This window comes from Endozoicomonas sp. ALD040 (genome assembly GCF_049275945.1).
Lineage (GTDB): Bacteria > Pseudomonadota > Gammaproteobacteria > Pseudomonadales > Endozoicomonadaceae > Endozoicomonas_A.
On record NZ_CP184829.1, the window covers coordinates 1,095,759 to 1,211,101 of the forward strand.

The following is a 115,343-nucleotide window of genomic DNA, read 5'->3' on the forward strand; positions in this document are numbered from 1 at the left end:
GCGGATCATTGAACAACTCCAATCATTGCATTCAAAAATAATTGTTCAGGGTAGAGCAAACTACCTCGACTGGTTGGGCTCAATGGTGGATATACTTGAGGACACTGACTTGACCAACCCCTCGATTATTCGCTTTGCCCTTAAAGTTCTGAAATTGGGTTGGCTGGATCCGGATCCAGTGCCAAGGTATAGCCGCAGCATTATTATGCCCACTCAACATCACGAGCTGTTGATGCGTCTGAAAGGTGTCGAAGAACTAAAGGTTGAAGCTATGAATTGCCTGAAAATGTGGCATCAGACATTACTGAAAAGGGGGAAAAAAAGCCATAACTGGCGGTCGATTTATAAAGACTTTCTGAGGAGAAAAGGCAATGACATGCTCGTCAGTCATTGTCACGAAGGGGCTTCGCCATCCCTTAATGATAAAATTACCAACCCATCTTTAGATACCGCCTGGACGGATGACCCTGAGGGTGTTCCGAATATAGAACGAATGCTGGTGAACCAGCCCGCATTTGTGCAGTTGCGCTCGGTCAGAGCCAGACACCGTCCGCTGATTATCCTGGGCCACCCTTTCCTGAGCAGCACATTAATTGATAAAAAAGCCCAAGACCTGTTGCAACTGAAAGCCAAGAAAAACCCTGATTTAAAGCGGTTATTGGAAAAAGTCAAACAGGATAATGTGGTCTCAAACCGAGGCTATATAAATGGTATTTACAACCACTACAGACCCATTTCTGAGTCTGGTGACGTGTTACACAAGGACGCAGAGTTTGCCAGTGATTTAGAGAACAAATGCAAACAGGCGATTCTTCAGGCCTTCTGTCATTACCTGTATGAATTGACACACTCGAAGGGTGGTCGTTTAACCTATTGTTGGGGCGATGCTCCTGTCCGGTTTGAGCCTCATCGGAACCACTATGGCGCCCATGACCCATCTTCTCCGGAAGAGCTGTATGCCATGTTCTCTGAAATTGATCGATCCGAGTGGTTTGAGAAATCGGTTGATGATACCTACTTACGACAGACACTGGGCGACAGTAACGCCCTGGTACTCAGATCTGCGGAGCTGATAAAAATTACCGAAGAGTTTTTGAATAGAGTGAATTTGAATTCGCTTTGTGAGTCACTGAATACTTGTTAAAGGTTTGGTCATGATGAGTTTTTCGAGACCGTTGACTTCCCACAATGAAAACGAACAACTATTTAAGTTGAACTTTCATGCTATTTAAATATCCATACGGTCTTGACTGGCTTCAGGTGTCCAAATTACTCTCATGAACGATTTGCTGCGTTTGCGCGAAGCGCTGCAAATTCCGCTTCAACTTCATGTGTATTTACCATGAACGCAATTTTTGACGCCCTCTAAAGTAGATTCATAATCATCAATCCATAATGCAAAAAGCGAGAGATACGCATCACGAGAACAGCAAAAATAAAATTGCATAAAATAAATACTGCATTTTTTTATTGAACTATTACTATCGTACTGCAATACTCTCCTCAGACTTACGATCCAGACTCTTTTTATGCCAACAGTGGTCAAAAACAGTTCTCCTGAACATCAAATCGCTTTATCTGAAGTGGTCAGCATCCAGGCTGGCTACCCGTTCCGTGGTGCGATCACAAAAGTGGCAAACGGCTATGTTCGGGTAGTTCAGGCAAAGGATATTTCTGACTTGGGTGAGCTGAGCACTGAGAACCTGATCACCACAGAACTGACAGGTAAGCGCAAGGCCGACTGGCTTCAACAGGGTGACATTCTGTTTATTGCCAAGGGAGGCCGGTATATTGCCAGCTATATCGCTGACGAAATGCCGCAGGTAACGCTGGCTCCCAGTTTATTTTTGCTTCGGGTCAATTCTGCCTGTAAAGGCAGGGTGAATCCTGAGTTTCTGACCTGGCAGCTAAACCAGTCTCCTGTTCAACGCTACTTTCGCAACAGTGCCGAAGGCAGTCATCAGGTCAATATCCGCAAGCCGGTGCTTGCAGAAACCGCAGTCACCCTGCCAGACCTTACAACCCAGAACACCATTGCCAAACTGTACCGGGCAAGCATTAAAGAGAATGCCCTGCTACAACGGTTGATCGTTAACCGTCAGCAGCAACTAAGCATTATTGCCAATGACCTGATCGCCAAAGCATAACCCAATTTACCTGATACTTTTTACCAGACACATAGACAAAAGACGTTGAGAGCAGATATGCCAAACACTCCCATTAACCAGCAGGAAATCAACAATACAGTGTGGAAAGCCTGCGACACTTTCCGAGGCACGGTTGACCCTTCCATTTATAAAGATTTCATCCTGACGATGTTGTTCCTGAAGTACATCTCAGACGTACACCAAGACAGGCTCGATGAGCTGTCCACCCAGTTTGCTGGCAACCAGGCGATGGTTGATGCGATGTTGGCGAGCCAGTCTTTCAAAATCCCTGCTGGCTGCACCTTCTGGGATCTTTACGCTAAACGTCATGAGGCAGGTAACGGTAGCCGTATCGACCAGGCACTCCATGCCATTGAGGAAGCCAACGGCACAAAGCTGAAAAACGTGTTTCAGGACATCAGCTTCAATACCGACAAGCTGGGCGATGAAAAGCAGAAAAACGATATTCTGCGTCACCTGCTGGAAGATTTTGGCAAAGAAACCCTCAATCTCAGACCAAGCCGTGTGGGTTCATTGGATGTGATTGGTAACGCCTACGAATACCTCATTAAGCACTTTGCAGCGGGTAGTGGTAAATCTGCCGGTGAGTTCTATACCCCACCTGAAGTATCTGATCTTTTATCCATCTTGCTGGAGCCTGAAGAAGGCGACCAGATCTGTGACCCTGCCTGTGGTTCTGGATCTCTGCTGATGAAGTGCGGCAAGCAAATCCAGAAGAACTACAACGGCTCCAAAAAATACGCTCTGTTTGGTCAGGAAGCCATTGGTTCTACATGGTCTCTGGCAAAGATGAATATGTTTCTCCATGGGGAAGATAATCATCGTATTGAATGGGGCGACACCATCCGCAACCCCAAATTACAGGACCAAAACGGAGGTCTGCTGCACTTTGATGTGGTGACTGCCAATCCACCATTCTCCCTTGATAAGTGGGGGCATGATGATGCTGAGCACGATCCCTTTGGCCGTTTCCGCCGGGGTATTCCACCAAAAACCAAAGGTGATTACGCCTTTATCAGCCATATGATTGAAACCCTGAAACCACAAACGGGCCGCATGGGTGTGGTTGTGCCTCACGGCGTTTTGTTTCGGGCATCGTCTGAAGGGAAAATCCGTAAGCAACTGATTGATGAGAACCTGCTGGATACCGTGATAGGCCTGCCAGAGAAGCTGTTCTTTGGAACTGGAATTCCTGCTGCCATTCTTATATTCAAGAAACAGAAAACTGACGACAAAGTTCTATTTATTGATGCTTCTCGTGAGTTTAAGTCTGGCAAGAACCAGAATCAGCTTACTCCTGAAAATATCCAGAAGATTGTAGATACCTATCAGGATCGTCTGACAGTAGATAAATACGCCTACCTCGCTACCTTGGAAGAGATTCAGGAGAACGATTACAACCTGAATATTCCCCGCTATGTGGATACCTTTGAAGAGGAAGAGGAGATTGACTTGATGACGGTGCGCGCTGAACGTTTGGAGTTACAGCTGGAGCTGGCAGGTTTAGAAAAAGAAATGCAGGGTTACCTGGAGGAGCTTGGGTATGAGTGATAAGGGTAATAAGCAAGGCAAACGCAAGCAGCGAGTGGACCCCAAACGTGAAGGTGTTTGCTTTCCTGTGGGTGAGACCCTGAGCAACCTGCCTGGTGATTATCCCGAATTTCTGGCCCTGATGGTTGAAACCATTGCCAGCCGAAGAATGACAGCCCTGCAAAAAGTCAATGTGGAGCAAATTCTCCTGTACTGGCATCTGGGACAAAAGATTTTAACCAAACAACAGGAGGCTGGCTGGGGAGCAAAGGTCATTGATCGCCTGTCCCAGGATCTGAAAAAACAACTGCCTGCGCTGTCCGGATTCAGCCCCAGGAACTTGAAATATATGGCAAAATTTGCCGCCAGCTGGCCTGACTTCGAAATTGTGCAACGCACCGTTGCACAATCGCTTTTTGGTGCAACTGAACTGGCTGATCTGGAAGCGGAAATGGCTGAGTACCTGAAGGAGTTGGGATATGCTTCCTAAAGGATGGATTGATGGTCGTGTTGGTGATTTGATTCAAGGCTTAGAATCAGGCGTAAGTGTCAACGGGGAAGACCGTGCTCTGAAAGGTACTGAGAAAGGCGTACTGAAAGTAAGTGCAGTTTCTTATGGCCGGTTTGATCCCAATGCGGTCAAAGCTATTATTTCAAACTCTGAATTGAAGAGAGCTAAGACTCACCCTCGAAAAGGACAAATCGTCATTAGTCGCAGCAATACCGAAGAATTGGTAGGTGCGAGTGCATATGTAGAGGAAGACTATCTTGATCTCTTTCTCCCAGACAAGCTGTGGCAGATTGAACCCGAACAAAATGTTTGTATGAAATGGCTCAGTTACATCTTGGCTTCAGACCATTCTCGATATGTGTTGTCGAATCTAGCTACAGGTACAAGTGGTTCGATGAAAAACATCACAAAAGGTGAATTTTTAGGGTTAAAAATTGCCATCCCCCCACTTGCAGAACAGCGCAAAATAGCGAAAATCCTTGGCACTTGGGATAAAGCCATTGCAACCACAGAAAAGCTGATTGAGGTCAGTAAGCAGCAGAAAAAAGCCCTGATGCAGCAGTTGTTGACTGGAAAAAAACGCTTTTCGGGTTTTGAGGAAGAGTGGGAAATCGAAGCATTAAGTTCCCTGCTCGAAAGAATAATTGATTATCGTGGACAGTCTGTCCCAAAAGCTAACAAAGGCATCCCACTTATTACTGCCAAGAATGTCCGGATGGGTTATCTGGATTTTGCAAGCCAAGAATATATTGATGAGAACTCGTTTGACTCATGGATGAAGAGAGGCACCCCTCAGGCAGGGGATATTCTCTTTACTACTGAAGCACCGTTAGGAATGGCATGCCGCTACCCAGAAACGGGTGTATATGGCGTAGGACAGAGAACGGTGACTTTAAGAGTCAACCAAAAAATTAACTCAGATTTTTTGTTGTATTTTCTTCTATCCGAGAAAGGGCAGCGACTGATTGACCTTCGCTCATCAGGCTCCACGGCAAAGGGCATAAAGTCAAGTGAGCTGAAGAAGGTCAAAATTTTTTTTCCATCTGATCTAAATGAGCAGAAAAAAATTGCGACTGTACTCAGTTCTGCTGATAGTGAGCTAGAACATCTGCAAACAAAACTTGCCAATCTCAAACAAGAGAAAAAATCTCTGATGCAACAATTGCTAACGGGCAAGCGCCGGGTAAAAGTGGAAACACAGGAGGCCGCCTGATGAGCGAAAGCCAGCACGACAAGCTGCTTAACAATATCCGTAAGCTGCTGACCCAAGGTCGCCAGCGGGTGGTGACGGTGGTCAATGCCGCCATGGTGCAGACCTACTGGGAAATTGGTCGCCTGATTGTTGAGGATGAACAGCAGGGCGAAACCCGTGCGGCTTACGGCAAAAAGGTATTAAAAAAGCTCTCCGAAAGCCTCAGCCGGGAGTTTGGCAAGGGGTTTGATCTCACCAATCTGCGAAAAATGCGGGCATTTTACCTCTGTTTTCCAAAACGAGACGCACTGCGTCTCGAATTGTCATGGACCCACTACCGAGCACTGACACGCATCGAAAATGAACGGGCTCGCCAGTGGTATATGAAGGAAGCTGCAGAGCAATGCTGGAGCGCCCGTGCCCTTGAGCGCCAGATGGGGACACTGTACTACGAGCGCCTGCTGGCGACCCAGCACGGAAAGCACGGTTTGCAGCCTGTACTGGCAGAAGCCGAGCAAAAGACCTCGGTTCTGCAAGACACACCGCAGGACTACCTGCGTGACCCCTATATTCTGGATTTCCTCAACCTGCCTGCTGGTTCAGTTCAGGAAAATGAGCTTGAGCAGGAGTTGATCAACAGTCTGCAAAAATTCCTGCTGGAGCTGGGCAAGGGTTTTGCATTTGTCGAGAGGCAGCAACGCATCAGCACAGACGATGGCGATTATTTTATCGATCTGGTGTTTTACAACTTCCATCTCAAGTGCTTCCTTCTGATCGACCTGAAAATGCACAGGCTCACCCATCAGGATGTGGGGCAAATGGACATGTATGTGCGCATGTATGAAGAGAAAAAACGCCGTGGGGATGATAACCCCACCATTGGCCTGATTCTCTGCTCCGAAGGCAGTCACACTGTCGCCAAATATTCTGTGCTGAACGACAGTCAGCAACTGTTTGCTTCCAAGTACAAGCTGGAGTTGCCCAGTGAAGAGGAGCTGCGCCTGCAACTGGAGCTGCAGCGGCAACAGTTGTTAACCGGCAAACGCAGGGTTAAGGTGGAAGCCAATAGCAATGAACAGGGAGCAGACTAATGGAGGTTAAAAAACTGACATTGCACAATGTCGGGCGTTTTTCTGAGCTTGAGATCATGCTCGCCCCATTGGGCAACCTGCGAAGCAATGTCACAGTATTTGTTGGCAATAACGGCTCCGGTAAAACCTCGATTTTACGCTCTCTGGCTACCTCTCTAAGCTGGCTGGTTTCACGCATACAAAGTGATAAAAGCGCGGGTAATCCAATACCTGAACTCGTCATAAAAAACGATCAAAATGGCGCTGCCATGGATATCGATATTTTTCATCACATCGATGGTCGGTCAGAAGATGGGGAAATTGAATCCTGTGAAGTAAACTGTTTTTCATGGCGAGTTGCGAGGTCACGAAAAGGTCGCAAGAGTGAGTTTAAAAGTGAGTATTCCGGTGCTAAAGCACTGGCAGACCATTACCGGACGTTGCTTTCCAGGTTTGAAAACACCAGCTTACCTTTGATCGCCTTTTATTCAGTCGAACGGGTTGTTTTGGATATCCCGCTCAAAATAAAGGATAAGCACACCTTTTTTCAGCTTGATGGCTACGACAAGTCACTGAGTCAGGGCGTAGATTTCAGGCGTTTCTTTGAATGGTATAGGGAACGCGAGGACAGTGAAAATGAATCCGGGGTTTCTGATGAAGTCCTGCAGAATATTCGTTCATTGTTGGGTGAAGATGAAGATACCTGGGAGCGGCTTACTGCACTAAAAGCTTCAACCAGGGATAGACAACTGAATGCAGTCCGCACGGCGATCTACAAATTCATGCCTGAGTTTTCAAATTTGCGGGTCAAGCGTAAGCCAAGGCTTCATATGTCTGTAGATAAGTCCGGCGACACTTATAATGTTGCCCAACTTTCACAGGGGGAGAAGTCTCTTATGGCTCTGATAGGAGACATTGCCCGAAGGTTAGCTGTAATGAACCCGGACTTGGCGAATCCTTTGGAAGGCGAAGGGATTGTGCTTATTGATGAAGTTGATATGCACCTGCACCCAAAATGGCAACGCACCTTAATAAATCAACTCTCTGAGACATTCCCTGCTTGTCAGTTTGTCCTGACTACCCATTCACCTCTGGTCATCAGTGATAGTAAAGACGTTTTGACATACTTGATTAAGGATGACGAGTTAAAGCAGCTCCCACCACTGTACGGTGAAGATGCGAATACTGTTTTGCTTGACATCATGGATACCGATATCAGAAATGAAGCGGTGAATATCAAGCTCAATGATCTACTTGATGCAATACATGACTCGGATTTTAAACTGGCAAATCAACTATTAGAGGTGCTGGAGGACGACCTCCCTGAGAGCAATCTGGAGCTTGCCAAAGCCAGGCTGATGCTCCGTAAACAGGAGTTGCGTAGTGCGAAGGGTTAGTAAAACTCCGGGGGTTGAGCCTGAACTTCTTACCAAATGGAAGCAGAGAAACCCAAAAGGTATTTATAAAGATCTGTCAGAGGTTGAACGGCAGGCTATCAAGGCGGCATGTGCAGAGGAACAATACTACCTTTGTGCTTACTGCTGCCAAGCCGTATCCGGGAAAAATCGGGACACCATAAATGAACATGTGGAGGCTCGAAGAATTGCACCTCATCGCAGTCTGGATTTCACAAACATTGTTGCCAGCTGTACAAACCCTGACCAATGTGACGCTGCACACGGCTCACAGCCATTGCCTCTGACACCCTTCATGCCAGAATGTGAGACAGATTTGGTTTTCAAGCTCAGTGGTCGTGTAGTTGGAAAGACTCAACAGGCAGTAGAGACAATAAGAGTTTTAAACCTTGGTGATACCGAGAGAAATAACCGCAGCTTAATAGAAAAACGTAAGCAATTAGTACAGACACTCTTGTTAACAAATAGCGTTAATCCTGGCGAAGGTCTGGATGATAACGAGTTGATAGAAATACTCATTGATGAGCTTTCTGTTCCTGTAGATGGAAAACTTGAAGCATTTGCTCCTGTAACGATCAATATTTTGCGGCAATGGATTAGTAATGACTGATATTATTTTGCCCAACTTCAAGGAAGAGCAAAGCGCAAAAATCCCTGCTCTGTCCCTGCTCAGTAACCTGGGTTATGAGTTTATCCCCCCAAAAGTGTGCCTGTCGCAGCGTGGCAGCCTCTCTGCGGTCACTTTGCCATCGGTACTTCGTGGTATTTTGGCCAAAAAAACATTTTGTTTTATGGGAAAAGAGCACCCACTTTCCCCAGCCGCTATCGACAAAATCGTACAGGAACTTTCCAACCCAGCCATGAACGAAGGGTTGAGAGCCGCCAATGAGAAGCTCTATAACGCCCTGACCTACGGCATCGGTGTTACTGAATTCATAGAGGGTAAAAAAGCCAACCCAACCATTCAGATTATTGACTGGGAGCACCCGGAAAATAACGTTTACCACTTCACTGAAGAACTAGACGTTGAGAACAGTCAAGGTACAGGCAAGCGAATTCCAGATATTGTCTGTTTCGTCAATGGTTTGCCATGGGTGGTGATTGAAGCGAAACGCCCCGATGCTTCGACTACTGGCAAACCGACGGTTGCAGAAGGGATTTCGCAGAATATTCGCAACCAAAAGGTGGGTGAAATTCCACACCTGTTTGCATACAGCCAGTTATTACTGTCTATCAATGGCAGCGATGGACTTTATGGCACCTGCGGCACACCGGCAAAATTTTGGGCGAAGTGGAAAGAGGAAGAGATCCCTGAGGCAGAGTTTGCTCAATTGAAAAACAAGCCTCTGTCAGAAGTTCAGATTAAAGCCTTGTTTGCCCACAGACCAGAGAAGGTAAAGACTGAATTTCTTTCTCTGACTTCCGGTGGCGACCTGGTAGTAACTGACCAAGACCGTTTATTGATTTCCATGCTGCGCCCAGACCGGCTGTTAGAACTCACCCGGCTGTTTACCCTGTTCGATAAAAAAGCAGGCAAGATTGTTGCCCGTTACCAGCAAGTATTTGCTATTAAAGCGCTGGTCAAACGCATTACCACCTTTGATGACTCTTTACCGGGTGAACGACGGGGAGCACGTAATGGTGGTGTGATCTGGCATACCACAGGCTCTGGTAAGTCCTTCACCATGGTCTTTCTGTCCAAAGCACTGATCTGGTTGCCTGAACTGGCGAAGTGTCGGGTTGTGGTGGTAACAGATCGGGTTGATTTGGAAGATCAGCTTGCCCGTACTTTTGCCTCTGGCGGTGCTCTCTCCGGCAAAGATAAAAAAGATGCCATGGCAACCACTGGCAAGCGGCTGGCCGAACAAATTGGTAAGGGCAATGAGCGAATCATTTTCTCCATCATTGATAAGTTCGGGACAGCCATCAAACTACCGGATTGCTACAACGACAGCCCGGATATCATTGTGCTGGTTGATGAAGGGCACCGGAGCCAGAATGGTGAAAACAATATCCGCATGCAGCAAACCTTACCCAAGGCGGCGTATATTGCCTTCACTGGCACACCTTTGCTGCAAGATGACAAAACTGAAAATAAGTTCGGCAGGATCATCCACTCTTACACCATGCAGCAGGCAGTAGAAGATGGCACTGTAACACCATTGTTGTATGAAGAGCGTATTCCTGAACTTTCTACCAATGATAAAGCCATTGATGCGTGGTTTGATCGAATCACCGAGAAGCTGACCGAAAAACAACGTTCAGACCTGAAAAAGAAATTTGCTCAAAAGGGGCAGATTTATCAGACTGAAGGTCGGATTGAGTTGATTGCCCATGATATTTCCGACCACTTCCAAAACTTTAAGCAGCAGGGGTTAAAAGGCCAGCTTGCCTGCGACTCCAAGGCTTCAGCCATTCAATACAAAAGATTGCTGGATGAGATTGGCAAGGTCACTTCTGTTGTTGCCATGTCACCACCGGATACCCGTGAGGGGCACGACTGTGTTGATCAGGAAAGTACCGATCTGGTGCAGAACTGGTGGAAAGAAACCGTTGGCAGTCAGGATGAGAAAGCCTATACCAAGAAAATCATTGCAGAGTTTGGTGAGGAAGATGGGCCAGACATTATGATTGTGGTGGATAAGCTCCTCACGGGTTTTGATGAGCCAAAAAACACGGTGCTCTATGTCGACAAGCCGCTGAAGCAACACAACCTGATTCAAGCCATCGCAAGGGTTAACCGCCTTCATAGCAAAAAGCAGTTTGGATATCTGATCGACTACAGGGGTATTCTCAAAGAGCTGGATGCCACCATTGAAAAGTACCAAAATCTGGCGGAACGCACTCAGAGCGGATTTGATATAGATGATCTGAAAGGTCTCTATAACCGCATGGACACCGAATATAAAAAGCTACCGAGCTTGTATGCTGATCTGTGGGCTATTTTCGATAGCGTCAAGAACAAGCAGGATGGACAGGCTTTACGACAAGCACTGACTCCCAGGATTGACACCGTTGATGGACAGCTTACGGATACCCATCTGAAAAAACGGGATGATTTTTATACGGCACTCACCGCATTTGCCAACTGCATGAAGGTTGCACTGCAATCTGCCACTTACTTTGAAGACAAAAGTTTTGACCTGCTATTTCCCGGGACCTATACCACTACCCGCCAGCATTACAAAGATACGCTGAAGATGATGTCGCAACTGCGTAAGCAAGTGCGGGAGGATGCCGAAGAAACCGTCGATTACGATGACTACACAGACAATATCCGAGCATTGCTGGATAAGCATATTGGCGGCGTTGAAGTCAGGGAGTCTGAGGGCGTTTATCTGGTTGGCAACATGGGCAAAAGCGCCAAGCCTGAGGAAATGTCCGACGACGAAGCCCGGAACCAGAAAGATAAGATTACTGGCCGCATTAGCAAGATGATTGATCAGGATCTGGCTGATGACCCGTATGCACAGGAGTATTTCTCCAAACTGCTTAAGAAAGCCATTCAGCAAACCAAGGCTATGTTCGACGCTCCGGTGAAGCAGTACCTGATCTTTGCTGACTTTGAGCAGCAGGTGAAAGAGCGTAGAGTTGCAAGCATTCCAGCAGATCGGTTTGAATCTCTGGAACCCCAGATCAGGCAGCAGGTTCAGGCGTATTACGGGTTGTTTCTGAAGCACCTGGGTGAACAACTACCTCCTGACGGTCAAGATACACCATCGGAAGCTCAGTGCTTTGAGCATGCATTGAAAATTGATGAAGTGGTCAGGAAGTCTGTTGCCGAGTTCAGCATTAACCCACAGGAAATCGAGAACCAAATTACTATTGGCCTTCTGCCACTGCTGTTTGGTGATATCGGGATTGATAAGGCTCAGGCATTGATTACGGATGTCGTGCAAATCACACGGTCAGGTTTGTCAGGACTTAACAAATAATGGCATCCGTCTGTTCCGATGAACGTTCCAGGGAAGAGTACAGCTTTGTCTATGGAGATGAAGCTGTATCCTATGAGGTTGTCAGAAAGCCTCACCCTGAGGGAAAGAAACGAAAGATCAGTATCCGTGTTCACCCCGACTGCCAGGTGCTAGTCACTGCCCCTGATGATGCGGTGAACTCCGACATTCATGAGGCGGTCCTTAAACGTTCAAAATGGATATGGAATGCCCTGATAGAGTTCAGAAGTCATCAAAAGTTCGTGCAGGACAAACAGTATATCAGTGGCGAAATGACCTTTTACCTCGGCAAACGTTATGTACTGAAAGTAGTGGAAGATAAAGAGTCAACGGCTTCTGTAAAGATGGATCGAGGAAAGCTGCTGGTCACACTGCCACGGTTTGGTAGCAATAAAGGCAAGCTAGTCAAAGGGCTGCTTCAAGACTGGTATAAATACCGGGCGGAGATCATTTTTCAGGAGCGCTTAAACCACTTGCTGCCTCAAGCTACATGGGTCACAAACATCCCCGGTTTCCGCATTATGAAGATGCAGAAACAATGGGGTAGCTGCTCTGCAAAAGGTTCACTACTACTCAACCCTCATCTGGTGAAAGCCCCAAAGGAATGCATTGATTATGTCGTACTCCATGAGCTGTGCCATATTGCTGAACATAACCACAGTGAGCGCTTCTGGCGTTTACTGAAACAAGTTATGCCGCACTGGAAAGAAGTCAAAAGTCGTCTGGATGGGATGGCTGAATTGTACTTGAACGAATGAACTATTTTTTGCGGTGATTATCGAATAAGCGCAAAACCACGTACTTTGGGAGGCTGTCGCAAAACTCTGGCTCCCATGCTTTCAGGCCTTTGGGTCCCAGCGCAGGAACCCATACCCATCTCGCGCTGCAGAGTAGGCTTTTCAGGGGAGGTATGCATTCCCACGCAGAAGCGAGGGTGTTGCAAAACTCTCTCCGGCGTGGGAACGCGTTGACTCCCGTCATTGCCGGCTTCATTCTCGTCATTCCCGCGAAGGCGGGAATCCACACTGACTCTCCACCAGAACCATACTGCCCGGTGTCCCCCTGGCCTTGTCATCCCCGAGAAGGCAGAGATCCACCTTTGGCGCTGGATTCCCGCCTTCGCGGGAATGACGGGAATGAAATCGGGAATGACGGGAATGAAATCGGGAATGACGAGAATGAAATCGGGAATGACGGGAATGAAATCGGGAATGACGAGAATGAAGTTGGGAATGACGGGGGTGAAGGCGGGAACCAGAGTTTTGCGACAGCCTCAGAGCGAGGGAACGGGATGGCTGCAAGTTGACACTTTCGGAGTAAATCGTGCGGCGGATGTTTTGAGATCACCTCGTTCCCAAGCTGTAGAGAGTTTTGCGACACCCTCTTTACGGCGGGGAGGATGTCAAGTACAGCCACCATTGTCGGATTGCCACAGTCTGGAAGTATGTACCAATGCCAGTACCCAGACTGTATCAGCCGCTATTTCATAAACAAGCCGATAGTGCTCATGCGGGATCAGTTCACGTGTCCCTGATATTTTCCCCCGATGGCCAGACATCGGATGAGTGCCCAGAATTTCGGCGGCTTCACTGAATCGTTCATCCATATCTATCGCCGCTTGCGAGTTTTTAGCAACCAAGTAATCCCAAATATCCATACGGTCTTGACTGGCTTCAGGTGTCCAAATTACTCTCATGAACGATTTGCTGCGTTTGCGCGAAGCGCTGCAAATTCCGCTTCAACTTCATGATTATCCCGACCATTACCGGCATTCATGGACTTTCTTCCTGCATTTACCTTGGCTTGCAAGTATTCATCATATTCGCGAGCTTTTTTTTGACGTTCAATAAATTCTCTCATTAGCTCCCTGACTACCTGCGATGCAGGCCGGTGAATAGCCTCGCTTTCTGCAATGAAATCAGCTCTGAGCTCAGAATCAATTTTCATGGTGAAAACAGATTGTTTTGACATGGGCAACTCTCACTTTGTTTGATACTAACAAAGTATATATTATGTATTTACCATGAACGCAATTTTTGACGTCTTTTAAAGCAGGTTTAAAACGCCAGCAACACCCTGATGCTCAAACCCCGTGAGCTGACAAAAATTGCCAAGAGTTTTTGCACAGTGTGAATTTGAATTCGCTTTGTGAGTCACTGAATACTTGTTAATTGTTTGGTCATAATGCATTTTTCGAGACCAGTGATTTCCTTTACTGGTTTCGGGTAACCCTCCAAATAGAACTTTTCTCCTGTCTGAAGGTCAAACGATTAAACAACTTCAAGCAGTCCTCCGGGAGAAAGATTGATTATGGATGGTCAGATTGGTAGAGAAATCAACAAACCCGTTCCGGGTAGTGACGTGCCAGCCAAGAGGCCAAGGCTGGATTTGGACTTATCGCCTACGGTTAAAGCTGTTTGCACTGATTTCAGTGACCAACTTAATCTATCGTCATCTCAGGTTATGCCCACTGACAAGGCGAGAGCCGTATCCTCAACGGATTCCCCGCGTCAAAAGTCCCCTCATGCCTTCGATTTTCGTTTTGTCGCCAATGATAATGAGGTTCGACAGCTTTTGGTTGCCCAAACCTGCGATGCGCATCGCGATGTCACACTTATTTCCCACCCCGATGACCTCTCACAGGCCAGCCTGGTGAACCGGTTGTGCATTTCCGACGATGGTCGCCACACTCTGGGTTCAGGCAAGTTGTTTGAAGGTTCAAAGCCATTCACCCTGATAATGGATATCCGAAAGCTCACCAGCGATGAACTGCCTAAATTTAACGATCTTCTGGACCCGGATAACCCTTGTTTGTATGACGCAGTCAGCCAGACGAAACGCACTCTGGGCGAGCATGTTTCTCTATTGGTCGTGGCAGGTCCTGAACAGTTGGCATCGGTAGGCCAGCGTGACGACGCACCGGGAGCTGACTTCTGGCGACGAATTAATCGACCAGACAATACCTGGCAATTTGACGCAAAAACCAGCAATGAGCCATCGATGAAAATCGACGCGGTTCCTCCGGTATTGGCTGAACTCCCTTCTGCCGAAAGCGCTATGGACGACGACAATACCCTTCTAATTGACTGTCACTTACACAGCAACTGGCGGCAGTTGCTGCTGGGTGGCCCCGGGGTGGATCAACAGGGACGAATCCGGCACATCCCCGGCAGGCTTGAGTCATTAAGGGCTGGACAACGGGTGATTCTGAAAGGGGCCGACTGGCAGGACCTGGCCTTTGAACAGACGATTCGGCAAATGCTGGCGCAACAATGCTTTGAGAGCAATGGGAAGATCTGTTCATTACCCGACGATGTTCAGTTTTATCAGATGCCGGTAGAGAAGGACGAGCTTCATTCACTGTTCCAAAGTCTGTCCTGCTCTGATCATTCATCAGAAAATCCGATCATCATTAACCAGAGTAACCTCAACGATTGGCTGAGCCCGATTGCCATTACCCCGGCAGGCTATGCCGTGCCTAACACCCGTCTGTTGGAACAGGTTCAGGCGGGTGGGACAGTCACCCTAACCTCTCCCCTCACTGAGGCAGCCTGGTTTCGTTTGCTGGGTTCACTGCGGACAATTCGTAAGACTATTCGTGAGACAAGCGGCCTGGAGCCGCGACTTCAGGTGGCTCATTCGCAACAGCAGCCGGAAGCCCTGGGATTAGCAAAAAACGATGAGGGCCCTTTGTCCGAAAGCCCTCAGTTACAGAAAAAAATCAGAGACCACAATGCTTTTGAGGCAGTCACATATCGACAACCTGCCCAGGCCAGTCATTGGATCAACCGTCACTGTGGGACAGCTCTGGTCGTCCAGATCAATGAACAGACCGGCTTCAGCCAGCTGTTTGATAATATCCATATCACCTCGGAGCAAAAGGCCCATTTTGGACAACGTGAGAGTGGGTTGCAGAAAGCATTAACCGCTGGCAGGCCGGTGGTATTCCTGGGACTCGAAAGTAATCCAACCCTTCAGCAGCTGCTGGAACCTCTGTTTGCAGGACAGCCTCTGCTGGTGAATGGCCAATTACAGGCCTACCCGCAGGCCCATATCACCCTGCTCTGGCCTGAGTCTGCCAAAAGCCCATCGCCAGTCTTTCGTTCGAAGCTTGCCACGGGTAAACCCTGCCCCGAAATCGATCTCTGGGATATCAATGCCGACCAGCATAATATCCCCCGGTCCCAGCTGCCAGAGCAAGCGCTTGATAAGCTTTACGGAGCGTTTGCAACCGTGCCAGACAAACTATCTAACCCTCTGCCTGAAATGACCGAAGGGTTGTTGCATAACCTGATACTGGCCGCCCGACGAGCACAGCAGGTTGACCACTCCCTGCAGCTTTTACCCCGCCACTGGCGCAAGGCTATCAATAGTGTCATCACCCATGGCACCCGGCAGAATCCGTCAGTACGTGATTTTATGAAATGGGCTTGCAGGGAGTTACTACCGGATGAGGATCAGGCTGCCACAGCAGACCCGGATCAGTTAGCGGCCATCATCAACAGTACCCGGCAGTTGGATAGAGCGTTTGTGACGCGGAACCTGTGGTCACTGACCAGAGCCTTTGACCCGGCTGCATTTAATGAAACATTTTATCTGTCCTATGAAAAACCATTTTTTACGTGGGATAAAAAAGAAGTGTTCAACAGGCTCTGTGCCCTGATCGTGGCCCATGGGCCTGAAGCACAGCGACAGGCAATAGCGTACCAGTTGCAAGTCCCTCCGGAGGCAACAAGGCAATGTCCAGCGTTAGCCATCAGGCCATCAAGACAGATCAAACGTTTACAGGATGCACTGGCTTCTGGCTGGCAGCTAAAGCTTCCATCAGGTCAGACCCGATCCGATGTTATTCAGGCTCTTGCCAGCGATTGTTTCCACATTGCCAGGGGAGAATATGTCACAGAGAATCCCGTCGCAGAACGCATTGAACGCATAGAAAAACGACTGTCTCAATCAATGCAATGGCCGGGTTCCACTGATCAATCCCTGTCAGCAATGGCCCATGATCTTTATCACGGCGAGACAGGTCAGAAGGATCGTGAAAGTCGTCGATTATCCCGACTCCATGACCGTCTTGCAGACTCTCCCGTTATCTTTCTTGAAGGGGAAACCGGCACCGGGAAAAGCTACTTTTCCGCCAAAATGGCAAAGGCTTCAGGACAGGCCAGGGTCATTTCCCTTGGACCTTCTGACAGCGAGCAGACCCTGATGAAACGCTGGCAGTGGCAAGAGCACGCCGATGGCGACCGCTCTATGGTGCAGCAAAACCGGGCATTGATGGAATGGGCCAATACCGAATCCGACAAAGATGAAGGCTATGTTGGAGGAAACTATATAACCCTGGTGCTGGATGAGGCTAACCTGGCCAAAGCCGGATTGCTGGCGTCATTGAACGGCTTGTGGGAACCGGAACCCTGCATTTATGTGAATGCTCATCCTGTCAAAGTCAGCGCAAAACACCGGGTAATCCTGACCGGCAACCCGGATCATTACTCCGGACGCCAGCTTGACCAGGCGCTGAAGGAGAAACTGCCCAGAGCTTACTACCCACGTCTGGACCAGGCTTTCCTTCGGGACAGAGTGGTGGAACCGGCGCTGGTCAATCAGTTACAACGGCATCTGACAGGACCTCAAATAAACAAAATTCTACCCGATGCTACCGGGAGCGTGATGGCACTGTGGCAATATTATCAGGAGCTGTTGCCCGAGCATGAGTTTACCCCCAGGGATTTAACCGATATCTGCAGTTGGGTGGGCTGGTATCTGGATCGTGCGTTATCCGAAGGAGAGAGTGTTAGCTGTGAGCAAATGAACAGTTTGATCCGGCAAAGTTTCCGGGATCTACTGGGTCCCGAAATCAGCGAGACTCAACAGGATGCCCTTTCGGCACTGGAAATCTGGTTTGCCGCCCGTTACCCACTGGACAACACCCTGCGCGACAAAGTTCATAACCACACCTTGCCAGATATTCAGCGGGACTTCGAAGCATTCACCAAAGAATTCCGACCTGAGTTTGATACCTCCGGATCAGCAGTCATTGAGCTGGTACAAGGGCTGGGACAGGATTTAAGTCGCTGTCAGCAGGCTAATCATCGCGAGATAAAACACGGCGGCCGTCAGGCGACGCTGATTCAGGGCCCGGCCGGGCGGGGTAAGGATGCGACGCTGAATCTGATGATCAACAGTGTCAAACAGCAGGCTGAGAAAAAGGGAGAAACCATGCCAGAGATATTTCTCCTGAATGCCTGTGATTGTTCCTGGGATAAAGTGTGTGAAGCGATCCAGAAAGCAAAAGTCGAAGGCGGCATCGTGGTGATTTCAGAAATGAACCTGATCGACAGCCAGCACCTGGAAGGTGAGTTGAACGATATTCTGGCCGGCGATGCTCATCCGGGCTTCCACCTGTTCGCCACCATCAACCCGCCAGAATACAGCGGACGAAAACCCTTATCACCGGCGCTCAAAGGGCGTTTTCGACATTTGCCGATCCGCCAGTATAACTCGGCAGAATTGCAGAACATTGCCGGGAAAGTGTTGCCAGAGTCCTCAAAAGGGAAATTCGTCGCTAAAAAGCTAACAGAAAAACATTGTCTTTTAAGGGCCTGCCTGCAACGGAAAAACCTGCCGTTACAGCCGACCAGTCGCGATTTACAGAATGTCGCCATGGCTGTTAAGAGAGGAGGCGATTATACCGAAAAAGCCGTTCATCAATGCCTCAATCAGCACTACCGGCTTTATCTGATGGCCGCCAACCTATCACTGGACAAACTGCCCAGGTCAGCAACGCTTGCCATGGGTAAAAATGAGCTTGATTCCGGACTTTGCCAATGGTTCAACGAAAAGGTCCCCAGGATCGATCGCCCGTGGTTGATACGAGGCAGCGATCGCAACAGTATTGATGAAACAAACCATGAAATTTGTATCAACACTGATCTTTCTGTAGAGCAAACCAAAAAGGAAATCATTACGAGGGTGGCTCAGGTCAGGTGGCAGGCATCTGGTCTTTCCCTGAAGCCGAATGAGTCCGACGATATTCTCACCCGGGCACTGTACCGACACTGGCAGCGATGCTGGTTCGACCGTCTGTTTGACCAGACGGGCGTTGACGCTGCCAGCGTATTTCCCCTGACGGCAGAAGAGAAACAAACGCTGAAAATGACAGCTAACCAGCCTTATCTTCAGGCGGCTGATCAGCGGATAAGCGCGTGGAAAGACGATGAAGTTCAATGTTGGCCCGGGTTCTGGCTTCAGATCAGTGCTCTGCTGAATCATTTGACTGACGATTTTAGCAACCAGGCATCAGCTGTTGGCGGTGATAAGGCTCCCGCAGAAGACATGCCACAAGTCCACGAGGTACAGGCTCCGGCATTGGGTCAGAGACCGAACCATGAGCCACAGCCTGCAAATAAAGCGCCTGAAAAATGCAATCCGCAAGCCCTTGTAGCTCAGACTCCGACATTGGACCATATCACTGACTATAAGAACCTGGGTGAGTTACGGCATATCGATTATATAATTTTTCATCAGAATTACCCTTCTATCGAGCTGTATCGATGGTGGGCAGAAGATATTTATGTGTCTCCTGAGGGCGAAGTCGAAGCGATCAGCATCAATGACAGACACATACAGGGGGCCGAAGTCATCATACCTGCCCTCTTACCAGAACATGAGCAGCCAGTGACATTAGCCAGCAAACAAACGCTGGGGACCTTTGACTGTTCACCGAGGAATGGTCGCTATACCTTGCCCAGCCTGAAGCCTGATGACTATATAGTGGCCCTGCGCATAACACCCGAATTGCCATTTACCCTGGTCAGAGACCGATATACCGGGCTTCATACAGTGTTTGTTCCGGGGGCCAGAGCCAACCAGAGTATTCGATTTGCTTATGTCGTAGAATCCCGAAAACCAGACAAAAAAACTTCTACCGAAGAAGTCCGATCAAACGCATCAAACCGTCTTGACGCCCTCTGTTCCGCAGGTATGAAGGCAGTAATGAAAGGAGTGCTTGAGAACATTAGCCTGCAACCAACCGAAATACAGGAGCCCCTGCTAAGAATAAAAACAGCCAAAGACACGACGGAACGGATTAAGGCAATCAAGGACTATTGCACAGAGTTTTCCGGCGCTGCTGCACCCGGGCACAATCAAAATTTCTTTCACTTCCTCGTAACCCGGCGGCAGGGGAGCTGTCGTCATCGTGTACCTGTTTTTATTGCTTTTTGTCGTTATTTTGGGATTCCATGCCGACAAATGGTTAACAATGTCCACGCCTTTGCAGAGTATTCCACGGATAGCGGCCAAACCTGGACGTCAGCGGATTTGGGCGGGAGGCCTGGCGTAATAACAGAAATTCTGCCTGACTTCCAGCCCATCAAAAGGTTCTCTGGTTCTGGCACTGAGTTAAAGAAGAAAAGCAATCTCCTGCAGGGTCTTATGAAGAGTGCTGATCTGGCACAACAGCAAACCCTGGCCAAAGCCTGTGGCATAAGTCCTGAAGAACTGGACAAAGCTCTTGAGACAGGCTGTGAATTGCCTGCAGCCCATCTAAGCATTGCCAAAATGGTAGTGAACCTTTGGAACAGAAAAGATTTAACCGGTTTTTCCATGGGTGTCTTAATCCTGGAGTCGCTGGAGACAGAAGCATTGAGCTTTGAAGAGAAAGGTCTGGTCGGTCTTGTGTCTGACAGGGATTTAAATACCTACAGAAGACCGATGTCGGAGGCAGTCAAACAAATCTTGTCTGACAGTGATGAAGACCAGGTCACTGAACCACTCAGGATATTGCACTCAAAAATGATTGTTCAGGGCAAAGAAAACCCTATACATTGGTTGTTTTCAATGGTGAAAATTCTGATAAACAGTGACCTGACCAGGCCCCCGGTTATTGACTTTGCCCAAAAGGCTTTGACATCGGGTTGGCTGGATAGTGTGCCGACCTTTTTTAGAAATCATGCAGATTTCCGTGAGCACCATGAGCTATTAGTGCGTCTGCAAGGTATCGATGAAATGAAGGTTGCAGCCGACCAATGCCTGAAAAAGTTCTATAGGGTATTTCTGTCCAGAGAAAAAAATTGCGGGCTATGGCAGCGGGCTTATGAAAACCCCCGGTGGGGAAAAGTCAGGACCTCGCTGGTCTCTCATTGTCATGATGGTTTTTCACGATCTCTGGAAGATCAAATTATCAGCTCATCTGTAAAAAAAGACTGGACGGACGAACCTGAGGGCGTTCCATGTATAGATCGGATGCTGCTGCGCCATCCTGCCTTTGTGAAGTCAATCTCGGGCAAGGCGAATCATCGTCCGGTGATTATCTTGGGGCAGCCTTCCTGGGGCAATTCCTGGGACGATACACTGTTAAATGAAAAGGTCGATGCCCTGTTACAACAACTCGCTGAGAACCGTCCAGACCTGAAGCATTTATTGGAAAGACTCAATCAAGTGCAGGCAACAGAAAAGCAACTCCAAAACACTCTTGCAGCGTTGCTAAGAGATCGCAACAAAGTCCCGGATCGTCTGCGAGATCGAACTCTGGAAGAAGAATATCAGAAAAAAAGGTCTGTTATCCTAAGCAGGTACGAAGCCATTCTGGAAACCCTTAAGCTTTCACTCAGGGAGAATGTTCTTGTGGGAAATTTACGAGACAACTGCAGGAAAGCGATTCAGCAGGCCTTCAGTCATTATCTCTATGGATTGACACACTCGAAAGGCGGTTGCTTAACCTATTGCTGGGCCGATGCTGATGTGGAGGGCTGGCAAAAACACAGCTATGGCGCTCATGCCCCATCCTCACCAGAAGAGCTGCATGCCATGATGCTTGAAATAAAGAGCTCTTCCGAGTTTCAGGAATCTGTTAAGGATAACTACTTGCGTCAGGCACACAACGCCAATAACGCACTGGTACTCAAATCCGATGAGATGAGCACCATCGCCGAAGAGTTTTTGCACAGCGTGAATTTGAATTCGCTTTGTGACGCATTGAGTGACCAGGTAGTAGCCGGATCGTGATGAGTTTTCGAGACCGGTGATTTCCTTTAATGGTTTCGGGTAGCCCTGCAAACTCTGTGAGAGACAATTTCGTAACGAATCTTGATATAAAAGGGAGAGTGAGCACTCGCCAGCAGGTATAACTGCAAGCTTATTAACTCAAGCTGAATGGTTCCCGCCTTTGAGAGAATGACGATCGAAGGAGTATCAATGCTTAAGCAGCCTTGCGTTTACATACTTGCCAGCAAGAGAAATGGAACACTGTATATTGGTGTAACCAGTCACCTGATTCAGAGGATATGGCAACACAAAAACAACCTGGCTCCTGGTTTTACAGCAGAATATAGCGTTCACAAGCTGGTTTACTTTGAGCAGCATGAAACGATGGAGTCGGCCATTATCCGCGAAAAACAGCTGAAGAAATGGAATCGCCAGTGGAAGATTAATTTGATTGAAAAAGAAAACCTACAATGGAATGACCTGTGGGATAATATTCAGTGACCGCTTGCAAAATCCCCCCCCCCCCGAGTTTTACCTCCACTATTCCCAGCTTCACTCCCGTCATTCCCGTCTTCACTCCCGTCATTCCCGTCTTCACTCCCGTCATTCCCGTCTTCACTCCCGTCATTCCCGTCTTCACTCCCGTCATTCCCAGCTTCACTCCCGTCATTCCCAGCTTCACTCCCGTCATTCCCGCGAAGGCGGGAATCCAAACTGACTCACCACCAGAACCATACTGCCCGGTGCCTCCCTGGCCTTGTCATGCCGGAGAAGTCGGTGACCCTATGTTGGCGCTGGATTCCCGCCTTCGCGGGAATGACGACCACATACTCTTTCCCGTCTTCACTCCCGTCATTCCCTTCTTCACTCCCGTCATTCCCAGCTTCACTCCCGTCATTCCCGCGAAGGCGGGAATCCAAACTGACTCACCACCAGAACCATACTGCCCGGTGACTCCCTGACCTTGTCATGCCGGAGAAGTCGGTGACCCTATGTTGGCGCTGGATTCCCGCCTTCGCGGGAATGACGACCACATACTCTTTCCCGTCTTCACTCCCGTCATTCCCATCTTCACTCCCGTCATTCCCATCTTCACTCCCGTCATTCCCAGCTTCACTCCCGTCATTCCCAGCTTCACTCCCGTCATTCCCGCGAAGGCGGGAATCCAAACTGACTCACCACCAGAACCATACTGCCCGGTGACTCCCTGACCTTGTCATGCCGGAGAAGTCGGTGACCCTATGTTGGCGCTGGATTCCCGCCTTCGCGGGAATGACGACCACATACTCTTTCCCGTCTTCACTCCCGTCATTCCCTTCTTCACTCCCGTCATTCCCAGCTTCACTCCCGTCATTCCCGCGAAGGCGGGAATCCAAACTGACTCACCACCAGAACCATACTGCCCGGTGCCTCCCTGGCCTTGTCATACCGGAGAAGTCGGTGACCCTATGTTGGCCCTGGATTCCCGCCTTCGCGGGAATGACGACCACATACTCTTTCCCGTCTTCACTCCCGTCACTCCCAGCTTCACTCCCGTCATTCCCATCTTCACTCCCGTCATTCCCAGCTTCACTCCCGTCATTCCCAGCTTCACTCCCGTCATTCCCGCGAAGGCGGGAATCCAAACTGACTCACCACCAGAACCATACTGCCCGGTGACTCCCTGGCCTTGTCATGCCGGAGAAGTCGGTGACCCTATGTTGGCGCTGGATTCCCGCCTTCGCGGGAATGACGACCACATACTCTTTCCCGTCTTCACTCCCGTCATTCCCAGCTTCACTCCCGTCATTCCCAGCTTCACTCCCGTCATTCCCGCGAAGGCGGGAATCCAAACTGACTCACCACCAGAACCATACTGCCCGGTGACTCCCTGGCCTTGTCATGCCGGAGAAGTCGGTGACCCTATGTTGGCGCTGGATTCCCGCCTTCGCGGGAATGACGACCACATACTCTTTCCCGTCTTCACTCCCGTCATTCCCTTCTTCACTCCCGTCATTCCCATCTTCACTCCCGTCATTCCCAGCTTCACTCCCGTCATTCCCGTCTTCACTCCCGTCATTCCCGCGAAGGCGGGAATCCAAACTGACTCACCACCAGAACCATACTGCCCGGTGACTCCCTGGCCTTGTCATGCCGGAGAAGTCGGTGACCCTATGTTGGCGCTGGATTCCCGCCTTCGCGGGAATGACGACCACATACTCTTTCCCGTCTTCACTCCCGTCACTCCCAGCTTCACTCCCGTCATTCCCAGCTTCACTCCCGTCATTCCCAGCTTCACTCCCGTCATTCCCATCTTCACTCCCGTCATTCCCAGCTTCACTCCCGTCATTCCCGCGAAGGCGGGAATCCAAACTGACTCACCACCAGAACCATACTGCCCGGTGACTCCCTGACCTTGTCATGCCGGAGAAGTCGGTGACCCTATGTTGGCGCTGGATTCCCGCCTTCGCGGGAATGACGACCACATACTCTTTCCCGTCTTCACTCCCGTCATTCCCAGCTTCACTCCCGTCATTCCCAGCTTCACTCCCGTAATTCCCGCGAAGGCGGGAATCCAAACTGACTCACCACCAGAACCATACTGCCCGGTGACTCCCTGACCTTGTCATGCCGGAGAAGTCGGTGACCCTATGTTGGCGCTGGATTCCCGCCTTCGCGGGAATGACGACCACATACTCTTTCCCGTCTTCACTCCCGTCATTCCCAGCTTCACTCCCGTAATTCCCGCGAAGGCGGGAATCCAAACTGACTCACCACCAGAACCATACTGCCCGGTGACTCCCTGACCTTGTCATGCCGGAGAAGTCGGTGACCCTATGTTGGCGCTGGATTCCCGCCTTCGCGGGAATGACGACCACATACTCTTTCCCGTCTTCACTCCCGTCATTCCCAGCTTCACTCCCGTCATTCCCAGCTTCACTCCCGTCATTCCCGCGAAGGCAGGAATCCAAACTGACTCACCACCAGAACCATACTGCCCGGTGCCCCCTCTAGCCTTGTCATCCCCGAGTGTCCCCTACAGAGCCCTGCAAATAGAACTTTTCTCCTGTCTGAAGGTCAAACAACAAAACAACTTCAAGCAGTCCTTAGGGAGAGAGATTGATTATGGATGGCCAGATTGGTGAAAAAACAGACAGCTCTGCTCTTAAGAGATACGTGCCTGATGGACATGTGCCAGCCAAGCCATCATCGGAGGAAAAAGAAAAGAGCATAGAAATCTGCTACCAGGTGACGTCCAAACTAAAGACATCGCCCTCTCCGTTGACAATGCCTGACAAAGCGAGAACCGTATCCTCAACGGATTCCTCACTGCAAAAAAATCCTCATGCCTTCGATTTTCGTTTTGTCGCCCATGATGATGAAGTTCGACAGCTTTTAATTGCCCGGACCGGCGATGAACATCAGGATGTCACCCTCATTTCTCACCCCGATGACCTCTCACAGGCTAATCTGGTGACCCGGTTAAGCATTTCCGGCGACGGTCGCCAGACTCTGCGTTCAGGCAAGCTGTTTGAGGCTTCACAGCCATTAACCCTGGTGATAGATATCCGAAAACTCAGCAGCGATGAGCTACCAAAATTTAACGACCTGCTGGACCCGGATAACCCCTGTCTGTATGACAAAGTCAGTCAGCAGAAACGCCCTCTGGGACCCCATGTTTCTCTGCTGGTCCTGGCAGACCCCGGGCAATTGGCAGCGGTTGGCCAGCATGGCGATGCGCCCGCAGGCGGCGCACCGGGTGCAGACTTCTGGCGGCGAATTAATCGACCGGACAATACCTGGCAGTTTGACACAAAAACCAGCAATGAGCCGTTGATGGAAACCGACGAGGTTCCTCCGGTATTGGCTGAATTCCCTTCTGCCGAAAGTGCTATAGACGGCAATACCCTTCTAATTGACTGCCACTTTCACAATAACTGGCGACAGTTGCTGCTGGGCGGCCCCGGAGTCGATAAACAGGGGCGAATCCAGCACACCCCCGGCAGGCTTGAGTCATTAAGGGCTGGGCAACGGGTAATTCTGAAAGGGGCCGACTGGGAGGACCTGGCCTTTGAACAGACGATCCGACAAATGCTCGCGCAACAGTGTTTTGAGAGCAACGGGAAAGTCTGTCAGTTACCGGACGATGTTCAGTTTTATCAAATGCCGGTGGAGAATGACGAGCTTCATTCACTGTTCCAAAGCCTGTCCTACTCTTTTGACAAACACGATGAGGAAGGACTTTCCCCCGACGCACCACGAAACCCGATCATCATTAACCAGAGCAATATCAGGGAATGGCTGAGCCCGATTAGCATTGCCCCGGAAGGTTATGCCGTCCCTAACAGCTGTCTTTTGGAACAGGTTCGGTCGGGAGGGATCGTCACCGTAACCTCTCCCCTCACTGAGGCTCTTTGGTTCCGTTTGCTGGGCTCACTGCAGACCATTCGCGAAACGACCGGCATGGAGCCTCGGCTTCAGGTGGTCAATTCAAGGCAACAACCGGAAGCCCTGGGATTGACAGAAAATGATGAGTGCCCTCTGCCCGGGAGCCATCAGCAAGATAAAAAAGGCAGGAATCAGGCCGCTTTTAGTACCGTCACTTACCAGCATCATGCCCAGGTAAGTCAGTGGATAAAAGATCACCTGGAAGCCCCTTTGATCATTCAGGTTAATGACCAGACCAGCCTCAGCGAGCTATTTGATGAGATCCATATCGCCTCGGAACTAAAGGCCCATTTCAGGCGACGCCAGAGTCAATTGCAGGAGGCATTAACGGCTGGCAAGCCGGTTGTAATGCTGGGTCTCGAGGGTAACCCAAGCCTTCAGCAGCTGTTGGAGCCCCTGATTGTCGGGCAACCTCTGATGGTGAATGGCCAATTACAGGCCTACCCACAGGCTCATGTCACAATACTTTGGCCTGAGTCTGCGAACAGCCCATCTTCAGTATTCGGTTCGATGGTAGCCGCAGCCACCCCTTGTCCTGAGATCGATATCTGGGGTATCAATGTCCTCAGGCATAAAATCTCCCGGACTGAGCTGCCAGAACAAGCGCTTAATGAACTTTACGCAGCCTTTAGAACCGTACCTGCTGACCTTTGTAACCCTCTGCCTGAAATGACCGAAGGGTTATTGAATAACCTGATTCTGGCCGCCAGGCGAGCACAGCAGGTTGACCAGTCGCCACATCTCCTGCCCTGCCATTGGCGCAAGGCAATCAATAGCGTCATTACCCATGGCACCCGGCAGCACCCCTCCGTGCGAGATTTTATGAAAGTGGCCTGTTGGCAATTGTTACCCGATAAGACGCCGGATGAGGATCAAGCCGCCTCGGTAGATCCGGATCAATTAAATGACATCATTAGTAGCACCCTGCAGTTGGATAGAACGTTTGTCGAGCAGAACCTGTGGCCTCTGGCCAGAGCCTTTGACCCGGCAGTCTTTAATGGCGACTTACAGCTGTCCTTTGAAAATCCATTTCCGCAATGGTACGAAGAAGGAGTCCCGGACAGTTTCTGTGCCATGATCCTGGCCTATGCTCCTGAAGAAAAACAACAGGCAATGGCCTATCAGCTGGAAGTTGATCCGAAGGCAACAGAGCCCTGTCAATCGTTAGCCATCAGACCAACCAGACAGATTAAACGTTTACAGGATGCACTGGCCTCTGGCTGGCAGTTGTCCTTGCCGCTGGGGCAGACCCGATCCGATGCCATTCAGGCTCTGGCCAGCGATTGTTTTCACATAGCCAGAACAGCGAATTCCAGGACAGAAGGCATTGAACGTGTAGAACAGCGACTGTCTGAATCACTGAAATGGACCAGCTCCATTGATAAGCCCTTGTCAGCACTGGCCCGGGATCTTTATCACGGCGAGACGAGTCAGAAGGATCGTGAAAATCGTCGATTGTCGCGACTCCATGAACGATTTGCGGACTCTCCCGTTATATTCCTGCAGGGAGAAACCGGCACCGGGAAAAGTTACTTTTCTGCCAAAATGGCCAGGGCTTCAGGACAGGCCAAGGTCATTTCCCTTGGACCTTCCGACAGCGAACAGACCCTGATGAAACGCTGGCAGTGGCAAGAGCACGCCGACGGCGACCGCTCTATGGCGCAGCAAAACCGGGCGCTGATGGAATGGGCCAAGATCGAATCCGACAAAGACGACGAATACATAACACTGGTGTTGGATGAGGCCAACCTGGCCAAAACCGGATTACTGGCATCATTGAACGGCTTATGGGAACCGGAACCCTGTATTTATGTGAATGGTCATCCTGTCAAGGTCGGCCCGAAACACCGGGTGATTCTCACCGGCAACCCGGATCATTACGCCGGGCGGCAAATGGACCCGGCCCTGAAAGAGAAACTGCCAAGGGCTTACTACCCACGTCTGGACCGGGCTTTCCTTCGGGACAGAGTAGTGGAACCCGCTTTGCTCAGTCATTTGCAACGCCATCAAATAAACGACATTGCACACACTACCACCGGGAGCGTGATGGCTCTCTGGCAATATTATCAGGAACTGTTACCAGAACATGAGTTTACCCCCAGGGATTTAACGGATATCTGCAGCTGGGTGGGTTGGTATCTGGATCGTGCGCTGCCCACCGTTGCCCCTGTTACCTGTGAGCAAATAAACAGTTTGATCCAGCAGAGCTTTAGGGATCTTCTGGGTCCCGAGATCGCCGAGATTTATCAGGATAACTTGCTGGCACTGGAAATCTGGTTTGCCGCCCGCTACCAACTGGACAACACGCTGAGCGACAGAGTTCGTACACAGAACCTCAGGGATATACAGCAGCCCTTCATGCAATTCACTGAAAAAAACCGACCTGAGTTTGATACCTCCGGATCGGCAGTCAGTGAACTGGCGCAACAGCTTGGGCAGGATTTAAGCCGCTGTCAGCAGGCTTATCACCTCGACAGGAAACACGGCGGTCGTCAGGCGACACTGATTGCAGGCCCGGCTGGACGGGGTAAGGATGCCACGCTGAATCTGATGATTGAAAGTGTCAGACAGCAGGCAGAGCAACGGCAGGAATTGATGCCGGAGGTCTTTTACCTGAATGCCTGTGATTGTTCCTGGGAGAAAGTGTGTGAAGCGATCCAGAAGGCAAAAGTCAATGGCGGCATAGTAGTCATTTCGGAAATGAATCTGATCGACAGCCAGCATCTGGAAGGTGAGTTAAACGATATTCTGGCCGGTGACGCCCATCCGGGTTTCCACCTGTTCGCTACCATCAACCCGCCTGAGTACAGTGGCCGAAAACCCTTATCACCGGCACTCAAAGGACGTTTTCGACATTTGCCCATCCGGCAGTACATCCCGACCGAACTGCAGACCATTGCCCAGAAAGTGTTGCCACACAATGAGCAGGGGAAAAGCGTAGCTGAAGAGCTGACCCGGCAGCATTGTCGATTGAGGGCCTGCCTGCAAGAGAAAAAACTGCCGTTGCAGCCCACCAGCCTTGATTTACAGAATGTGGCGAAGGCCATTAACAGAGGGGGTGATTTTACCAAAACAAGACTTCATCAATACCTCAATCAGCACTACAGGCTTTACCTGATGGCAGCCAGAAGAACGCTGGAGCAACTGCCCGGGTCATCGGCTTTTGCCATGGCCAGAGGTAAGCTTGATACTGAGTTTTGCGAGTGGTTCAACCGAACGATACCGGGCATTGATCGCCCCTGGTTGATACAACGCAGCGATCACATCAGTATGGATGAAAAAAACCATGAAATTTTCTTTAACGCTCTTCAGACCGATGAGGAAACCAAAGCGGAAATCATCGACAGGGTAGCTCAGGCCAGATGGCAGGCATCCGGTCTTTCCCTGAAGCCGTATGAGTCAGCCGATATTCTTACCGGGGCAATATACCGTCACTGGCAGCAAAGCTGGTTTGATCGTGAGTTTGGCCAGACGGCTATAAACGCTAATCGTGTATTTCCCCTTACGGAAGAGCAGCAACAAACGCTGAAATTAACGGCTAACCAGCCTTACCTTCGGGAGGCTGATCGGCGGATAAGTGCATGGAACGCCAATCCCGTGCAACTATGGCCTGCATTTTGGCATCAGCTGAGTGATCTGCCGAGCCATCTGGCTGACCATTATGTTGACCAGGCGCGGGCTGCAAAAATCGACGAGGAACAGGCTCCGGCATTGGCTCAGAGCACGAGCCATGAGCCACAACCTGTTAACGAAGCCTTGAGCACTGGCGATGATAACAGGCCTGAAAAATACAATCCGGAAGACCACGAGGAAGAAGCTCTGGCATTGGACCGGAGAACAAGCTACGGGCAACGGGGTAAGTCACAGACTGACAATCATATAATTTTTAACAGGCCGGGCCTTCCTTCCAGAATGTATCGGTGGTGGGCAAAGGATATTTTTGTGTCTGCCGGGGGCGATATCAAATGGATCGATATTAATGATCGACACATGCAGGGGGCCGAAGTCCTGATACCGGACCTGTTACCAGAATCTGACCAGGAAGTGACATTAACCACAGATCAAACGCTGGCGACCTTTGAATGGTCATCGGACGATGGTCGATATGCATTGCCCAGCCTGACGCCTGACGACTATATCGTAGCCCTGCGCATAACACCCGAATTGCCATTTACCCTGGTCAGGGACCGATATACCGGGCTTCACACACTGACAGTTGCAGAAGCCGAAGCCAACCAGATAATTAAATTTGCTTATGTCGTAGAACCCAGGGAGCCTGGCATAAAAACATCCGCTGAAGAAGCCCTATCGGAACAATCAAAACGATTTGACGCCTACTGCTGCGAAGGTATGAAAACAGTGCTGGAAGAACCGTTTGTGGCCACTAAGGACCAATCTGAGGAATTAAAGCAGCTTTTGCAGACAGTGGAAAAAGCCAGAGACAACAGGCAACAAATCCAAGCAATCAAGGACTATTGTGAACAGTTTACCGGTGATTCTGTACCAGCGTACGGTGAAAATTTGTTTCGATTCCTGGTAACACAGCGGCAAGGCAGTTGTCGTCACCGTACGCCTGTTTTTGTCGCTCTTTGTCGTTATTTTGAGATTCCATGCCGACAAATTGTTAACTGCGATCACGCCTTTGCAGAGTATTCGCTGGACGGAGGCCAAACCTGGGAGTTCGTGGATTTGGGCGGGGAGCCTGTCGAGGCAACAGAAATCCTGCCTGACTTCCAGCCCACCCATTGGGCCAGTGGTTGTGGCACTGAGTCAAGGAGGATTAAGAATCTCCTGAAAGGGGCTGATTCGGCACAACAGCAGGCTTTGGCTGAAGCCTGTGGTATCAGCATTGAGGAGCTGAAGAAAGCTCTTGAAACAGGCGGTGCATTGCCAGTAACCGATGATCTGAGCCAAGCCCAAATAGTAAGGAAACTTTGGGAGAAAAAAGATTTAACCGGTTTTGCAACGGGTGTTTCACTATTAGAGTCGCTAGAGGCAGAAGCACTGGGCCCTGACGAGCAGGCATTGGTCGGTGATGTGCGTTACGGCCCTGGGTATACCTATAAACCGATGTCGGAAGCAGTAAAGCAAATATTGTCCGACAGTGACGAAGATCAGGTCACTGATCCACTCAGGTCATTGTATTCAAAAATGATTGTTCAGGGCAGAGCCAGCCCTGACCAGTGGATGAAATCAATAGTGGATATATTGGCAAAGAGTGATGAGGAAACCCCTTCGTTTATCCGCCTTGCCGATGAAGCACTGAAATCGGGTTGGCTTAATCCACTTCCGGACGATGAGAACCCTGTTACGATGACCAGAGAACATCATAATCTGTTGCTGACTCTGGAAAGAATCGATGAACTCAAGGTTAGAGCCGCCCACTGCCTGAAAATGTGGTACAGGAAATTATTGCCCAGAGGAAAGAGTAGCCAGGTATGGCCGCCGGTCTATGAAAGCTTCCAAAAGCAAAAAAATAACGCCTTCTTCATCACTCATTGTCATGATGGCAGTTCGTCACTCCTTGAAAAGAAAATTCTCGATCCATCTATGCAGATCGCCTGGACTGAGGTACCTGAGGGCATTCCGAATATAGAACGAATGTTGGTACATGATCCTGCGTTTGAGCAGTTAAAGTCGGGCAAGGTGAACCGCCGTCCGGTGATTATCTTGGGGAAACCTAACTGGGGCGACGGAGACATGTGTGAAAAGTATGAAGCCCTGTTTCAAAAAGTCAGCAACAGCCCTCGCATGAAGCAGTTCTTCGAAGATGGGAGGATAAATAACTTTTTTGCGACAGATACGCAATATAGCCTGAAAGATAAATGTCGGGAAGCGGTTGAGCAGGCCTTCTGTCATTATCTCTGTGACTTGACACTCTCGGAGGGTGGTCATTTAACGTATTGCTGGGGTAATGCACTCATCAACGGGTCGCATGATCCGGGCAGCTGCTATGGCTCTCGTGACCCATCCTCAGCCAAAGAACTGTATGCCATGATGGATCGAATTGGAAGCTCTTTCGATTTTCAGTGTTTTGTTAAGGTTGACTACTTAAAGCAGGTTCAAAACGCCAGCACCGCCCTGGTGCTCAAACCCCACGAGCTGACAAAAATTGCCAAGGAGTTTTTGCACAGCGTGAATTTGAATTCGCTTTGTGACGCAGTGATGGACCAGGTAGTAGCCGGATCGTGATGAGTTATTCGAGACCAGTGATTTCCCTTTAATGGTTTCGGATAACCCTCCAATAGAACTTTTCTCCTGTCTGAAGGTCAAACGATTAAACAACTTCAAGCAGTCCTCCGGGAGAGAGATTGACTATGCATGATCAGATAGGTGAAAAAACAGACAGTCCTGTTCCTGAGAGATACGTGCCTGATGGACGTGTGCCAGCCAAGCCACCATCAGAGGAAAAGGAAAAGGGCATAGAAATCTGCTACCAGGTGACGTGCAAACTGAAAACATCGCCCTCTTCGGTGGCAATGCCTGACAAAGCGAGAACCGTATCCTCAGCCGATTCCTCACTGCAAAAAAAACCTCACGCCTTCGATTTTCGTTTTGTCGCCAGTGATGATGAGGTCCGACAGCTTTTGGTTGCCCGAACCTGCGATGAACATCAGGATGTCACCCTCATTTCTCACCCCGATGACCTTTCACAGGCTAATCTGGTGACCCGGTTGAGCATTTCCGGGGAGGGTCGCCATACTCTGCATTCAGGCAAGCTCTTTGAAGGTTCAAAGCCATCAACCCTGGTGATAGATATCCGAAAACTCAGCAGCGAGGATTTACCCAAATTTAACGATCTGCTGGACCCGGACACCCCCTGTCTGTACGACAAAGTCAGCCAGAAGAAACGCCCTCTGGGTGAGCATGTTTCTGTGCTGGTTGTGGCAGACCCTAAACAGTTGGCATCGCTTGGCAAGCGTGACGCAGCTTCGCCGGTCGGCGCACCAGGCGCTGACTTTTGGCGGCGCATTAATCGGCCAGGTAATACCTGGCAGTTCGAAGCTCGAATCAGCAATCACCCGTCGATGACTGTCAACAAGGTTCCTCCGGTTTTGGCTGAACTCCCCTCCAGCGAAAGCACTATAGACGACAACACAATTTTAATTAACTGTCACTTGCACAGTCACTGGCGACAGTTACTGATGGGCGGTCCCGGAGTCGATAAACAGGGGCGAATCCAGCATATACCCGGCAGGCTTGAGTCTTTGAAAGCCGGACAACGGGTCATTCTGAAAGGAGCCGACTGGCAGGACCTGACTTTTGAGCAGACGATTCGACAGCTGTTGGCGCAACAGTGCTTTGAAAGCAATGGCAAGGTCTGTCCGTTACCCGACGATGTTCAGTTTTATCAAATGCCGGTTGGCAATGACGAGCTTTATTCACTGTTTCAAAGCCTCTCCTGCTCTGATAATGCACCAGGAAACCCAATCATTATTAACCAGAGTAATATCAGCGAATGGCTGAGCCCTACTGCCATTGCCCCGGAAGGCTATGCAACACCTAACACCTGTCTGTTGGAACAGGTTATGGCGGGGGGGGTCGTCACCGTAACCTCTCCCCTCACTGAGGCACTCTGGTTTCGTTTGCTCGGTTCACTGCAGACGATTCGCGACACAACCGGCCTGCAACCCAAACTTCAGGTGGCTCATTCGAAACAGCAGCCGGAAGCTCTGGGGTTGAATGAACACGACGAATGCCTTTTGTCCAGGCTACAAAATACAATCAGAGATACTGTCGCCGTTAATACCGCCACTTACCAGCAAAATGCCCAGGCAAATCACTGGATCAATCATCAGCCGGAAGCCCCTCTGGTCATTCAGGTCAATGAACAGACCGGCTTCAACCAGCTATTTGATAATATCCATATCGCCTCGGAACAAAAGGCCCATTTTGGACGAAGTCAAAGTAAGTTGCAGAAGGCATTGACTGCGGGTAAGCCTGTTGTGCTTCTGGGACTGGAGACTAATCCAGCGCTTCAGCAGCTTCTGGAACCCCTGATGGTTGGGCAACCTCTGTTGGTGAATGGTCAATTACAGGCCTACCCACAAGCTCGTGTCACACTACTCTGTCCTGAGTCTTTGAAAAGCTCATCTTCAGTATTTAATTCGCTGGTTTCCACGGGTAAGCCCTGTCCTGAAGTCGATCTTTGGGATATCAATGCCGACAGGCATGATATCTCCCGGACTGAATTGCCAGAACAAGCAATTTGCTCACTTTACGAAGCCTTTAAAACCGTACCTGGCGACCTTTGTAACCCTCTGCCTGAAATGACCGAAGGGTTATTGAATAACCTGATACTGGCTGCCCGGCGAGCACGGCAGACCGACCAGTCCCCACAACTCTTGCCCTGCCACTGGCGCAAGGCCATCAACAGTGTTATCACCCACGGCACCCGGCAGAATCCGTCAGTGCGTGATTTTATGAAAGTGGCTTGCTGGTACTTGTTACCGGACAAGGATCAAGCCGCCTCGGTAGACCCGGATCGGTTAAATGGCGTCATCAACAGTGCCCTGCGGCTGGATAGAGAGTTTGTGGAGCAGAACCCCTGGCAACTGGCCCGGGCCTTCGACCCGGCAGTGTTTAATGGCGACTTACAACTGTCCTATGACAATCCATTTCCAGAATGGGGTAAAAGAGTAGTCCCGGACAGTTTCTGTGCCATGATCCTGGCCCATGCTCCTGAAGAAAAACAACAGGCAATGGCGTATCAGTTGGCAGTCGATCCGGCGGCAGCAGAACAATATCAATCGTTAGTCATCAGGCCATCAAGACAGATCAAACGTCTGCAAGACGCACTGGCCTCTGGCTGGCTGTTGTCTTTGCCACTGGGGCAGACCCGATCCGATGCCATTCACGCTCTGGTCTGCGACTGCTTACACATTGCCAGGGGAGAATATGTCACAGAAAACCCTGACGCAGAACGCATTGAACGCATAGAAAATCGACTGTCTGATTCGCTACGGAGGGGTTCTGCTTATAGGCCATTGTCAGCACTGGCCCAGGATCTTTATCACGGCAAGATGAGTCAGGAGGATCGTGAAAGCCGTCGATTATCCCGGCTCCATGACCGGTTTAAAGACTCTCCCGTTCTATTCCTTGAGGGAGAAACCGGCACCGGGAAAAGTTACTTTTCCGCCAAAATGGCAAGGGCTTCAGGACGGGCTGCGGTCATTTCTCTTGGACCTTCTGACAGCGAACAGACCCTGATGAAACGCTGGCAGTGGCAACAACACGCCGACGGCGACCGCTCGATGGTGCAGCAAAACCGGGCATTGATGAAATGGGCCAAGACTCCGTCCGACAAGGATGGACACTATGTCACCCTGGTTCTGGATGAAGCCAACCTGGCCAAAGCCGGATTGCTGGCATCATTGAACGGCCTCTGGGAACCGCAACCCTGCATTTACGTCAATGGCCATCCTGTCAGGGTCGGCCCGAAACACCGGGTGATTCTTACCGGCAACCCGGATCATTACTCCGGGCGCCAAATGGACCCGGCCCTGAAAGAGAAACTGCCCAGAGTTTACTACCCTCCCCTGGATCAGGCATTCCTTCGGGACAGAGTGGTGGAACCTGCTCTGTTCAAGCATCTACAAGAGCACCTGCCGGAGCATCAAATAAACGACTTTGCAGACAGTGCCAGCAACAGTGTGATGGCACTCTGGCAATATTATCAGGAGCTGTTGCCAGAGCATGAGTTTACCCCCAGGGATTTAACGGATATCTGCAGTTGGGTGGGCTGGTATCTGGATCATGCCCTGCCCGCTCGCGGCACTGTGACCTGTGAGCAAATAAACAGTTTGATCCAACAAAGTTTTCGGGATGTACTGGGGCCTGAAATCACCGAGACTCAGCAGGATGCCCTGTCCGCACTGGAAATCTGGTTTGCTGCCCGTTACAAATCAGAGAACACCCTGAGCGACAGAGTTCGTAACAAGACCCTGTCAGATATTCAGCAGACCTTCAGCACAGTCAGCGAAAAAATCCGACCAGACTTTGATACCTCCGGATCGGCAGTCTGTGAGCTAGTGCAACGACTTGGACAGGATTTAAACCGCTGTCAGCAGGCTTATCATTTCATCAGGAAACACGGCGGTCGTCAGGCAACACTGATTGAAGGCCCGGCGGGACGAGGTAAAGATGCCACGCTGAACCTGGTGATTGAAGCTATTAAAAAGCAGGCTGAGCAACAGGATGAATACATGCCGGAAGTCTATCTTCTGAATGCCTGTGATTGTTCCTGGGACAAACTGTGTGAAAAGATCCAAAAGGCAAAAGTCGATGGCGGCATCGTGGTGATTTCAGAAATGAATCTGATCGACAGCCAGCACCTGGAAGGTGAGTTAAACGATATTCTGGCCGGTGACGCCCATCCGGGTTTCCACCTGTTTGCCACCATCAACCCGCCTGAGTACAGTGGGCGAAAACCCTTATCACCAGCGCTGAAAGGACGTTTTCGGCATTTGCCCATCCGGCAGTATAACCCGGCAGAATTACAGACCATTGCCGAAAAGCTGTTGCCAGAGTCCCCGGAATGGACATTCGTCGCTAAAAAGCTAACAGAAAAACATTGTCTTTTAAGGGCTTACCTGCAGCGCAAAAAACTGCCATTGCAACCCACCAGCCGTGATTTACAGAATGTCGCCAGGGCTGTCTTCAGAGGCGGCGATTTTACTGACAGAGCACTTCATCAATGCCTCCATCAACACTACCGGCTTTACCTGATGGCTGCCAACCTATCGCTGGATGAACTGCCCGAATCTTCGGCTCTTGCCCTTGATAAAGGTGAGCTTGATTCCGGCCTGTGCGAATGGTTCAACCGGACAGTACCGGACTTTGATCGTCCATGGCTGATTCGACGCAGTGATCACAACAGTGTTGATGAAAAAAACCACGAAATTTGTTTCAACACTCTTTTGAATGAAGAGGACGCCAAAAAGGAAATCATCAAGAGGGTAGCTCAGGCAAAATGGCAGGCATCCGGTCTATCCCTGAAGCCGGATGAGTCCGACGATACGCTCATCCAGGCACTATACCGACACTGGCAGCAACGCTGGTTTGATCGCCAGTTTGGCTGGGCAGGCGTAGACGGCAATAGTGTTTTTCCCATGACGGAAGAACAGAAACAAACGCTGAGACTATCGGCTTGCCAGCCTTACCTTCAGGAGGCTGATCGGCAGATAAGTGCATGGAACGCTCCTGACCTTCAAGGGTGGTCTGCATTTTGGAACCAGCTAAGTGATCTGACGAATCATCTGGTAGACAATTTTATTAACGACGCATCACAAGACATACCACAAGTCCATGACCAACAGGCTCCGGCATTGGCTCAGGGAACCGACCAAGAGCCACAACCTCTAAACCGGGCGTTGACTATTGACGGTGATAAGGCTCCTGAAAAATACCTCCCGGAAGACCGTGAGGAAAAGGCTCCGGCATTAGACCGGAAAACGAACTATGAGGCTCTGCAAAAGCCACAAATTTACCGCTATATAATTTTTGATTTGCCGAACCATTTTCCCGGGATTTATCGATGGTGGGCAAAGGATATTTATGTATCTGCTGAGGGTGAAATCAAAAGGATCAATATTAGTCATCAGTTCATACAGGGGGCCGAAGTCCTCATACCTGCCCGGTTGCCAGAACAGGATCAGGAACTGATATTAGCCAGCGATCAAACCCTGGCAACCCTGGACATCTCATCCAACAATGGTCAATTTGCATTGCCCAGCCTGACAGTTAACGACTATATCGTGGCCCTGCGAACAGAACCCCATTTGCCATTCACCCTCATCAGGGATCGATACACCGGGCTTCACATACTCTCTGCTCCAGAGGCCAAAGCCAACCAGAGTATCCGATTTGCTTATGTTGTAGAACACAGAAAAGCGGACCAAAAAACACCTGCCGGAAAAGCCCGCCGCGAACGATCAACAGGTTTTGACAGCCACTGTTCAGAAGGTATGAAAACAGTACTCAAGGGACTGCTTGAGAACATTGACCAACAACTACCCGAAATACAACTGCCTTTGCAGAGAATAAAAAGCGCTGAAAACACGAGACAACGCATTGATGCAATCGGGGACTATTGCCGAGAGTTTTCCGGTGCAGCTATGCCAGAGCAAAGTGGCAATTTTTTGCACTTCCTCATAACACAGCGGCAAGGCAGCTGTCGTCATCGTGTGCCTGTTTTTATCGCTTTTTGTCGTTATTTTGGTATTCCATGTCGGCAAATATCTAACCGTACCCATGCCTTTGCAGAGTGTTCTGTGGATGGTGGTCAAACCTGGGAGTCAGTAGATTTGGGCGGGTCGCCTGTCGAGGCAACACAAACCCTGTCTTTCTTCCAGCCCAACAGAAGGGTCAGCGGTTCTGGTTCTGAGTCGAAGAAGATCGGTGATCTCCTGAAAGAGGCTGATTCAGCACAACGGCAAGCTTTGGCTGAGGCCATGGGTATGGGCCTTGAGGAATTGAACAACGTCCTTGAGACAGGCAGTGCATTGCCAGCAACGAACCTGAGCACTTACAACACGGTATTGAATCTCTGGGCGAGAGGAGATTTAACCGGTTTTGCCATGGGTGTCTCAATATTACTGGAGACAGAAACATTGGGCTATTTTGAGAGGAAATTGATCGGCGAACTGGATGACAGTAAAGGTCGTCACAGGCCAATGTCAGAGGCGGTCAAACAGATATTGCCCAAAAGTGATGAAAATCAGGTCACTGAACAACTCAGGTTACTGCACTCAAAAATGATAAATCAGGCTGGGGCCGACCCTGAAGACTGGTTGAATTCAATAACGCATATATTGAAAGAGAGTAACCTGAACAACCCTTCGGTTATTCACTTTGCCTATGAAGCCCTGAAATCGGGATGGCTGGATCCACTGCCGGACTATAAGAGCCTTGTTATGAAAGCCATTGAACATCATCGGCTTTTGGTGCGTCTGGAAGGCGTCGATGAACTGAAGGCCAGAGCCGCCCAGTGTCTGAAAATGTGGTACCGGCGATTATTGACCAGGGGAAAAAATAGCCTGGCATGGCAACGCAATTATAAACGCTTCCAACGGGAACATGGTGATACCTTGTTTGTCACTCATTGTCATGAAGGGTTTTCGCCACTGCTTGAAGAAAAATTGATCTGCTCATCCATAAAGACCGTCTGGACGGACGAACCTCAGGGCACTCCGAATATAGAAAAAATGTTGCTGCACCATCCTGCATTTGTGAAGTTAAACTCGGGCAAGGCAAACCACCGTCCGGTGATTATCGTGGGGCAACCTCACTGGTACGGCGATGTGCTCTATGAAAAGATCGAAGCTCTGATTCAAACAGCCGTTGAGAATAGCCTGAACTCGAAGCAACTGTCGCAAATAAACGAACTAGCCCACCTTGGGATATCTCCTGAGGATGCAGGCTTTTTGAGTGATTCAAAAGAGAGATGCTTGCATGCGTTAATACAGGCCTTCAGTCTTTATCTTTACGGAGTGACACGCTCGAAAGGCGATTGTTTAACCTATTGTTGGGGCGGTGATGCCAACAGGCCGGAATATGGCGCTCATGACCCATCCTCACCAGAAGAGCTGTATGCCATGATGGCTTCTGTTTTCAGCTCTTATTCTTTTGAGAACTCTGTTAAGGATGACTACCTACGGCAGGCACTCAACACCAGTAATGCACTGATACTCAAACCCAATGAGCTGACAAAAATTGCTGATGAATTTTTGAGCAATATGAATTTAAATTCGCTTTGTGAGTCATTAAGAATGTGATCATAGATGACTTCCTTCAATGGCAAAACATAACGATCCAAATGAACTTCTCTTCAATCCGAAGGTCAAATGATCAAACAATTTCAACTTAATCTCTCAAAGGACAGGAGAAGTGGCTATGGATGGTCAGATTGGCGGAGAAATAACCCCCTCCTTTTGTAACAATGGCGTATCCCATAATGGCATGCCAACAGGGAGATCACAGTTCGGTTCACCGCCTAAGATTGAAGGCATCAACCCTGTTGTCACTGTCAAAGCTTATGTATCGTCAACTTCGATGACCTTGTCTGACAGAGCAGGTACCCTTTCCTCAACCAATTCCTCACAGGCAGCCCCTTATTCCTTCGATTTCTGTTTTGTTGCCAATGATGATGAGGTTCGACAGCTTCTGGCTGCCCGAACCGGCGATGAAGGTCGGGATGTCATCCTTATTTCCCACCCCGATGACCTTTCACAGGCTAATCTGGTGAGCCGGTTGAGTATTGCCGCCGACGGTTGCCACACTCTGAGCTCAGGCAAGCTCTTTGAAGGTTCAAAGCCACTAACGCTGGTGATGGATATCCGAAAACTCACCAGCGACGAGCTGCCAAAGTTTAACGATCTGCTGGACCCGGATAATCCCTGTCTATACGACAAAGTCAGCCAGAAGAAACGCCCTCTGGGTGAGCATGTTTCTCTATTGGTCCTGGCCAGCCCTGCGCAGCTGGCATCGGTTGGCCAGAGCTACGAAGCGCCTGCGGCCGGCGCACTGGGTGCTGATTTCTGGCGGCGAATTAATCGACCGGAAAATACCTGGTGGTTCGATGCTCAGACCAGCAATGACCCATCAATGAACATCGACAAGATTCCTCCGGTATTGACTGAATTCCCCGCCGAAAGTGTTTTGGATGAAAGCAATACTGTTCTTATTGACTGTCACTTACACAACAACTGGCGACAGTTACTTCTGGGCGGCCCCGGAGTGGATCAACAGGGGCGAATCCGACACCTCCCCGGCAGGCTTGAGTCATTAAAAGCCGGACAACGGGTCATTCTGAAAGGGGCCAACTGGCAGGACCTGGCCTTTGAACAGACGATTCGTCAGATGCTGGTGCAACAATGTTTTGAGAGCAACGGGAATATTTGTCCGTTACCCGACAATGTTCAGTTTTATCAAATGCCGGTAGGAAATGATGAGCTTCGTTCATTGTTCCAGAGCCTTTCCTGCTCCTGCGACAGAGAAGGTGACACAGAAGGTGAAAAAGGACTTGATAAAGAGCAGGCACCAGGAAACCCGATCATCATTAACCAGGGTAATATCAATGAATGGCTGAGCCCCATTGCCATTGCCCCGGATGGCCATGCAGCCCCAAACACCTGTCTGTTGGAACAAGTTCAGGCGGGGGGAGTCGTCACCGTAACTTCTCCCCTCAGTGAGGCGCTCTGGTTTCGTTTGCTGGGTTCACTGCAGAGGATTCGCGAGAAGACAGGTTTGCAGCCAGGGCTTCAGGTGGCTCATTCAAAACGGCAGCCGAAAGTCCTGGGCTTGGCAGAAAACGATGAATACCCTCTGCCCATCCCATTGGAAAAAACCAGAAATCGCGCTGCCTTTGAAACAGTCACTTATCAGCAACATGCCCAGGCAAGCCATTGGATCAATAATCACCAGCCAGCACCTCTGGTCATTCAGGTCAATGAACAGACCGGCTTCAGCCAGCTATTTGATAATATCCATATCACCTCGGAGCAAAAGGCCCATTTTGGACGAAGTCAGAGTGAGTTGCAGAAGGCATTAACCGCTGGCAAGCCGGTCGTATTCCTTGGGCTGGAGAGTAATCCAACGCTTCAGCACCTGCTGGAACCTCTGGCTGCCGGGCAACCTCTGGTGGTGAATGGCCAATTACAGGCCTACCCACAAGCTCATGTCACCCTGCTCTGGCCTGAGTCTGCCAAGAGCCCGTCTTCAGTATTTAATTCGCTGGTCACCACAGGTAAACGGTGCCCTGAAGTCGATCTCTGGGCTATCAATGGCGACAAGCATCATATCCCCGGAACTGAGCTGCCAGAACAAGCAGTTGATAAACTTTACAAAGCGTTTAAAACCGTACCTGTCGGCCTTAAAAACTCTCTGCCTGTAATGACCGAAGGGTTGTTGAATAACCTGATACTGGCTGCCCGGCGGGCAAAGCAGGTTGACCAGTCCGCGCAGCTCCTGCCCTGCCACTGGCGCAAGGCCATCAATAGCGTCATCACCCATGGTACCCGGCAGCACCCGACTGTGAGGGATTTTATGAAAGTGGCCTGTTGGCACTTGTTACCGGATAAGACGCCGGACGAGAATCAAACCGCCTCGATAGACCCGGATCACTTAAATGCCATTATCAACAATTCTCTGCGCCTGGATAGAGAGTTTGTGAAGCAGAACCTGTGGTCACTGGCCAGAGCCTTTGACCCGGCTGTCTTTAATGAAAAATTACAACTGTCCTATAAGAGTCCATTTTCAGAGCAGAATGAAAAAGAAGTTCTGGACAATCTCTGTACCATGATCGTCGCCCATGCACCTGAAGAAAAACGAGATGCAATGGCGTATCAGTTAGAAGTCGATCCAGCGGCATCAGAGCCCTGTCAATCATTAGCCGTCAGGCCAACAAAACAGATTAAACGTTTGCAGGATGCACTGGCTTGTGGCTGGCAGTTAACTTTGCCATTGGGGCAGACCCGATCTGATGCCATTCAGGTTCTGGCCAGCGATTGTTTTCACATAGCCAGAACAGCAAATTCCAGAACAGAAGGCATTGAACGTGTAGAACAGCGACTGTCTGAATCACTGAAATGGAACAGCTCCTTTGATAAGCCATTGTCGGCACTGGCCCGGGATCTTTATCACGGCGAGACGAGTCAGAAGGATCGTGAAAGCCGTCGATTATCCCGACTCCATGACCGGCTTACAGACTCTCCCGTTATATTCCTTGAAGGGGAAACCGGCACCGGGAAAAGCTACTTTTCCACCAAAATGGCCAGGGCTTCAGGACAGGCTAAGGTCATTTCCCTTGGGCCTTCTGACAGCGAACAGACCCTGATGAAACGCTGGCAGTGGCAACAACATGCCGACGGCGACCGCTCTATGGTGCAGCAAAACCGGGCCTTGATGGAATGGGCCAAGACCGAATCCGACAAAGACGGAGGCTGTGTTGGAAAAGAGTACATTACCCTGGTTCTGGATGAAGCCAATCTGGCCAAAACCGGATTGCTGGCATCATTGAACGGTTTGTGGGAAACGCAACCCTGCATCTACGTGAATGGTCATCCTGTCAGGGTCAGCAAAAAACACAGGGTAATTCTTACCGGCAATCCCGATCATTATTCGGGACGCCAAATGGACCTGGCCCTGAAAGAGAAGCTGCCCAGAGCTTACTACCCACGCCTGGACCAGGCATTCCTTCGGGACAGGGTAGTGGAGCCGACTCTGGTCAGGCATTTACAAAGGCATCTGCCGGAGCAGCAAATAAACGACATTGCACACAGTGCCAGCAAGAGTGTGATGGCACTGTGGCAATATTATCAGGAGCTGTTGCCCGAGCATGAGTTTACTCCCAGGGATTTAACCGATATCTGCAGTTGGGTGGGTTGGTATCTGGATCGTGCGTTATCCAAAGGAGACAGTGTCAGCTGTGAGCAATTGAACAGTTTGATCCGGCAAAGTTTCCGGGATCTACTGGGTCCCGAAATCAGCGAGACTCAACAGGATGCCCTTTCGGCACTGGAAATCTGGTTTGCTGCGCGCTACCACCCGAACAACACCCTGCGCGACAGAGTTCATAACCACACCCTGCCAGACATTCTGCAGGACTTCAGAACATTAACCAAAGAAATCCGACCTGAGTTTGATACCTCCGGATCGGCGGTCATTGAGCTGGCGCAACGGCTTGGACAGGATTTAAGCCGCGCTCAGCAGGCTTATCATCTCAACATAAAACACGGCGGACGACAGGCGACGCTGATTGAAGGTCCGGCTGGACGGGGTAAGGATGCCACGCTGAATATGATGATCGAAAGTGTCAAACAGCAGGCTGAGCAACAGGGAGAGTCCATGCCGGAAGTTTTTCTCCTGAATGCCTGTGATTGTTCCTGGGACAAAGTGTGTGAAGCCATCCAGAAAGCAAAAGTCGATGGCGGCATCGTTGTTATTTCGGAAATGAATCTGATCGACAGCCAGCATCTGGAAGGTGAGTTAAACGATATTCTGGCCGGTGACGCTCATCCGGGCTTCCACCTGTTTGCCACCATCAACCCGCCTGAGTACAGTGGGCGAAAAACCTTATCACCGGCGCTGAAAGGGCGTTTCAGGCATTTGCCGATCCGGCAGTACAGCTCGACCGAATTGCAGACCATTGCCGAAAAAGTCTTGCCGGCGAATGAGCAGGGAAAAATCGTGGCTAAACGGTTGACTGAAAAACATTGTCGTTTAAGGACCTGCCTGCAACGGAAAGACCTGCCCTTACAACCGACCAGTCGCGATTTACAGAATGTCGCGATGGCTGTTAACAGAAAAGGCGATTTTAGCAAAAAAGCACTTCGTCAATGCTTCAATCAGCACTACCGACTTTACCTGATGGCCGCCAAACTATCGCTGGAGGAACTGCCAGATCCATCGGCTATTGCCACAAGTAATAGTGAGCTTGATTCCGGACTTTGCAAATGGTTAAACCAAACAATATCGGACATTGATCGTCCGTGGTTGATACGACGCAGTTATCTCAACAGTACGGATGAAAAACGCCATGAAATGCTTATTGATGCTGATCTGAATGCAAAGGAAGCCAGAACGGAGATCATCAAAAGACTGGCTCAGGCCCGGTGGCGGGCATCCGGTCTTTCCCTGAAACCGGATGAATCGGACGATATCCTCACCCAGGCACTCTACCGACACTGGCAGCAACGCTGGTTTAATCGTAACTTTTGCCAGACAGGCATGGACGCCAATAGCGTCTTTCCCCTCTCGGAAGAACAGGAACAAACGCTGAAATTATCAGCTTCCCAGCCTTATCTTCAGGACGCTGAACAGCGGATAGCGGCATGGAATGACCATGACGTTAAACTATGGCCTGCATTTTGGCATCAGATGGGCGGTCTGGAGAACCTTCGGGTTGACGGTTGCAGTAACCAAGTGTCAGCTGTTGGCGGTGATAACGCTCCTGAACCCTACAATCCGGAAGTCCACGAGAATCAGGCTCCGACATTGGATCGGACAACGGACTATGAATGCCAGGAGATACCACAACTTGAGGATTATAAAATTTTTGAGACAGAGAGCCCTTCCCATATGTATCGCTGGTGGGCAAAGGATATTTATGTGTCTGCTGAGGGTGAGGTTAAAGAGATCGATCTTAATGATAAAGACATTGATGGCTTCGAAAACCTCATACCGGCCCGGTTGCCGGGGCCTGATCAGCAACTGAAATTAACCAGAGATCAAACGCTGGCGACTTTTAACTGGATATCGGGCAATGGTCGACATGCATTGCCCAGCCTGACGGTTAATGACTATATCGTGGCCCTGCGTTTAAAACCTGATGTGCCATTTACCCTGGTCAGAAACCAATATACCGGTCTTCATACACTGTCTGTTAATGAGGTTCAGGCCAACCAGCGTATTCACGTGGCTTATGTCGTAGAATCCAGAAAGCCGGGCAAAAAAACGCCTGCCAAAGGAACCCGTCCGGAACGATCAACATGGTTTGACAGCCACTGTTCAGAAGGTATCAAAACCGTACTGGATGAACTGTTTGCGAAAACTGACCACCCATCCGAAGTAAAGACACTGTTGCGGAAAATAAAATCCCCTATAAACACGCTGCAACGAATCAGGGCGATCACGGACTATTGCCGACTGTTTTCGGGTAAGCTTCAACCAGAGCGCCATGAAAATTTCTTTAAATTCCTCGTAACACAGCGGCAAGGGCGCTGTCTTCATCGTGTGCCTGTTTTTATTGCTTTTTGTCGTTATTTCGGGATTCCCTGTCGAAATATTCAAAACGCTATCCACTCATTTGCCGAGTACTCCCTGGATGATGGCCAAACCTGGAAATCCGTGGATTTGGGTGGAGCACCTTCCAAGACAACAGAAATCCTCTATGCTTTCCAGCCCAACAGAAAGATCAGTTGTTCCAGCGATGAGTCAAAGAAGATTGAGGCTTTCCTGAAAGGGATTGATTTGGCCCAAAAGCAAGCTCTGGCTAAAACCCTTGGCGTGAGTCTGGAGGAGCTGAACAAAGCCCTTGAGGAAAACAGTGCATTGCTGGAAACCCATTCAGGTAATTCCGAAATAGTAAAGAGCCCTCAGCAGGAAAACAATTTAGCCGGTTTTCTCATGGGAGTCTCAATGCTGGAGACATTGGAAACCAAAGCACTGGTCGATCAGGAAATGGACTTTAAACTGATGAGAGAGGCATTAATGCACATATTGTGCAACAGTGTTGAATATCAGGTCATTGAACGACTCAAGTCAATCTATGCGACAGTGATTGATCAGGCCGAAGCAAGCAGTTTAAAGTGGATAATGACATTGCTGCACATATTGCAAGACATCGACATAACCAGACCTTCGGCTATCCACCTGGCACTTGGAGCCATGAAATTGGGTTGGCTGGATCCAGTGCACTTTGACAACCGTTTCTGGGGGTTTGATAGATATCACCAGATATTTGTGCGTCTGGAAGGCGTCGACGAACTGAAGGTTAAAGCCGCTGATTGCCTGAAAAAATGGTATAAGTATGTATTTTTCGGGAGAAAAAGTAGTCCTGCATGGCGGTTGGCTTACAGGAACTTCCGGGAGAGAGAAGGTGATGCCTTATTGGTCACTCACTGTCATAACGGGTTTTCGCAATCTTTTGAAGATATCATTATCGTTCGGTCTTTACGGACCGGCTGGTCGAACGAACCTGAGGGTATGCCGAATATAGAACGAATGCTGATGCACTCACCTGCGTTTCCAAAGTTAATCTCGGGCAAGGCGAACCACCGTCCGGTGATTATCATGGGGCAGCCTTCCTGGAACAGCACTGTGATTAATGAAAGGGTCGAAGCCCTGTTGCAACAAAAAGTTGAGAATAGCCAGGAATTATCAAGGCAGGATCAGAAGCTTTTAGATGATTCAAGAGCCAGATACAGGCAGGCAATTCAGCAGGCCTTTAGTCACTACCTGTATGAAGTAACGCATTCGAAAGGCGGTAGCTTAACGTATTGTTGGGTCGATGCTACCGTGAAGCCTAAAATTGATGACCCATACAAATATGGAGCTCGTGATCCATCCTCACCGAAACAGCTGTATGCCATGATGTCTGAAATCAACAGCTCTTCCTGGTTTCAGGAATATGGCAGGGATGCCTACTTGCGCCAGGCATTCAACGACAGCAACGCTCTGATACTCAAATCCGGTGAGCTGACAAAAATTGCCGAAGAGTTTTTGAACAGCGTGAATTTGAATTCGCTTTATGAGTCACTGGATACACATTGACATCCTCCCCGCCCTAAAGAGGGTGTCGCAAAACCTCTGGCTCCCATGCTCCAGCGTGGGAACGAGTTGACTCCCGTCATTCCCGGCTTCATTCTCGTCATTCCCGCGAAAGCGGGAATCCACACTGACTCACCACCAGAACCATACTGCCCGGTGCCCCCCTGGCCTTGTCATCCCCGAGAAGGCAGAGACCCACTGTTGGCGCTGGATTCCCGCCTTCGCGGGAATGACGACTTCAGAGCGTGAGAACGAGCTGTTGAAGTTTTGCGACATCCTGTAAAGGACGGCGATTCCTAGTTCGTCACCAAACCATCCCTTTAATTCCTTGAGCCCCTCAGGACATTATCCATATTTTCTGTTTACCATTTCCCTGCGCAACCGGACCCGGCCTTTATTACCACTAAAACGGAACTTTCATACTAACTGAAAGTCCAATAACTAATCAGTTTCACTTTAGTTGTTCAAATGACAGTGGGGAAATATTGACTATGGACGGTCGTATTGATGTAAAAATATATAAACTCGGTCCTGAGAGTGGCGTGCCGGTTAAGATAGCAAAGCCGGATTTATCTTCAGAGGAAACGAAGGATGTAGGAATCTGCTCAAAAGTAAGCGCCAAACTAAAGATTTCACCCTGTCCGGTGAACTTGCCTGACAAAGCAAGAACCGTATCAGCAACGGGGTTCTCGCTCCAAAAGACCCCTCGTGCCTTCGATTTCCGTTTTGTCGCCAGTGATGATGAGGTTCGACAGCTTTTGGCTGACCAGACCCGCGATAAAAATCGCGATATCACCCTTATTTCCCACCCCGACGACCTCTCACAGGCTAACCTGGTGAGCCGGTTGAGCATTTCCAGAGAGGGTCGCCACACGCTGCGTTCAGGCAAGCTCTTTGAAGGTTCAAAGCCACTGACGCTGGTGATGGATATCCGAACACTCACCAGCGACGACCTGCCAAAGTTTAACGACCTGCTGGACCCGGATAATCCCTGTCTGTACGACAAAGTCAGCAAGAAGAAACGCCCTCTGGGTGAGCATGTTTCTTTATTGGTGCTGGCAAGCCCTGCCCAGCTGGCATCGGTTGGCCAGAGCGACGAGGCCCCGGCGGCCGACGTTCCGGCGGCCGACGCACCTGGTGCTGATTTCTGGCGGCGAATTAATCGACCAGAAAATACCTGGCAGTTCGATGCACAGACCGGCAATGACCCATCGATGAACATCGACAAGATTCCTCCGGTATTGACTGAATTCCCCGCCGAAAGTGTTATGGATGACGGCAATACTGTTCTTATTGACTGTCACTTACACAACAACTGGCGACAGTTACTTCTGGGCAGCCCCGGAGTGGATCAACAGGGGCGAATCCGGCATCTCCCCGGCAAGCTCGAGTCATTAAGGGCAGGACAACGGGTGATTCTTAAAGGGGCTAACTGGCAGGATCTGGCCTTTGAACAAACGATTCGACAGATGCTGGCACAACAGTGTTTTGAGAGCAACGGGAAGATCTGTCAGTTACCCGACGATGTTCTGTTTTATCAGATGCCGGTAGGAAATAACGAACTTCATTCGCTGTTCCAAAGCCTGTCTCACTCTGATGAGGAAGGACTTTCCCATAAGGTGCCAGCAAACCCGATCATCATTAACCAGAGTAATATCAGGGAATGGCTGAGCCCGATTGCCATTGCCCCGGAAGGTTATGCAGTCCCTAATACCTGTCTGTTGGAACAAATTCGGGCGGGTGGTTTGGTCACTGTGACGTCTACCCTCACCGAGGCACATTGGTTTCGTTTGCTGGGCTCACTGCAGACGATTCGCGAAGCAACCGGCCTTGAGCCCCGACTTCAGGTAGCTCATTCAAAACAGCAGCCAAAAGCCCTGGGGCTGGCAGAAAACGATGAGCACTCTCTGTCCTGCCTGTCCTGCCCAGAAGAAAAAATCAGCGATCAGGCCGCGTTTAGTATCGTCAGTTACCAGCAAGCTGCCCAAGCCAGTCACTGGATCAATAATCAGCCGGAAGCACCTCTGGTCATTCAGGTCAATGAACAGACCCGCTTCAGTCAGCTATTTGATAATATCCATATCGCCTCGGAACAAAAGGCGCATTTTGGACAACGTCGGAGTGCATTGCAGATAGCGTTGACCGCTGGCAAGCCGCTGGTACTCCTGGGGCTGGAAAGCAATCCAACACTTGCGCAGCTTCTGGAGCCCCTGGCCGTAGGCCAACCTCTTTTAGTAAATGGCCAATTACAGACTTACCCAAAGACTCAGGTCACAATACTCTGGCCTGAGTCCTTGCAAAAACCCTTTTCAGTATTTGGTTCGATGGTCGCCACAGGTAAGCCCTGTCCTGCGGTCGATATCTGGGATATCAATGCTATCAGGCATGATATCCCCCGGGCCGATCTGCCAGAACAAGCGCTTCATAGACTTTATGAAGCATTTGCAACGGTACCTGCCGACCTTTGCAACCCTCTGCCTGAAATAACCGAAGAATTGCTGAATAACCTGATACTGGCTGCCCGGCGAGCACGGCAGGTTGACCGGTCCCCACAGCTGCTGCCCTGCCACTGGCGCAAGGCTATCAACAGCGTTATCACCCATGGTACCCGGCAGAATCCGTCAGTGCGTGATTTTATGAAAGTGGCTTGTTGGCAGTTACTGCCCGATGTTCATGAGGATCAGACCGCATCGGTAGATCCGTACCAGTTAACTGCCATCATCAATAGTGCTCTGCGGTTGGATAGAAAGTTTCTGAAACAAAACCTGTGGCCACTGGCCAGAGCCTTTGACCCGAGCGTATTTAAACTATTCCAACTGTCCTATAAAAATCCATTTCCATTGCAGCATGGAGGAGAAGTCCCAGACAAACTCTGTGCCCTGATTCTGGCCCATGGGCCTGACGAACATCGACAGGCAATGGCGCATCAGTTGGGAGTCAGTCCGGCGGCAGCAAAGCGATATAGACAGTTAGCCATCAGACCATCAAAACAAATTAAACGTTTGCAGGATGCATTGGCTAACGGCTGGCAGTTAACTTTGCCATTGGGGCAGACCCGATCCGATGCCATTCAGGCTCTGGCCAGCGATTGTTTTCACATAGCCAGAACAGCGAATTCCAGGACAGAAGGCATTGAACGTATAAAACATCGACTGGCTGAATCACTGGCATGGCAGGGTTCCACTGATATGCCCTTGTCAGCACTGGCCCGGGATCTTTATCACGGTGAGATAAGTCAGAAGGATCGTGAAAGTCGTCGCTTATCCCGACTCCATGACCGGCTTACGGACTCTCCTGTCATATTCCTGCAGGGGGAAACCGGCACCGGAAAAAGTTACTTTTCCGCCAAAATGGCGAAAGCTTCAGGGCAGGCTATGGTCATTTCCCTTGGGCCTTCCGACAGCGAACAGACCCTGATGAAACGCTGGCAATGGCAACAACACGCCAATGGTGACCGCTCTATGGTGCAGCAAAACCGGGCGCTGATGGAATGGGCCGAGACCAAATCCGACAAAGGCGGAGGCTGTGATGGAAAAGAATACATCACCCTGGTTGTGGATGAAGCCAACCTTGCCAAAACCGGATTACTGGCATCATTGAGCGGCTTATGGGAACCGCAGCCCTGCATCTATGTAAATGGTCATCCTGTCAAAGTCAGCCCGAAACACCGGGTGATTCTCACCGGTAACCCCGATCATTACGCCGGGCGCCAAATGGACCCGACCCTGAAAGAGAAACTGCCCAGAGCTTACTACCCACGTCTGGATCAGGCATTCCTTCGGGACCAGGTAGTGGAACCGGCTCTGGTCAATCAGTTACAACGGCATCTGTCGGAGTCTGAAATAAACGACATTGCACGCATTACCGCCGAGAGCGTGATGGCACTCTGGCAATATTATCAGGAACTCTTGCCCGAGCATGAGTTTACCCCCAGGGATTTAACGGATATCTGCAGTTGGGTGGGTTGGTATCTGGATCGTGCGTTATCCAAAGGAGACAGTGCCAGCTGTGAGCAAATAAACAGTTTGATCCAACAAAGTTTTCGGGATGTACTGGGGCCCGAAATCACCGAAACTCATCAGGATGCCCTGTCGGCACTGGAAACCTGGTTTGCTGCACGCTACCACCCGGACAATACCCTGAGCAACAAAGTATATAACCACACCCTGCAGGATATGCAGCAGACCTTCGGTATAGTCAGCAAAAAAATCCGACCAGACTTTGATACCTCCGGATCGGCAGTCCGTGAACTGGTGCAGTGGCTTGGGCAGGATTTAAGCCGCAGTCAGCAGGCTTATTATCACGACAGAAAACACGGCGGTCGTCAGGCAACGCTGATTGAAGGCCCGGCTGGACGGGGTAAAGATGCCACGCTGGACCTGGTGATTGAAAGTGTCAGAAAGCAGGCTAAGCAACGGGGAGAGCCCATGCCGGAAGTTTATCTCCTGAATGCCTGTGATTGTTCCTGGGACAAAGTGTGTGAAAAGATCCAGAAGGCCAAAATTGAAGGCGGCATCGTGGTGATTTCGGAAATGAACCTGATCGACAGCCAGCATCTGGAAGGGGAGTTAAACGATATTCTGGCCGGTGACGCCCATCCGGGTTTCCACCTGTTTGCCACCATCAACCCGCCTGAGTACAGCGGGCGAAAACCCTTATCACCAGCGCTGAAAGGGCGTTTCCGGCATTTGCCCATCCGGCAGTACAACGCGACCGAATTACAGACCATTGCCGAAAAAGTGTTGCCAGAGTCCTCACAAGGGACATTCGCCGCCAAGATACTAACAGAAAAACATTGTCGTTTAAGGGCTCACCTGCAACTCAAAAAACTGCCATTGCAACCGACCAGCCTTGATTTACAGAATGTTGCCAAGGCTATCACCAGTGCTGGCGATTTTAGCGAAAAAGCCGTTCATCAATGCCTCAATCAGCACTATCGGCTTTATCAGATGGCCGCCAACTTATCGCTGGAGGAACTGCCCGGGCTATCGGCTATTGCCATCGATAAAGCAGCGCTTGACCCTGAAATGAGTGAATGGTTCTACCAAAGGGTATCGGGCATTGATCGTCCGTGGTTAATACGACACAGTGATCACAACAGTGTTGATGAAAATCGCCATGAAATTCGTTTTAACACTCGTCTGGATAAAGAGAAAGCCAAAGCGGAAATCATCAAGGGGGTGGCTCAGGTCAGGTGGCGAGCATCAGGTCTGCCCCTGAAGCCGAAGCAGTCAGACGACATTCTCACACAGGCACTATACAGACACTGGCAGCAACACTGGTTTACGAGTGATTTTGGCCGGACGGGCGTGGACGCTAGCAGCGTATTCCCCCTGACGGAAGAACAGAAACAAACGCTGAAATTGTCAACTAACCAGCCTTATCTTAAGGCGGCTGATGAGCGTATAAGGGCGTGGAAAACCAATGAAGCTCAATGGTGGCCTGCGTTATGGCATCAGATCAGTGATCTGCCGAACCACCTGGTCGACGATTTTATCAACGAAGCATCCGCTATTGACGGTGATAAGGCTCCTCAACAAGACAAGCCAGAAGTCCACGAGAAACAGGCTTCGGCATTGGCTCAGAAGAGTAACCACGAGCCGCAAGTTAATAACGCGTTGGCTATTTACAGTGATAATGCTCCTGAAAAATACGTTCCGGAAGTCCATGAGAAAAAGGCTCCAGCATTGGACACATTAACAAACTATCAGAGGCTGGCAAAACCAAAATATGACGATTATGTTATTTTTGACAAGCCGGGCCTCTTTACCGGGACCTATCGGTGGATTGCAGAGGATATTTATGTGACTGCCGGGGGCGAAGTCAAAACGATCAGCATTAATGATAAACACTTGCAGGGAGCCGAAGTCCTTATACCTGCCCGGTTACCAAGGCAGGACCAGGAAGTGATATTAGCCAGCAACCAAACACTGGCAACCTTTTATATGACATCAAAAGATGGTCAATATCCATTGCCCAGCCTGACAGCTAACGACCGTATCCTGGCCCTGTGCATAGAACCCAACCTGGCCTTCACACTGCTCAGGGACCGATATACCGGTCTTCACACACTATTTGTTCCAGAAGCCAAAGCCGACCAGAGCATAAGAATTGCTTATGTCGTAGAACCCGGAGAAGCGGGTAAAAAAATACCTGCTAAAGAAGTCCGACCAGCACCATCAAAACGTTTTGACGCCCACTGTTGCGAAGGTATGAAAACAGTGTTGAACAAAGTGTTTGTATCCATTAACGAACAACCACTCAAAGTAAAGCGGCTTTTGGAGACAATAGAAAACGCTGAAGACATAAAGCAACGCATTCAGGCAATCAGGGACTATTGCAAACTGTTTTCCGGTGTTGCTGTACCAGAGCGTAATAAAAATTTCTTTCAATTCCTCGTAATGCAGCGGCAAGGCAAATGCTGTCATCGTGTGCCTGTTTTTATCGCTTTTTGTCGTTATTTTGGCATTTCATGCCGACAAATATCTAATCATATCCACAGCTTTGCAGAGTATTCCCCGGATGGCGGCCAAACCTGGGAGCCAGTGGACTTGGGCGGGTCGCCTATCGAAGCAACAAAAATCAAATTTGGCTTCCAGCACAACAGAAGCGTCAGAGATTCTGGCACTGAGTTAAGGAAGATCCGGGATCTCCTGAAAGGGTCTTCTTTAACAGAACAGCAAGTACTGGCTGAAACCTGCGGCATCAGCCCTGGTAAACTCAACAAAGCCCTTAAGACAAAGGGGGCATTACCAAACCTATATCTGAGTACTTACAAGCGGGTAGAAAAGCTTTGGGAGAGAAAAGATTTAATCGGTTTCTCCATGGGGGTTTCAATGTTACTGGAGATAGAAGCAGTGGACGATTGCGAGAAGCGACTTGTCAGAGGCATGCTTGACTGTATGTCCGACAGCAAGCGGTTGTCTGAGGCAGTAAAACAAATATTGTCCAACAGTGATGAAGATCAGATCACTGAGCTACTCAAGTCACTCCATTCTAAAATGATTGATCAGTCCGGAGCATGTCCTCACATGTGGTTGCATTCGATAGTGAATATATTGACAGACAGTGACTTGTCGAATCCTTCGGTTATTCGCTTTGCCCATGAAGCCCTGAAATCGGGTTGGCTGGATCCACTGCCTCCCAGAATGGGTTATTTTATTCAGGTCATTCGACATCATGAGCTATTGGTGCGTCTGGAAGGCGTCGATGAGCTGAAGGTTAAAGCCACCCGTTGCCTGAAAATGTGGTACAGGGAATTGTTGTCCAGGGAAAAAAATAGTCGGGCATGGCAACTTACTTATCAACGTTTCAAAAAGGAAAATGTTGGTGGCTTTTTCGTCACTCATTGTCATGGCGGGTTTTCGCCAACCCTTGAAACTAACCTGGTCAATACATCTTTACAGATCACCTGGACGGATGAACCCGGTGGGGTTCCGAATATAGAACGTATGTTGGTGCACCACCCCGCGTTTGTGCAGTCAAACTCGGGCAAAGCGGACTACCGACCGGTGATTATCCTGGGAGCTTGCCAGCGGAGCAGAAAATTACAGGAAAAGGCCGAAGCTCTGTTTCAAAGAAAAGTTGATACCAGACCCGACTTGAAGCAGTTATTGGAAAAACACAAACTGGAGCCCTTTGAGGTTTCACCGGAGGAAGAAAGCCTTTTGGATGATTTAAAAGACAAATGCTCACGAGCGATTGAGCAGGTCTTCATTCATTACCTGTATGGAGTGACATGCTCGAAAGGCAGTTGTTTAACCTTTTGTTGGGGCGAATCCGGCAGGCTGGACTACTTCGGTGCTCATGATCCATCCTCACCAGAAGAGCTGTATGCCATGATGAAGAAAATTAACAACTCTCACTGTTTTCAGGAATCTGTTAAGGATGACTACTTAAGGCAGGTGCAAAACGCCAGTAACGCTCTGATCCTCAGATCCCATGAACTGACAAAAATTGCCGAAGAGTTTGTGGGCAACGTGAATTTAAATTCGCTTTATGACTCATTGGATACGTGATCCTGGTTTGTTCGTCATGAGTTTTTCGAGATTGGTGACTTGCTTCCATAGTCCATCCACAGGGAACTTCCGTCCTGTCTGAAGGTCAAATTATTAAGGAATTTTAATAGAGACCTGTCAGATAACAAAAGGGAGATTGACTATGGATGGTCGGATTGATCGAGCTACAAACAAACACGCCCTTGATGATAACCCTCTTCATAGCGGCTTTGCAGCCAAGCTAGCAAAGCTGGATTTATCATCAGAGGCAAATAATGATGCAGGCATCTGCACTGAAGTAAGGCCCCAACTGAAGCGATCGCCATCTTCGCAGAGGATGCCTGACAAAAAGAGAACCGTCTCCTCAACGGATTCCTCGTTCCAAAAGGCGACTCATTCCTTCGATTTTTGTTTTGTCGACAGTGATGATGAAGTTCGACGGCTTTTAACTGCCCTGACCGGCGATGAATATCGGGATGTCACTGTTATTTCCCATCCCGATGACCTCTCACAGGCTAATCTGGTAAGCCGGTTGAGCATTGCCTCCGACGGTCGCCACACCCTGCGCTCAGGAAAGCTCTTTGAAGGTTCAAAGCCACTGACGCTGGTGATGGATATCCGAAAACTCACCGGCGAGGATCTGCCAAAGTTTAACGACCTGCTGGACCCGGATAACCCTTGTCTGTACGACACAGTCAGTCGGGAGAAACGCCCTCTGGGTGAGCATGTTTCTCTATTGGTCCTGGCAGACCCTGCCCAGCTGGCATCGGTTGGCCAGAGCGACGAGGCACCCGGTGCTGATTTCTGGCGACGAATTAACCGACCGGGAAATACCTGGCAATTCGATGCGCAGACCGGCAAGAACCCATCAATAGAGATCGACGAGGTTCCTCCCTTATTACCTGAATGCATCAGTGCCGAAAGTGCTATAAACGACAATACCATTATTATTAACTGTCACTTGCACAGCAACTGGCGACAGTTGCTGCTGGGTGGCCCCGGAGTGGATCAACAGGGGCGAATCCAGCACCTCCCTGGCAGGCTTGAGTCATTAAGGGCCGGACAAAGAGTGATTCTGAAAGGAGCCAACTGGCAGGATCTGGCCTTTGAACAGACGATTCGGCAAATGCTGGCGCAGAAGTGCTTTGAGAGCAATGGGGAGATCTCTCGGTTACCCGACGATGTTCAGTTTTATCAGATGCCGGTAGGGAGTGACGAGCTTCATTCACTGTTCCAGAGTCTGTACGACTCTACTGGCAAACAGGGTGACAAAGGGCTTGATAAAAAGCAGGCACTGGGAAACCCGATCATCATTAACCAGAGTAGTATTGCCCAATGGCTCAGCCCGATTGCCATTGCCCCGGAAGGCTATGCAGTACCCAACACCTGTCTGTTAGAACAGGTTCGGGCCGGTGGTACCGTCACCGTAACCTCTCCCCTCACTGAGGCGCATTGGTTTCATTTGCTGGGCTCACTGCAGGCGATTCGTGAGACGACCGGCCTTGAGCCCGGACTTCAGGTGGCTCATTCAAAACAGCAGCCCAAAGCCCTGGGGTTGGATGAAAACGATGCATACCCTCTGCCCGAGCCACAGGAAAAAGTCAGCGATCACCGTGCCTTTAACACGTTGACCTATCAACAACATGCCCAGGCAAGTTATTGGATTAGTCATCAACCGCAAGCCCCCCTGGTCATTCAGATCAATGAACAATCCGGCCTCAGCGAGCTGTTTGATAATATCCACATCACCTCGGAAAAAAAGGCGCATTTTGGACGACGTCCGAGTGACTTGCAGAAGGCTTTGACCGCTGGCAAACCGGTGGTATTCAGAGGGCTGGAAACTAATCCAACACTTCAGCAGCTTCTGGAACCCCTGATTATTGGGCAACCTCTGTTGCTGAATGGCCAATTACAAACCTACCCACAGGCTCAAGTCACCGTACTCTGGCCCGGGCTTGTGAAAAGCCCCTCTTCAGTATTTAATTCGATGGTTGCCAAAGGTAAACCCTGTCCCGAGGTCGATCTCTGGGATCTCAATGCGGACAAGCATAAAATCTCCCGGTCTGAGCTGCCGGAACAGGCGCTTGATGAACTTTACAAAGCCTTTAAAACCGTACCTGCAAACCTTTGTAACCCTCTGCCTGAAATAACCGAAGGGTTATTGAATAACCTGATACTGGCTGCCCGGCGAGCACAGCAGGTTGACCAGTCCTCACAACTGCTGCCCTGCCAATGGCGCAGGGCCATCAATAGCATTATCAGCCATGGTACACGACAGAATCCGTCCGTCCGTGATTTTATGAAAGTGGCCTGTTGGCAATTGTTACCGGACATAACGCCAGATGAGGATCAACCTCCCTCGGTAGACCCGGATCGGTTAAATGCCTTCATCAATTGTACCCCGCAGTTGGATAGAGCGTTTGTGAAGCAAAACCTGTGGCAACTGGCCAGAGCCTTTAACCCGGCAGTATTCAAGGGCACCGGATTTGAAGGATTGCAACTGACCTATGAAAATCCATTGCCATACAGGGGTGCAAAAGAAATTCTGGACAAGCTCTGTGCCATCATCGTGGCCCATGGGCTTGAAGAACAACGAGATGCTTTAGCCTATCAGTTGGAAGTCGATCCGGCGGCAGAGACCTGTCAATCGTTAGCCATCAGGCCAACAGCACGAATTAAACGTTTGCAGGATGCACTGGCTTCTGGCTGGCAGTTACTTCTGCCATCGGGGCAGACCCGATCCGATACTCTTCAGGCGCTCGCCACCGACTGTTTTCATAGGGCCAGAACAGCAAATTCGGAGGCAGAACGCATTAAACGCATAGAACATCGACTGTCTGAATCGCTGAAATGGACGGGTTCTGCTGATGAACCCCTGTCTGCACTGGCCAAAGATCTTTGTCATGGCGAGATAAGTCAGAAGGATCGTGAAAGTCGTCGGTTATCCCGACTCCATGACCGGCTCACAGACTCTCCCGTTATATTCCTGCAGGGAGAAACCGGCACCGGGAAAAGTTACTTTTCTGCCAAAATGGCGAAGGCTTCAGAGCTGGCTGAGGTCATTTCCCTTGGACCTTCTGACAACGAACAGACCTTGATGAAACGCTGGCAGTGGCAACAAGACGCCGATGGCGACCGTTCTATGAAACAGCAAAATCGGACGCTGATGGAATGGGCTAATACCAAATCCGACAAAGACGGAGGCTGTGTTGAAAAAGAATACATTACTCTGGTTCTGGATGAAGCCAACCTCGCCAAAACCGGATTACTGGCATCATTGAACGGCTTATGGGAACCACAACCCTGCATTTACGTAAATGGTCATCCTGTCGAAGTCAGCCCAAAACACCGGGTGATTCTCACCGGTAACCCGGATCATTACACCGGGCGCCAGCTCGACCCGGTCCTGAAAGAGAAATTGCCCAGGGCTTACTACCCACGCCTGGATCAGGCTTTCCTTCGCGACAGAGTGGTGGAACCTGCTCTGGTCAATCAGTTACAGCGACATCTGTCAGAGCCTGTAATAAACGACATCACACGCATTACCGCCGAGAGCGTGATGGCACTGTGGCAATATTATCAGGAACTCTTGCCCGAGCATGAGTTTACCCCCAGGGATTTAACGGATATCTGCAGTTGGGTGGGTTGGTATCTGGATCGTGCGCTGCCCGCAGGTGCGAATGTTACCTGCAAGCAAGTGAACGGTTTGATCCAGCAAAGTTTTCGGGATCTTCTGGGCCCCGAAATCAACGAGACTCATCAGGATGCCCAGCAGGCACTGGACATCTGGTTTGCTGCCCATTACGAAGTGGACAACACCCTGCGCGACAAAGTTCATAATCATACCCTGCCGTATATTCAGCAGGCCTTCGAAACATTCACCAAAACAATCCGACCTGAGTTTGATACTTCCGGATCGGCGGTCATTGAGCTGGCGCAACGGCTTGGACAGGATTTAAGCCGCGCTCAGCAGGCTTATCATCTCAACATAAAACACGGCGGTCGTCAGGCAACGCTGATTGAAGGCCCGGCTGGACGGGGTAAAGATGCCACGCTGGACCTGGTGATTGAAAGTGTCAGAAAGCAGGCTAAGCGACGGGGAGAGTCCACGCCGGAAGTTTATCTCCTGAATGCATGTGATTGTTCCTGGGACAAAGTGTGTGAAGCGATCCGGAAGGCAAAAGAGGAAGGCGGCATCGTGGTGATTTCGGAAATGAATCTGATCGACAGCCAGCATCTGGAAGGTGAGTTAAACGGTATTCTGGCCGGTGATGCTCATCCGGGTTTCCACCTGTTTGCCACTATCAACCCGCCAGAGTATAGCGGGCGAAAACCCTTATCACCGGCGCTGAAAGGGCGTTTTCGACATTTGCCAATCCGGCAGTATAACCCAACCGAGTTACAGACCATTGCCGGGAAAGTATTGTCGCAAACTGCACAGCCGGAAATCCTGGCTAAAAAGCTGACTCAGCTACATTGTCGATTGAGGGCTTACCTGCAAAAGCAAAACCTGCCCTTGCAGCCGACCAGTGTTGATTTACAGAATGTCGCCAGGACTGTTATCAGAGGGGGTGATTTTAGCGATAACGGCCTTCACCAATGCTTCCATCAGCACTACCGGCTTTATCTGATGGCAGCCGACCTGTCGCTGGAAGAACTACCAGCGTCGTCGGCTATTACCATGAGCAATGGTGAGCTTGATTCCGGACTTTGCAAATGGTTCAACCAAACGGTATCGGGCATTGATCGTCCGTGGTTGATACGGCGCAGTGATCGCAACAGTATTGATGAAAAATGCCATGACATTGATTTTAAGGATCGTCCGAATAAAGAGGAAGCCAAAGCGGAAGTGATCAGGATGGTGGCTCAGGCAAAGTGGCAGGCATCAGGCCTTTCCCTGAAGCCGGATCAGTCAGACGATATTCTCACCGGGGCACTCTACCGACACTGGCAGCAATGCTGGTTTGGTCGTAAGTTTGGCCAGACGGGCGTGGCCGCTAACAGCGTATTTCCGATGACGGAAGAACAGAAACAAACGCTGAAATTACAGGCTTGCCAGCCTTATCTCAGGGAAGCTGATCAGCGGATAAATGCATGGAACATCCATGAAGTCCGATTATGGCCTGCGTTTTGGGCTCAGATAAGTGATCTGCCGAACCATCTGGTTGACGATTATATTTACGAAGCCTCAGCTGTTGAGGGTGATAAGGCTCCTGATCAAGACATGCCAGACGTCAACGGGGAACAAGCCCTGGCATTGGCTCAGAAAACGATCCAAAAGCCACAACCTGTTAACGAAGCGATGACTATTGACGGTGATAAGGCCCCTGAAAAATACCTTCCAGAGGGCCACGAAAAAGAGGCTTCAGCATTGGACCGGGGAACAAACCACAGGCCACAACCAGTTAATGAAGCGATGACTATTGACGGTGATAAAGCTTCAGAAAAATACCTTCCAGAGGGCCACGGAAAACAGGCTTCAGCATTGGACCGGGGAACTAACCATAAGCCACAACCAGTTAACGAAGCGATGACTATTGGCGGTGATAAGGCTCCTGAAAAATACATTCCAGAAGCCCGTGAGAAAGAGGCTGAAGCATTGAACCGGACAACGGACTTTGAGAATAAAGGGATGTTACAGGCTAAAGAGCTTGTAATTTTTGACACGCAGGACCATCTTCCCGAAAACTATCGGTGGGGGGCAGAAGATATTTATGTGACTGCCAAGGGCGCTGTCAAGGTGATAAATATTACCAATCAACACATGCAGGGGGCCGAAGTCCTGATACCTGACCAGTTACCCGGGCATGATCAGGAAGCGACATTAGCCAGCGATCAAACGCTGGCGACCCTGGATATCTCATCCCACAATGGTCAATATACATTACCCAGCCTGACGCTTAACGACTATATCGTAGCCCTGCGCATAGAACCCGATTTGCCATTTACCCTGATCAGGGACCGATATACCGGGCTTCACACACTGTCTGTTCCGGGGGCCAAACCCTTACAGACTATTCGAGTAACTTATGTCGTAGAACCATGGCAACCAGACAAAAAAACACCTGCCAGAAGAGCCCAGCCTGAACAATCAACACGTTTTGACGCTCGCTGTTGCGAAGGTATGAGAGCAGTATTGCAGGACGTGCTTGAGCACATTGAAGAACAAGCATCGGAAATAAAGGGGCCGTTGAGGAAAATAGAAAACGCTAAAAACACGACCCAGCGCATTAAGGCGATCGTGGACTATTGCAAACAGTTTTCCGGTGTTTCTGTACCGGAGCACAAACGCAATTTCTTTCAATTCCTCGTAACACAACGGCAAGGGAGATGCTGTCATCGTGTGCCTGTTTTTATCGCTTTTTGTCGTTACTTCGGGATTCCATGTCGGCAAATCGGTAACAGTATTCACACCTTTGCAGAGTTTTCCCCGGATGACGGCCAAACCTGGACGTCAGTGGATTTAGGCGGGGTACCTAGTGAGCCGATAGAAATCTGGCCTGCCTTCCAGCTCACCAGGCGGGTCACTGGGTCTGGTACTGAATCAAGAAAGCTCAGGAACCTCCTGAAAGAAGCTGATTTAGCACAACAGCAGGCTCTGGCTGAGGCCACTGGTATGAGCCTCAAGGAATTGAGCAAAGCCCTTGAGACAAACAGTACATTGCCAGTAACCGATCTAAACAGTTTCGAAACAGTAGTGAACCTCTGGGAGAGAAAGGATTTAACCAGTTTTTCCATGGGTGTCTCAGTGTTACTCGAGAAAGGAGCATTGGACCGTCACGAGATAGAATTGGTCGGTAGTCTGCCAAATGGAAATTGGGGTAGGAGCAGAATTACGAGAGAGGGTTCGAAAAGGGGTCGTTATAGCCCGATGTCAGAGGCAGTAATACACATATTGTCCAATGGTGATGAAGATCAGGTCACTGAACAACTCACGTTATTGCATTCAAAAATGATTGTCCATGGCAAAGCAGACCCTCTCGAATGGTTGGGTTCAATAGTGCGTATACTGAATGGCTGCGACCTGGCCAAACCTTCGGTTATTCGTTTTGCCAGTAAAGTCATGGCATTGGGCTGGCTGGACCCAACGCCGTCCTACGACAGTTCAACTTTAAAGTCCACTAAACATCATCAGCTATTGCTGCGCCTGGAAGGTGTCGATGAGCTGAAGGTTAAAGCCACCCATTGCCTGAAAAAGTGGTATAAGAATTTGTTGTCCAGGGGAAAAAACAGTTCGTTTTGGCAGTTTGATTACGGTCGCATCCTGCAGCTAAGAGGTGAGACATTGTTCATCACTCATTGTCATGATGGGTTTTCGCCACTCCTGGAAGCTAAAATGGCTCGCCCATCTATACAGGACGTCTGGGCGGACAAGCCTGAGGGCATTCCGAATATAGAGCGAATATTACTGCACCATCCCGCATTTGTGCAGTTAAACTCAGGCAAGGCAAGCCGCCGTCCGGTGATTATCCTGGGAAAACCTGACTGGAAGAGCAGAGTGATCAATGAAAAGATCGAAGCCCTGTATCAAAGAAAAGTTGAGAGTAGCCCTCACTGGCAGCAGTTATTGGAAGACATCAGACTAGCCCCTGAATATTCACTTGGAAGCCTCCATCTTCAGAACCGTTTGCGTCATTTAAAAGACAAATGCCGCCTGGTGATTCAGCAGGTTTTCAGTCATTACCTGTACGAAGTTACACACCCGAAAGGCGGTTCTTTAAGTTATTGTTGGGCCGATTCTACCGCCATGCACGCCCACAATGGCGCTCGTGATCCATCCTCACCACTGGAGCTGTTCGCCATGTTGTCTGATATAAGTAGCTCTTCCGAATTTCAGAGTTCTGTTAAGGGGTCCTATTTAAAACAGGCACAAAACGCCAGTAACGCTCTGATACTCAAATCCGATGAGCTGACAACCGTCGTCGAAGACTTTTTGAGCAATGTAAATTTGAGTTCGCTCTGTGACTCATTGGATGCGTGACCCCGGGTTTTTCGAGATTGGACACTTGCTTCCATAGTCCATCCAAAGGGAACTTCCGTCCTGTCTGGAGGTCAAATTATTAAGGAATTTTAATACAGGCCTGTCAGATAACAGGAGGGAGACTGACTATGGAAGGTCGGATTGGTCCAGCTACAATCAAACACGCCTTTGATGATAACCCTCTTCATAGTGGCTTTTCAGCCAGGTTAGCAAAGCTGGATTTATCATCAGAGGCAAATAATAATGCAGGAATCTGCACTGAAGTCAGGTCCCAACTAAAGAGATCGCCATCTTCGCAGAAGATGCCTGACAAAAAGAGAACCGTCTCCTCGACGGATTCCCCGCGCCAAAAGGCGACTCATTCCTTCGATTTTCGTTTTGTTGACAGTGATGATGAAGTTCGTCGGCTTTTAAGTGCCCAGACCGACGATGCACATCGGGATGTCACCGTTATTTCCCATCCCGATGACCTCTCACAGGCTAATCTGGTGAGCCGGTTGAGCATTGCCACCGACGGTCGCCACACTCTGGGTTCTGGCAAGCTCTTTGAAGGTTCAAGGCCACTGACGCTGGTGATGGATATCCGAAAACTCACCGGCGAGGATCTGCCAAAGTTTAACGACCTGCTGGACCCGGATAACCCTTGCCTGTACGACAAAGTCAGCCAGAAGAAACGCCCTTTGGGCGAACATGTTTCTCTATTGGTCCTGGCAGACCCTGCCCAGCTGGCATCGGTTGGCCAAAGCGACGAGGCACCCGGTGCTGATTTCTGGCGACGAATTAACCGACCGGGAAATACCTGGCAATTCGATGCGCAAACCGGCAAGAACCCATCAATAGAGATCGACGAGGTTCCTCCCTTATTACCTGAATGCACCAGTGCCGAAAGTGCTATAAACGACAATGCAATTATTATTAACTGTCACTTGCACAGCAACTGGCGACAGTTGCTGCTGGGTGGCCCCGGAGTGGATCAACAGGGGCGAATCCAGCACCTCCCTGGCAGGCTTGAGTCATTAAGGGCCGGACAAAGAGTGATTCTGAAAGGAGCCAACTGGCAGGATCTGGCCTTTGAACAGACGATTAGGCAAATGCTGGCGCAGAAGTGCTTTGAGAGCAATGGGGAAATCTGTCCATTACCCGACGATGTTCAGTTTTATCAGATGCCGGTAGGGAAGGACGAGCTTCATTCACTGTTCCGGGGTCTGTCCCATTCTTTATCAGACAACCCGATCATCATTAACGAGAGTAATATTGCCCAATGGCTCAGCCCGATTGCCATTGCCCCGGAAGGCTATGCAGTCCCCAACACCTGTCTGTTGGAACAGGTTCGGGCCGGTGGTGCCGTTACCGTAACCTCTCCCCTCACTGAGGCGCATTGGTTTCATTTGCTGGGCTCACTGCAGGCGATTCGTGAGGCGACCGGCCTTGAGCCCGGACTTCGGGTAGCTCATTCAAAACAGCAGCCCAAAGCCCTGGGGTTGGAAGAAAACGATGCATACCCTCTGCCCGAGCCACAGGAAAAAGTCAGCGATCACCGTGCCTTTAACACGGTGACCTATCAGCAACATGCCCAGGCAAGTTATTGGATTAGTCATCAACCGCAAGCCCCCCTGGTCATTCAGATCAATGAACAATCCGGCCTCAGCGAGCTGTTTGATAATATCCACATCACCTCGGAAAAAAAGGCGCATTTTGGACGACGTCCGAGTGACTTGCAGAAGGCTTTGACCGCTGGCAAACCGGTGGTATTCAGAGGGCTGGAAACTAACCCAAGGCTTCAGCGGCTTCTGGAACCCCTGATTATTGGGCAACCTCTGTTGCTGAATGGCCAATTACAAACCTACCCACAGGCTCATGTCACCGTACTCTGGCCCGGGCTTGTGAAAAGCCCCTCTTCAGTATTTAATTCGATGGTCGCCAAAGGTAAACCTTGTTCAGAGGTCGATCTCTGGGATCTCAATGCGGACAAGCATAAAATCTCCCGGTCTGAGCTGCCGGAACAGGCACTTAATGAACTCTACAAAGCCTTTAAAACGGTATCTGCCAACCTGTGTGATCCTCTGCCTGAAATAACCGAAGGGTTATTGAACAACCTGATACTGGCTGCCCGGCGAGCACAGCAGGTTGACCAGTCCTCACGACTGCTGCCCTGCCACTGGCGCAGGGCCATCAATAGTGTTATCACCCATGGTACCCGACAGAATCCGTCCGTGCGTGATTTTATGAAAGTGGCCTGCTGGCACTTGTTACCGGATAAGGATCAACCTCCCTCGGTAGACCCGGATCGGTTAAATGCCGTCATCAATAGTGCCCCGAAGTTGGATAGAGCGTTTGTGAAGCAAAACCTGTGGCAACTGGCCAGAGCCTTTAACCCGGAGGTATTAAGGGCCGCTGGATTGATTAAAGGATTGCAACTGTCCTATGAAAATCCATTGCCATACAGGGATGCAAAAGAAATTCTGGACAGGCTCTGTGCCATCATCGTGGCCTGTGGGCCTGAGCAACAGCGAAACGCTTTAGCGTTCCAGTTGCAAGTCGAACCGTCGGCAGCGAAGCCCTGGCAATCGTTAGCCATCAGACCAACAGGACAGATTAAACGTTTGCAAGATGCACTGGCTTCTGGCTGGCATTTACCTCTGTCATCAGGGCAGACCCGATCCGATGCTATTCAGACACTGGTCACCGATTGTTTTCATAGGGCCAGAACAGCGAATTCTGAGACAGAAGGCATTGAACGCATAGAAAGTCGGCTGTCTGAATCACTGAAATGGCAGGGTTCCGCTGATAAGCCCCTGTCAGCACTGGCCAAAGATCTTTGTCATGGCGAGATAAGTCAGAAGGATCGTGAAAGTCGTCGGTTATCCCGACTCCACGACCGGCTCACAGACTCCCCCGTTATATTCCTGCAGGGAGAAACCGGCACCGGGAAAAGTTACTTTTCTGCCAAAATGGCCAAAGCTGCAGGGCTGGCTGAGGTCATTTCCCTTGGACCTTCTGACAGCGAACAGACCCTGATGAAACGCTGGCATTGGCAACAAGACGCCAACGGCGACCGTTCTATGACACAGCAAAATCGGACGCTGATGGAATGGGCCAATACCAAATCCGACAAAGATGGAGGCTATGTCACCCTGGTTCTGGATGAAGCTAACCTCACCAAAACCGGATTACTGGCATCATTGAACGGCTTATGGGAACCACAACCCTGCATTTACGTGAATGGTCATCCTGTCGAAGTCAGCCCAAAACACCGGGTGATTCTCACCGGTAACCCCGATCATTACGCCGGACGCCAAATGGACCCAACCCTGAAAGAGAAATTGCCCAGGGCTTACTACCCACGTCTGGATCAGGCTTTCCTTCGCGACAGAGTGGTGGAACCGGCTCTGGTCAATCACTTGCAACGACATCTGTCGGAGCCTGAAATAAACGACATTGCACGAATTACCGCCGAGAGCGTGATGGCACTGTGGCAATATTATCAGGAACTCTTGCCAGACCATGAGTTTACCCCCAGGGATTTAACGGATATCTGCAGTTGGGTGGGCTGGTATCTGGATCGTACGCTGCCCGCAGGTGCCAATGTTACCTGCAAGCAAGTGAACGGTTTGATCCAGCAAAGTTTTCGGGATCTTCTGGGTCCCGAAATCAAGGAGACTCATCAGGATGCCCGGCAGGCACTGGAAATCTGGTTTGCTGCCCGTTACGAAGTGGACAACTCCCTGCGTGACAAAGTTCATAACCATACACTGCCGTATATTCAGCAGACCTTCGAAACATTAACCAAAGCAATCCGACCTGAGTTTGATACCTCCGGATCGGCAGTCAGTCAACTGGTGCAACAGCTTGGGCAGGATTTTAGTCGCTGTCAGCAGGCTTATCATCGCAAGATAAAACACGGCGGTCGTCAGGCAACACTGATTGAAGGCCCGGCTGGGCGAGGTAAAGATGCTACGCTGAATCTTCTGATCAAAAGTCTCAGACAGCAGGCTCAGCGACGGGGAGAGTCCACGCCGGAAGTTTATCTCCTGAATGCATGTGATTGTTCCTGGGACAAAGTGTGTGAAGCGATCCGGAAGGCAAAAGAGGAAGGCGGCATCGTGGTGATTTCGGAAATGAATCTGATCGACAGCCAGCATCTGGAAGGTGAGTTAAACGGTATTCTGGCCGGTGATGCTCATCCGGGTTTCCACCTGTTTGCCACTATCAACCCGCCAGAGTATAGCGGGCGAAAACCCTTATCACCGGCGCTGAAAGGGCGTTTTCGACATTTGCCGATCCGGCAGTACAGCCCGACCGAATTGCAGACCATTGCCGAAAAAGTGTTGCCAGAGTCCTCAGAAGGGACGTTCGCCGCTAAAATGCTAACAGAAAAACATTGTCGTTTAAGGACTCACCTGCAACACAAAAAACTGCCGTTGCAGCCCACCAGTCTTGATTTACAGAATGTTGCCAGGGCTATCACCAGTGGTGGCGATTTTAGTGAAAAAGCCGTTCATCAATGTCTCAATCGACACTACCGACTTTATCTGATGGCTGCCAACATAACGCTGGAGAAACTGCCCAAGCCTTCGGCTCTTGCCATGGGGAAAAGTGAATTTGATTCCGGACTTTGCCGTTGGTTCAACGAAACGGTATCGGGCATTGATCGTCCGTGGTTGATACGAGACAGTCATCTCAACAGTGTTGATGAAAAAAAACATGAAATCCTTGTTAACACTCAGCTGGATGAAAAGGAAGCCAGAACGGAACTCATCAAGAGCATGGCTCAGGCAAAGTGGCAGTCATCAGGCCTTCCCCTGAATTCGGACGATATTCTCACCGGGGCACTCTACCGACACTGGCAGCAAAGCTGGTTTAGCAATCATTTTGGCCAGACGAACGTGGACGCTAACAGCGTATTTCCCCTGACGGAAGAACAGCAACAAACGCTGAAAATGTCAGCTAACCAGCCTTATCTTCAGGCCGCTGATCAGCAGATAAGGGCGTGGAAAGCCGGTGAAGTCCAATGGCGGCCTACGTTCTGGCATCAGATCAGTGATCTGCCGAACCATCTGGCAGACGATTTTATCAAAGAAGCATCCGCTATTGGCGGTGATAAGGCTCCTGAACACGACAAGCCAGAAGTCGACGAGAAACAGGCTCCGGCATTGGATCAGAGAAAAAACCATGAGTCACAACCTGTTGACAAGACGTTGACTGTTTACGATAAGGCGCCTGAAAAATACATGGTAGAAACCTACGAGGAACAGGCTAAGACATTGAAACAGCTGACGAACAACGATAACCAGAAGAAGCGACACGTTGAAGAGCGTATAGTTTTTCATAAGGAGAACCCTTCTTCCCGGATGGATCGTTGGGGCGCATGGGATGTTTATGTGTCTGCTCAAGGCGATGTCAAATGGATCAATATTAGTGATCAACACATGCAGGGGGTCGAAGTTCTCATACCGGACCGGTTACCACAGCATGACCAGGAAGTGACATTAGCCAGCAACCAGACGCTGGCAACCATTAAGATGACATCAAACAATGGTCAGTACCCATTGCCGAGCCTGGTGCCTGACGACTGTATCCTGGCCCTGCGTACAGAACCCCATTCGTCGTTGACCCTGTTCAGGGATTGCTATACCGGGCTTCACACAGTGTTTATTCCAAACTCCGGAGCCAACCAGAGTATTGAATTTACTTATGTCGTAGAGCCCAGAGAAACGGGCAAAAAAATACCTGCTGAAGACGTCCGACCAGCACAATCCACACGTTTTGACGTCCGCTGTTCAGAAACTATGAAAACAGTACTGAAGGGAGTGCTTGATAACATTGAGCAACAACCAACCGAAGTACAGGTGCCTTTGCAGAGAATAAAAAACGCTAAAAGCACGATGCAACGCATTGAGGCGATCGAGAACTATTGCTGGTGGTTTTCCTGTGATGCTTTGCCAGAGCACAATAAAAATTTCTTTCATTTCCTCGTAACACAGCGGCAAGGTGGCTGTATACATCGTGCGTCTGTCTTTGCTGCTTTTTGTCGTTATTTTGGCATTCCATGTCGGCTAATCAGTAGCCGTGTCCACGCCTTTGCTGAGTATTCCCTGGATAGAGGCCAAACCTGGGAGTCAGCGGAGTTGGACGGAGCAGATGTCGAGGTAACTGAAATCATGCCTCAGTTCCAGCCTGTCAGCAGGGTCCGTTGCTCTGGCAATGAGTCAAGGCAGGCCAGGGGTCTCCTGAAAAATGTCATGAAAGATGCTGATTCAGCACAACAGCAAATTCTGGCTGAAGCCTCTGGTATGAGCCTCGAGGAACTGAACAAAGTCCTTGAGACAGGCAGTGCATTGTCAGAAAAAATTCCAGGTACTTTCGAAATTGTGAAACACCTTTGGGAGGCAAAAGATTTAACCAGATTCTCCATTGGCGCCTCAATGCTTCAGTCGCTGGAGACAGAAGCATTCGGCGAAGACGAGAAAGCATTGGTCGGTAAAGTGTTTGAATACGGAAGTCAATATAAACCGATGGCGGAGGCCCTCAAAATAATATTGTCCAGCAGTGATGAAGATCAGGTCAGTGAACAACTCAAGTCACTCCATTCAAAAATGATCGATCAGGTCGGAACACCTCCTGAACAGTGGTTGTGTTCGATAGTGGACGTACTGGCAAACAGTGATTTGACCCGTCCTGTAATTATTCACTTTGCCCGTGAAGCCCTGGAATCGGGTTGGCTGGATCCAGTGCTGTCCTATAAAACAGAGCTTATACAGGCCTCTGTACATCATGAACTATTGGTGCGTCTGGAAAGTGTCGATGAACTGAACATTAAAGCCGCTCATTGCCTGAAAAAGTGGTATGGGGTATTGATGTCCAGGGAAAAAAATAACCAGCAATGGCAGCAGGATTATGAAAGCTTCCAAAAGAGTATAGAGAACACTCTCTTCATCACTCATCATCATGACGGGCATTCGCCATTCCTTAAAAATAAAATTGCCAGTCCAAGCATAGAGATTGCCTGGACGAACAAACCAGAGGGCGTTCCGAATATAGAACGAATATTGTTGCAACAACCTGCCTTTATGCAGTCAAACTCGGGTAAGGGGAACCACCGTCCGGTGATTATTCTGGGAGAAATCTCCCCGAGGAACAAAGCGATTAATGAAAAGGCCGAAGCTCTGTTTCAAAGGAAACTTGAGAACAGCCCGGATTTTAAGCAGATGTTCGAAAAAATCAATCAATGTAAGGCAATGGAAAAACGACAACGTGATGCTTTAATGGCAACGGATAGCAGGAAAGAAAAGCTTGATATCAACAGCAAGTACCAATCCTTCCTGAAGTCCAATGAGGTCACATCCAGGGAAAAACTTCTGGTGTCTCGCTATAAAAAAGAATGCAAGAAAGCGATTCAACAGGCCTTTATTCATTACTTGTATGGAATGACACATTCGAACGTTGGGAGCTTAACCTATTGTTGGGCCTATCCTAGCGACTGGAGGGAAAATGATCGCAGCTTTGGCGCTCATGATCCATCCTCACCGGGAGAGCTATATGCCATGATGTCTTTGATCGGGAGCTCTGACTGGTCGCAGGAAGCTATTAAGGATGACTACTTAAGACATGCACATAACGCCAGTGACGCTCTGATTCTCAAAAACAATGAGCTGACAAAAATTGCCGAAGAGTTTGTGAACAGCATGAATTTGAATTCGCTTTATGACTCACTGGATACGGCATTAGAGTCTGATTATGATGGATTTTTTCGACTTTGGTGACTTCTAAACCAAATTGAACTTTCCTCCTGTCTGAAGGCCAAATCATTAAGCAATTTTAATAAAGGCCTGTCAGATAACAGGAGGGAAACTGACTATGGATGGTCGGATTGTTCCAGCTACAAACAAACACGCCCTTGATGATAATCTTTTTCATAATGACTTTGCAGCCAGGTTAGCAAAGCAGGATTTATCATCAGAGGCAAATAATGATGCAGGAATCTGCACTGAAGTAATTTTCTATGGGTGTCTCAATCTTGACCGTCAGTCTTGACCGGCAAAATTCAAATAGAACTTTCATCCATTTTGCAGGTCAAATATTCAAACAATTTCAATGTAGTCCTTCAAATGGCAGTAGGGAGATTGACTATGGATGGCCAGATTAAAGTAGAAATCAGCAAACCTTTTCCAGACACACACAGTGGCGTGCCAGCCACAGGAGCAAATCTGGCTTCATCGTCAGAGAATTTGGCTATCTGTCCCATTGTCACTCCCGAACTTACTAGATCTTCACCTCCAATTGACTTGCCTGACAAAGAGAGAACCGTATCCACAGTGGATTCCTCGCTCCAAAAGGCCCCTTATTGCTTCGATTTCCGTTTTGTCGCCAATGATGATGAGGTTCGACGGCTTTTAGTTGCCCAAACCTCTAATGAACATAGGGACGTCATTCTTATTGCCCACCCCGATGACCTCTCACAGGCTAACCTGGTGAGCCGGTTTAGTATTGCCGACGATGGTCGCTACACTCTGGGGTCTGGCAAGCTCTTTGAAAGTTCAAAGCCACTGACACTGGTGATGGATATCCGCAAACTCACCAGTGATGAACTGCCAAAATTTAACGATCTGCTGGACCCGGATAATCCCTGTCTTTATGACAAAGTCAGCCAGAAGAAACGCCCTCTGGGCGAGCATGTTTCTCTATGGGTCCTGGCAGCCCCTGCCCAGCTGGCATCGATTGGCCAGCTTGACGATGCACCGGGGGCCGTCGCACCGGGGGCCGTCGCACCGGGGGCTGATTTCTGGCGGCGAGTTAATCGACCGGAAAATACCTGGCAGTTCGACGCAAAGACTGGCAATGATCCATCGATGAAGATCGACAAAGTTCCTCCGGTATTGACTGAACTCCCCTGCTCCGAACGCACGACGGATGACAACAATACTGTTCTTATTGACTGTCACTTGCACAGTCACTGGCGACAGTTGCTGCTGGGCGGCCCCGGAGTGGATCAACAGGGGCGAATCCGGCACCTCCCCGGCAGGCTTGAGTCATTAAGGGCCGGACAAAGAGTGATTCTGAAAGGAGCCAACTGGCAGGATCTGGCCTTTGAACAAACAATTCGACAGATGCTGGCGCAACAATGTTTCGAGAGCAACGGGAAGATCTGTCAGTTACCCGACGATGTTCAGTTTTATCAGATGCCGGTACGGAATGAAGAGCTTCGTTCACGGTTCCAAAGCCTGTCCCGCTCTTGTGACAAAGAAGGCGACAAAGAAGGCAACAAAAAAGCTGACAAAGGACCTGATAAAAAGCACACAGCACCAGGCCCGATCATCATTAACCAGAGTAATATCGCGGAATGGCTGAGCCCGATTGCCATTGCCCCGGAAGGTTATGCAGCTCCTAACACCTGTCTGTTGGAGCAAATTCGGGCGGGTGGTGCAGTTACAGTAACGTCCCCACTCACTGTGGCACTATGGTTTCGTTTACTGGGTTCACTGCAGACGATTCGCGAGACGACAGATTTGCAGCCACAGCTTCAGGTAACTCATTCAAAACAGCAGCCGAAAGCTCTGGGAGTGTCAGAAAAGGATGAGCATCCTCTGCTCAATGTCAGAGATCAGTCTGCCTTCAGTGCAGTCAGTTATCAGCAGCACGCCCAGGCCAGTCAGTGGATCAATAGTCATCAGGAAACACCTCTGGTCATTCAGGTCAATGACCAGACCAGCTTTAGCCAGCTGTTTGATAACATCTATATCGCCTCGGAACAACAGGCTCATTTTGGACGACGTCAGAGTGACTTACAGAAGGCATTAAGCGCTGGCAAGCCGGTGGTATTCCGGGGACTCGAAACTAACCCAAAGCTTCAGCAGCTTCTGGAACCCCTGATGCTTGGACAACCTCTGTTGGTCAATGGCCAATTACAGGCCTACCCACAGGCTAATGTCACTCTACTCTGGCCTGAGTCCGTGAACAGCGCCTCTTCAGTATTGCGTTCGATGATTGCCAGGGGAAAATCGTGTCCTGAGGTCAATCTCTGGGATATCAATGCCCTCAAATATGATATCTCCCGCGCTGGACTGCCTGAACAGGCTCTGCACTTGCTTTACGAAGCGTCTGAAACCGTACCTGCCCACCTGTGTAACCCTTTGCCGGAAATGACCGAAGGCCTGTTGAGTAACCTGATACTGGCTGCCCGGCGAGCACAGCAGGTTGACCGCTCCCTGCAACTCCTGCCGTGCCACTGGCGCAAGGCCATCAACAGCGTCATCACCCATGGCACCCGGCAACATCCGCCCGTGCGTGATTTTATGAAAGTGGCTTGCTGGCACTTGTTACCGGATAAAACGCCGGATGAGAATCAAACTGCCTCGGTAGACCCGGATCACTTAAATGACATCATTAACAGTACTCTGCGGCTGAATAGAGCGTTTGTGGAGCAGAACCTGTGGCAACTGGCCAGAGCCTTTGACCCGGCAGTATTTAATGGAGCATTACAACTGTCCTATGAAAGTCCATTTCGACAGGAAAATAATGAAGCTCTGGACAGGCTCTGTGCCATGATCGTTGCCCATGTGCCTGAACGAGAGGCAATGGCACATCAGTTGCAAGTCGATCCGGAGGCAGCGGAGCAATATCAACCGTTAGCCATCAGGCCAGCAAGACAGATCAAACGTTTGCAAGATGCACTGGCTTCCGGTTGGCAATTGCCTTTGCCATCAGGACAAACCCGATCCGATGCCATTCACGCACTGGCCAGCGATTGTTTTCACATTGCCAGAACAACAAATTCCGAGGCAGCAGGCATTGAACGCATAAAACATCAACTGTCTGAATCACTGAAATGGTCGGGCTCCACCGATAGGTCTCTGTCAGCACTGGCCTGGGATCTTTATCACGGCGAGATGAGTCAGAAGGATCGTGAAAGTCGTCGTTTATCCCGACTCCATGACCGGCTTACGGACTCTCCCGTTATCTTCCTTGAGGGAGAAACCGGCACTGGGAAAAGTTACTTTTCTGCCACAATGGCGAAGGCTTCAGGGCAGGCTTCGGTGTTGTCCCTTGGACCTACTGATAGCGAACAGACCCTGATGAAACGCTGGCAGTGGCAAGAACACGACGATGGCGACCGCTCTATGGCGGAGCAAAACCGGGCGTTGATGGAATGGGCCAATACCGAATCCGACAAAGACGGAGGCTATGTCACACTGGTTCTGGATGAAGCCAACCTCGCCAAAACCGGATTACTGGCGTCATTGAATGGCTTGTGGGAACCGGAACCCTGCATCTATGTGAACGGTCATCCTGTTCCGGTCAGCACAAAACACCGGGTGATTCTCACCGGCAACCCCGATCACTACGCCGGACGCCAAATGGACCCGACCCTGAAAGAGAAATTGCCCAGGGCTTACTACCCACGCCTGGATCAAGCTTTCCTTCGCGACAGAGTGGTGGAACCGGCTCTGGTCAATCAGTTACAGCGACATCTGTCGGAGCCTGAAATAAACGACATTGCACACACTGCCACCAAGAGTGTGATGGCACTCTGGCAATATTATCCGGAACTATTGCCCGAACATGAGTTCACTCCCAGGGATTTAACGGATATCTGCAGTTGGGTGGGCTGGTATCTGGATCGTGCGTTATCCAAAGGAGACAGTGTTAGCTGTGAGCAAGTGAACAGTTTGATCCAACAAAGTTTCCGGGATGTACTGGGTAGCGAAATCAGCGAAACTCATCAGGATGCCCTGTCAGCACTGGAGATCTGGTTTGCTGCCCGCTACCACCCGGACAACACCCTGAGCGACAGAGTTCGTGCACAGAACCTGGAGGATATACAGCAGCCTTTCATACAACTCACCGAACAAACCCGACCTGAGTTTGATACCTCCGGATCGGCAGTCATTGAGCTGGTGCAGCGGCTTGGGCAGGATTTAAGCCGCTGTCAGCAGGCTTATCATCTCGGCAGAAAACACGGCGGCCGTCAGGCGACGCTGGTTGAAGGCCCGGCTGGACGGGGTAAGGATGTCACGCTGAACCTGATGATTGAAAGTGTCAGGCAGCAGGCTGAGCAACGGGGAGAATCCATGCCGGAAGTCTTTCTCCTGAATGCCTGTGATTGTTCCTGGGACAAAGTGTGTGAAGCGATCCGGAAGGCAAAAGTCGACGGTGGCATCGTGGTGATTTCGGAAATGAATCTGATCGACAGCCAGCATCTGGAAGGTGAGTTAAACGATATTCTGGCCGGTGATGCCCATCCGGGTTTCCATCTGTTCGCCACCATCAACCCGCCTGACTACAGTGGGCGAAAACCCTTATCACCGGCGCTGAAAGGACGTTTCAGACATTTGCCGATCCGCCAGTATAACCAGACCGAATTGCAGACCATTGCCGAAAAAGTCTTGCCAGAGACCACGGAGGGGAAATTCGCGGCTAAAAAGCTGACTGAGCAACATTGTCGATTGAGGGCCGACCTGCAACGAAAAAACCTGCCGTTACAGCCCACCAGCCTTGATTTACAGAAGGTCGCCAGGGCTGTTATGAAAAGGAGCGACTTTAGCGAAAAAAGACTTCATCAATGCTTCGATCAGCACTACCGACTTTATCTGATGGCCGCCGACCTGTCACTGGAGCAACTGCCTGAGTCATCGACTCTTGCCATGGATGAAGGAGCGCTTGATCCTGTACTGTGCCATTGGTTCTACCAGACAGTAACGCGCATTAATCGCCCGTGGTTGATACGACAGAGTAACCGCAACAGTATGGATGAAAAAAAACATGAAATTTGTATCAACACTCATCTGCATGAAAAGAAAGTCAAAACGGAAATCATCAGGAGGGTGGCTCAGGCAGAATGGCGGGCATCCGGTCTTCCCCTGAAGCCGGACCAGTCAGACGATATTCTCACCCGGGCACTGTACCGACACTGGCAGAAAAGCTGGTTTGATCGTCAGTTTGGTGGCTCGGACGTGGACGCCAACAGTGTATTCCCCCTGACAAAAGAAGAGGAACAAACACTGAAAATGCCAGCTAACCAATCTTATCTTCAGGAGGCTGACCAGCAGATAAACTCGTGGAATTCCAATGCCGTTAAATGGTGGCCTGCGTTCTGGCAGCAGATAAGTGCGCAACCGGACCATCGGGCTGACGATTCTGAAAAATACATCCCACAAGCCTTCGAGAAACAGTCTGAGGTATTGGACTGGAGCACAAACTATGAGAACCAGAAGAAGCCTGTCGTTGAAGACTATAAAGTTTTTAATACGCAGACGCCCTCTTCCCGGATGTATCGCTGGCGGGCAAAGGATATTCATGTAACTCCTGAGGGTGACATCAAACTGATCGAGATCAGTGATAAACACATTCAAAGGGTCGAAGCCCTGATGCCTGCACGATTGCCGGGGCAAGGCCAGGAAGTGAGATTAACCAGCAATCAAACGCTGGCAACCCTGAAGGTGTCACCGGCGAATGGTCAATGTGCATTACCCAGCCTGACGCCTGAGGATTACATCGTGGCCCTGCGTATCGAGCCCGATTTGGCATTCACCCTGATCAGGGACCGATACACCGGGCTTCACTTATTGACTATTCCAGAGGCAAAAGCCAGGCAGAGTATTCAAGTGACTTATGTCGTAGAACCCGACAAAAAGACTTCGGCTAAAGGCGCCCGACCAGAACGATCAATACTTTTTGACCACAGTTGTTCAGAAGGTATGACAACAGTACTGGACAAATTGTTTGAGACCACTGGCGAACAAACATCCGAAGTAAAGGTGCTGTTGGAGACAATAAAAGACGCTAAAAACACGGAGCAACGCATTGAGGCGATAAAAGACTATTGCCAACAGTTTTCCGGTAAGGCTGCACCAGAGCCTGGTAAGAATTTCTTTGAATTTCTCGTAACAGAGCGGCAAGGCAGCTGTCGCCATCGTGTGCCTGTTTTTATTGCTTTTTGTCGTTATTTCGGGATTCCATGTCGGCAAATTGATAACCGCATCCATAGCTTTGCCGAGTACTCCGGGGATGACGGCCAAACCTGGAAGCCCGTGGATTTGGGCGGAGCGCCTGTAGTGCCAACAGAAATCACACCTGCCTTTCAGCCCAACATCAGGTTTCCCGGTTCCAGCACTGCATTAAAGCAGATTGAGAATCTCCTGAAACGGGCTGATTCAGCACAACTGCAAACTCTGGCCAAAGCCTGTGGAATAAATCTTGAGGAACTGAAAAAGGCCCTTGAGACAAACAGCGTATTGCCAGAAACCGATCTAAGTATTTCCGAACTATTAAATAACCTTTGGAAGGAAAAAAATTTAACCGCCTTTACCATGGGCATCTCAGTGATTGAGTCACTGGGAACAGAAGTATTGGGCTCTTACGAGGAGGCATTTAAATGGATAGCGGAGGCAGTCATACAAATATTGTCCAACAGTGATGAAGATAAGGTCACTGAACCACTAAAGTTACTCCATTCAAAATTGATTGAGCAGGCCGGGGTAACTCATGACAAGTGGCTGCTTGCAATAGAATTTGTACTGGGGCACAGTGACTTGACCAATCCTTCGGTTCTTCAGTTTGCGCGTAAAGCCATGGCATTGAATTGGCTGCATCCGGTGCCGTTCTCACAAAGCCATTTAGTATGGGCCCATAATCATCATGAGTTATTGGTGCGTCTGGAAGGCATTGATCAACTGAAGGTTGAGGCCGCCCGTTGTCTGAAAAAGTGGTATGAGCATTTTTTGTCCAGGGAAAAAAATAGTCAGGCGTTTCTGCTGGCTCATAAAAGACTTCGGGAGAAAGAAGGCAGTATCTTTTTCATCACTGATTCTCATGATGGTTTTTCGCCATTTCTGGAAGGTAACATTGTCAGCTCATCTATACGGACCGCCTGGACCGATCAACCCGGGGGCATTCCGAATATAGAACGAATGCTGTTGCACCATCCTGCGTTTGTACAGTTAACCACAGGCAAGGATAACCACCGTCCGGTGATTATCCTGGGGCAACCTGACTGGTACGGAACAGAGCTTAATAAAATGGGCGATGTTCTGTTTCACCGAATAGTTAAGAACAGCCCTGAACTGCAGCAGTTGTTGGAAAAGATGAGACCAGAGTCCATTGAGGTGCAGTCAGAGGTCCAACAGCATTTGGATGATTTAAAAAACAGATGCATGAGCGCAATTCTGCAAGCCTTCACTTATTACCTGTATCAAGTGACACACTCGAAAGGCGGTTGTTTAAGTTTTTGTTGGGGCGATGCCTGCGTCGCGGAATCTGAGAATGACGGCTACTATGGCGCTCATGATCCATCTTCACCAGAGATCCTGTTTGACATGATGTGTAATATTAACAGCTCTTTTTTGTTTCAGAAGTCTGTTAAGGATGCCTACTTAATGCGGGCACAAAATACCAATAATGCTCTGATACTCAAATCCCGGGAGATGACAACCATTCTCGAAGAGTTTTTGAGCAGCGTGAATTTAAATTCGATTTATGAGTCATTGGGTAGTTGATAAGCGTTTGACCGTGATGAGTTTTTCAAGATCATTGACTTTCCTATATGGTTACGGGAAAGCATCCAAATGCAACTTTTCTCCTGTCTGAAGGTCAAATCATTAAACAATTTCAAGACAGTCTCACGAATGAGAGCAGAGAGGTTAACTATGGATGGTCTGACTGGCGGGAAGATAAACGAACCCGTTCCTTATTGTGGCGCGTCAGCCAACAGAGCAAAGCAAGATGCACCGTCAAACATTGCAGAAGTCTCTGATGTCGTTCCCAAACTCGGTCCATCGTCGACTCCGGTCAGGATACCAGACAAGGCGAGAACCGTATCCGCAACGGATTCAGCAACGGCTATGACTGGCTGCGACCGCCAGTGGGCCAGCTTGCCTCTGGAAGTACTGGAGAAAATCGCCAGTTATTTAGCCATCGAAGATATCAATCATTTCGGGCAAACATCGCCGACAATGGGCGATCGCCTGAGGTCATGCGGTCTGGAAGAGGTTCATCACTTCCTCTCCCTGACCAGACAAAGGCAGACTGAGTGCCGGGCAATCATTCAGTCCAGTCATTTACTCCTTGAGTACCTCAGGACATTGTCCATATTTTCTGTTTGCCATTTCCCCGCGCAACTGGGTCCGGCCTTTTACTCCTTTTATGCCAGCCATTTACGCCAGCAGATTCTTGATGGGGTCACACTGACCCTTATACCCACTGACAGCATAAATGTTCATAGCCTTAAACATCACCTGTGTGATCATATTCCCATCATCATTGAGAACAAGGCGGAGAACTATAGTGATATTCTGGCTCCGGACCCTGATGGCCATTGGCTCAGGGAAGCTGAGATCAAACACGGTAATCTGTTCAGTTATGGTCATCAGCAGGCCGACCATATTTTATCTGTCCCGCAACCCTTTCCGCGAGATATTATGCCAACGGGATCTTTTAGCGACAAAAACAGCGACAAAGTGCATTTTCTGTCAGTTTATGAACGCAAGAAGGATTCGTGGATTGAGCAACAACTGACAACAGGTGAGGTTTTTCCTGAATGTGAGGATAAGCATATCTCCAGCATCTGCCTGTCACCCGATGCCAGGTCACTGGTCTGTATTAACCAGTGGCGGGCTGTAGCTATTCTGGGTCGGGGTGCTGACGGTCAGTGGATCAATAAAGGCAACATTAATACACGTCTTCTTGATCGGCTATTCAGTGCCGACAGCAATCATCTTGTGCTTTACGGTAGTAACTCACGCATCAGGCTGATGAGCAAGGCAGACGACGGATCCTGGTCTGAAACGGGTAACATTACTATTAAAGATCCTGCTGATGATCTGAAAGAAACGCCCAGTGGCGAAAAAGTGAGCAACTTTGGGTGTGATCTTCGCGTGGTATTCAGTCCGGATAACCGTCACTTTGCCGCATGGTTTGAGGATGCCGGCAATGATTCCCGTCACGGTGATATTGAACGGGATTATTTCTTTGTCGTCATTTTTGCCTTTGACCCTCAAGGGCAGTGGCGTGAAAAACAGAGAATCATTGAATACTGTGACCAGCCAACCCGGTATTTCCAGCTTAAACCTGAATTTAGCGCCGATGGTCGGCTTCTGATTATCACCACCGAGGAAAGTATTGATATCTGGGAATTAACTCACGAACAATGGCGGCGATCTAAACGGGAGAAGCCCGAAGACGGCGGTGGTGAAATTCAATTTTCTGTGGACCCTTGTGAATTCATCAGAAGAAGCGGGCGTGAGGTAACGATCTGGCGCAAAGCAGCGTCCGGAATCTGGGGCGTGACACAAACATTTCCGGCTGAGTCCCTGGTGGTAACCGGTCCCAGCGGTGAAACCATTGTTTGTAACGATCCTGCCGGACACACTGATCTCTATCAACGTCAGCCTTTTGCTGAATCTTTCTGTCAGCCATTCGGTGAACCCGCCGCCGTTCAGTGGGTCAATCAACGCATCGGGTTCTCTATCGTAAAAGCAGATTTCAATCAGGAAGGTTGCCTTCTGGCTGTAGTTCCCAAGACGGATACGCGCAGCCTGATTCTGTTCGGGTTGACGGCAGACGGGAACTGGCTGGAAAGGGCCCGTTTGCAAACAGAAGGCAGGATTTACAAATTTTGCTTCAGCCCGTGCAGCCGCTCCATTCAAGTCACCAGTTTGCGCCCTGACAGCTGTGCCAGAAGGCGAGAGTTTTATTCGCTCTGGCAGATCATGCCCGATGAACTGGCTTTCGCAGGGCGGGATGACTTTTCAGACTAGGCTTTGGTGCCAAAGTCTATGGAACTTTTCTCCTTTCTGAAGGTCATACCACCAGACAATTTCAATGCAGTCCTTTAGATGACAGGAGAGAAGTTTACGATGGATGGCCGGATTAATGAGAAAAGCAACACTCCCTTTCCAGACACTGAGCCACCAGCCAACAGAGCAAAGCAAGATGCACCGTCAAACATTGCAGAGGTCTCTGATGCCATTCCCAAACTCAGTCCATCGTCAACTCCAGTCAGGATGCCGGACAAGACGAGAACCGTATCCGCAGCGGATTCAGCAACGGCTATGACTTGTTTCGACCGCCAGTGGGCCAGCTTGCCTCTGGAAGTGCTCGAGAAAATCGCCAGCTATTTAGCCATCGAAGATATCAATCATTTCGGGCAAACATCGCCGACAATGGGCGATCGCCTGAGGTCATGCGGTCTGGAAGAGGTCCATCACTTCCTCTCCCTGACCAGGCAAAGGCAGACTCAGTGCCGGGCAATCATTCAGTCCAGTCATTTGCTCCTTGAGTATCTCAGAACATTGCCTATATTTTCTGATCGCCGCTTCCCTGCACAACTGGGCCCGGCCTTTTACGCCTGTTATGCCAGCCATTTGCGCCAGCAGATTCTTGATGGGGTCGCATTGACTCTTATACCTGGTGGCAGTTTAAATGTTCATAAATATCGTCATCATCTGCGTGATTATATTCCCATTATCATTGAGGAAAAGGCGCAGAACTTCAGTGATATTCTGGCTCCGGACCCTGATGGTCACTGGGTCAGGAAAGCTGAGATCAAACACGAAAAACTGGTCAGTTATGGCGGTCAGCAGGCCGACTATATTTTATTTGTCCCGCAACCCGTTACACCAGCCCCTGAGCGAACGGAACCTCTTAGCCAAAAATACAGTGGCAAAGAGCACTTTCTGTCTGTTTATGAATGCAACAACGATTCCTGGGTTGAGCAACAACTGACATCGGATGAGGTTTTTCCTGAATGTAAGAATAAGCGCATCTCTAAAATGCTACTGTCACCTGATGCCAGGTCACTGGTCTGTACCAAATGGGGGCACACCGTTGCTATTCTCGGTCAGGATGCCGATGGGCGGTGGGTCAATAAAGGCAACATTAATGCACACCGTAATCGTTACCAGCTATTCAGTGCCGACAGCAATCACCTTGTGATTTATAGTGGCTCATACATGACGTTGATGAGTCGGGCAGAGGATGGATCCTGGTCACAAACGGGTGACATTTTTGTTACAGATCCTGCTGATAATCTGAAACAAACGCCCAGTGGCGAAAAATTGAGCAACTTTGAGATTGATTTTGATGTGGTATTCAGTCCGGATAACCGTCATTTTGTCGTATGGTTTGAAGATGCCGATGAAGACTCCGGTGAGTTTGATATTGAGCGGGATTATTTCTTTGTCGTCATTTTTGCCTGTGACCCGCAAGGGCAGTGGCGTGAAAAACAGAGAATCATTGAATTCTGTCATCATCCAACCCGGTATTTCGATCTTAAACCTGAATTTAGCCCCGATGGTCGTCTTCTGATTATCACCACCGAGAACAGTATTGATATCTGGGAATTGACTGACGACAAATGGCAGCGATCTGAACGGGAGAAGCCCCGGTGTGGCGGCGGTAAGATTTATTTTTCTGTGGACCCTTGTGAATTCATCAGAAAAAGCAGGCACGGCGTAGCAATCTGGCGCAAGGCAGCGTCCGGAATCTGGGGCAAGACACAAACATTTCCGGCTGAATCCCTGGTAATAGCCAGTCCCAGCGGTGAAACCATTGTTTGTAACGATCCTGCCGGACATACTGATCTCTATCAACGTCAGCCTTTTGCTGAATCTTTCGGTCAGCCATTCGTTGAACCCGCCGCCGTTGAATGGGTCAATCAACGCATCGGTTTTTCTATCATGAAAGCAGGTTTCAACCAGGAAGGTTGCCTTCTGGCTGTGGTTCCTAAAACAGCTGAGCACAGCCTGATTCTGTTCGGATTGACGGCAGACGGGAGCTGGCTGGAAAGAGCCCGTTTACCGACAGAAGGCAGGATTAAGAAATTTTGTTTCAGCCCCTGCAGCCGCAATCTCCAGGTCACCAGTTTACGCCCTGCTTCTGGCGGTGTTAGAGCGCAAGAAGTTTTTTCGCTCTGGCAGATCAGACCCAATGCAATGGCTTTCGGCTTCTCTTTAATAGTTACTCCAATCAATGGAAGTGATATTGAATAGAGGCGGGATATTATTAGCTGCTTGTAAAAATAATTCACTTTTAGTAAAAACATCTACCAAAGTTAAGAAGGTATATCTTCTCCCTTTGCAAGTCATCGTGCATATCTAACCTGGAATAAAAAGTATCTTTGAAACCAATACCAGATAACATGATACTCCATTCTGCTTTATGAGCTTTTATATCTGAGTAGTATTTCCTTGCTTCATCTTTATCTAAGGGTGTGCGACTCATTTTAGATTGAAAATGGCAAAATAATCCATTATGTAAAAACTCACCATCTATGCCATCATCAGGCCCAAGAGGGCCAGGTGTGAACCCCAGCCGGTAGGCAAACCTACGACCAATTTCTTGTTTGCCTCTACTATCTAATGAAACGATTGAGTCAGCTAAATTAATTGCTTGAGCCTTGTTGAGAGTAATCATAACAAACTTTGGCTCATTTTGATTAAGCCGAAAACAGTTATAAGTTCATTCATATATTCTGGATGTTTTTCCAATTCAGTTTCTGATTCAGTTGACACATTAAAGTCGATTTCTACTCCTTCCATTGATGATGGAAATTCGGTTTCATCAAAGTCATCTTTGGAACAAGAGTATGCCCCATAGTTGGCAAGAGTATTAAAAAACACATGTTTTGAAAAATGCAAAGCAGCTTGTAATTTTTTTGCCATTTCTATCTGCTGCTCAGTCAATTTTATTTTAATGACGCTCTCATTATTATCAACTAAATCATCTATATCTGAGAGAGCCTCGTCTACAAATTTGCTATTGTTGCTCATTGGTGCGCTCCTATATGCTATTGACAGCTTCCTGCAGGATGTCCTTTATGTACTCAGGATGCCCTTTATGTACTCACAACCGGGATACTCCCAAACGAACTTGCCATTAAGTAAGGGCTTTTTCGAAATTCTCAGGATCATAATTAATTGGACGAGAAACAGTAATTTTCAATCCAGAATGACTTTCATAGCAACTATCTACTGCATCTTGGATTCGACCTTTATCTTCTCCCATAGGAACAATCAAAACTGGGAAAATATAACCAGTATGATTGTTCATTGAAGCTATTAGGGCAAGTGTATCTTTCAGTCTTCCAATAGCTAGTGCAGCCAAGCCTTGATATCCATACAGGCCACTCGTTCCGATACTCTGAGGTCGTCATTCCCGCGAAGGCGGGAATCCAGCGCCAACAGCGGGTCTCTGCTTTCTCGCGGATGAAAAGGCCAGGGGGACACCGGGCAGTATGGTTCTGGTGATGAGTCTGTGTGGATTCCCGCCTTCGCGGGAATGACGGGAGTGAGGCCGGAAATGACGGGAGGGGAACGGGTTTTGCGACACCCTCTGTTGCGTGGGAACGAGGGGTGTATGGATATCAGAGCTTAGCTGCACTAGTGCTTGCTTATCTCGGTCAGGCTCCTGGTGACAACTGGTCAGGGTTCTCGATCAGGCGCTTTTCAGATTTTCACCAGACAGCTGTTGTTTAAACCAGGCCAGCTGGTGTTCAAGGGCGGCGAGCTTCTGGTCCCGTTTCACCAACAGCGCCTGCATCTGCTGAAGCAGTTGCAGGGATAGCGTCCGAACAGATTTATTTTTCCTGACCGTGGCCGTTCATATCCAGCAAATCAATATTCATTTTCATCCACAGCAGAGTAGCAGCCAGGTTCACGTTATGGCAGGCTCCATCATTGACGGTTAACAAACCCCGAGTTTCATCGATCACCTGATTCACCTCCTCTTGGCTTTCTTCAGGGAATTCATCCAGCAACCGTTTTAGATTCCTCTGTCCCTGGGTCAGATGTGCAAACCTCAGAGGAAACTGGCGCAACTGATACAAATTAACCAAATCTTGTTCCAGCCCTGATTCCTTCCAGGTTCGGATCGCCGTAGCAATAAAGAAGTCCAGGTCTTGCGCATTAAAGGCAGGTTTGTCTGCTGCTTTGATAAAGTCCTTAGCCTCCCCATTGACTACCAATCGCCCCAGTTGTTCGGCCCCCTCTAAATACATTATCTGCAAAAAAAACGTCATCATGGTGTCTTCATTAAGGGCTTCTTTGTCCACATAATAACCGTTTTGAGGCAACATAGGGGATTCCAACAATGTTTTCAGATCGTGCAACATAAATGACTCACAACCAAAGTCATTGACTTGACGTCCAGGCAGAAAGAAAAACCGGGAATCAGTAAAGCCGTGATATTTTATCGCCAGTGTCAGCACTAAACCGACAAGGTGCGACATGGGTGAATAAGTTTGTTCTGGGTAGCGCTTAAAAGTCCTTAGACTATCAACAAAAAAAAACCGATAATGCCCTTTGCTATTCCTCCTGATAGAAACAACACTGACGTGACCTGATTTATCCTGAAAAATATAATTTTTTGTTTCTTCTGCTGTCATTAATGGCAGCTGGGTTATAAACAATGCAAGTAGCTGATGAAGACAATGATAGGAGCCAAGGTAAGCATGCATGAGTTTTCTCATATCCAGATTAGCTGCTTCCTCAAGCCTGTAAACAAACTCGTGATCGGTCAGACCTTCGGGTAACTCAATTTGAGGTAACAGAACTTTGGCAAATAATTTGATTATATGTATTGAAAATATCCTAAGCCCTGGATAGTCAAGTAAAACATGTATCATTTCACCTCTTTCCAGCTTTCCAGGAAAGTAAAGTTGAAGCACCCTTAGAATCGCTTTACCACGGTGTTGTTTGTTTTCCAGAGCTCCTTTTTCTGCCAAAATATCGGGGTTTGCCTCATACAATTTTTCCAATTCTGCATTAAAATCATCAATATTTTTTTTCTGATCTACTGTTTTCAATGACTTTTCAGCAGCCTTAAGAATTTCTTTCAGTTTTTCAAGATGCCTGGCATGACTCTTATCATTACCGGAAGCCGATGCTGACGCTGCACCAGAGCCTGATGAACCCGAAGAGCCAGAAATGCCCTGCTCTTTCGTACTTTGTTTTTTACTTTGTTGCTCTTGCTGCGGCGGCGGAGATTTACCGTCGGTTTTAGATTGCTCCTTGTTTTCGTCGCCATAACGGTTTAATTCGAATGAATAGCCAGTAAACACCGTTCCTTTATCTGGCTGTAACCCTTCCCCTTCAGAAAAAGGCGAAGTGATTATTGAATCTTTTTTTCCCTTCTTTAACAGAGACAGCAGAACAATCCCAGACTTAGGTAAACGAATAGGGTCAGATAAAAAAGAGGAAAGAATTTCATCGACACCATTGCCAGAGACCAATAATGAAGCATAAGGAACTTCAGCCTGACTAATAACTGACAAAAAAACGCCGACAGCAACAAAGGCGCAGCAGATATTCTTCATTACAAATAACTAAGCTCCAAGAGATAAAAGCACCATTCTAGATAAAAAAGCTCAGAATTGCCTGACCCCAGGAGCCTGATAATTTTCGGACAGGCACTAGTATAGGCATAAAAAAAACAATCTCTTCCGTTTTAATGGACACTCAAATCCAACTATCCAGCAGTGATTCATGCGTCTGTGATAACAGAACCCCTGGTATCTGACAGCAGTCCGATATGAAGTTGTTAAAGAAAATTACTCCCCTGCTTATCAAATACAAAGGTTCTTATTACATCCTATGAATTTTCAATGCTCTCAATCTACACGGCATTCATGTGAAGAGAAAGCTGCCCCAGAATTTGATGTTTAAACCCGTACAGCCACACTCTCCAGGTCACCAGTTTACGCCCTGCCGCTGGCGGTGTTCAGTAATGTTCTGGTACTGAAATCCGATGAGTTGACAACCATTACCGATTTCTTCCACTGGTTGCGGGTAACCATCCAAATAGAACTTTTCTCCTTTCTGAAGGTCATAAGTACCTAACCAGACAATTTCAATGCAGTCCTTTAGATGACAGGAGAGAAGTTCACGATGGATGGTCGGATTAATGAGAAAAGAAACACTCCCTTTCCAGGTAGTGAGCCACCAGCCAACAGAGCAAAGCAGGATGTAGCGTCAAACATTGCAGAGGTCTCTGATGTCATTCCCAAACTCAGTCCATGGCCAACTCCGGCCAGGATGCCTGACAAGACGAGAACCGTATCCACAGCGGTTTCAGCAACAGCTACGACTTGCTCCGACAGCCGACTGGTTAGCTTGCCCGTGGAAGTGTTCAACAGAATCGCCAGCTATTTATCCATCAACGATATCAATCATTTTGGGCAAACATCGCCAACAATGGGCGATCGCCTGAGGTCATGCGGCCTGGATGAGGTCCATTACTTTCTCTCCCTGACCAGGCAAAGGCAGTCTTCGTGCCGGGCAATCATTCAGTCCAGTCATCTACTCCTTGAGTATCTCAGAACATTGCCCATATTTTCTGACCGCCACTTCCCTGCGCAACTGGGCCCAGCCTATTACTCCTGTTATGCCAGCCATTTGCGCCAGCAGATTCTTGATGGGGCCGCATTGACCTTTATACCCATTGGCAGCCTGGATGTTCATTATCACCATCATCTGCGCGATCATATTCCCATTATCATTGAGAGAAAGTCGGAGAACTACAGTGATATTCTGGCTCCGGATCCTGACGGTCAATGGGTCAGGGAAGCTGAAATCAAACACAATGACCGTGTCAGTTATGGTCATCAATGGGCCGACCATATTTTATTTGTCCTGCATCGCGTTCCCCGAGGTCTTATGCGAAGGGGACCCCTTAGCCACCAATACACCGGCAAAGAGCATTTACTGTCTGTTTTTGAACGCAAGAAAGATTCGTGGGTTGAGCAACAACTGACGACGGGTGATGTTTTTCCTCAAGATGAGAACAAGTACATGAATGAGATGCACTTGTCACCTGATGCCAGTTCACTGGTCTGTATTCACAATGGGGAAGCCGGTGCTATTCTCGGTCGGGGGGCTGATGGGCAGTGGGTCAATAGAGGCAAGATTAACACAGGCCAAAATCATCATTTGCTGTTCAGTGCCGACAACAATCATCTTCTGCTTTATGACGGATCATACATTACTTTGATGAGTCGGGCAGAGGATAAATCCTGGTCACAAACGGGCAACATTGTTGTTACAGATCCTGCTGATGATCTGAAAAAAACGCCCAGTGGCGAAACAGTGAGCGACTTTGACTTTGATCTCGATGTGAAATTCAGCCCGGATAACCGCCATTTTGTTACATGGTTTGAGGATGCCGGCGATGATAGCAATCTTGGTGCAATTGAACGGGACTATTTCTTTGTCGTCATTTTTGCCTGTGATCCGCAAGGGCAGTGGCATGAAAAAAAGAGAATCATTGAATACTGTGACTGGCCAATGCGGTATTTCTTTATCAAACCTGAATTTAGCCAGGATGGTCGGCTTCTGATTATCACCTCCGAAAAAAGTTTTAATATCTGGGAATTGGATACTGACGACAAATGGCAACTCTCTTATCGGGAGGAGTCCCAGGGTGGCGGTGGTGATTTTTATTTTCCTGTGGACCCTTGTGAATTCATCAGAAGAAGCGGGCGCAGCGTAACGATCTGGCGCAAGGCAGCCTCCGGAATCTGGGGCGAGACACAAACCTTTCCGGCTGAGGCCCTGGTAGTAGCCAGTCCCAGCGGTGAAACCATTGTTTGTAACGATCCTTCTGGCCACACTGATCTCTATCAACGCAAGCCTTTTGCTGAATCTTTCGATCAGCCATTCGCTGAACCCGCCGCCGTTGAGTGGGTCAATCAACGCATCGGGTTTTCCATCGTAAAAGCAGATTTCAATCAGGAAGGTTGCCTTCTGGCTTTAGTTCCCAGTACGTGTACACAAAGCCTGATTCTGTTCGGGTTGACGGCAGACGGGAGCTGGGTGGAAAGGACCCGTTTGCAAACAGAAGGCAGGATTGAAAAATTTTGCTTCAGCCCGTGCAGCCGCACCCTTCAAGTCACCAGTTTGCGCCCTACTCATGACCATGTCAGAGAGCAAGAGGTTTTTTCGCTCTGGAAGATCATGCACTCCCGTCATTCGCGAGAATGACGACCTCCTTCGCGGGAATGGAAACATTAACTGAGCACCTGATTCAGTGCAGCCGAACAACAGCCTGAACACCCCTGAAGAGAGGTGACAGTTAAAATGGAACTTTCATCCCATTTTAAGATCTAAGTTATTAAACGCCTTAAATGCAGTCCTTCAAAGGACATCGGGAAGGGAGCTTTATTATGGATGGTCAAATCAAAGAAATAAACAAATCGATTCTTGATAGTAGCGCGTCTGATACCGCCACCCCCTTCAAGAAACCAAAACTGGAATTACTGCCGAATGATGTAACAATCTGCTCTGAAGTCATTGCCAAACTCAATGCATCGTCGCCTCAGATTAAGTCACCTGACCGGGCAAGAACCGTATCCTCAACGGATTCCTCACTCTGCAAGCCTCCTCAAACCTTCGATTTCCGTTTTGTCACCCGTGATGATGAGGTACGACAGCTTTTAGTTGCCCAAACCTGCGATGAACATCGGGATGTCACCCTCATTTCCCACCCCGATGACCTCTCACAGGCTAACCTGGTGAGCCGGTTGAGCATTGCCGACGATGGTCGTCAGACTCTGCGTTCAGGCAAGCTGTTTGAGGGTTCGCAGCCCATAACTCTGGTGCTGGATATCCGAAAGCTCACCGCCGAAGAACTGCCCAAATTTAACGATTTACTGGACCCGAATAACCCCTGTCTGTACGACAAAGTCAGTCAGGAGAAACGCTCTCTGGGCCAACATGTTTCTCTGCTGGTGGTGGCAGATCCTGGGCAGTTGGCAGCGGCTGGCCAGCACAACAGGGCGCCGGGAGCTGATTTCTGGCGGCGAATTAATCGACCGGAAAATACCTGGCAGTTTGACGCGCAGAACGGCAATGACCCATCAATGAACATCGACGAAATTCCTCCACTATTGAAAGAAATTCCCGGCGCCGAAAATGCTATGGACGACGACAATATTCTTATTATTAACTGTCACTTGCACAGTAACTGGCGACAGTTGTTGCTGGGTGGCCCCGGAGTGGATAAACAGGGGCGAATCCAGCATCTTCCCGGCAGGCTTGGGTCATTAAGGGCCGGACAGCGGGTGATTCTGAAAGGAGCCGACTGGCAAAATCTGGCCTTTGAACAGACCGTTCGGCAGATGCTGGCGCAACAGTGCTTTGAGAGCAATGGGAAAGTCTGTCCGTTACCCGACGATGTTCAGTTTTATCAGATGCCGCTGGGAAATAATGAGCTTCATTCACTGTTCCAAAGTCTGTCCCGTTCTCCTGAAAAAGAAGTTGATAAAGAGCAGGCACCAGCAAACCCGATCATCATCAACGAGAGTAATATTGTTCAATGGCTAAACCCGATTGCCATCACCACGGAAGGCTACGCAGTTCCTAACACCCGTCTGCTGGAACAGGTTCAGGCGGGAGGTGTGGTCACCGTAACGTCTCCTCTCACTGAAGCACTCTGGTTTCGTTTGCTGGGTTCATTACAGACTATTCGCGAGACGACCGGCCTTGAACCCCGGCTTCAGGTGACCCACGCAAAAGGACAACCAAAAGCCCTGGGTTTAATAGAAAACGATAAATACCCTCTGCCCACCCCACTGGAAAAAGTCGGAAATCGCGCTGCCTTTGATACCGCCACTTATCAACAATCTGCCCAGGCAAATCATTGGATCAATGATCTCCCGCAAGCTCCTCTGGTCATACAGGTCAATGAACAGACCAGCTTCAGCCAGCTATTTGATAATATCCATATCACCTCGGAACAAAAGGCCCATTTTGGACAACGTCCGAGTGGGTTGCAGGAAGCATTGACCGCTGGCAAGCCGGTGGTATTGCGGGGGCTGGAAAGCAACCCAACCCTTCAGCAGCTTCTGGAACCTCTGGTTGCAGGGCAGCCACTGCTGGTGAATGGTCAATTACAGGACTACCCAAAAGCTCGTGTCACACTGCTCTGGCCTGAGTCTGCAAAAAGCCGGTCTTCAGTATTTCGTTCGATGGTTGCCACTGGCAAGCCGTGTCCCGAAGTCGATCTTTGGGATATCAATGCCGTCAAGCATGAAATCTCCCGGGCTGAGCTGCCTGAACAAGCACTTAATGAACTTTACGAAGCCTTTAAAACCGCACCTTCCCACCTGTGTAACCCTCTGCCTGAAGTAACCGAAGGGTTATTGAATAACCTGATACTGGCTGCCCGGCGGGCACAGCAGGTTGACCAGTCCCTGCAGATCCTGCCCTGTCACTGGCGCAAGGCCATTAACAGCATTATCACCCATGGTACCCGGCAGCATCCGTCCGTGCGTGATTTTATGAAAGTGGCTTGTCAGCAGCTATTGCCAGATGAGAATCAAACCGCCTCGGTAGACCTGGATCGCTTAAATGCCATCATCAACACTGCCCTGCCGTTAGACAGAGCCTTTGTTGAACAGAACCTGTGGTCACTGGCCAGAGCCTTTGACCCGGTTGTATTTAATGAAAAATTACAACGGTCCTATGAAAGACCATTTTCATGGCAGGATGAAAAAGAAACTCTCGACAGGCTCAGTGCCTTGATCGTGGCCTATGCACCCGGAAAAAAACAAGATGCATTGGCGTATCAGTTAAAAATCGATCCTGCACAAGCAGAGTCCCGACAATCGCTAGCCATCAGGCCAGCCAGACAAATTAAACGTTTGCAAGATGCACTGGCTTCTGGCTGGCAATTAACCCATCCGCCTGGACAGACCCGATCCGATGCCGTTTACGCGCTGGCCTACGATTGTTTTCACAGGGCCAGAACGGCGAATTCTGAAGCAGAAGGCATTGAACGCATAGAACATCGACTGTCTGAATCGCTGAAATGGCAGGGTTCTGCTGATAGGCCTTTGTCAGCACTGGCCCGGGATCTTTATCACGGCGAGATAAGTCAGAAAGATCGTGAAAATCGTCGACTGTCCCGACTCCACGACCGACTTTCGGACTCTCCCGTCCTATTCCTGCAGGGAGAAACCGGCACCGGGAAAAGCTACTTTTCTGCCAAAATGGCCAGGGCTTCGGGACAGGCTTCAGTCATTTCCCTTGGACCTTCCGACAGCGAACAGACCCTGATGAAACGCTGGCAGTGGCGACAAGACGCCGATGGCGACCGCTCTATGGTGCAGCAAAACCGGGCATTGATGGAATGGGCCAACACTCCATCCTACGAGGATGGACACTATGTCACTCTGGTTCTGGATGAGGCCAACCTGGCCAAAACCGGATTACTGGCATCATTAAACGGCTTGTGGGAACCAGAACCCTGCATTTACGTGAATGGTCATCCTGTCAAGGTCGGCCCAAAACACCGGGTGATTCTCACCGGTAACCCGGATCATTACGCCGGGCGCCGAATGGACCCGGCTCTAAAAGAGAAACTGCCCAGAGCTTACTACCCACGCCTGGGCCAGGCTTTCCTTCGCGACAGGGTGGTGGAACCGGCTCTGGTCAAGCATTTACAAGAGCATCTGCTGGAGCATCAAATAAACGACATTGCACACAGTGCCAGCAAGAGTGTGATGGCACTCTGGCAACATTATCAGGAGCTGTTGCCCGAGCATGAGTTTACCCCCAGGGATTTAACCGATATCTGCAGTTGGGTGGGCTGGTATCTGGATCGTGCCCTGCCCGCTCGCGGCAGTGTGACCTGTGAGCAAATAAACAGTCTGATACTACAAAGTTTTCGGGATGTACTGGGGCCGGAAATCACCGAAACGCATCAGGAGGCCCTGTCGGCACTGGAAATCTGGTTTGCTGCCCGTTACCAACCGGAGAACACCCTGAGCGACAGAGTTCATGAACACACCCTGCGGGATATGCAACAGACCTTCAGAGCAGTCGCCGAAAAAATCCGACCAGACTTTGATACCTCCGGATTGGCAGTCCGTGAACTGGCGCAACGGCTTGGGCAGGATTTAAGCCGCTGCCGGCAGGCTAATCATCGCAAGATACAACACGGCGGTCGTCAGGCGACACTGATTGAAGGCCCGGCGGGAAGGGGTAAGGATGCCACGCTGAACCTGGTGATTGAAAGTGTCAGACAGGAGACTAAGCGACGGGGAGAATCTATGCCGGAAGTCTTTTACCTGAATGCCTGTGATTGTTCCTGGGACAAAGTGTGTGAAGTGATCCAGAAGGCAAAACTGGATGGCGGTATAGTGGTGATTTCGGAAATGAATCTGATCGACAGCCAGCACCTGGAAGGTGAATTGAACAATATTCTGGCCGGTGACGCCCATCCCGGCTTCCACCTGTTTGCCACCATCAACCCGCCTGAGTGTAGCGGGCGAAAACCTTTATCACCGGCGCTGAAAGGGCGTTTTCGACATTTGCCGATCCGGCAGTATAACCCAGTCGAATTAAAGGCCATTGCCGAAAAAGTGTTGCCAGTGTCCTCAGAAGGGAAATTGGCCGCTAAAAAGCTAACAGAAAAACATTGTCTTTTAAGGGCTCACCTGCAACGCAAAAAACTGCCGTTGCAGCCCACCAGCCTTGATTTACAGAATGTTGCCAGGGCTATCAAAAGAGGTGGCGATTTTAGCGAAAAAGCCGTTCATCAATGCCTCAATCAGCACTACCGGCTTTATCTGATGGCCGCCAAACTATCGCTGGAGGAACTGCCAAAGTCATCGGCTATTGCCATGAATAAAGAGGCGCTTGACCCTGAAATGAGCGAATGGTTCTACCAAACGGTATCCGGTATTAATCGCCCATGGTTGATACGAGGCAGTCATCGCAACAGTCTTGATGAAAAACGCCGCGAAATTCGTTTTAACACTCGTCTGGATAAAGAGGAAGCCAAAACGGAAATCGTCAAGAGGCTGGCCCAGGTCAGGTGGCAAGCATCCGGTCTTTGCCTGAAACCGGATCAATCGGACGATATTCTCACACAGGCTCTGTACAGACACTGGCAGCGATGCTGGTTCGCACATAATTTTAGCCTTACGGAAGTGGACGCTAATAGTGTATTCCCCCTGACCAAAGAACAGGCACAGGCGCTGAAAACGTCGGCTTACCATCCTTATCTTGAAGAGGCTGATAAGCAGATACAGGCATGGAACGCTCACGACATTCAATGCTGGCCTGGATTCTGGCATCAGATCAGCGCTCTGCCAGATCACTTGGTAAACGAATTTATTAACGAAGCATCAGCTATTAGCGGTAATGACGCTCCTGAACCGTATGACCCGGAAGTTGAGGAGGAAGAAGCTCCGGCACTGGACCAAAGAACGAACTATGAGGATCAGAAGACGCCAAAGGCTACACTATTTAAAGTTTTTGATTCGCAGCATCCCCCTACGATGTATCGCTGGCAGGCATTAGATATTCGTGTCACTGCCAGAGGTGAAATCAAACAGATCAATCTTGATGGTAAACACCTTCTGGGATTCGAAACCCTCACACCTGAGCGGTTATCAGGTAATGACCATGAAGTGAGATTAACCAGAGATCAAACGCTGGCGACCCTTAAGATATCATCACAGAACGGCCAATATCCCTTACCCAGCCTGACGGCCAGTGACTCTATCGTGGCCCTGCGTATAGAGCCCTATTTGCCGCATAAACTGATCAGGGACAAATACACCGGGCTTCATACACTGTTTATTCCTCAGGCCGAAGCCTTCCAGAGTTTTCAATGTACTTATGTCGTAGAACCCACAAAGCCGGGCAAAAAAACGGGTACTGAAGCAACCCGAACAGAACGATCAATACATTTTGACGTCGATTGTACAGAAAGTATCAAGTCCGTAATGAAAGAACTGCTTAATAACTTTAATAACACTGGCGAACATCCACCCAAAATACAGGCACTTTTGCAGACAATAGCAAGCCCTGAAGACACCAGGCAACGAATTAACGCAATCACGGAATATTGCGAACAGTTCTCAGGTAAGGCTATACCAGAGCCTGGTAAGAATTTCTTTGAATTTCTCGTAACCAAGCGACAAGGTAGCTGTCGTCATCGCGTGCCTGTTTTTATTGCTTTTTGCCGTTACTTCGGGATTCCCTGTCGGCAAATTGATAGCAATGTCCACTGCTTCCCCGAGTATTCCCTGGATGGAGGCCAAACCTGGGAGTCAGTAGATTTGGGCGGAGCGCCCGGGGAGGTGACAGAAATTACACCTGATTCCGATTTGGGCGGAGCGCCCGGGGAGGTGACAGAAATTACACCTGATTCCGATTTGGGCGGAGCGCCCGGGGAGGTGACAGAAATTACACCTGATTCCGGGAAGTTCTGTGATTTGAACGCTGCATCAAAGCATCTTCAGGACCTTCTGGAAGAGGCTGATTCAGAACAAATTCAAGCTCTGGCCAGAGCCTTTAACATGAGCCTTGAGCAACTGAAGAAAGCCGTTGAGACAGGCGGTTTATTACCATTTATTACACAAGTCGATCGATTTATTATCGCAATAGTAAAGAGTCTTTGGGTAGAAAAAAGTTTTGCCGGTTTTTCCCTGGGTGTCTCGCTGTTAGAGTCGCTGAAGACAGAAGCATCTAACTATCCTACTACGGATCGACTGATCGGTAGAGTGTTTTATTTCGGCAATCCTGATTATAGACCGATGTCGGAGGCAGTCATTCAAATATTGTCTGACAGTGATGAAGTTCAGGTCACTGAACCGCTCAGGCTACTTCATTCAAAAATGGTTAAACAGACTGGAACATGCGCTTACGAGTGGTTGCGTTCAATGGTGGATATTGTGAACACTGACTTGGCCAAGCCTTCGTTTATTCGCTTTGCCCGTGAAGCTCTGCTATCAGGGTGGTTGGATCCCGTGTCCAACAAACCGAACGGTACTATCATGCCGCTTCAACATCATGAGCTACTGTTGCGTCTGGTCAACGTCGATGAACTGAAGGTTGACGCCAGCCATTGCCTGAAAAAGTGGTATAAGACATTCTTCTCCAGGGGAAAAGATTATCGGACGTGCAATGTTAATGCCACCATCCATGAGGAAAAAAAGAATGCCTTTTTCGTCACTCATTGTCATGATGGGCGCTCGTCATCTCTTGAAGGTGAAATTGCCAATCCATCTATAGAAGACGCCTGGACAGACCAACCTGAGGGCATTCCGAATATAGAACGAATACTGGAGCAACGGCCCGCATTTCCGCAGTTAACCTCGGGCAAGGCGAACCATCGTCCGGTGATTCTCATGGGGCAGCCTGCCTGGAACAAGACAGTGATTGAAGAAAAAGCCGAAGCCCTGTATCAACGAAAAGTTAATAGCAGCCCTAACTGGAAGCCGATATTGGAAATGCTCAAATCAAAGTCCTACCCGCTGGCATTGGAAGCAGAGATGCTCTTGGAGAAGTTAGAAAAGCAATGCAAACAAGCAATTCAGCAGGCCTTCTGTCATTACCTTTATGAAGTGACACACTCGAAAGGCGGTTGCTTAAGCTGTTGCTGGGCAGGTGCTTTTATGAGTAAAGAATGTGGCACTTATGACCCATCCTCACCGGTAGAGCTGTATGCCATGATGTTGCATATTGCTAGCCCTCGCGAGTGTCAGGAACTTATTGAGGATGCCTACTTACGACAGACACATAATGCCAGCAATGCTCTGGTTCTCAGAAACGACGAGATGACAAAAATTGCCGGAGAGTTTTTGAGTACCGTGAATTTGGATTCGATTTATGAGTCAATGGCTACCTGATAACGGTTTGGTCATGATGCGTTTTTCGAGGGAACGGTCACGAATCCCCAGGTAAGAGTAATCGCTCCGAGCCCGTTTGCTCGCATATTTCAGCCCATGCTTCAGCAGGGTTTGCGCGAATTGTTCATTATGCTCCCTATAGGGCTCAACGGGTTGAACAACAAAGTCTGGCCTGTAGTCGTGTGTTGGAGTGATAACAAAGTATTTATCTTTTAAATCGGGGTAGACATCCTCATACAATCGTGTAGCCCTTTTGGGATCTAACAACACAAGATGCTGTAAGATTTCCCTGCGGATATCCTCACTCATCTCATCACTCATAAACATTTCCCGAAAATTACCCTTCGATTCTTTCTTGAAGGATATTAAAAAATGACACACTCCCAACCGATGAGCATGATGAATAAACTGTTGGTGGTTGCTTAATAACTTGTAGCAAGGAGGAATACTACGAAGAGAGTGAATATAAAAGATTGAGAAAAGGCTGTGTTGAAAGGCGAATCTATCAGCTTCTGTCGTGACATCGCAATTAAGATGTTGTGCAAGTACATTAAAGTCCCACTGATCTCTTCCAAAAATGGCTATCTCCTCAAGGCGTGTATCCAGACCAAACATACCATTTATCACAATGAGCAGTTGTTCAAAGGCATTCTGCATGGTTTTACGTGATTTCATTTGGGGGCATTCAATGGTTATTTCACCCGCTGCGGCGTTGCAACTTATCTTCATGGGGTCAGAGTTTTCATCCAGTTCGATCGCTTTTAGAAACTGTGCCAGAAACCACATACGCTTTAACTTACCGGATTTAAATCCTTCATCAGGGTTATTAAACTCGTCAGATAATTTCAGCCGCAGGGTTCGTCCTTTCCCCCCATCTGCCTGTTCAAGTAGCTCGATAACGCTCATATGAACTCCAAGTTTCAGGTTAACAATCAAGGCATCATCCGTACTGACGACAGTCCCTGATTTCCCTGCTTCTTCGATGAATACTTTGTCGGACGGCCTCAGTAGTGGCGCTTTTTCTACCAAGCCACCCGAGGTCGTGCAATCGACATAGGTGATTTTCTTTTCCTTAGATATCCTGCCCTGGCCCGAAGCCAGAGTGACCGGTGCCAGTGCGTTTACAAAGCGCTGATGCAGGGCAAAAATCAGCTCATGGACACTTCGGACCTGCTCAGCTTGCCCGGGGTTGAGCGCTTGAAGATCGGATTGTAGCTTATGGCAATCGGCCAGCCATTGACGAAAGTTAGCCGGGGATGGTCGCCCTTTTTCAGCAGCTTGCATGAGCAGAATGATACGCTCCAGCCTTGATTTGATGGTCTTTTGCAACGTCTCGAACCGGCTGGTCAGTTGCGGCAATTCATCCCGCAATAACTGAACCTCGGGTGAACCTTTCTCACCCGCCAGCTGTAAGAAGGCCTGGTAACCCTGCAACAGGGCTTCGGCCCCATAAACCAGCCGATTTACGCTGTCTTCAGTCTCTGCCAGTATTCTGGATCGTTGTGGTGACATGCTCAGTTTTACCGGGTTGGCCAGACCATTCAGTCCGGCACCGGGGGCAAATAATGCCAGCAGGCGGGCATTTTGATCCGTGAGCCATTTGAAACCGCTGGCAACCTCAAGGAATGTGCCTTCAGGAAAGGATAAATCATCCAGTGAGGGGATGGCTTTGGCTAACGACACATCAGGAACAGCTGAGGACAGCTTTCTGCAACTGGCCAGTTTTCCGCTAAGATCACCGGCAACAATAAAGGCACCAGGCTCATCATTAAAGCAAGCGCAGACCAGTGTCGCCTGTTGGCCAGCCTGAACAGACAGCGCTTCAAACTGATCACCGGCCAGCATCAAAGTTTTTTGCTCCTGTTTCATAAGGATCGCCACATGATCATTGAATCCTCCTTTGGCAATGACAAAACCGCCAACCCGTTTCAGGAACTCAGGCTCAAGCATCCAGTCTTCAACGTGGTCAGCTACGACAATGGCTCCATCCGGCATAGAGTCTGCCTCTGGTCGTCTGGCCAGCCAAAGTGATCCGGTGCAAAAGCCTTCGCTGACACCCGCACCAATAGCAATGGTCTTTTTGGGCATGGGCATGGCAAAGTCCATATCGCCAGAGAGTTGGGTAACAGGACGCACCTGCAACAGGAACAGGTCACCCTCAGGATTGATGGCGAACTCCGCATCCACAGGGCAGAGCAGTAAGCTTTCCAGTGTTGTCAGCATCGTCCTGATATCTGCAACCATTTTATCATTAACTATATGACTAACGTCGTCTTTATGGGTGTCTGCATTTTCAATTCTTGTTTCTGAATAGCCGTTAGTGCTTTTGCGCAGGACAAAATGACTTGAGATCGTACCGGGAAAATATTGATAGCTGTCAGGGCCTTCCTCGTCAGAAATATCGATGCGGTGAGGCGTATTACCCGACTGCCCTGCAACCACACCTCTGGGTTGACCGCGGGTGAACTCAACCCCGATGGTACCATCCCGAAAAGATTTAAAGCTCATGATGACCCCGCCGTATTGACAGTCAATACACTCCTGGATGATCAGTGCCATGGGTTGTGGTACGCCTGCGGGACAGACTTCAGGGTGGTAACCTGAAGCCATGACCTTGAGACAGGTTCGCAAAACATCGTCTTCTTCCTGAACTATAGAGAGGTACTTGCCCGCCTGGGCATCGCCGTAATTATCTTCGTTGATGCCAGAACTGCGGACGATAACCGGTGTTGATAGAGAGGGTTTGTCCAACTGATGACGTAGATCCCTGATTTGTTGGGCCGCTTCAGACTCTTTAATCTGCTGGTAAAAGTCATCGCCGGCAATAAATTCCGCCAGCCCCTTCAGCACCCCGGTTCTTTTGGCGTCTGAAGATGACAAAGTATCAAGGTATTCCCTGATGTGCGCCAGACTGGCCTGAGCACCCGGCTCATAGGCGATATCGGGAAGATAACGGGCTAAAGAACGGGGATTTAGAGGATGTTGTTCAAGCGCATTCACGACCTGGGTTGTCACACATTTAAACGGTGGAACATTCAGACCGGCGTCCTTCATCCGCTGCAAAAACATTCCCTTGCCCCCAAGTTGTTCCCGGAGTGTGCCAACCTGATCTGGAACAGACAAACGACAGAGACGCTTGGCTAAAGGCATTTCGATGGCCGGAACGCCACCAGGATCAAAATGTCTTTTGGATTCACTTTCAGACTGATTGGTTGGACTGCCAGACCAGGTATCCTGGTTTGAATTCGTCGTCGGGATTTGGAGCTTTGAGTCACCAAAATTGGAATTTAACATTTTGACACCCCCTATCCTACTAATGCTCATCCATGATTTAATCGCTAACGCATAAATAAAGTACCTCTAGTTTTTTAGACAATAATACCTGTATAAAGTTCACCGTCGACCTGAAGCAAGCAATAGAAAGAAGAAAAATAAAGTTTGCTTTGGGAAGCCTTGTCTGAGTCGCTGAAGTTTATGAAATTCAGTAGCTGATTCAGGTTTTCCGGATGGTCGTTATCAGGTATCCAATGCCTCATAAATCGTATTCAAATTCACGGTACTCAAAAACTCTTCGGCAATTTTTGTCAACTCACTGGATTTGAGCACCAGAGCGTTACTGCTGTCTTGTGCCTGCTTTAAATAAGCATCCTTAATAGAATTCTGAAAGGATAAAGAGCTATTAATATAACGCATCATGTCAAACAGCTCTTTTGCTGAGGATGGCTCATGAGCGCCATAGAAATCTTGACTCAGGGACTCCTGCATTTGAGCCTCGGCCCAACAATACAATAAGCTACCGCCCTTCGAGTGCGTCACTCCATACAGGTAATGACAGAAGGCCTGCTGAATCGCTTGCTGGTATTTGTTTCTTAAATTATCTAAACGCCTTTGATCTTTCAATGACACCTTGAAGGACTTCAGTTTGGTTTTTTCCAGTAACAGCTTAAGATCCGGGCTGTTCTCAACTTTTCGTTGAAACAGAGCCTCGGCTTTTTCCTTAATCACCGTGCTGTCCCAGGAAGGTTGCCCCAGGATAATCACGGGTCGGTGGTTTGCCTTGCCCGAGCTTGATTTCCTGAACGCAGGATGGTGCACCAGCATTCGCTCTATATCCGGAATGCCCTCAGGTTCGTCCGACCAGAAGCTTTGTAAAGATAGGCAGGCTATTTCACCTTTAAGGAATGGCGAAAACCCATCATGTTCGTGTGTGACCAACGTAGTCCTGGTTAATTTCTTTTGGAAGTACTCAGGGACTGACAGCCATGAATAGCTATTTTTCTCCCTGGACAAATAGGCCTTGTACCAGTTTTTCAGACAATGGGCAGCTTTAACCTTCAGTTCATCGACAGCTTCCAGGCTCACCAATAGCTGATGAAATTTATAGGCATTGATAGTGACCCCATAGGAGCCAGAGGCCGTCAGTGGATCCAACCAACCCAGTTTCAAGGCTTCACTGGCAAAGTGAATAACCGAAGGTTTAGTTAAGTCACTGTCCATCAGTATTATAATTATTGAACTCAGCCACTGGCGAGGGCTTGCTCCAGCCTGAACAATCATTTTTGAATAAAGTAACTTAAGCTGTTCAGTGATTTTATCTTCATCACTCTTGGACAATATTTTTCTTACCGCCTCCGACATTGGGCTGTAGGTATTCCCATCTTCGCCTTCCTTAGTACCAGTCAATACAATCTCGTCCCAGCCTAATTCTTTTGTCTCAAGGGACATCAGCAATGAGACGCCCACGGAAAAACTGGTTAAATTGCTTTCCTCCCAAAGGTTGCTGACTATTTTGGAAATACTTAGATTGACTTTCGTGAATACACTGTTTGTCTCAAGGGCTTTGTTCAGTTCCTCCAAACTCATGTCACAGGCTTTAGCCAGAGTTTGTTGTCGTGCTAAATCAGCCCCTTTCAGGAAATCCTTCAGGAGAGCTTTAATTCTCTTTGATTTATTGCTGGAATCATTGATCTTTGTGGTGGTCTGGAACTCAGTTGTCGTTTCTACTGTCTCTCCGGGCTCCCCACCTAAATCCACTGACTTCCAGGTTTGTCCACCATCCCCGGAATACTCAGCAAAGCAGTGGACAAAGCTTGCGACTTGTCGGCATGGAATCCCGAAATAACGGCATAATGCAACAAAAGCAGGAGCACGGTGACGACAGTTACCCTGTTGTCGTGTTACGAGAAATTCAAAGAAATTTTCCGTGCGCTTTGGCTTTGCCTTACCGGAAAACTGTCGGCAATACTTCCTGATCGCCTCGATTCGTTGCTCAGTGTCTTTGGCGTCTTTTATGGTCTGCAAAGGCTCCCGTTCTTTGGCTCGACGCTGTTGGTCAATGGTCGTAAACACCCTGTCCAGTACTGTTTTCATGCCTTCTGAACAGTGGGTGTCCAAATCTGTTGCAGGTCTGGTTTGTCTGGCGCGCGTGGCTTTGCCCGGCTCTCTCGGTTCCACAACATAAACCACTCTGATACTCTGGCCGACTTTGGCCTCAGGAACAGACAGTGTGTGAAGCCCGGTATATTGGTCCCTGACCAGAGTAAATGGCAAATCGGGTTCCATACGCAGGGCCACGATATAATCGTTGGGCGTCAGGCTGGGCAATGCATATTGACCATTGTCCGATGACAACTCCCGGGTTCCCAGCGTTTGATTGCTGGCTAATATCAGTGTCTGGTCAGGCCCGGGTAAGCGTTCAGGCATGAGGGTTTCGACCCCCCTGATGTGTACATCCTTAAGATCGATCAGTTTGATATTACCCTCAGAAGTTACGTAAACATCCAGTGCCGAACACCGATACATATGGGAAATATTCTTATCCGTATCAAAAACTATATGATCCTCAGGATCTGGTGTCGTCAGAACCTCATAGTTCGTTCTCCGGTCCAATGCCGGAGCTTGTTTCTCGAAGACTTCAGGATCGTATTTTTCAGGCGCGTTATCATTGCCAATGCAATAGTCTGGCAGATCAATTATCTGATGCCAAAACTCAGGCCATAATTGAACGGCATTGGATGTCCATGTGTTTATCCGCTGATCAGCCTCCCGAAGACAAGGTTGGGAATCCGGCATTTTCAGCGTTTCTTCCTCTTCTTCCGTCATCGGAAACAGACTGTTGGCGTCCACGCCCGTCTGGCCAAACTCATGCTTAAACCAGCATTGCTGACAGTATCGGTACAGTGCCCGGGTGAGAATATCGTCCGACTCATCCGGCTTCAGGGAAAGACCGGATGTCTGCCATCTGGCCTGAGCCACTTCCTTGATGATTTCCGTTTTGGCTTTCTCTTTATCGAGATGAGCGTTAATACGAATTTCATGGTGTTTTTCATCAATAGCGCTGCGATCACTGCGCCCTATCAACCATGGACGATCAATGCCTGATACCGTTTGGTAGAACCATTCGCTCAGCTCAGGATCAAGCGATCCTTTACCCATGGCAGGAGCCGATGATTTTGGCAGTTCCTCCAGCGATAGTTTGGCGGCCATCAGGTAAAGCCGGTAGTACTGATTGAGGCATTGATGGAGTGCTTTATCGCTAAAATCACCCCCTCTGTTAACGGCTATGGCGACATTCTGTAGATCAAGACTGGTCGGCTGCAACGGCAGGTTTTTCTGTTGCAGGTAAGCCCTTAAACGACAATGTTTTTCTGTCAGCTTTTTAGCGACGAATGTCCCTTCTGAGGACTCTGGCAACACTTTTTCGGTAATGGTCTGTAATTCTGCCGGTTTGTACTGCCGGATGGGCAAATGCCGAAAACGTCCTTTCAGCGCCGGTGATAAGGGTTTTCGCCCGCTGTACTCAGGCGGGTTGATGGTGGCAAACAGGTGGAAACCCGGATGGGCGTCACCGGCCAGAATATCGTTTAACTCTCCTTCCAGATGCTGGCTGTCGATCAGGTTCATCTCCGAAATCACCACGATGCCGCCTTTTATTTTTGCCGTCTGGATCTTTTCGCACAGTTTGTCCCAGGAACAATCACAGGCATTCAGGTAAAAGACTTCTGGCATGGACTTTCCCTTTCGCTTAGCCTCCTGTCTGACACTTTCAATCACCAGGTTCAGCGTGGCATCCTTGCCCCGTCCGGACGGACCTTCAATCAGTGTCGCCTGACGACCGCCGTGTTTTCTATTGAGATGATAAGCCTGCTGACAGCGGTTTAAATCCTGTCCAAGCCGTTGCGCCAGCTCACGAACTGCCGATCCGGAGGTATCAAAGTCTGGTCGGATTTTTTCGCTGACTGTACTGAAGGTCTGCTGCATTTCCTGCAGAGTGTGTTCATGAACTCTGTCGCTCAGGGTGTTCTCCGGTTGGTAACGGGCAGCAAACCAGATTTCCACTGCTGACAGGGCATCCTGATAAGTTTCGGTGATTTCCGGCCCCAGTACATCCCGAAAACTATGTTGTATCAAACTGTTTATTTGCCCACAGGTCACACTGCCGCGAGCGGGCAGGGCTCGATCCAGATACCAGCCCACCCAACTGCAGATATCGGTTAAATCCCTGGGGGTAAACTCATGGTCGGGCAAGAGTTCCTGATAATATTGCCAAAGTGCCATCACACTTTGGGTGGCACTGTGTGCAATGTCGTGTATTTGCTGCTCCGGCAGATGCCGTTGTAAATGCTTGACCAAAGCCGGTTCCACCACTCTGTCGCGAAGGAATGCCTTATCCAGGCGAGGGAAGTAAGCTGTGGGCAGTTTCTCTTTCAGGGCCGGGTCCATTTGACGCCCGGCGTAATGATCCGGGTTGCCGGTGAGAATAACCCGGTGTTTTGGGCCGACCCTGACAGGGTGACCATTCACGTAAATGCAGGGCTCCGGTTCCCATAAGCCGTTCAATGATGCCAGCAATCCGGCTTTGGCCAGGTTGGCTTCATCCAGAACCAGAGTGACATAGTGTCCATCCTTCCCGGACGGAGTGTTGGCCCATTCCATCAGCGCCCGGTTTTGCAGTGTCATGGAGCGATCACCATCGGTGTGCTCTTGCCACTGCCAGCGTTTCATCAGGGTTTGTTCGCTGTCGGAAGGTCCAAGGGAAATGACCGCAGCCTGTCCTGAAGCTTTTGCCATTTTGGCAGAAAAGTAACTTTTGCCGGTGCCGGTTTCTCCCTGCAGGAAGATAACAGGAGAATCTGTAAGCCGGTCGTGGAGTCGAGATAATCGACGACTTTCACGATCTTTCTGACTTATCTCGCCGTGATAAAGATCCCGGGCCAGTGCTGACAAGGAGGTATCAGCGGAATCCGTCCATTTCAGTGATTCAGAAAGTCGATTTTCTATGAGCTCAATGCCTGCTGCGTCAGAATTGGCTGTTCTGACAATATGAAAACAATCGGTGGCCAGAGATTGAATGGCATCGGATCGGGTCTGCCCTGACGGCAAAGGTAACTGCCAGCCAGAAGCCAGTACATCCTGCAAACGTTTAATCTGTCTCGATGGCCTGATGGCTAAGGATTGATAATGCTTTGTTGACTCCGGATCGACTGCCAACTCTTGTGCCATTGCCTGCCGTTGTTGTTCAGGAGCATGGGCCACAATCATGGCACAGAGCCTGCCGAGAACTTCTTCTTTTTCTTCATCCCTCGATGGCAATGGACTTACGTAGCGCAGTTTTAATTCTTCATTAAGTACTCCCGGGTCAAAAGCTCTGGCCAGTGGCCAGATGTTCTGCTCCACAAAGGCTCTATCCAACCGTGGAGCACTGGTGATGATGTCATTTAACCGATCAGGGTCTACCGAGGCGGTCTGATTCTCATCCGGCTTCTCATGGGCATTCGGCGTCTTATCCGGTAACAAGTGCCAACAGACCACTTTCATAAAGTCACGCACTGAAGGATTCTGCCGGGTACCATGGGTGATAAGGCTATTGATGGCCTTGCGCCAATGGCGGGGTAAAAGCTGTGGGGAATGGTCAACCTGCTGTGCTCGCCGGGCGGCCATTATCAGGTTGTGCAACAATCCTTCGGTCATTTCAGGCAGAGGGTTACAAAGGTCGGCAGGTACGGTTTTAAAGGCTTCGTAAAGTTCATCAAGCGCCTGTTCTGGCAGCTCAGTCCGGGGAATATCATGTTTGTGGGCATTAATATCCCAGAGATCGACCCGGCGACACCGATTACCCATGGCAACCATTGAATTAACCAGTGAAGATGGGCTTCTTGCAGCCTTGGGCCAAAGCAGGGTGATATGAGCTTTTGGGTAGGCCTGCAATTGGCCATTCACCAACAGAGGTTGCCCGACAACCAGGGGTTCCAGAAGCTGCTGAAGCGTTGGATTAGTTTCCAGCCCTCTCAATACCACCGGCCTGCCAGCGATTAATGCCTCCTGCAGTTTACTCTGACTTCTGCCAAAATGAGCCTTTTGTTCCGAGGTGATATGGATATTATCAAAGAGCTGGCTGAAGCGGGTCTGTTCATTGACCTGAATGACCAGAGGGGCTTGCTGCTGCTTATTAATCCAATAACTTGCCTGAACAGGTTGTTGATAAGTGACAGCACGAAAGGCCAGGTGCTTGCTCATTTTTTCCTGAAGTTTGGACAGAGGATAGTCATCGGTTTCTGTCAGGCCCAGAGCTTCCGGCTGTCGTCTTGAATAAGCCACCTCAAGTCCGGGCTCCAGACCAGTGGTCTCGCGAATAGTCTGCAGTGAACCCAGCAAACGAAACCAGAGAATCTCAGTGAGGGGAGAGGTTACCGTGACAGCACCACCTGCCCGAATCTGTTCTAACAGACAGTTTTCAGGGACTGCATAGCCTTCCGGGGCAATGGCAATCGGGCTCAGCCATTCACTGATATTACTCTCGTTAATAATGATCGGGATTCGTTGAGCAGAGTCTTTATTGTTACCTTCTATTACACCTTCTTTGGCAAGAGAGTGGGACAGGCTATGGAACAGTGAATGAAGCTCGCCCTTCCCCACCGGCATCTGATAAAACTGAACATCGTCGGGTAACGGACAAATCTTCCCGTTGCTCTCGAAACACTGTTGCGCCAGCATCTGCCGAATGGTCTGTTCAAAGGCCAGATCTTGCCAGTCGGCCCCTTTCAGAATCACCCGTTGTCCGGCCTTCAATAGCTCAAGCCTGCCGGGCAGGTGCTGAATTCGCCCCTGTTTATCCACTCCGGGGCCGCCCAGCATCAACTGTCGCCAGTTGTTGTGCAAGTGGCAGTCAATAAGAACGGTATTGTCGTCGTCCATAGCACTTTCGGCAGAGGGGAGTTCAGCCAATAACGGAGGTACCTTGTCGATCTCCATCGATGGGTCATTGTCAGTCTGTGCGTTGAACTGCCAGGTATTTCCCGGCCGATTAATTCGCCGCCAGAAATCGGCACCGGGAGCGCTGGCTGCGGGCGCGTCATCACGCTGACCAATGGATGCCAACTGTGCAGGGTCTGCCAGGACCAACAGAGAAACATGCCCGCCAAGGGGGCGTTTTTTCCGGTTGATTTTGTCATACAGACAGGGGTTATCCGGGTCCAGTAAATCGTTGAATTTGGGCAGTTCTTCGCTGGTGAGCTTGCGGATATCCATCACCAGAGTGAATGGCTGTGAACCTTCAAACAGCTTGCCCGAGCGCAAAGTATGACGACCCTCTTCGGAAATGCTCAGCCGACTCACCAGGTTAGCCTGTGAGAGGTCATCGGGGTGGGAAATAACAGTAACATCTTCATTACAGGTTATGGCAGTCAAAAGCTGTCGAATTTCATCATCACTGGCGACAAAACGAAAATCGAAGGAATGAGTCGCCTTTGGCAGCGAGGAATCCGTTGAAGAGACGGTTCTGACTTTGTCAGGCACCGTCTCCAAAGATGGCGATCTGTTTAGTTTGGACCTTACTTCAGAGCAGCTTCTTACAGTCTTCTCTTGTTCTGACAATAAATCCAGCTTTGCTATCTTGGCTGCCACGCCATTCCCGCCATGATCAAGAAGGTTAGGATTCAGAGCGTGTTTTTTTGTACCTTCATCAATCTGACCATCCATAGTCAACCTCCTTACTGCTATCTGAAGAACCAAGTTGAAGTTGTTTTATATTCTGACCTTCAGATTAAACATAAGTTCCATTTAAATAGAGAGCCGCAACCGAGGCAGATGCGATGGTCTCTATTCTCCCGACGTTTAAATCGAGCGTTTGTCATTCTTTGTATCCTTGTCTATAACTGAATTTCACCTCCTGAAAGAGTGAATGTCTGATGTTATTCAACTCACTGAAAAAAACAGGGTCATTAGCCCTGTTTTTGGTCTCTGTTCTTTCTCTTCAGACACTGGCTAAGAATGATTCTATCCACGAATACCGAAGGCCACCCAGCATGCTTCCTGAGGATATCAGCAAGTTGAAGCCAACAGTTTTGTTATGTTTCGTCAGCAATGTTGAAAATGCTGACAACCTATCCAACGACCCCGGCAAACCTGAAGAGTGTAAAGAGCATATTGGTTATGTCACTACGATAACATCAGAAAAATCCAGCACACATGTCTGCAGATATCATGCAAATGGTTCTATGCAAGAAGAGTTCACAAACTATGATTGGCTGGACGCAGGTTTCTATACCATTGATGGTTTCATGCATATCCATACAACAGAAGTCACTATCCCGGGCTCAAAAAATTATTATTACGTTATGAGAACGCCTGAAAACTGTTCTAGGGTTAACGAACCAATGTGTGCATATGTCGACAAACAAGAAGGTAAAATATCCTTTGGTTATGAGCAAAACGACAATGGTAGTACGACATGTGGAAAACGGGATCTCGTCAAAGCTGTCTATGATCACAGTTACGAAAGAATAAACTGCGCAAAAAGACCACAAGACCACAGCTCACCATTTATTGAACTCAATGCTTTGCCGGATTCATGTCCTTCCGATGCGGTCACCACCCATTGTCACAATTGTAATGGTAATGGCTGTGGCGCCTTCAAATGCTCAGCATTTACATACTGGGATCCATGCCCGGATGACACCTTCTGCGGTTCTGAAAGGTGCGTAGGTGGATTATGCGAAGATAAACCATGGTGCAGGCCTGCAACACTAAATGACGAGCTCTAAGACGAGCTGTAGATAATCCCTGATTCTAATTCTTCGGAGCCTTGGCTCCAGGTAGTTTTTGTGCAGTTTTGTCAAAAGTGAAGGAGCCATTGAATACCTCTTTCTGCTTCTCAATCACGCTTCGACCTTTGCACACAATAAGCGCATCAGCAAAGTCGGCTTCCTTGCCTTTTACAGGCTTTGCGTTCTTGAAGTCACTTAGGGCTTTCCAAACAACCTGGCCGTCCTCAAAGTAGAGGTTGGTTTCCTGAAAAAGCTGCAAAACGGTCTCAATGATTTCAGGTTTGGCAAGCTGGTATTTTTTACCCTTCAGCGTCCAGACTGTCTCAACCAGAGCAGCATCAGTCACCAGAACCTTTTCTTCTCCCTGAATCAACCGGGCGGCCTGTGCTGACTGTTTCTCATCATCGTTCAGCAAGTATCGGAGCAGGATATTGCTATCAATGACTATCACTACAAACCACTCTGAAGTGAATCGTCGTCTGAGATGTCCTGCTTGGTCTTGACGTGCTTCAGAAACCCTTCTGCTGCCCCTTTATGCCTCTTGATCAAGGTAATCCGACCATCGACGATAAAGCTGTCGATTTCATCTCCTGGCTGGATGCCAAGTTCTTCACACTGACCGGCAGGGATAGTGATTTGCCGTTTGGCACTGAGTTTAGGCATAGGTTTATTTCTTTACATTTTTCGTATAGTAAAGATAGCGCGTCACTTTACTTATCGCAATATATAGCGTACTGCATCTCCGTTTTATCAAACTGCCACCTGACTGCTTGATAAAGAAATTCACTTTTCCTCTATAGAGAATCAGGTGATTAGCGTGATGCACAGTGAAAATCACTGAACTACCAAGCAATCATTCATTGCTTTCTGTCACTGGGTAACGCCATTTTGAGTGCGCTGAAAGACAGAAACTCTGTTAGTTGCACTTAACAACATGTTATGAACTTTCATTTTAAAACTGACTCCAATTTTCCATATAGCTCAGCATCAACATTGAATGTTCCTTGTTGATCGAAGATAAATACCTATTCTGGAGAATTCAGGGATGCATGGAATAGATAATAACACCAGCATTGCACAACCTAACCCGCCACCAACCGGGCAAGCCGAACTGGAACGTGCATTATCTCGTGTCAGTGCGGCTAGATCCGTCGCTGTTGCTGATCAAGAAAAAAAGAACAGACCTTCATTTCAATATTTTTCTATTTTATCAAGCCCCATGATTTTCAGCCGTTTGCGACTTCGGGATGTTGTCATTTTAAAACGGGTATGTAAACGCCTTCGCAATGGTATCCATCAAGATAATGCTCTGGCAAAAGCATGGTATCGCCGGTTTCCTTCACCATTGCAGTATCAACTAAGGACAACCATCAATACAAAAAATGTTGACCAACTTTGTGATTGGTTTAGGTCGTTCACGAATGATCAGGCATTAGTGAAGTCAATCACAGATCGCAAAACGGACAGGGTTTATGTGCCGGCTCTGTTATTTTTCACCCTGTCCAGGCTGATGTCTGAATGTGAGACATTTGTTTTAGATACAACCACTATTAACGAAGCGAATTGTGTAAACTCAGCCAGCCTCAGTGTCGATGGACGCCACCTGGTCACCGCCAGCGACGATGGCACCGCAAAAATCTACGTTAAAACGGCTGCTGGATCATGGGAATTGATAGACATCATTCGCCATACCAGCAAGGTCAATTCAGCCAGCTTCAGCCCCGATGGTTCCTATGTGGTGACCGCCAGTAATGATGGCAGGGCGATAATTTATGGCTATAAGAAAGATGGGTCATGGAAAACAGTTCGCACTATTTCCCATAGTGACCTTGTTTATTCAGCCACCTTCAGCGCCAACGGCAGCCATGTGCTGACTGCCAGTAATGATGGAACAGCGCAAGTCTATGGCCTCAGGGACGATGGATCATGGGAAAGGGAAACTACTGTTCGCCCAAATGGTCCGATCAAATTAGTCAGCTTTAACCCCGCTGTTCGTATGACCGACACTGGCGATAAAACGACAGAAATCTGTGGCCCCAAGGGCGATGGATCCGGTTCAGAAAAAACCAGCACAGAACGTCATAGATGGGTCTTATCAGCCAACTTCAGCTCCGATGGCCGTCATTTAGTGACTGCCGGAAGGGATAACACAGCGAAAATCTTTGCTCAAAAGGCCGATGGATCATGGGAACCAAAAAAGACCATTCGCCATGGTGACTTCGTCCACTCAGCCGTCTTTAGCCCCGATGGCCGTTATCTGGTGACGGCCAGTGAAGATGACACAGCAAGAATCTATCGCCAGACAGCGAATGGATCATGGGAACGAGAAGAAGTGAATATTTACCATAAAGACGGAGTTTTATCAGCCAATTTTAGTCCTGATGGCCGCCATGTGGTGACTGCCAGCAGGGACGGAACAGCGAAAATCATTGGTCTGGGCACCGATGGGTTATGGTCAGAAAAAGCCTGCATTTACCATAATGACTGGGTCTTATCGGCCAACTTCAGTATCGATAGTCGCCTTGTGGTAACTGCCTCCAGCGACCATTCGGTGAAAATCACTGAACTGCGAAGGTATGATTCATTGCTTGCTGTCACTGAATGACGCCATTTTGAGTGCGCTGAAAGAAACTATGCTTTGTTGGTGACGGGCTGGTCACCTTCATAGACCAGAGAGTCAGAAAGCGAATCCAGATTCACCGTGTTGAAAAACTCTTGGTAAATTTTGCCCATATCATCGTCTTTGAGCACCAAAGCGTTATTAGCGTTGAGTGACTGCCGCAGGTAGGCATCCTTAACAGATTTCTGAAATGCTGAAGAACTATTAAAATCTTGCATCATCATATACAGCTCATCCGGTGAAGATGGTTCATGAGCACCGCAGTAGTCTGAGTTTGCGGAATTCTCAAGGCAAGTTTCGGCCCAACAATACGTTAAGTAACCACCTTTCGAGTGTGTCAATCCATACAGATAATGACAGAACGCCTCCTCAATCGCTTGCGCACATTTATGCTTTAAATCATCTTGAAACTTTTTCTTCATTTTTTTCAATGCCTTCAGAGTATTGAAGCGTTGTTTTTTCATTGCCATACGGGTATTGATTTTTTGTAATGTATTCTTTAATTCCGGGCTCTTCTCAACAATCTTTTGAAACAGGGCTTCGACTTTGTTACCAGTCACTTCATCGTTCCGGAAAATCTGTCCCATGATAATCACCGGACGGTGATTGACCTTGCCCGAGTCTGGTTTCAGAAACGCGGGATCTTGCGTCAGCATTCGTTCTATATTTGGAATGCCCTCAGGGTCTTTCGTCCAGGTGAACTGTAGAGATGAGCTGACAATTTTATTTTCCAGGTACTGCGAAAAACCATCATGGCAATGAGTGACGAGGAAGTCATCATCTTCTATCTCCAGGTAGCGTTCATAAGCCAAACGCCATACCTGACTATTTTTTTCTCTGGACCATAACTGCTTGTAAAACTTTTTCAGGCAATGGCTGGCTTTAACCTTCAGTTCATCGACATTTTCCAGGCGCAGCAATAGCCGATGATGTTTAAAGGCTCCTACGACAGATTTATTATAGTTCGGCACTGGATCAAGCCAACCCGATTCCAGGACTTCACGAGCAAAATGAATAACTGAAGGTTTGTTCAGGTCACTGCCTTCCAGTGTTGCCACTACTATTAAGCCCAACCACCGTTGAACGCATGCTCCGTCCTGAATAATCATTTTTGAATGAAGCGACTTGAGTCGTTCAGTGATCCGATCTTCATCACTTTTGTACAATATTTTTTTCAATGCCTCCGATATCGGTTTAAATTCCTTCTCGTAATATCCCAATGCCCCCGTCTCCAGCGACTTGATTATTGAAACGCCCATAGCAAAAGCGGGTAGATCTTTTTTCTTCCAGAGTTTGTTTAGTATTTCGGAAGTACTTGGATTTTTTTCTGGCAATTCACTGTTTGTCTGCAGGGCTTTGTTCAGTTCCTCAAGACTTATGTCACAGGCTTCAGCCAGAGCTTGTTGTTGTGCTAAATCTGCCTCGTTCATAATCTTTCTCAGCAGATCCATACTCATCTTTGACTCAGTGCCGGAATCATTTTCCTTCCCGGTGGGCTCGGAATTAAATGGGATTTCTGTTTTCAGAACAGGCGACCCGCCCAAATGCACAGACTTCCAGGTTTGGCCTTCATCCAGGGAATACTCAGCAAAACTGTGGAAACTGCTATTCATTTGCCGTGAGGGAATTCCGAAATAACGACAAAAAGCAATAAAAACAGGCACACGATGACGACAGCTGCCATGCCTTTTTGTTACGAGAAATTCAAAGAAGTTTTGCTTGCGCTCTGGTATGGCATCACCGGAGAACTGCTGGCAATAACGCGTGATTAACTTAATTCGTCGTTTTGTGTTTTTAGAGTCTTTTATTTTCTGCAGAAGAAACCGTACTTTGCCTGATTGTTCGTCAATATTCTCAAACACTTTGTCCAGTACTGATTTCATACCTTCTGAACAGCAGGCGTCAAATCGTTCTGATCGGGATCCTTCAGCCGATGTATTTTCGCCCGGTTCCAGGGGTTCTACGATATACGTCACTCGAATACTCTGGTTGGCTTTCGCCTCAGGAACAGAGAGTGTGTGAAGCCCGGTATATTGGTCCCTGACCAGGGTAAATGCCAAATCGGGCTCTATACGCAGTGCCACGATATAGTCGTCAGGCGTCAGGCTGGGTAATGCATATTGACCATTGTCCGGTGTCACGTTCAAGGTCGCCAGCGTTTGATTGTCGGCCAATACCACTGGCTGGTTATGCTCTGGTAACGGGTCCGGCGTGAGTATTTCGATCCCCATAGGGTGTTTATTACTAAGCTCGATCGGTGTGATATCACCCTTGGCAGACACAAAAATGTCGTTTGCCGAGCAACGATACATCTCGGAAGGAAAGTCCCGGGTATCAAAAACGATATGATCATCAATTTGTGGCTTCTCCTGATACTGATAGTTCGTCATTTGGTCTAATGCCTCAAACTCTTTCTCGTGGAGTTCCGGGTCGTATTTTTCAGCCGCTTTATCAACGCTGATAGCCAGCGCTTTGTTAACAGGGTTCGGCAGTCTTCTTATCTGCTGCCAAAACGCAGGCCATAACTGAGATGCCTTGGCGTTCCATGACTCGATCTGCTGCTCAGCATCGCGAAGATAAGGCTGGGAAGCCGGTAATTTCAGCGTTTGTTCCTCATCTTCCGTCAGGGGAAATACACTGTTCGCATTCACGCCTGCCTGGTCAAATTCCCGGGCAAACCAGCATTGTTGCCAGTGCCGGTACAGTGCCTGGTTGAGAATATCGTCGGACCCGTCTGGATTCAGGGAAAGACCGGATGCCTGCCAACGGGCCTGAGCCACCATCCTGATGATTTCCGTTCTGGCTTCCTTGTCATTCAGATCTGCATTAATACGAATTTCATGGCATTTTTCATCAAGACTGTTGAGATTACTGAGTCGTAACAGCCACGGGCGATTCATGTCCGGCAGTGCCTGGTTGAACCATTTGCTCAGTTCAAGAGCAAACTCTCTTCTACCCATGGCAAGAGACGATGACTCGGGCAGCTCCTCCAGCGATATGTTGGCGGCCATCAGGTAAAGCCGGTAATACTGATTAAAACATTGATGAAGGCCTTTTTCGGTATCATCGTCTCCCTGGATGACGGCTCTGGCCACATTCTGTAAATCAAGACTGGTAGGCTGCAACGGCAGGTTTTTCCGTTGCAGGTAAGCCCTCAGGCGACAATGTAGCTGCGTCAGCTTTTTAGCCAGGATTTTCCCTTCCCGGGTTTCTGGCAACACTTTCCCGGCAATGGTCTGTAATTCTGCCGGGCTGTACTGGCAGATCGGCAAATGTCTGAAACGCCCTTTCAGCGCCGGTGATAACGGTTTTCGCCCGCTGTACTCAGGCGGGTTGGTGGTGGCAAACAGGTGGAAGCCCGGATGGGCATCACCGGCCAGAATATCGTTTAACTCACCTTCCAGATGCTGGCTGTCGATCAGATTCATTTCCGAAATCACCACGATGCCGCCCTTAATTTTTGCCGTCCGGATCTTTTCACACAGTTTGTCCCAGGAACAATCACAGGCATTCAGGTAAAAGACTTCCGGCATGGATTCCTGCCGTGCTTCT

General features: G+C 49.1%; 46 protein-coding genes (2 of these 46 cut by a window edge). 34 read left to right on the forward strand and 12 right to left on the reverse strand.

The window, feature by feature from the left end:
- The 11 genes from ACOJUN_RS03820 to ACOJUN_RS03870 form a co-directional block, all read left to right on the forward strand.
- Positions 1-1,144: the 3' end of an AAA family ATPase gene (locus ACOJUN_RS03820; RefSeq protein ID WP_422135343.1), read on the forward strand. It extends 6,302 nt beyond the left edge of the window; only the last 1,144 of its 7,446 coding nucleotides appear in the window; the start codon falls outside the window, past its left edge; it ends in the stop codon at positions 1,142-1,144.
- Positions 1,145-1,529: 385 nt separating this feature from the next.
- Positions 1,530-2,147: a restriction endonuclease subunit S gene (locus ACOJUN_RS03825; RefSeq protein ID WP_422135344.1), complete on the forward strand. Its 618-nt coding sequence runs from the start codon at positions 1,530-1,532 to the stop codon at positions 2,145-2,147.
- Positions 2,148-2,204: 57 nt separating this feature from the next.
- Positions 2,205-3,719, forward strand: coding sequence for a type I restriction-modification system subunit M (locus tag ACOJUN_RS03830; RefSeq protein WP_422135345.1), 1,515 nt, complete (start codon positions 2,205-2,207; stop codon positions 3,717-3,719).
- Complete coding sequence (locus tag ACOJUN_RS03835; RefSeq protein ID WP_422135346.1) at positions 3,712-4,188, forward strand: DUF1016 N-terminal domain-containing protein; 477 nt, start codon at positions 3,712-3,714, stop codon at positions 4,186-4,188. The genes ACOJUN_RS03830 and ACOJUN_RS03835 overlap by 8 nt, the downstream gene beginning before the upstream one ends.
- Positions 4,178-5,422, forward strand: coding sequence for a restriction endonuclease subunit S (locus ACOJUN_RS03840; protein WP_422135347.1), 1,245 nt, complete (start codon positions 4,178-4,180; stop codon positions 5,420-5,422). The genes ACOJUN_RS03835 and ACOJUN_RS03840 overlap by 11 nt, the downstream gene beginning before the upstream one ends.
- Positions 5,422-6,492, forward strand: coding sequence for a PDDEXK nuclease domain-containing protein (locus tag ACOJUN_RS03845; protein ID WP_422135348.1), 1,071 nt, complete (start codon positions 5,422-5,424; stop codon positions 6,490-6,492). Before ACOJUN_RS03840 ends, ACOJUN_RS03845 begins: the two co-directional genes overlap by 1 nt.
- Positions 6,492-7,868, forward strand: a complete 1,377-nt coding sequence (locus tag ACOJUN_RS03850) for an AAA family ATPase (RefSeq protein ID WP_422135349.1) — start codon at positions 6,492-6,494, stop codon at positions 7,866-7,868. Before ACOJUN_RS03845 ends, ACOJUN_RS03850 begins: the two co-directional genes overlap by 1 nt.
- Complete coding sequence (locus ACOJUN_RS03855; RefSeq protein ID WP_422135350.1) at positions 7,855-8,496, forward strand: hypothetical protein; 642 nt, start codon at positions 7,855-7,857, stop codon at positions 8,494-8,496. The genes ACOJUN_RS03850 and ACOJUN_RS03855 overlap by 14 nt, the downstream gene beginning before the upstream one ends.
- Positions 8,489-11,821, forward strand: a complete 3,333-nt coding sequence (locus ACOJUN_RS03860; protein ID WP_422135351.1) for a type I restriction endonuclease subunit R — start codon at positions 8,489-8,491, stop codon at positions 11,819-11,821. The genes ACOJUN_RS03855 and ACOJUN_RS03860 overlap by 8 nt, the downstream gene beginning before the upstream one ends.
- On the forward strand, positions 11,821-12,597 hold the full coding sequence (locus ACOJUN_RS03865) for a M48 family metallopeptidase (protein WP_422135352.1): 777 nt from the start codon (positions 11,821-11,823) through the stop codon (positions 12,595-12,597). The genes ACOJUN_RS03860 and ACOJUN_RS03865 overlap by 1 nt, the downstream gene beginning before the upstream one ends.
- A 209-nt stretch (positions 12,598-12,806) precedes the next feature.
- Complete coding sequence (locus ACOJUN_RS03870; protein WP_422135353.1) at positions 12,807-13,145, forward strand: hypothetical protein; 339 nt, start codon at positions 12,807-12,809, stop codon at positions 13,143-13,145.
- A gap of 96 nt (positions 13,146-13,241) precedes the next feature.
- Here ACOJUN_RS03870 and ACOJUN_RS03875 read toward each other — a convergent pair whose 3' ends face one another.
- Both ACOJUN_RS03875 and ACOJUN_RS03880 read right to left on the reverse strand, forming a co-directional pair.
- The gene (locus ACOJUN_RS03875) at positions 13,242-13,535 is read right to left on the reverse strand and encodes a type II toxin-antitoxin system RelE/ParE family toxin (protein WP_422135354.1); all 294 of its coding nucleotides are present in this window, start codon (positions 13,533-13,535) and stop codon (positions 13,242-13,244) included.
- The gene (locus ACOJUN_RS03880) at positions 13,532-13,810 is read right to left on the reverse strand and encodes a CopG family ribbon-helix-helix protein (protein WP_422135355.1); all 279 of its coding nucleotides are present in this window, start codon (positions 13,808-13,810) and stop codon (positions 13,532-13,534) included. The genes ACOJUN_RS03875 and ACOJUN_RS03880 overlap by 4 nt, the downstream gene beginning before the upstream one ends.
- A 339-nt stretch (positions 13,811-14,149) precedes the next feature.
- Here ACOJUN_RS03880 and ACOJUN_RS03885 point away from each other — a divergent pair, with 339 nt between their 5' ends.
- From ACOJUN_RS03885 to ACOJUN_RS03975, 19 genes are all read left to right on the forward strand, one after another.
- On the forward strand, positions 14,150-21,847 hold the full coding sequence (locus ACOJUN_RS03885; protein ID WP_422135356.1) for an AAA family ATPase: 7,698 nt from the start codon (positions 14,150-14,152) through the stop codon (positions 21,845-21,847).
- A gap of 189 nt (positions 21,848-22,036) precedes the next feature.
- Positions 22,037-22,327: a GIY-YIG nuclease family protein gene (locus tag ACOJUN_RS03890; protein ID WP_422135357.1), complete on the forward strand. Its 291-nt coding sequence runs from the start codon at positions 22,037-22,039 to the stop codon at positions 22,325-22,327.
- Entirely contained in the window at positions 22,324-22,788 is a 465-nt protein-coding gene (locus ACOJUN_RS03895) for a hypothetical protein (RefSeq protein WP_422135358.1), read from the forward strand. Before ACOJUN_RS03890 ends, ACOJUN_RS03895 begins: the two co-directional genes overlap by 4 nt.
- Positions 22,789-22,818: 30 nt before the next feature.
- Positions 22,819-23,037: a hypothetical protein gene (locus tag ACOJUN_RS03900; RefSeq protein ID WP_422135359.1), complete on the forward strand. Its 219-nt coding sequence runs from the start codon at positions 22,819-22,821 to the stop codon at positions 23,035-23,037.
- Between the two features lie 30 nt (positions 23,038-23,067).
- Positions 23,068-24,219: a hypothetical protein gene (locus ACOJUN_RS03905; RefSeq protein WP_422135360.1), complete on the forward strand. Its 1,152-nt coding sequence runs from the start codon at positions 23,068-23,070 to the stop codon at positions 24,217-24,219.
- A gap of 30 nt (positions 24,220-24,249) precedes the next feature.
- Positions 24,250-24,426, forward strand: a complete 177-nt coding sequence (locus ACOJUN_RS03910) for a hypothetical protein (RefSeq protein ID WP_422135361.1) — start codon at positions 24,250-24,252, stop codon at positions 24,424-24,426.
- Between the two features lie 30 nt (positions 24,427-24,456).
- Positions 24,457-24,612 carry a hypothetical protein gene (locus tag ACOJUN_RS03915; protein WP_422135362.1) on the forward strand — a complete coding sequence of 52 codons (156 nt, stop codon included), beginning with the start codon at positions 24,457-24,459 and terminating at the stop codon, positions 24,610-24,612.
- A gap of 30 nt (positions 24,613-24,642) precedes the next feature.
- Entirely contained in the window at positions 24,643-24,951 is a 309-nt protein-coding gene (locus ACOJUN_RS03920; RefSeq protein ID WP_422135363.1) for a hypothetical protein, read from the forward strand.
- On the forward strand, positions 24,932-32,446 hold the full coding sequence (locus ACOJUN_RS03925) for an AAA family ATPase (protein ID WP_422135364.1): 7,515 nt from the start codon (positions 24,932-24,934) through the stop codon (positions 32,444-32,446). Before ACOJUN_RS03920 ends, ACOJUN_RS03925 begins: the two co-directional genes overlap by 20 nt.
- Before the next feature lie 125 nt (positions 32,447-32,571).
- Complete coding sequence (locus ACOJUN_RS03930; RefSeq protein ID WP_422135365.1) at positions 32,572-40,029, forward strand: AAA family ATPase; 7,458 nt, start codon at positions 32,572-32,574, stop codon at positions 40,027-40,029.
- A 118-nt stretch (positions 40,030-40,147) separates the two neighbouring features.
- On the forward strand, positions 40,148-47,524 hold the full coding sequence (locus tag ACOJUN_RS03935) for an AAA family ATPase (protein WP_422135366.1): 7,377 nt from the start codon (positions 40,148-40,150) through the stop codon (positions 47,522-47,524).
- Positions 47,525-47,590: 66 nt separating this feature from the next.
- Positions 47,591-47,770, forward strand: a complete 180-nt coding sequence (locus ACOJUN_RS03940) for a hypothetical protein (RefSeq protein WP_422135367.1) — start codon at positions 47,591-47,593, stop codon at positions 47,768-47,770.
- 242 nt (positions 47,771-48,012) lie between these two features.
- On the forward strand, positions 48,013-55,539 hold the full coding sequence (locus ACOJUN_RS03945; RefSeq protein WP_422135368.1) for a transglutaminase-like domain-containing protein: 7,527 nt from the start codon (positions 48,013-48,015) through the stop codon (positions 55,537-55,539).
- A 142-nt stretch (positions 55,540-55,681) separates the two neighbouring features.
- Complete coding sequence (locus tag ACOJUN_RS03950; RefSeq protein ID WP_422135369.1) at positions 55,682-63,499, forward strand: AAA family ATPase; 7,818 nt, start codon at positions 55,682-55,684, stop codon at positions 63,497-63,499.
- Between the two features lie 128 nt (positions 63,500-63,627).
- Positions 63,628-71,262, forward strand: coding sequence for an AAA family ATPase (locus tag ACOJUN_RS03955; protein WP_422135370.1), 7,635 nt, complete (start codon positions 63,628-63,630; stop codon positions 71,260-71,262).
- A 94-nt stretch (positions 71,263-71,356) separates the two neighbouring features.
- On the forward strand, positions 71,357-71,533 hold the full coding sequence (locus ACOJUN_RS03960; RefSeq protein ID WP_422135371.1) for a hypothetical protein: 177 nt from the start codon (positions 71,357-71,359) through the stop codon (positions 71,531-71,533).
- A gap of 95 nt (positions 71,534-71,628) precedes the next feature.
- A complete protein-coding gene (locus ACOJUN_RS03965) occupies positions 71,629-78,990 on the forward strand; it encodes an AAA family ATPase (protein WP_422135372.1) in 7,362 nt (2,453 codons plus the stop codon).
- Positions 78,991-79,140: 150 nt separating this feature from the next.
- Positions 79,141-81,249: an F-box protein gene (locus tag ACOJUN_RS03970; RefSeq protein ID WP_422135373.1), complete on the forward strand. Its 2,109-nt coding sequence runs from the start codon at positions 79,141-79,143 to the stop codon at positions 81,247-81,249.
- Positions 81,250-81,348: 99 nt separating this feature from the next.
- Positions 81,349-83,481 (forward strand): hypothetical protein, encoded by a 2,133-nt coding sequence (locus tag ACOJUN_RS03975; protein WP_422135374.1) that lies wholly within the window; start codon positions 81,349-81,351, stop codon positions 83,479-83,481.
- Positions 83,482-83,521: 40 nt separating this feature from the next.
- Here ACOJUN_RS03975 and ACOJUN_RS03980 read toward each other — a convergent pair whose 3' ends face one another.
- The 5 genes from ACOJUN_RS03980 to ACOJUN_RS04000 form a co-directional block, all read right to left on the reverse strand.
- Positions 83,522-83,905, reverse strand: coding sequence for a hypothetical protein (locus tag ACOJUN_RS03980; protein WP_422135375.1), 384 nt, complete (start codon positions 83,903-83,905; stop codon positions 83,522-83,524).
- Positions 83,902-84,261 (reverse strand): hypothetical protein, encoded by a 360-nt coding sequence (locus ACOJUN_RS03985; protein ID WP_422135376.1) that lies wholly within the window; start codon positions 84,259-84,261, stop codon positions 83,902-83,904. Before ACOJUN_RS03985 ends, ACOJUN_RS03980 begins: the two co-directional genes overlap by 4 nt.
- A gap of 106 nt (positions 84,262-84,367) precedes the next feature.
- Positions 84,368-84,595: a hypothetical protein gene (locus ACOJUN_RS03990; RefSeq protein WP_422135377.1), complete on the reverse strand. Its 228-nt coding sequence runs from the start codon at positions 84,593-84,595 to the stop codon at positions 84,368-84,370.
- Positions 84,583-84,717 carry a hypothetical protein gene (locus ACOJUN_RS03995; RefSeq protein WP_422135378.1) on the reverse strand — a complete coding sequence of 45 codons (135 nt, stop codon included), beginning with the start codon at positions 84,715-84,717 and terminating at the stop codon, positions 84,583-84,585. Before ACOJUN_RS03995 ends, ACOJUN_RS03990 begins: the two co-directional genes overlap by 13 nt.
- A gap of 350 nt (positions 84,718-85,067) precedes the next feature.
- Positions 85,068-86,804 (reverse strand): hypothetical protein, encoded by a 1,737-nt coding sequence (locus ACOJUN_RS04000; RefSeq protein ID WP_422135379.1) that lies wholly within the window; start codon positions 86,802-86,804, stop codon positions 85,068-85,070.
- Positions 86,805-87,375: 571 nt separating this feature from the next.
- Between ACOJUN_RS04000 and ACOJUN_RS04005 the strand changes: the two genes are divergently transcribed.
- Positions 87,376-89,466 carry a hypothetical protein gene (locus tag ACOJUN_RS04005; RefSeq protein ID WP_422135380.1) on the forward strand — a complete coding sequence of 697 codons (2,091 nt, stop codon included), beginning with the start codon at positions 87,376-87,378 and terminating at the stop codon, positions 89,464-89,466.
- A gap of 182 nt (positions 89,467-89,648) precedes the next feature.
- Positions 89,649-97,127, forward strand: a complete 7,479-nt coding sequence (locus ACOJUN_RS04010; protein ID WP_422135381.1) for an AAA family ATPase — start codon at positions 89,649-89,651, stop codon at positions 97,125-97,127.
- Here ACOJUN_RS04010 and ACOJUN_RS04015 read toward each other — a convergent pair.
- Entirely contained in the window at positions 97,113-100,421 is a 3,309-nt protein-coding gene (locus tag ACOJUN_RS04015) for a PEP/pyruvate-binding domain-containing protein (RefSeq protein ID WP_422135382.1), read from the reverse strand. The genes ACOJUN_RS04010 and ACOJUN_RS04015 overlap by 15 nt on opposite strands.
- Before the next feature lie 222 nt (positions 100,422-100,643).
- Positions 100,644-108,104, reverse strand: a complete 7,461-nt coding sequence (locus ACOJUN_RS04020; RefSeq protein WP_422135383.1) for an AAA family ATPase — start codon at positions 108,102-108,104, stop codon at positions 100,644-100,646.
- A gap of 326 nt (positions 108,105-108,430) precedes the next feature.
- Here ACOJUN_RS04020 and ACOJUN_RS04025 point away from each other — a divergent pair, with 326 nt between their 5' ends.
- Positions 108,431-109,168 carry a hypothetical protein gene (locus ACOJUN_RS04025; RefSeq protein ID WP_422135384.1) on the forward strand — a complete coding sequence of 246 codons (738 nt, stop codon included), beginning with the start codon at positions 108,431-108,433 and terminating at the stop codon, positions 109,166-109,168.
- A 25-nt stretch (positions 109,169-109,193) separates the two neighbouring features.
- On the opposite strand, the gene ACOJUN_RS04030 is transcribed toward ACOJUN_RS04025, so the two are convergent.
- Positions 109,194-109,622 (reverse strand): PIN domain-containing protein, encoded by a 429-nt coding sequence (locus tag ACOJUN_RS04030; protein ID WP_422135385.1) that lies wholly within the window; start codon positions 109,620-109,622, stop codon positions 109,194-109,196.
- Positions 109,622-109,834 (reverse strand): AbrB/MazE/SpoVT family DNA-binding domain-containing protein, encoded by a 213-nt coding sequence (locus ACOJUN_RS04035; RefSeq protein ID WP_422135386.1) that lies wholly within the window; start codon positions 109,832-109,834, stop codon positions 109,622-109,624. The genes ACOJUN_RS04030 and ACOJUN_RS04035 overlap by 1 nt, the downstream gene beginning before the upstream one ends.
- Before the next feature lie 382 nt (positions 109,835-110,216).
- Here ACOJUN_RS04035 and ACOJUN_RS04040 point away from each other — a divergent pair, with 382 nt between their 5' ends.
- On the forward strand, positions 110,217-111,776 hold the full coding sequence (locus ACOJUN_RS04040; RefSeq protein ID WP_422135387.1) for an F-box/WD repeat-containing protein: 1,560 nt from the start codon (positions 110,217-110,219) through the stop codon (positions 111,774-111,776).
- Positions 111,777-111,802: 26 nt separating this feature from the next.
- Here the strand turns inward: ACOJUN_RS04040 and ACOJUN_RS04045 are convergent, their stop codons facing one another.
- Positions 111,803-115,343 carry the final stretch of an AAA family ATPase gene (locus ACOJUN_RS04045; RefSeq protein WP_422135388.1) on the reverse strand. Its footprint extends 3,989 nt past the window's final position, so the window shows 3,541 of its 7,530 coding nt (coding positions 3,990-7,530); its start codon lies off the right edge, out of view; the stop codon is at positions 111,803-111,805.

Coding starts and splice junctions, on each gene's coding strand:
- ACOJUN_RS03825 (WP_422135344.1), top strand. CDS start 1,530: ATGCCAACAGTGGTCAAAAACAGTTCTCCTGAACATCAAATCGCTTTA.
- ACOJUN_RS03830 (WP_422135345.1), top strand. CDS start 2,205: ATGCCAAACACTCCCATTAACCAGCAGGAAATCAACAATACAGTGTGG.
- ACOJUN_RS03835 (WP_422135346.1), top strand. CDS start 3,712: ATGAGTGATAAGGGTAATAAGCAAGGCAAACGCAAGCAGCGAGTGGAC.
- ACOJUN_RS03840 (WP_422135347.1), top strand. CDS start 4,178: ATGCTTCCTAAAGGATGGATTGATGGTCGTGTTGGTGATTTGATTCAA.
- ACOJUN_RS03845 (WP_422135348.1), top strand. CDS start 5,422: ATGAGCGAAAGCCAGCACGACAAGCTGCTTAACAATATCCGTAAGCTG.
- ACOJUN_RS03850 (WP_422135349.1), top strand. CDS start 6,492: ATGGAGGTTAAAAAACTGACATTGCACAATGTCGGGCGTTTTTCTGAG.
- ACOJUN_RS03860 (WP_422135351.1), top strand. CDS start 8,489: ATGACTGATATTATTTTGCCCAACTTCAAGGAAGAGCAAAGCGCAAAA.
- ACOJUN_RS03865 (WP_422135352.1), top strand. CDS start 11,821: ATGGCATCCGTCTGTTCCGATGAACGTTCCAGGGAAGAGTACAGCTTT.
- ACOJUN_RS03875 (WP_422135354.1), bottom strand. CDS start 13,535: ATGAGAGTAATTTGGACACCTGAAGCCAGTCAAGACCGTATGGATATT.
- ACOJUN_RS03880 (WP_422135355.1), bottom strand. CDS start 13,810: ATGTCAAAACAATCTGTTTTCACCATGAAAATTGATTCTGAGCTCAGA.
- ACOJUN_RS03885 (WP_422135356.1), top strand. CDS start 14,150: ATGGATGGTCAGATTGGTAGAGAAATCAACAAACCCGTTCCGGGTAGT.
- ACOJUN_RS03890 (WP_422135357.1), top strand. CDS start 22,037: ATGCTTAAGCAGCCTTGCGTTTACATACTTGCCAGCAAGAGAAATGGA.
- ACOJUN_RS03900 (WP_422135359.1), top strand. CDS start 22,819: ATGTTGGCGCTGGATTCCCGCCTTCGCGGGAATGACGACCACATACTC.
- ACOJUN_RS03905 (WP_422135360.1), top strand. CDS start 23,068: ATGTTGGCGCTGGATTCCCGCCTTCGCGGGAATGACGACCACATACTC.
- ACOJUN_RS03910 (WP_422135361.1), top strand. CDS start 24,250: ATGTTGGCGCTGGATTCCCGCCTTCGCGGGAATGACGACCACATACTC.
- ACOJUN_RS03915 (WP_422135362.1), top strand. CDS start 24,457: ATGTTGGCGCTGGATTCCCGCCTTCGCGGGAATGACGACCACATACTC.
- ACOJUN_RS03920 (WP_422135363.1), top strand. CDS start 24,643: ATGTTGGCGCTGGATTCCCGCCTTCGCGGGAATGACGACCACATACTC.
- ACOJUN_RS03925 (WP_422135364.1), top strand. CDS start 24,932: ATGGATGGCCAGATTGGTGAAAAAACAGACAGCTCTGCTCTTAAGAGA.
- ACOJUN_RS03930 (WP_422135365.1), top strand. CDS start 32,572: ATGCATGATCAGATAGGTGAAAAAACAGACAGTCCTGTTCCTGAGAGA.
- ACOJUN_RS03935 (WP_422135366.1), top strand. CDS start 40,148: ATGGATGGTCAGATTGGCGGAGAAATAACCCCCTCCTTTTGTAACAAT.
- ACOJUN_RS03945 (WP_422135368.1), top strand. CDS start 48,013: ATGGACGGTCGTATTGATGTAAAAATATATAAACTCGGTCCTGAGAGT.
- ACOJUN_RS03950 (WP_422135369.1), top strand. CDS start 55,682: ATGGATGGTCGGATTGATCGAGCTACAAACAAACACGCCCTTGATGAT.
- ACOJUN_RS03955 (WP_422135370.1), top strand. CDS start 63,628: ATGGAAGGTCGGATTGGTCCAGCTACAATCAAACACGCCTTTGATGAT.
- ACOJUN_RS03960 (WP_422135371.1), top strand. CDS start 71,357: ATGGATGGTCGGATTGTTCCAGCTACAAACAAACACGCCCTTGATGAT.
- ACOJUN_RS03965 (WP_422135372.1), top strand. CDS start 71,629: ATGGATGGCCAGATTAAAGTAGAAATCAGCAAACCTTTTCCAGACACA.
- ACOJUN_RS03970 (WP_422135373.1), top strand. CDS start 79,141: ATGGATGGTCTGACTGGCGGGAAGATAAACGAACCCGTTCCTTATTGT.
- ACOJUN_RS03975 (WP_422135374.1), top strand. CDS start 81,349: ATGGATGGCCGGATTAATGAGAAAAGCAACACTCCCTTTCCAGACACT.
- ACOJUN_RS03980 (WP_422135375.1), bottom strand. CDS start 83,905: ATGATTACTCTCAACAAGGCTCAAGCAATTAATTTAGCTGACTCAATC.
- ACOJUN_RS03985 (WP_422135376.1), bottom strand. CDS start 84,261: ATGAGCAACAATAGCAAATTTGTAGACGAGGCTCTCTCAGATATAGAT.
- ACOJUN_RS04000 (WP_422135379.1), bottom strand. CDS start 86,804: ATGAAGAATATCTGCTGCGCCTTTGTTGCTGTCGGCGTTTTTTTGTCA.
- ACOJUN_RS04005 (WP_422135380.1), top strand. CDS start 87,376: ATGGATGGTCGGATTAATGAGAAAAGAAACACTCCCTTTCCAGGTAGT.
- ACOJUN_RS04010 (WP_422135381.1), top strand. CDS start 89,649: ATGGATGGTCAAATCAAAGAAATAAACAAATCGATTCTTGATAGTAGC.
- ACOJUN_RS04015 (WP_422135382.1), bottom strand. CDS start 100,421: ATGTTAAATTCCAATTTTGGTGACTCAAAGCTCCAAATCCCGACGACG.
- ACOJUN_RS04020 (WP_422135383.1), bottom strand. CDS start 108,104: ATGGATGGTCAGATTGATGAAGGTACAAAAAAACACGCTCTGAATCCT.
- ACOJUN_RS04025 (WP_422135384.1), top strand. CDS start 108,431: ATGCTTCCTGAGGATATCAGCAAGTTGAAGCCAACAGTTTTGTTATGT.
- ACOJUN_RS04035 (WP_422135386.1), bottom strand. CDS start 109,834: ATGCCTAAACTCAGTGCCAAACGGCAAATCACTATCCCTGCCGGTCAG.
- ACOJUN_RS04040 (WP_422135387.1), top strand. CDS start 110,217: ATGCATGGAATAGATAATAACACCAGCATTGCACAACCTAACCCGCCA.